Genomic DNA, 95,402 nt, shown 5'->3' on the forward strand with positions numbered 1-95,402 from the left:
GAAGGCGCGTGCCCCGGCCTTGAGCGCGATGTGGGCCTGCGTTTCCACCTCGGGCAGCGTATCCGAACAGAACCCCCACGGGACACGCGCACGGAAAAAGACCCGACACGAGAAACCCGTTCGGGGCGGGCGGCGTATCGCCTTTCGCTTGCTTCAACTTGGCAACATGCCACAGATCTGGAGCGACGCAAACGGAATCGAGAAATTTTTTCTCGGGCCCGCCGCCCCTGTCAGGTCGCCCTTCCCGGAGCACCCCGATGGCCTTCCGCCGCCCTTCCGGCCCATTGACGCCAGCAACCCCCGGCGACCTCGTTCGCCCCGGTGTGTCGGCAGCCGCGTGACTGAACCGCACTCGTTCATGGGATGGCACACGATGGACACTCGAACCACATCAGTCCTGTTCGCGATGAAGGCAGTGTTGGCGGCCGGCGCGTTGGCCGGTTCGCCGGTGCGAGATCTGCTCGCCGACGCGGATCGGGCGGACGTGCGCTTCACCTCGAGCGCGCTGAGCGTTGAACTCACCAACGCCGGCTCGCTGCACGTGCTTCGGGGCGGGCCGTTCGGGGACGCGCCGACGGTGCTCGTGTCCAGCCCGCATCACTGGCCCGGTGGGACAGGGTCGTGGTATCGGACCGAGATCATCGATCCAGCCACCTACATGCCCCTGCTGTCGCTGAGCAGGCAGCCCAACTCGCTCGCGTACGCAAACACCGCCGCGCTCTGGCTTGGCGATCGCAACGCGGACGGGGTTCCCGACTTGCTGATGGGAGTCAACATCTCCCAGCGCGCCGCGCTCCGCGCGTATTCCGGGGCAGACGGGGCGCTGCTCCCCGGTTCGATCTTCAGCAACGGCGACAACGGCGGATGGGGCCTCTCGCTCGCGAGACTCCCGTCGGAGGGGGATGCCGCCCAGGGCCGCGTTCTCATGGGGCGAACGCGGGGAGGGCTGAGTCTGACCGCGTTCACGGGGTTTCGCATCTGGGATCCCGCCTCGGGGGCAATCACCGAGTCGCCCGCCGCGCCGGGGATCTCGAGCGAGGTCGCGCACGGGTATGTGATGCTGGACCTGGGAGATCACCCCGAGCGCGGGCACGAGTTCCATATCTCGCGACACGCGTACCTGCTCGGGTTTTCGGGTCTTGGCTTCTCGGCGAACGGCCGGCTGCGCATCGATCCGTTCGACTTCGACGATCGCGTGGTGTGCGACGCGATGAGCGGTTGCCAGAGCGGTCATGCCTTCGCAGGCGCGGCACTGCTCGGCGATCTGACCGGCGACGGGCGCCCCGAGATACTCTCCGCCGGCGCGTGGTCGAGCGACGACCCCACGCTCGCCGCCCTGGTGCTCGACGGCGACAGCGGCCAGGTGATCGGTCTGCACACCCCGTCCATCGACCTCGCGCTGGTCCCCGACTTTCAACCGTCGGTGATCCTCCCCACCGGCTGGGTTGCGTCGGTGGGGGATATCACGGGCGACGGATTCCCAGACTACGCGCTCGTCGCGCTGGTGACGGGCGAGTCGGACGGTTCCGAGCCGGCCCCAGTGTCCGATGTCGTTTTCGTGCAGTGCGGGCGCACGGGACAGACAATCCTCGCGCTGACCGGGGGGCTCGAACCGACCGTGCGGCTGACGTCGTCCATTCTCGCCGGACCCTACACGGTGCGCCGGGACTCGGTCGTTTCACCCGGGGATCTCAACGCCGATGGGACCGACGATCTCCTCGCGCTCGTGTCGGTTGTCGATTCCAGCGCCTCGCCGCCGACGCAGACACAGTACCTCGTCACGCACCACCTCCCCACGCCCTGCGCCGGCGACACGAACTTCGACCGCGCCGTGAACTTCGCGGATCTCAACACCGTGCTCTCCGCCTTCGGCGCCGAGGACATCACCAGCCCGGCGGACCTCAACGCCGACGGCGTGGTGAACTTCGCCGACCTCAACCTCGTGCTTTCCGCCTTCGGGCAGTCCTGCGACTGAGCCGCGACTTGTTGGAAAGGACATTCTGTATGTTTCCGTCCCGTTCCGCGATTCGATGCATCCCCGCCGCAGCCCTCGTCGTCGCCCTCTCCGGCGCGACCCCGTCGCTGGGCGCCCCGCCCGTCAAGCGTCTGCTGCAGGACGCGGACCTCGCGGAGACGCTCTATGTGCGCGGGCCGGATTTCTCCTCCGCTTCCCCAAACCGGGCGTCGATGCACCTGCTTGACGACCTCGACGGCGACGGCGTGCGCGAGGTCCTGCTGACCCACCTGGAGAACGGGCAGGAAACGCGTTTCGATCCGTTCGTCGCGCGGATCCGCTCGCTGCGCACGGGTCAGGTTTTCGCCACGCTGGCGCCGCTCACGCAGCGCGATCCGGTCCTCCTCCCGCTCCGCAACGCGCATCAGGCCGCTGTGCTGGTAGGCGATCTCAACGGCGACGGGGTCCGCGACCTCGTCGCGTCTCGCGTGTCGTCGAGCAGCCCCGTCCTGCAGGTTTCCAGCGGCGTGGACGGCGCGGAGCTGAACCGCTTCGGCGGATCGTCGACCTGGACCTCGGGCATATCGATCCTGCCCGAGCACGGCGCCGACGCGCCGGACGAACTGCTGCTGGGCAGAACATTCGCGCCCTTTGCGACCGCGCCTCTGCGCCGCTGGTCCTTGGCCGACAACACATTCGCGCCGGTCGCGCCCGAGGGCCTCGACACCACAAACAGCACGATCTCCGGCTACACGATGCTCGACCTCGGCCTCGATTCCAAAGGCCAGCGACGCATCCACTTCACGCACTACAGGAGCGGCTCGGGCGCCTACTTCGCCACCGAACTCCTCGGTAGCGAGCCCCTCGCCCGCATCGGCGGCGAGTTCTCCGCGGCCGGAGGCGAACTCGGCGCGATCCACGCGGGCGCAGCCATCCTGGGCGACCTCAACGCCGACGGCGTCGACGAGATCGTCGTCACCGGACAGATCGTCGTCGACGACACGTTCGGGAACCCGCTGCCGATGCGCGCGCTGCCGGTCCTCGACGGCGCCACGGGCGCCTGGATCGGGCGTCACCACCCCACGGCCTCGTTCCCCGGCGCCACGCTGATCCTGCCCAACAGCGCTCTCGCGCCGCTGGGAGACATCACCGGGGACGGGTTCAACGACTACGCCGTCGTCGCCGAGGTCCGCTTCCCGTCCTTCATAAGCAGCGATGCGGTGCTCGTGCAGTGCGGGCGCACCGGACAGACCATCCTCGCGCTCACCACCGACTCGATCGACCCAGTGGAGCAGATCACGACCTCGACGCCGCGCAACTCAAGCGCTGGCGACTGGGCAGCGCGGAGCCACTCTCTCGTGTCCCCCGGCGATCTCAACGGCGACGGCGTCAACGACCTCGTCGTGATGATGACCTCGGCCGACCCCTTCGAGCCGCCGATCTCGCTCTACCTCGTCACGCACTACATGCCCACACCCTGCGCCGGCGACACGAACTTTGATCGCGCCGTGAACTTCGCCGACCTCAACGCGGTGCTCTCCGCCTTCGGCGCCAACGACATCACCAGCCCCGCCGACCTCAACGCCGACGGCGTGGTCAACTTCGCCGACCTCAACCTCGTGCTCTCCGCCTTCGGGCAGTCCTGCGACTGAGCCACACGCAGCCGAAAAGGGCAATACGCATGCTCGCGTCACGAACCGCGTTCCGATCCCTCCCCGCCGCGGCGATTCTTGCGGCATTGGCTGGCGCCACCGCTTCCTCGATGGGCGGGCCTCTCGCCCGCGACATCGTCGCGGACGCTGACGCTGTCGAGATCCTTGACTCCGTGAAGCTCCAGCAGACGGTGAATGTGTTCGGGTCGATCCTCCTCCTCGACGAACTCAACGCCGACGGCGTGCGCGAGTACCTGCTCACCCACCCCAACTCCGCCGTCCCGCTCACGGCGCCCGATATCTTCAAGTCGGTGGTGCGCTGCGGTCGCACGGGAGCGGTCGTTCTCGAACTGCCCGGCGACACGACCGCGGCCCCGAGCCACTTCAAGCTCGCCCACCTCTCGGCGCTGGTCATTGACGACCTCGACGACGACGGAAAGCCCGACATCGCGGCGGGGCGCGCCTTCGGGACCGCCGCATCGCTCCGGGTCTACTCGGGCGCCACCGGCGAGGTCCTGCGCGAGCCATTCGCGCCCGGCAGCCAGCCGTGGGGACTCTCGATGCTCCCCTACGACGACGGAACCCTCCTGCTCGGTCGTGTGCAAGCAAGCCTCGCGGACACGAACGCCGTCTGGTCGCCCCACGCCGACACGCTGACGACCCTGCGCCCCGCGAACATGCCGGTGTCGTCGCAGGCACTCTGCGGGTACGCGATGGTGGACCTCGGCGTCCGCGCCGGCGGGGCCCGAGAGATCCTGTCGACACGCCTGCACGGACAGGGAATCGTCGACTTTATCCGCCTCGGGCCCCCCACCCTCCACGCGGTGTACTCCAGCGATCCAAGCGGACTGCCCTTCGGCCTGATCCTTGCGGGCGCGGTGCTGCTCGGCGATCTCGACGACGACGGCCTAGGCGAGGTCGTCATCGGCGTCTCCGTCAGCCGCACATTCCCGTACACCGACGCCGCCCTGCCCGTGATCAGCAGCGCCGCGCCCGACGGCCCACAGGCGGTCGATGTGTACCAGGAATCCTTCCGGCACCAGCCCTTCGTCGTCGTGCCCGCCGACGACGGGGTGCGCCCTCGCCTCGCGCGGGCCGGGTTCGCCATCATCCCACTCGGCGACGCGACCGGCGATGGCTTCCCAGACTACGCCTTCGCCGGGAGCGTGCTGCTGAACGACAACGACGATTCCTCGCGGGAGTTCGTCGTCGCCTCGTGCGGGCGGACGGGCCAGGCGTTCTTCGCAGCCGGAAACCTGAACGACGAGACGAGCGATGTCTTCTCTGGCTTCCCTCGACCCTTCAGTTCTGAATTTAGCCGCGGGCGCAACGCGCTGGTCTCGCCCGGCGACCTGAACGGCGACGGCGTAAGCGACCTGCTCGTGCTGCTCTATCGGAGCGACTTCGCCGAGCCCGTCGGCCTGCGCGAGCAGCTCCTCGTCACGCACTACCTCCCCACGCCCTGCGCCGGCGACACGAACTTTGATCGCGCCGTGAACTTCGCCGACCTCAACGCGGTGCTCTCCGCCTTCGGCGCCAACGACATCACCAGCCCCGCCGACCTCAACGCCGACGGCGTGGTCAACTTCGCCGACCTCAACCTCGTTCTCTCCGCCTTCGGGCAGTCCTGCGACTGACCCGGGGTTGTCTCGTTTCCAGAATGCCGCCGCGGGTCCCTGTGTCTTGTCTCCTGGGTCCTTGGTTCCTGCCCGCGGTGCGCAGACCTCCGCTGGCCCCCCGGGGCGTCGTTTCGGCGCTCCGGGGGGCGTTTTTGCAGGGTGTACGGGGCGCAGAACTGGGGATAACCCCCGATGTCGACGCCCAACCCGGTGTGGGACACTGCGTATCCGAAATTCCGGATCGCACTCGTGCGCGCCCACCGGCGCGCGTTGGAGGTGGCCCGTGATCACCACGACCCTGTCCCGACTGGCCCGCGCCGCGACACCCTCGCTCTGCGCGGCGGCGTTCGTCTCGATCGCCTCGCTCTCCTCAACCCCGGCGCTCGCCTGCGGCGGAACCCGCGGCGGGGTGCAGGGCCCGGCGCCCACGCCACCCTGCACCGCGTCCACCGTCATCTATAAGCAGGTGCGCCAGCCCCTCATCGGGCCCATCATCACGCCCACCTTCCCGCTCCTGGTCAGCAACTTCATCACCACGCAGAACTGCCCGACAGCGGTGCGCCTCGAGATCACCCTGGGCGTCTTCAACAGCGCCAACCAGCTCGTCGGCGCCGGCTCGATCGACGTCATGAACCCCCAGGTCGGCGTCGTCACCCAGCGCGTCGTGAACGTGCTGCGCCTGCAGCAGCCCGCGATCCCCACCGGCATCTACACCGTCATCGGCAGCGCGACCGTCACCCTCGCCAACGGCAACCGCTTCACCAACTCGGGCGACACCTGCCTCGCGGTCGTCGATCCCTCGCCGGCTGATCCGACGCAGCCGCGCCTCAACGTCGAGATCCTCAACTTCCCCAACGACCCCGCGCACGCCGGCGACCACATCGCGTCGCTCTATCGCATCACCAACAACGACCCGGTGCACACCTACACCGGCGACTTCGTCGTGCGCAACAAGAACTCCGCGACGCAGCCGACCATCGACCTGTTCAACCCCGGCTCCGAGCCGTTCTTCGTCTACTCCATCGCCGCGCCCGTGCAGGGCGACAACTTCCCCCTCGGCTTCGCGAACGACCTGCCCCCCGGCGTGTGCCTGCCCCTGCCCCCCAACCCGGCGGACCCGGCGATCCCCGAGATCGTCTCGACGATCACGCTCGCGCCGGGCGAGAGCGTGGACATGCCCGTCGTCAGCCGCGGCTGGGGCATGTGCTCCGGAGGTTCGGGCTGCGAGCAGATCGGCGTGCTGAGCGGCTTCTTCAGCGACGGCACGATGCTCGAGGCGTGCGCCGGCGGCGCGGCGATCGTCGACGACAGCGTCCCGCCGGCCTACGAGTGCGACGACGGCGAATCGGGCGCCGCCGCGTTCGTCTTCCAGCCCGACCCGGGCATGCCCTCGATGCTGAACTGGGTCGGCCTGCCCTCGCCCACGGAAGAGATCACGCTGAAGTCCGAGGCGCCGCAGAACATCCCCGTGCTCGTCAACGGCATGCCGCGCGCGGCGCAGCTGCGCACCGTCGTGCTCAACGACCGGTGGGCGCGCTACGAGTGGACGATCCTCAACGACGGGACCGGCCCCAACCCCGGCGACCTGATCCAGGCGTCTCTGCCCGTGCGGTTCACGCCGAGCCCCAACGGCCCGCCGCTGGCGATCGTCGACGCCGGCGTGATGTCAATGCCCGGCGAGCCGTTCGGCTTCGCCGAGTTCTACCCCTTCGGGAAAGGCATGCTCACGCTCAATCACCTGACGAGCCCGCTGTTGATCGACTCGTTCTTTGACGTGTTCTTCCAACTCGAGGCCGCGCAGTTCGGCGGCGCGTGCGATAACCCTCGCGGGCCGAGCCACGCAGGGTCTGGTGGAGAGCCCTTGCCTATGGAATCGTTCTCGCTGAGCTTCGCGCCGAGCGCGGGCGGGGCGGAGTTCACCGCCGCGGTTGGGCTCATGCTCCCCCCGTGCGACTCTCCGCCCAGCGCGGTGACGCTCGCCGTCAACATCGTCCGCGGGTTCTCGCGCGCCGCCGCAGGAGGCGAGCCCTGCCCTGGCGACACCAACGGCGACGGGGTCATTAATTTCTCGGACCTCAACGCGGTCCTCTCGGCCTTCGGGCAGGTGGGATCCGGGATCCCCGGCGACGTGAACGACGACGGGATCGTGAATTTCTCAGATCTCAACATTGTCCTGTCCAATTTCGGGACGGTTTGCGCTCAGTAGAGAGAAGGCAGTTGCGGGTGCGCCAGGACGCGCCCCGCTGGGGTCTCTCGAACTCCCTTCACAGACAAGGGGGCGGATCTCCTCCGCCTGACAGGCAGCAGCACACAACGGGAAAGACCCGGCGAGGACACGCCGGGTCTTTCTTTTGTCGTCCCCCAGTGGGCCGCCTGGGCGGCCCGGGAAGGACGGAGCAAGGGAGTTCGTTGTCCGGCCCGTCGCGCCCGGGGGATCTTCCGGGGTCTCCCGGCGCGACGCGTCATACGATCGGGTCGTCACCCGCAGAACGACCAGCCGCTCCCCGTATTGCAGAGCACCATGAGCATTTCCAAGGACGACATCCTGACCGCCCTGACGCGCGTCGAGGACCCCGAGCTCCGACGCCCCCTCACGGCGCTGGGGGCGGTGCGCAAAGCCACGGCCTGCGACGGGTATGTCGGCCTCACGATCGCCCTCGCGTCCAACGACCCCAACTCCCAGCGAGAGGTCCGCGCCCGGCTCGAGGCCGCCGTCCGCTCGCTCTTCGCGTCGCGCGACGAGGAGTTCAAATCGCTCTCCGTCGAGTTCGAGGGCGCATCCGCAGGAACCAAGGTCCAGGCGAACGCGCCGTCGGCGCAGGGCCATTCTCCCATCCCGCTCGGGCAGAAGGCCGCGACAGACGCCGGACAGGACAGCCCCTCGGGCATCCCGGGCGTGCGCCATGTCATCGCCGTCGGCGCCGGCAAGGGGGGCGTGGGCAAGTCCACGATCGCCGTCAACCTCGCCGTCGCGCTCGCGCGGAAGGGGCACGCCGTCGGGCTCATGGACGGCGACATCTACGGGCCGTCCGTCCCGACGCTGATGGGCCTCGACGGCTACGACGCGCTCGTGCGCGAGAACATGCTCCAGCCCTTCTACCTCCACGGCGTCAAAGCCATGACCATCGGCAAACTCGTCGACCCCGACAAGCCGCTGATCTGGCGCGGGCCCATGGCCCACGGCGCCTTCCGCCAACTCGTCCAGCAGACCGAGTGGGGCGAGCTCGACTACCTCGTCATCGACCTGCCCCCCGGCACGGGCGATGTGCCCCTCACCATGACGCAGCTGCTGAAACTCACCGGCGCGGTGATCGTCTGCACGCCCCAGAAGGTGGCGCAGGACGACGCGGTGCGCGCCGTCAAGATGTTCCAGCAACTCGGCGTCGATGTGCTGGGCGTCGTCGAGAACATGTCGTACTTCATCGGCGACGACGGCAAGGAATACGACCTCTTCGGTCGCGGCGGCGCCGAGATGATGGCCCAGCGCCTCGCGCTGCCCTTCCTCGGTCGCGTGCCCATCAACACCGCGCTGCGCCGGAACAGCGACGCGGGCGACCCGACCGGCAACTTCGAGCCGACGGCCGGCGACTCGTCGGGCGACGCGCTCAAGCGCTCGCTCGAAACGCTCGCGCAGAACCTCGAGAACCAGGTCGCCCTCGTCTCAATGAAACGCGCCGCGTCGACGCCGAAGCTGACAATCTCCTGATCAGCGCCGCGTGCGGAAGCACGCGGCTCGAAGCGTCCGCGCTTCACCAGAAGATCAATCTCGACGACAACGCGAGGGAGATCGTCGATAGTGCGATCCGCGAACGATGCGCGTTCACAGGCGCCGCCCTCCACGCGCTGAATGTCCGCACGAACCATGTCCACGCGGTGGTGACGCTTCCCGGCCACCCGCCGGAGCGGATCATGCACTCGCTCAAGTCGTGGGCGACGCGTGCCCTCAAGACCATGCCCGGCCACGCGTCGCGCACCCACTTCTGGACGCGCCACGGCAGCACGCGGCATCTCTGGGACGACCGGGCGCTCGTGAGCGCGTGCGAGTATGTGGTGTTGCGCCAAGACGGGCGCGAGTCGGGCGCAGGTCGCGGTTGATCTGCGGGTGAAAGACGGTCGCTGCGAGCCGCGTGCTTCCGCCCGCGGCTCTGATCAGCGTGCGCTGGTGATGTGCGCGATCGCTTCGCCGATCGTTGGGAACGACGCCTGCCCGCCGCCCTGCAGGTCTTTCACCTGCACGCGGAACGAGGCGCCGTCGGGGGAGGGCTCGACGAACGCGGCGAAGCGGGCGCGCTGGGTCGAGGCGTCTTTCAGGAGTTTGCCGACGTTGCGCGTGGTCTTGTAGGACTTGCGCGCGTGCATCCCGGCGCGACGGCACTGCGCGAGCAGTTCTGCGGCCTTCGCGTCGAGCGATTCGTCCACCGAGAACACGAACACCTCGGGCGTCAGCCCCAGGTCGCGCGCGATCTGCTCGTCGCTGGGCATCAGCCCCTTGTCCTGCAGCACGAGCGCGAGCACGACATCGCCCATCGCGAAGCCGACGGCCGGCGTCGAAGGCCCGCCGAACAGTTCGACGAGGTTGTCGTAGCGCCCGCCCCCGGCGATGGCGCGCTCGGCGCCGCTGGCTTCGTGGACCTCGAAGACGGTGCCGGTGTAGTAGGCGAGACCGCGGACGATGGAGAGATCGAGATCAACAAACGTACCCACCTCGGAACTGGCGAGGTACTCATACAGCTTTGCGACTTCGGTTCCATAATCGCGGAAACGGTAGTGCTCGCCCTTCATCGTCAAATCAGCATCCGTAGCAGCGACCTTCTCCATCAAGTAAGTATGATCTGGTCCACGAATTTCTGCAGGGTTGTCCAGCATCCATTCGAGTTGCTCAATGGCTTCAGACGAGATGTGTGCCGAGAGCCGATCGCGAAACCGAGTTCGGCCTTCTTTTGGCAGTGCATCGATCGCGGCGTAGATCGTGGGAAGAACTTCATCCGATATATTCTCGACCATCTGAATTGCGGCGAGGTTGTGAGCAATCAGGTGCCGATTGCTCATTCGCACCCTGACATCCTTCTCCGTCAGCCCGCACTCCCTCAACATCTCCACGCAGCACGCGATCACCTCGGCGTCCGCTTCGGGGCTGGGGTCGCCGACCATGTCGACATTCCACTGCAGGAACTCGCGCAGGCGTCCTCGTTGCGGCCTCTCGGCGCGGAAGTAGGGGCCGACGCTGAACCACTTGATGGGTTTGGGCAGGGCGTTGGCCTTGGCCGCGACCATGCGCGCCAGGGTGGGGGTGAACTCGGGGCGGAGGGCGAACTCGGTCTCGCCCCCGGCGCGGGTGAAGGAGAAGAGTTCGGAGACGATGCCCTCGCCGCTTTTGACGGTGTAGGTGTCGAGGTGCTCGAAGCGCGGGCCGTCGATCTCGTCGAAGCCGTGTCGGACGGAGACCTTCCGCCACTTCTCCTCGATCCAGCGGCGTTTGGCCATCTCGAGGGGGTAGAAGTCGCGCGTGCCTCGCGGCCCCTGGGAATAGCGCGCCGGGTCGGGCGTGCGTCCGGTGAGGTGGCCGGGGGTTCCGGGGGTTCCGGGGGTGGGCGAGTTGGTCTCGTCGGGGGGCATGGGTGGGAAGGGTAGGGGGAGGGCCGGCGTCGGGCGGGGCGGATTCGCGCCGGCGGCGGCAACAGCGGGGGGATGTTCGTGGTATGGAAGAGCGATGGATCTGCGCTGGGTCATCAGGGTGTCAGGCGTCGTCGCGATGGTCGCGGCGTTCGTGACTTTCTCACACTGGGAAGACCCCAAGGGCATGCTGGGCGGGTTCGCGCCGCAATCGGTGATCAGCGACCACGACCGTGCCCGGGCGATGCTGCGCGAGGGGCGCTACGACGAGGGCATCGCGCTGGCGCAGGCCGTGCTCGAACGCGAGCCAAAGAAGGCGTCCTCGTGGGAGTTGCTCGCGAACCTGCACGACCGACGCGCCGGACCGGGCGACGAGGACGAGGCCCGGATGGCGCGTCTGCGCGCGATCTCGCTCTATCAGCGCGCCATGCGCCGCGGCGCCTGGGAGATCCCCGAGCACAACCAGTGGTACCGGCTCGGCTGGCTGCACCGGCGCGTCGGCGACGAGTCGGCAGCGATGGACTGCTTCCGGCGCGCGCGCGAGAAGCATCTCGAGCTCGCGTCCCGGGCGCGCGGGGAGCTGACCGCTGACTTCCTGTACAACATGGCGTGTCTCGCGGCGCTCACCGGCGACATCGAGGGCGCGCTCGACGCGTGGGAACGGACAGCCGAGGCCGGTTTCATCCGCTTCGAGGTCGCCGCGCGCGACGCGGACCTCGACTCGATCCGCGACGACCCGCGGTTCGCGGCCGCCTTCGAGCGGGCCCGCGCGCGCCTGGAGGAGCAGCGCGAGCGCCAGCGCCTCGAGCGTCTGCGCCGCGAGCGAGAGCAGGCGGCGAGCGGATCCTGACGCCCCCGCCCCCTGTCGCGCGACGATCTACGATCACCCCGTGAACCAACCACAGGACCCCTTGCGCGGCGAATCCGTCGAACTCGTCCCGCTGCGCGCCGCCGAGCACGCCGACGCGCTCTTCGACGCCACCCCTGCCGACACCTTCCGCTGGTTTCTCTCGCGCCCGAAGGAGTGGACACGCGAGTCGTTCCGCGAGTGGATCGGCATGCGCGCCGGCGCCGATCGGTCGCGGATGTTCGTGGTCGTCGAGCGCGCGAGCGGTCGCGTCGTGGGTTCGACCTCGTACCTCGACATCGACGACGCGAACCGCTCGGTCGAGATCGGCTCGACCTGGTACACGCCTCCGGCCCGCGGCACGCGCGTCAACCCCGAGTGCAAGCTCCTGCTCCTCCGACACGCGTTCGAGGCGATGGGGCGCCTGCGCGTCACGCTCAAGACCGACGCGAGGAACCTGCGCAGCCAGCGCGCCATCGCCGGCGTCGGCGCGATCCGCGAGGGCACGCTGCGCGCCCATCGCGTGATGGACGACGGCACGGCGCGCGACACCGTCTACTTCAGCGTGACGCTCCCGGACTGGGCGCGCGTGAGGAAACTGCTCGAGGCGCGCCTGCGCGCGCCCGAGATGCCGCCGTCATTCGCGGTCCGTCCGGCGGGCGCGTCGGATGTCCCGTCGGTGCTGCCCCATGTCGAAGCGATCTGCGAGATGCACCGCGCGATGGACCCGCAGCGATTCACCTTTCGCCCGAACATCGTCGAGATGTACGCGAAGTGGCTGCCCGAGCGCGCCGCCGACCCGCGATCGGTCTTCCTCGTCGCGCAGTCGCCCGAGGGGGAGACCGTCGGCTATCTCGTCGGCACGGTCGAGCCCGAGGTCCCGATCTATTGGACGCCCGAGTCCGGCTGGATCCACGACCTGTTCGTCCTGCCTCAGTGGCGCAAGCACGGCGTGGCGAAGGCGCTCGTCTCGGCGGCGGTCGAGCGGTTTACGGCGCTGGGCGTCGAGCGCATCCGGCTCGAGACGGCGGCGCCCAACGACGGGGCCCGCGCGTTCTTCGCGTCGTGCGGCTTCCGCCCGGGCACGACGGAGATGCTGCTGATGCTCCGGGGTGACGCGCTGGTCACCGACGCCGGCGGGTGAGCGCGAGCCCGCCCAGCGCGAGGCCGATCGTTGCGCCGGGCGCAGGGATCTGGACGATCTGGATGCCGCTGATCGCGCCGAGCGCGCCGTTGATCGAGAAGATGTCGATGACGAGGTCCTGCGCGCTGCCCAGCGTAACGGAGTGCAGGGAGTGGGTGGCGCCGGGCACGAAGCCGCCGGTCCAGACGCCGCCGATCACCTGCATGCCGAGGTTGTTGACATCGACGCCGGTGGAGAGCGGGCCGAAGGTCCAGGTGGTGACGTAGATGTCGTACGCGCCGGCAGCGAGCCCGCTGACGGTGTAGGTCTCGATGAACGGGATGCTGAGGAAGTCGTCGAGGAGCGCGTCGTCGTCGCCCAGGGTGAGCGGGTCGTTGAAGCCGGAGAGGAACCCGCCCGTGCCCGAGACGGAGACGCCGGTGGAGTTGCCGGCGAGGTCGAGGAGCCCGGCGCTGACGCCGCCGGTGTACTGGTTCCACGCGCCTGCCGAGCCGGCCGGGCCCCCGTAGGCGCTGGACGGGACGGGCGAGGCATTGCCGACATCGATGTTCATGGATTGTGCCGCGGCGCTCGCGCCGAGCGCGCCTGCGCTCACGAGCGTCGTCGCGATGAGTGTGGTGGTGGTTCGCATGGTGGTGTCTCTCTCCCGAGCGGTGGTGTTCAGCGGCGCCTGCGCGCGAGGGTTGCGCCCGCGATGGCAAGCGCCGCGCCGGCGCCCGGCGCCGGCACGAAGGGCGTGGGGAAGCTCAGCCAGTCGAGCCCGGTGTCGGAGGTCCCTGCGCCGACGTTGGTGTTCGCCCAGAACTCGACGCGCGCGATGCCGTTGGCGGTGAGCGAGATGACGGTGAAGGTCGTCCCGGTGAAGGTCTGCGCCGCGAGGAGGTTGTTGCTGAGGTCGTACGCGCGCATGTCGACGGCGTCGAAGTCGCCGCCGCCGTCGCCCCAGCGCGCCGAGACGGTGCCGTTGACCACGGCGGGCGTCACGCCGTCGGCCGGGTTCACGAAGGTCGCGAAGATGGGGGAGTTGTACCACCCGCCGTTGGAGGGCGGCGCCCACGGCTCGGCGCCCTGGATGCCCCACAGCCCGGGCACGAGTTCGGTGAAGGTCACCGCCGGGTAGTTCAGGGACGAGAAGATCACGCCGTGGGACATCGCGAGCTGGTTCGTGACATCCTGATAGGGGGCCAGTTCGGTCCCCTGCACGATGGCCGCGGACGCACCGGCGGCGAGCGCGCTCGCCGCGGCGACGACAACGATTCTGGGCAGCATGGTTGACGGTTCCTTCCGCTCTTCCTCAGACGAAACCGACCGCCCGGGGCGCATCGCGGAGGGCGTCGGTCCGATTGAGAATGTACATCGGACCCGGGCAAGAGCAAGAGTCTCCCGTCAGGTCCTTCGAGGCCCGGGCGGGCCCGGACCCGTGAATCTGGGAAGGATCAGGGCGATGGACCGGTCGCCCTCCCCAGGGTCTTTCCCCCTACACTCCGCTCCGCCCTTCGCGGCGGCGCGCCACCCCCTCTGACCCCCCCGAAAGACCGCCCGACGATGCCCACCATCACCATCAACGGCAAGCAGTGCGAGTTCACCAGCGGCAAGACCATCCTCCAGGTCGCCCTCGAGAACAGCGTCGAGATCCCGTACTACTGCTACCACCCGGGGCTCTCGATCGTCGCGTCCTGCCGCATCTGCCTGGGCGAGGTCTGGGCGCCCAACCCGCGCAACGACAACAAGCTCGAGCCGATGCCCAAGCTGGTGCCCACCTGCCAGGTCGCCGCCGGCGACGGGCAGGTCGTCTACACCGACTCGCCCAAGGCCGTCAAGAACCAGAAGGCGGTGATGGAGTACCTGCTCATCAACCACCCGCTGGACTGCCCCGTGTGCGACCAGTCGGGCGAGTGCTTCCTGCAGGACTACTCCTACTTCTACGGTCGCGGCGTGTCGCGCTTCGAGGAAGACAAGATCAAGCAGCCCAAGAAGGACCTGGGCCCCAATGTGCTGCTGTACTCCGATCGCTGCATCATGTGCTCGCGCTGCGTGCGCTTCACGCGAGAGGTGTCGGGCACCGCGGAACTCACGGTCGAGGGGCGCGGCGCCAAGGAGCAGATCGATGTCTTCCCCGGCAAGGCCCTGAACAACGAGCTGGCCAGCAACGTCGTCGACCTCTGCCCGGTCGGCGCGCTGCTCGACAAGGACTTCCTCTTCGCCCAGCGCGTGTGGTTCCTGAAGTCGACGCCCTCGATCGACGGGATCACTTCCAGCGGCGACAACATCTTCCTCGAGCACAACGAGGGGCGCGTCTATCGCGTCAAGCCGCGCGACAACGAGGCGATCAACCGCTGGTGGATCACCGACGAGGTGCGATACGGCTGGAAGTTCATCCATCGCGAGGACCGGCTCTCGACGCCCATGCGGCGCGAGCACGGCGTGCTGATGGAGGCGACCTTCGCCGCGGCGCTGGCCGACGCGTCGAAGATCTTGCACGAGTGCCGCTCGAGCGGGAAGAAGGCCGCGATCGTGGTCTCCCCGATGCTCGCGAGCGAAGAGGCGCAGTGCTTCGCGGCGCTGGCCGACGCGATCCCGGGCGATGTCGCGCTGGCCGTCGGCCCGGTGCCCGTGATGGGCGAGGACCGCGTGTACCCCAAGGGCGCCAAGCCGGCGCACGAGGGCGGCAGCGGCTTCGTCGTGCGCGCCGAGAAGTGCCCGAACTCGCGCGGCGTGCGGCGCGTGCTCGAGGCCAACAGCGGCGGCGCGAAGGTGCTCGCTTTCGAGGACTTCCTGTCGCGCGCCCAGTCGGGCGAGTTCGGCGCCGTCGTGCTGACCGGAAACTACCCCAGCGACTGGGCGACGCCCGAGATCGTTCGCGCGTTCGATCGCGCCAAGGGCGACCGCGCGAAGCTGATCCTGATCGACACCCTGCCCACGCGCCTGGCCGACCACGCCGATGTCCTCCTCCCCGGGGCGACCTGGGCCGAGAAGGCCGGCTCGTTCGAGAACGCGACGCATGTCGTGCAGCCCTTCGAGCAGGCGATCCCGGTGCGCGAGGGCGCGCGGGTCGACGGGCAGATCGCCCTGGACCTGGCCGCCGGCGTGCGCGGCGAGGAGCGGTCGATCTACGACGCCCCGACCATCCGCGAGCAGATGGCGCACAGCGGCGTGGAGCCCCTGCGCGTGTTCGCCGGGGTGAGCGTTGCGAAGACCCGCGTCCTGAACGAGACCGACATGGCACTGGTCGATCTCTGACCCTCGGACCCCCGACCCCGCCCCCCCCGCGGGTCCGGAGCGCCGAAAGCGAGCCGATCGGGCTGGCTTTCATCTAGTCGGTGCTAACATGGCCCTCGATGGGTGGGTCCTGGCACATCCCGGCTCTGGTCTTTGTGGGCGTCTGGCTCGCGCTGGTGCTGGGCGTGCATGTCGTTCGACGCACCTCGACGCGCGGGCCCGACGACCTCGGGACCGGGGCGGCGATCCTGGTTTTCCGGCTCTACTCGCGCGTGGTCCACGGTGTGCGCTTCGAGGGGATGGAGCATGTCCCTCGCACCAAGGGCGCGGGTCCTCTGCTGCTGGTGGCGAACCACACGGCCGGCGTTGACCCGTTGCTGATCCAGGCGGGATGCCGATTCGAGATCCGCTGGATGATGGCGGACGACATGCGCCTGCCGCGGTTCGACGGGTTCTGGAAGTTCGCGCGGATCATTTTCGTCGACCGGACCAACGGCGACGCGAAGGCCGCCGGCGCCGCGATGGCGCACCTGCGCCGGGGCGGGGTGATCGGTGTGTTCCCCGAGGGGCGCATCGAGCGTCCTCCGGGCGAGATCCACCCGTTCATGGTCGGCGTGGGCGTGTTCGCGAAGCGGACCGGCGCGCCGGTGCTGCCGGTGTTCGTGGAGGGCACGCCCTACGCGCGCACCGCGTGGGGGAGTCTGTGGAGGCCGAGCCGCTCGCGCGTGGTGTTCCTCGAGCCGGTGCGCTACAAGGGGTCGAAGCTGAGCGCGCGAGAGGTCGCGGAGGACCTGCGCCGGCGCGTCGCGGGCGTCGCCGGCTGGCCGCTCAACGATTCGCCCCTGCCCCCCGACGCCGCGACGGGGCGATACGGGAAGTGATCGCGCCGCCGCGGCACGAAACGGGTACAACTTGCGGATGCTCACCCGCGTGACCGGCACCCTGGAGAAGGTCGAAACGCTGTCCGGTGGCGGCGTCGCGCCCCTCGCGGTGGTCGCGCTGCCCATCGGCATCGCCTACGAGGCGCTGCTGCCGGCCTACGCCGCCGCCTCGCTGGTCGATCGCGTGGGCGAGACGGTCACGCTCCATACAGTCGAGGTCTACGAGCAGGGCGCGCAGGGGGGCAACATCACGCCGCGCCTGCTGGGGTTCGTCAGCGAGGACGAGCGCCGCTTCTTCGAGCTGCTGACGAAGGTGAAGGGGCTGGGCCCCAAGCGCGTGCTGCGACTGCTGGCGGCGCCCACGGCGCAAATCGCGCTGGCGATCGAGCGCGAGGACGTCAAGTTCCTGAAGACCCTGCCGGAAGTCGGCCCCAAACTCGCCGAGACCATCGCGCGCGAGCTCAAGGGCAAGGCCACGCCCTTCGTCGATGCGCGCACGCGCGACATCGAGGTGAAGGCCGGCGCCCCGGGAGCGCGCGGCACACCAGCCGCCGCGAGCGCGATGCAGGGGCTCTCGGCCGAGGCGCAGCAGGCGGCGCTCGCGCTCGTCCGGCTCGGTCAGAACGAGGCCGACGCGCAGCGGATGGTCCGCCTGGCGATCGAACGCAACGGTTCGCTGGAACGCGCCGACGAGATCCTCGCGGCGGCGTTCGGCGCTCGCTGATCGTTCACACGGAAAGACGCCGGCGCATCACGAAGACACACCGGCGCCCAACGGTGAGTCATCGCTTCTGCGAGGGCTTCTGTTCGGCGCCCTTCTCGTCGCGCTTCGCGTCGCCGGGGTTGCGGTCGCGCCCGCGGTCCGTGGACTCGGGGTGGTCCTGCCTGGGCTTGGCGGTCCTGGGGTCGTGGGCCTGATCGCCGGTGCGGCCTTTGTCGGGCTGTTTCTCGGGCTTCTGCGTCGGGGTGGTGTGCTGTGCCATGGGGGGCTTCCTTTCGGGGTGCGTGGAACGCGGAGTGCGTTCGTTGATGCCACACTCTCCCTCGCGCACCCGCGCGAGCCGGTGAAAGCAGATGGAAAGCGATTTCATGTTGCGGCAACCTCGACGATGCAAGTCCCGCTGGCGTCAGGCCTGAGCGATGAGGTACACTTCACCCATGCGCCTGCGACCCAGCGAATGCGTGTTCGGGAGTCTCGAATTGCTGCGCCTCGCCTTCGTGACGCGCTTCCGCTTCAAGGGCCCGTACTGGCACTGGCGCATGGAAACCGCCTTCGGACGCGGCAAGCCCCCACGCGCCGAGATGCTCCGCGCCGCCCTCCGCTACGGCGCCTGGGCGCGCAGGATGCGCAAGGGGGTCTGAGGAGGGCAATAGGCAGTCGGCAATCGGCAATGGGGAAGAAGGCGCGATGAGCGCACCTGTCAGCGCTCCCTCCCCCTGCCCCCTCCCGCGAGCGGGAGGGGGGAAGATCCGATCCCATTGCCCATTGCCCATTGCCCATTGCCCATTGCCCATTGCCCATTGCCCATTGCCCATTGCCCATTGCCCGACCCACCCCCATGCCCCTGACGATCCTGCACCAGTCTGACCGTTTCGTGGTGATCGAGAAGCCGGCGGGGCTGTTGTCTGTGCCGGGGAAAGGGCCGGACAAGGCCGACTGCGCCGCGTCGCGTGTGCGCGCGATGTTCCCGCGAGCGACGGGGCCGCTGGTCGTGCACCGGCTCGACATGGACACGAGCGGGCTGATGGTGTTCGGGCTCGACGAGGGCGCGCAGCGAGAGCTCTCGCGCCAGTTCGAGGACCGGCTCGTGGAGAAGGCGTATGTCGCGCTGCTCGAGACGATCGATGTCGATATAGCGCGTTCGCCCCTGGCGCAGGACTCAGGGCTCGTCGACGCGCCGATGCGCGTGGACCTGGACAACCGGCCCTTCCAGATTCACGACCCCGAGCACGGGCGCCCGGCGCAGACGCGCTGGCGCGTCCTCGCGCGCGAGCCCGACCGCGTGCGCGTCCGCTTCGAGCCCATCACCGGGCGCGCGCACCAGCTGCGCGTGCACGCGTCGCTGCCGGCGCCCCTGTGCCTGGGCGCGCCGATCCTGGGGGATGTGCTCTACAACCCCACCGACCACCGGCTCGCGCGAGAACTCGACGAGACCCCGCCGCGCTCACCTCGTGGGCGACTGATGCTGCACGCGACCGAGCTGTCGTTCCTCGCCCCGGGGACGAAGCGCCGCGAGGAATTCACGAGCCCGCCGCCGTTTTAAACCGGAGAAGAACAAAGCACTGGTGGCGTGGCACGAACGAGTATCAGCGCGCGAGTGCACACCTGTCAGCTCCCCCTCCCGCGAGCGGGAGGGGGGAAGATCCGATCCCATTGCCCATTGCCCATTGCCCATTGCCCATTGCCCATTGCCCATTGCCCATTGCCCGTTACCCCGCCAGCTCCGCCCGTTCGATTTCCCGGTGCGTCGCGCCGCTGCGCGACAGGTCGCTGCGCACGAGCGCGATCCACGACACCGGAAAGACCACGCGCTCGCGCTCGAGCGCGAGTTCCTCGTCGATCGGCTCGCACCGGAACCCCGGCGTGACGAAGCGGCGCAGCGTGAGGTGGGGGAGGAACCGATCGCCCGGCCTGGCGCGCGTGGTGCGCGCGAAGCGCTGGACGAGCCGTCGGTGCAGCTCGAGCAGCGTGGGCGGCGCGTCAGTCTCCGCCGCGATGAGGCGCGGGCGGTCGTTCGTCGGCAGCCCGATGAGCCGGATCGGCCAGAGCTCGAACGCGCGAAGCCCGCTGGCCGCGCGACGGACGGACTCGCGCACGCTCTCGAGCGCGCCCAGGGGCGTGTCGCCCACGAATTGCAGCGTGAGGTGCACCTGGTCCGGCGGCGTCTCGCGCGAGTCGGGCAGCCCCCGGCGCTCGCACAGCGCCGCCGCCTCGCGCGACAGTTCCCGCGCGACGCTGGCCGGCGGATAGCACGCGACGAACAGACGCACGGTCTCTTCGTGGGCCTTTCCCGAACGCCTGTCGATCGCGCGCCGACGCATGCCCCCAGCGTACCGGCGCCGGGCGGGCGCGAAAACCGCACGAATGAATCGAGATTCACACCCCCTTCACGGCGCAGTCACCGCGATGGCCGAAAGTACCCGTGTGACAGCGATGCCCGGTGTGGAGGAGAGAGAGAGAGAACACACCAATAACCGGCACACCGCCGTTCCTTGACCCGCGGGGTCTGGCCTAACCGGCTGGGCCCCGTGTTTCGTTCCGGGCGCGTCCGCCCCGGCGCGGTACGCTGCCGCGCATGCTCTCGACCCTCGGACAGCGACTCGCCCGCGTGTTCCGCGCCACGGCGCCGGACCCCTTCGTCCTCGCCATCCTGCTGACGGCGCTGACCTTCCTGCTCGCGCTGGCGTTCACCGACAGCGGCGGCGTGTCGACCGGGCTCTACGCGCGCACGCTCCTCGACGCCTGGCAGGGCGGGTTCTGGAACCTGCTCGCCTTCGCGATGCAGATGTGCCTCATCCTCGTGACGGGCCACGCGCTCGCGAGCTCGCCCCCGGTCGCGGCCCTGCTGCGCAGACTCGCGTCCCTGCCGCGCACAGGGGCGCAGGCGGCGGCGATGATTTCCTTCGTCGCGATCTGCTTCGGGCTCGTGAACTGGGGGCTCGGGCTGATCGTGGGCGCGCTGCTGGCGCGCGACGCGTCCCGGGCGCTGCGCGAGAAGGGGATCACGATGCCGGCGGGCCTGCTCGCCGCCGCCGGATACACGACGATGATGGTGTGGCACGGGGGTCTCTCGGGCTCGGCGCCACTCGCAGCCGCGAGCGAGGCGCAGCAGCGCGCGATCCTGGGCGAAGAGTTGGCCGCACGCGTCGGCGCGATCCCGGTGAGCGAGACGATCTTCGCGCCCTTCAACCTGCTCGTGACGGGCGGGCTGGTGGTGATCATCCCGGCGCTCTTTGCGCTGCTGGCGCCAAGAGGCGCCGCCGCCGCCGCGTCGGCGCGTCCGGAACCGCCCGTCGGCGCGCCGGCCCCGATCGACGAAACGGACGACGCGCCGGGGCGCTTCCCCTCGATGCTCGAGCGCAGCCCGATCCTTGTGTGGCTCATCGCGCTGCCCGCGCTCATCTGGCTCGCGACGCGCTTCGCGGATCGCGGCGTCGCGGCCCTCGACCTCAACACCGCCAACCTGCTTTTCCTCGGCGTCGGGCTCGCGCTGCACGGCTCGGCGCGACGCTACGCCGACGCGATCGACGACGCCGCCCGGGGCTGCGCCGGCATCATCCTGCAGTTCCCCCTCTACGCCGGCATCATCGGGCTCATGACCGTCAGCGGGCTGGCGGCCCAGATCTCCTCGTGGTTCGTCGCGCAGTCGGGCGGCGCGCAGGGCGGGCTGTCGGTGATGACCTTCCTGAGCGCCGGGCTCGTGAACCTGTTCGTGCCCTCCGGGGGAGGGCAGTGGAGCGTGCAGGGTCCAATCGCGATGCAGGCAGCCCTCGACGCAGGGGTGAGCCCGGCGCGACTCGTCCTCGCGGTTTCCTACGGCGACCAGTGGACCAACATGCTCCAGCCCTTCTGGGCGCTGCCCGCGCTGGCGATCACGGGCGCCAAGGCGCGCGAGGTCGTGGGCTATACCGCCCTCGCCCTGGTCGTCGGCGGCGCGTGGATCGTCGGTTGCCTGCTGCTGCTGTGAGCGCGCCGCCCGTATCATCAACTATGTTCGGCTCACACCTCTCCATCGCCGGGAACATGAGCAACGCCCTGCGCGAGGCCGAGGCGCTGGGGCTCGACACCGTGCAGGTGTTCACCAAGAACCAGCGCCAGTGGAAGGTCGCGCCCCTCGCGGACGACGCCGCCGACGAATGGCTGCGCGAGGTCGAGCGCCTCGGCTGGCAGGGACGCACCGTCGCGCACAACTCGTACCTCATCAACCTCGCCTGCCCCGACGACGAGAAGTGGGAACGCGCCGTCGCCCTCCAGCGCGAAGAGATCGAGCGCTGCGAGCGCCTGCGCATCCCCCTGCTGGTCAGCCACCCCGGCTCCCACCTGGGCAGCGGCGAGGAGACCGGTCTCGCGCGCATCGCGCAGGCGTATCTGCGTCTGTTCAAGGACACCGCCGGCTACCAGACCGTCGTCTGCCTCGAGAACACCGTGGGCAGCGGCGCCAACCTGGGCGGGCCCTTCGAGCACCTGCGCGACATCCGCGACATGGTCATCGAGGGCGCCCCGGAGGCCGGCGTCGACCCCGACGAGGCCGGCGCCCGACTCGCCTGCTGCTTCGACACCTGCCACGCCCACGCCTTCGGCCACGACATGTCGTCCGAGCAGAGCGCGCGCGCCGTTCTCGACCGCTTCGACGAGGTCTGCGGCCTGTCCCTGCTGCGCGTCATCCATATGAACGACTCGAAGGGCGCCCTAGGCAGCCGGCGCGACCTGCACGAGCACATCGGACGCGGCACGATCGGCGTCGACGGGTTCGCGGCGGTCGTGCGCCACCCGGACCTCGGCTCGGTCCCCAAGATCATGGAGACCCCCAAGGGCGAATCGTCCGAGGCCGGGGGCGAGCCGTGGGACGCGATCAACCTCGCCACGCTCCGGGGGCTGATCGGCGACGCCGCGCGAACGACAGGGGCCCGACCCGCGAAGAAGTCCAAGGGGACCGCCGCCCCGGTCGGGAAGGCCCCGCCCAAGGCGCGGACCGCCCGGAAAAAGGCGCCGGCGCGTCGTCGGTGATACCCTCGGTTCTCGTTCCGGGAGTCTGGTTCGTCCTCCGAAGGAGGCATGGGGAGTTGTTGGCGATGAAGCGATCCGCGCCCTCTGGGCATCATCTCGTTCGGGCTTCCCTGGCGGCGACCGCCGCGATCGGCTCGCTGCTGACCGTAAGCGGCTGCGTGCTGTTCGAGGGTCGCCCACCACGCGAGCAGCAGGCCGCCGCCCCGGTGCAGGCGCCCGCGCAGCAGGTCCGCGCGCGTGAACGCGTCGAGAAGGCGCTCGAACTCGAGCAGGGCGGCGATACCGCCGCCGCCCTCGCCGAACTGTCGCGCGCGATTCAGGACAACCCGCGCCTCACCACCGCTTACCTCTCGATGGGCGAGATCCATCGCAAGACCGGCAACTACGAGGCGATGGAGACCTCCTACGCGCAGGCGTCCCGGCTCGAACCCAACAACTTCGACGCCGTCTACGGCCACGGGCTCGCGCTCCAGCTCCTCAACCGGCTCAGCGACGCGATCCGCGAGTACCTGCGCGCCCTCCAGATCAAGCCCAACGACCGCGACGCCAACCTGAATGTCGCGACCGCCTACCTCCAGCTCGGCGAGGCCCAGCAGGCCCTGCCCTACGCGCGCCGCGCGATGGAGGTCGATGTCGAGCACGGGCCCGGTCGCGTCAACCTCGGCGCTGTCTACGCGGCCCTGGGTCGTCACCGCGAGGCGGTGCTCGAGTTCGAGGCCGCCGCCAACCGCATGGACCTCACCCCGGAACTGCTGCTGAACATGGCGGACAGTCTGGGCAAGATCAACCGGCATCGCGAGATGGCCAACACCCTCGAGCGCCTGGTGCGCGAGCGCCCCAGCGTGGGCGCGTGGGAGCGCCTGGGCTTCGCGCGGTTCAAACTGGGCGAGTACGACGCGTCGCTCGTCGCCTTCCGCGAGGCGCTCAAGCTCGACCCGCGCTACTACCCGGCGCTCAACGGCGAGGGCGTCACCCTCCTCAACCAGTGGCTGCTCTCCAACCGCGCCGACGACGAGGCCAGGCGCAACGGCATCGCAGCCCTCCGCCGCAGCGTCCAGATCTATCCGAGCCAGCCCCGGATCGTCGAACTGCTCTCGCGCTATAACTGACCGACCCCCGGCGCGACGCCGGGACGACGCCAAGGAGCGCGCAGGTGCCGGATACGACGCTGCTGGAAGTGTTCCCAACCCCCGACCAGGCGGGATCGACGCCCTTCGTCATCGAGCATGTCTCGGAAGAGTTCACCTCGCTCTGCCCCAAGACCGGGCACCCGGACTTCGGCGAGATCGTCGTGCGGTTCTCCCCCCGACCTGCCTCGCAAGGCGGCGTCTGCGTCGAACTGAAGAGTCTCAAGCTCTACTTCCAGAGTTTCCGCAACGAGGGCATCTTCTACGAAGCGGTCACCAACAGCATCCGCAACGATCTCGCGAAAGCGATGAACCCGTCGTGGCTGCAGGTCATCGCGGTCTGGAAGGGGCGAGGGGGCATCCGCTCGGTCATCCGCGCCGAGCAGGGCGACATCCCCGACGAGTACCGCGGCGTGGTGTACTCGGTGTGAGCGCGCCGCGCGTGCGCGAGATCGTCGTCGCCACCACCAATCCCCACAAGGTCGAAGAGATCCTCGCCGTCTTCCGCGCATCGGGCGTCGAGGGCGTGACCCTGCGCACGCTCCGGGACATCGACGGCGCCAAGGCGCTCCCCGAGCCGGTCGAGGACGCGCCGACCTTCGAGGGCAACGCGCGGCTCAAGGCGCTGTACTACGCGAACGCGCTGGGGCGCGCGTGCCTGGCCGACGATTCGGGGCTCGAGGTCGACGCGCTGGGCGGCGCGCCGGGGATCTACAGCGCTCGCTACGCCGGCGTGGGCGCGACGCGCGAGGAGCGCGACAACGCGAACAACGCGAAACTGCTCGAGGCGCTCAGGGGAGTGGCACCACAGAAACGAACCGCGCGCTTCGTCTGCGCCGCGTGCCTTGCCGATCCGCGCGGCGTGCTGTTCGAGACAAGGGGCGAGTTCCCCGGCGTCATCGGCGACTCGCCGCGCGGGAGCAACGGCTTCGGTTACGACCCGCTGCTGGTCCTCGAGGATGGGCGCACGAGCGCGGAACTCTCCCCCGACGAGAAGAACGCCCGGAGTCATCGGGGAGAAGCGATGCGCGCGCTGGCGGGGTGGCTCGTGGGTAGAGGGAGCAGGGAGTAGGGAGCAAGAAGAGAAGTGGGTGGCGTGGTACGGCGCAGCCGTGCCACGGGAGGTCCGAAAGGATTATCACATCAGTCAGATCCGAACCCCTCACCCCAGCCCTCTCCCCCCAGGGGCGAGGGGGCCGGAAAGTGGTAACGCAATCTCATCCCGTTGCCCATCGCCATACCCTCCCCATGCCCTGGCTCCTCCTCACCGTCGCCGGTCTCCTCGAAGTCGTCTGGGCCATCGCGATGAAGCGCTCCGCCGGGTTCACGCGCCCGGGCGCGACCGTCGTCACGATCGTCGCGATGATCATCTCCTTCTATCTGCTCGCCCGGGCGATGAAGACGCTGCCGATCGGGACGGCGTACCCCGTGTGGGTCGGCATCGGCGCCGTCGGGGCCGCCCTCGCCGGGCCGATCCTGTTCAAGGACCGCTTCACCCCCTCGCACGCGGCGTGCGTGCTGCTGATCATCCTGGGCATCGCCGGGCTGAAGGTGCTGACGCCCTCCAAGCCCGAGCAGATTCCCACCCGGGGCACGGCGGCCGAGGGCATGCCCACGCCCCCCGGGGCGGGGGCCGGGCCGGATCGGCCCTGATTTCCGCCCGCCCCTTGACCCGACGGGGACCGGGTTTACCCTTGTGTTCGCTCCCCGGTCGGCCGATGAGGTCGGTCCGGGGCGGTCGCGGCCGGCCGCGAAACAACCAATGCTTGGGGCTGTAGCTCAGCTGGGAGAGCGCTTGCATGGCATGCAAGAGGTCGTCGGTTCGATCCCGATCAGCTCCACTTCGAGGCCCCTGACGACCCGCTCGTCAGGGGCCTTCTCCGTTTTCCGGGCGCGCGATTTGTGAGGGGTCTATGAATACCCCCATGCTCGTCACGCTCGCAGGCAGCATCGGGTTGTTTCTGGTCGGCATGATCCTGCTGACCGACGGGCTCAAGGCCGTCGCCGGCGACGCGCTGCGCCGTCTGCTGACCAAGGCGGTCTCCAATCAGTGGACCGGCGCGATGTGGGGGGCGATCCTCACGGCCCTCGTGCAGTCGTCGACGGCGACCTCGCTGGTCACCATCGGGCTCGTCAGCGCCGGGCTGCTGACTTTCACGCAGGCGGTCGGCGTGATCCTGGGCGCCAACATCGGCACCACAGGCACCAGCTGGCTCGTGGCGGCGGTGGGGCTCAAGATCTCGCTTTCGACCGTCGCGCTGCCCATGATCGCCTTCGGCGCGGTGATGCGCCTGTTCGGCAAGGGGCGCTGGTCGGCGATGGGCTTCGCGATCGCCGGGTTCGGGCTGCTTTTCGTGGGCATCGACGGCATGGCGACCGGGATGGCCGACCTGAGCGAGCGCTTCGACCCAAGCCAGCTGCCGCGCGCCGACGGGCTCGTCGGGCGACTGCTGCTGATCCTGATCGGGCTGGCGATGACGGTGGTGGTGCAGTCGTCCAGCGCCGCCGCCGCCACGACGATCACGGCGCTCTACGCCGGCGCGATCTCGATCGACCAGGCGACCGCGATGATCGTCGGGCAGAGCGTGGGCACCTGCTTCACGGCGCTGATGACGATCCCCGGCGCGCCGACGGCGGCCAAGCGCACCGCCCTCGCGCACGTGATGTTCAATGTCATCATCGCGTGCGCCGTGTTCTTCATCCTGCCGGCGTTCACGGACGCCGTGGTGTGGTTCGCCGAGCGCGCCGGGGCCGAGTCTGCGTCGGTGCAGGTCGCGATTTTCCACACGACCTACAAGTTGACCGCGGCGCTGATCTTCCTGCCCTTCGCGCTGCCCTTCGCGAACCTGATCGAGTGGATGCTCCCCCAGCGCGGGCCTCGCCTCATCGCGAACCTCGACGACTCGGTCGCCGATGTCGCGGAGGTCGGCGTCGAGGCGGCGCGCCGGTCGATCGCCGGGATCGCGGCGGCGTCGCTCGACCACGCGATGAAGCCCGAGGACTCTGCCGCGGACCGCCTGCACGACATCGACGAATCGCTCTCGACGGCGCGCAGCTTCCTGACGAAACTCGGCTCCTCGTCGGGCGTGAAGCACCAGCAGGAGCGCATGGTCTCGCTGCTGCACTCGATCGACCACGCCGAGCGCCTCGCCGGCGCGCTGCACGAGCACCGGCTCGCGACGCAGGCCTGGCCCGAGGTCAACCGCGACGCCGGCTCGCCGAAGATCGCCGAGTCGCTGGGCGTCATCGTCGGGTGGATGAAGAACCCCGTCGGGCACGCGCCGGTCGAGGAGGCCGAGAAGCTCTCGAAGGCGGTCGCGTCGTGGCGTAAGGACAAGCGCGAGTCGATCATCGACATCGCCGCGACGGGCGAGGACGCCCGGCGCGCGCTCGAGCGCCTCGACGCGATCAGGTGGATCGACCGGGTGGCGTACCACGCGTGGCGCCTGACGCACCACCTGCACGCGCCGGGCGAGGAGTCGGAGCCCCACGCCGAGCTCGCGGCCAAGGTCGAGCCCCACGCGCCGTGAGCGCGATCAGCGCGCCCGTCGGGCCGCGAACGAACGCCTCACCCACTTCTCGAACCCCACGATCGCGAAGACGCCCGCCGCGACCCCCAGGATCATCGCCCAGTCGGCCAGCCCGATGGGCGCGCTGCCGAACAGCCGGTTCATGGCCGGGGTGTAGATGTACGCCCCGTGCACGAGCGCCATCGCGCCCAGCCCGACCCAGACATATCTGTTCGAGAACAGCCCGACGTGCAGGACCGAGTGCGTGAGCGAGCGACAGTTGAACAGGTACGCCGCCTCGCACGCGATGACGACGCTGACCGTGATGCTGCGTGCCTCGCCCGCGTCGCGATCCGCGAGGATTGCCAGTTTGAACAGCGTGTACGCGCCGCCAGCGATCAGGATGCTTACCAGACCCGTGCGCATCAGCAGCGCGCGGCTGAGCAGCGGGTCGCTCGGGTCGCGCGGTGGGCGCGACATGATGTCCCGCTCCTGCGGCTCGAACGCGAGTGGGAGCCCGATCAGGATCGCGCAGGTCATGTTGACATACAGCACCTGCACGGGCGTGATGGGCAGCACGCCCCCGATCGCGACGCCGGTCAGCACGATCAGCGCCTCGCCGCCGTTCGTCGGCAGCGTCCACGCGATGAATTTCGTCAGGTTGTCGTAGACGGTCCGCCCCTCCTCGACCGCCGCCTCGATCGACGCGAAGTTGTCGTCCGCCAGCACCATGTCCGACGCGTCCTTCGCGACCTCGGTGCCGGTGATCCCCATCGCGACGCCGATATCCGCCTGGCGCAGCGCCGGCGCGTCGTTCACGCCGTCGCCGGTCATCGCGACGACATACCCAAGCGACTGCAGCGCGCGGACCAGTCGGATCTTCTGCTCGGGCGTCATGCGCGCGAAGACCGTTGTCTCGTCGGCGAGCGCCGGCAGGTCGTCGTCGTCGACCTTCGACATCGCCGAGCCGGTGACCACCTCGGGTTGATCGTCGTCGGCGCGCTCTTTGTGCTTCCCCGGGCCCAGGCCGATCTTGGCCGCGATCGAGGCGGCGGTTGTGGCGTGGTCGCCCGTGATCATCTTCACAGCGATGCCGGCGTCGCGGCAGATCTTCACGGCGTCGATCGCCTCGGGCCTGGGCGGGTCCATCATCCCGATCACCCCCAGGAATCGCAGCCCTTTCTCGACATGCTCCTCGCGCAGGCGTTCGGTGTCGCCGGTCGCGTCGCCGGTGGCGAAGGCGAGCACGCGCAGGCCGTCCCTCGCCATCCGCTCCGCTTCGTCGCGGATCGCGTCCGCGTCGAGGTCAGTCGGTTCGCCCGATGAATCCGTCCCGCGCTCGCACATGTCGAGCACGCGTTCGAGCGCGCCTTTGAGATAGACGACGCGCCCCTCGGCGTCGTGTTCGTGCAGCGTCGCCATGTACTGGCGGTCAGACTCGAACGCGATCGCCGACAGGCGCGTACGGTCTTCGCGCAGCGATTCGGGCTCGAGCCCCGCCTTCGCGCCGACGACGACGAGCGCCCCTTCCGTCGGGTCGCCCTCGACCGACCAGCGCCCGTCGGACTCTCGCATGGACGAATCGTTGCAGAGCGCGGCGCAGACGAGGCACTCACGCAGGGCGCGGTGCTCGTCGGGGTCGATGGCGGCGCCGTCCCGAGAGATCTCGCCGCGCGGCTCGTAGCCGGCGCCGGAGACGCTGTACCGCGCGCCCCCAGCGTACACGCGCTCGACGGTCATCTCGTTTTTCGTGAGCGTGCCGGTCTTGTCCGAGCAGATCACGCTGGTGCTGCCCAGCGCCTCGACCGCCGGGAGCTTGCGGATGAGCGCCTTGCGCTTCGCCATGCGGGAGACGCCGATCGCGAGCATGATCGTGATCGCCGCGGGAAGTCCCTCGGGGATCGCGGCGACGGCGAGCGCGACCGCGCCGAGGAAGGTGTCGTACACGCTCTGGTCGCGCAGGAGCCCCATGACGAACACCAGCGCTGCGACGCCCAGGATGGCCCACATCAGCAGCGTGCTGAACCGCGCGATGGTCCGCGTGAGGGGTGTCGCGATCTGGTCGGCGCTGCCGATCAACTCGCTGATCCGCCCGATCTCGCTCGCGTCGCCGGTCGCGACGACCAGGCCCGTCGCTCTGCCTCGCGTCACGAGCGCCGAGGAATACGCCATGTTGACACGGTCCGCGAGCTCGGTGCTCTCCGCGAGCGGATCGGCGCTCTTGGCGACGGGCACGGACTCGCCGGTGAGCGCAGACTCGTCGATCTGCAGGTCGTTGACCTCGAGGAGGCGGAGGTCGGCCGGCACGCGATCGCCCGCCTCCAGCGCGACGAGATCGCCCCTGACCAGCTGGCGCGCGTCGACGCGCACGCGTTTCCCGGCGCGGATGACCAGGGCCCGCTCGCTCATCTGCATCCGCAGCGAGTTGATCGCCTTGAGCGCGCGGGATTCCTGCGCGAAGCCGATCGCCGCGTTGACCACGACCACGGCGAGGATCACGCCCCCGTCCAGCCATTCACCCAGCGCAAGCGTGATCGCGCCGGCGACCAGCAGGATGTAGATCAGCGCCGAGTGGAACTGCAGCAGCAGGCGCTTCAGCGGCCCGGCGCTGACGCGGCGCGTGATGTCGTTCGGCCCGTCGCGTTCGAGGCGCGCCGAAGCGTCATCGCTCGACAGCCCCCTCGACGCATCCGTCCCGAGGCGCGTCGCGGCGTCAGTCGCTCCGAGCGCGTGCCATTCGCCGGCGCGCTCGGGATCGTTGCGATCGGGCCGGCTCACGACGCGCTCGCGACGAGTTTCTCGAGCGTGACGAGGTTGTCGGGGTGCGGCGCGCCCCGTTCGAAGTCGGTGATGTTCTGCACCGTTGTGTCGGCGATGTTCGTGATCGCTTCCTTGGTGAAGAACCCCTGGTGCGCCGTGATGAGCACGTTGGGGAAGGTCATCAGGCGCACGAACACGTCGTCCTGGATGACCTTGTCGGACAGGTCGCGGAAGAACAGGTCGCCCTCTTCCTCGTAGACATCGAGCCCGAGCGCGCCGATGTGGCCGCTCTTGAGGGCGCGAATGACGGCCCTGGTGTCGACCACGCCTCCCCGGCTGGTGTTGATCAGCATCACGCCCTCGGGCATCATCGCCAGCGATTGTTCGTTGACGAGGTGGTGCGTCGCGGGCGTGAGCGGGCAATGGATCGAGAGCACGCGCGATTCACGCCACAGCGTCTCGAGCGGGACATACTCCACGCCAATCGCGGCGAGTTCGTCGTTCGGGAACGGGTCGTGCGCGATCACGCGGCAGCCGAAGCCCAGCATGATCCGCGCGAACGCGCGACCGATCTTCCCCGTGCCCAGCACGCCCACGGTCTTCCCGTGCAGATCGAAGCCCATCAGCCCGGCGAGGTTGAAGTTCTGCTCGCGAACGCGCGAGTACGCCCGGTGCGTCTTGCGGTTGAGCGAGAGGATCAGCGCGACCGCGTGCTCGGCGACGGAGTACGGCGAGTACGCCGGCACGCGCAGCGCGGTCAGTCCCAGGCGAGACGCGGCCTCGAGGTCGACATGGTTGAACCCCGCGGAGCGCAGCGCGAGCAGCCGCACGCCGGCCTTCGCGAGGCCCTCGAGCGACGGCGCGGACGCGTCGTCGTTGGCGAAGATCGCGGCGCAGGCGCAGCCCTCGGCCAGCGGCGCTGTCTGCGCCGTCAGCCGCACGTCGAGGTACACGAACTCGTGCCCGTGCCCCCTGTTGGCGGCGTCCATGATCTCGCGCTCGTACCCCTTGGTGCTGTAGATCGCGACTCGCATCGGCGCATGCTCCTGTGTTCGCGGAAGACGATCGATGATACGGCGTGCACGCGTCGTCAGGGTTTCAGCGATGAACCGCCCTTCACGGCGCCCGCGAACCCCCACGCCGCGAGCGCGACGACGAACAGTCCCAGAAGCACCGTTGCGCCGGCGTGCCACGCGTCGAGGTCGGGCAGGACCGGCGAGAGCGGCCCAAGCAGCACGAGCAGCAGGCACACGATCGCCGCGAGCACGCCCGCCCTCGTGAACAGCAGGTACACGATCGTGGCGGTCAGCACGGGCGTCGCGAAACCGATCCACGGGACCTGCCGGAACGAGCCCTGGTCGAACACAAGCAGCCACACCAGCGCGTACGCGCCGAAGACGAGCGGCGCACGCTTCAGCCACTTGCGCAGCATGACCAGCAGCACCAGATTGATGAATGCGAAGCTGACGGCAAAGCTGGTCGTGTCGAAAAGCAGCGAGAGCGCCGGCTTCATGCCCAGCCACGGGTTGAGATCCGCAACATCGCTGTCGAACGCTACCCCTCGATGCCACACAGCCACGAGGTTCGCGCCCTGCTTGGCCAGGCACGCCGTCGCTCCCCCGAGCAGGCCGAGCAGCACCGAGCGACCAACCTCCGGATCGATCACGCGACCCGAGAGCAGACGCGTCCACGCCACCAGGGACTGTGGCCACGCCCGTCTGACCGCGGGCTCGACAGCGAGGTACGCCAGGCCCACCAGCGCCGCTGCGAAGATCGTCGCGGCGAGCAGCCTGAAGGGGGCCCGTGCCAGATCAAGCGGGCCCCCATACATGTTCAGCCCGAACCCGAGCAGGGTCATGGCCAGCGTGGCCAGCGCGAGCACGATCGCGCCGCGCGCGTCCGCGCGCTGGCTCTGCATGTTGCGGATCGAACCGACGAGGATGAGCGTTATCAGCGTGAGGATCAGGATGATCCACGCCCACTGCCCGATGACGATCAGCAGCCGCCCGGTCGCGCTCTCGCCCGCCTGCTCATCCCCGGCGACGGTCGCCCAGGGCATCATGACGGAGAAGTGCGTCACACGCCCGCCCGTGACGCTGGCGTGCACGGTCACCTCGATGCTCGGGTCGTCGGGGTACTGGCCACGCCAGGCGCGGGCTGTGTCCGAGGCGAACATAGGCCTGAGCGGCGGGTCGATCGGCTCGAACGCGTCGATGTTCAACCCGGCGTGCGCGAACAGCTCACGGAATCGCGGCTCGTCGGGGATCTCCGGATAGGACGATTCGTGCGATGTGCGCCGGGCCGGGACGCGGTCGAGCCACAGCAGGCGTCCTCGCGTGTCGAGGATCACAACCCAATCGCCCGGGAGGTACGCCGGCGGATTGGTGATCGTGACGCCCGCGGGGACGAAGTCGTACGCGATGGTGTGGAAGAACCGCTCGGAGCCGCGCAGCGCGAAGAGCACAGAAGGCGGGCTGCCCCGACGCTGCCACTCGAGCCGGCGCTCGCGCGAGAGATCATCGCGCAGCAACCGATAGATCGTGCCGAACGAGTTGGCGAACATCGTCGCCTCGTGCGAGGCGTTCGATGGCCACCCGGCGATCGCGAGCGTCTCGCGGGCGCGTTCCTCGAGCACGGCCGGCTGGCGGGGCGTGGGCATCATGCCCCAGCGCTTGGTCAGTGTGTTGGCGAACACGAACAGCGTGAGCATCGCGAGTGCGCTGAGCGCGAGCGCAGCGGCGCGTCCGGGGCGCATCGTCTCGCCGCTGCCGCTCGCCGCGATCATCGAGGGGCTGGGGGTCTCGCCCGCCGCGAGCGCCGCCGCCAGCGGGTCGCCCCCGGGCAGTGCCGCGGCCACAGCGAGCGCCGAGGCGGGTCGCAGCGCCGGGTCGGGGGAGAGGCAGCGCAGGATCACGCGCTCGACCGCCGGGTCGATGTCGCGCACGAGCGACGAGGGCGCCTCGATCGCTTCGCGCGACTTCAGGTCGGTGATTGTGCCCTCGTCCCTGGCGTTGATCGCGCGCTTGCCCGTGAACAGTTCATAGAGGACCAGGCCGAGCGAATAGACATCGGTCCTGACGCTCGCTGCTGCGCCGGCGTGCTGCTCGGGCGCCATGTAGAGCGGGGTGCCGGCCTTGCCGCCGCTCGCGAGTTCTTCCGCGAGGCCGGCGATGCCGAAGTCGGTGAGGCGCGCCTCGCCGCGCCCGTCGAGCATGACGTTCGAGGGCTTGAGGTCGCGATGGATGATCCCGGCGTCGTGCGCCGCCGCCAGCCCGGCGCAGACCTGCCGGGCGATCTGCAGGGCCTTGTCGTGGGGCAGGCGCCCGATGCGCCGCGTCAGCGTCGCGAGGTCCTCGCCGTCGACGTACTCCATCGTGAGGAAGGACAGCTCGAGCGCCGTCGCGTCGGAGGGCCCGTAGGTCAGCTTCGCTTCGCCGATGTCGTACACGCGGCAGACGTGTCTGTGCGCGACCTGACGCGCGAGGCGCACCTCGGCGTGCAGTCGGTCGCGCATCGCCGGGCTGCGCGACGCCTCGGGGGGCAGGAACTTCAGCGCGACCTGCTGGCCGAGGCGCAGGTCCTCGGCGCGATAGACCTCGCCCATGCCGCCCTTGCCCAGGAACGAGACGACCCGGTACCGATCCGCCAGCACGACTCCCGGCGCGAAGCGACCGCCCAGCGTGGTGCGCGAGTGCGTCGAGGTGTCGTGCGTTCGACCGGACGTCGCGGCGTCCTGGCGCAGCGAGCGGGTCGCGAAGTCGTCCTGCCGGTCCTCGGGTTGTGGAGGGACTGGGGTGCTCACACGGCGGGCACTGTACCGCAGGACGCCCGGTCGTCAGACGCCGATGGAGATCGAGGCGATGGTGACATCGTCCGCGTAGTGCTCGCTCTCGGCGTGAAGGTGCAGGGCCTGGCTGAGTCGCGCCACATCGTCGTCGCTGCAGTCGCTGCCTCGGAGGGCGTCGAGGGCGGCCTCGAAGCCCAGCTGCTCGCCCCGGGGGCAGGTCTGCTCCGCCACGCCGTCGCTGAAGAGCACGACCCGATCGCCCGGGGTCAGATCGAGCGATTCGGAGTGATACTCGGCGAGCGGGTCGATGCCGACGAGCACGCCTCGCTCCGAGACCACGCGGACGACCTCGCCGCTGGCCCGTACGACGGCGGCGTAGCCGTGCCCGGCGTCGACGAAGCGGATCACCCGCTCGTGCGGGGTCGCGATCCCGAGCCAGAGCGACAGGAACCGACCCTCGCCGACGCGCGCCGGGAGCGACCGGTTAAGGCGCGAGACCGCCTGCGCCGGGTCGACGCCGCTCTCGAGCATCGCGCGGAGCTGGGCCTGGGCGGTCGCCATCACGAGGGCGGCGCCCATGCCCTTGCCCGACACATCGCCCAGGAAGAACGCGACGCCCCCCCCGGGCAGGGCGACGACGTCGAAGAGATCGCCCGCCACGATGCGCCCGGGCTTCCAGTGCAGCGTGTAGGTCGCGTGGGCCGCCGACCCGGACTTGGGCGGCATGAGGCGCTCCTGCGCCTGGCTGGCGGCGCGGAGGTCGTTCTCGAGCACGAGCTGGCGGCGTTCGTACTCGCGCCGTCGCAGGTTGCTGAGCGCCACGGAGAACATGCGGGTCAGGGCGGCGAGGTACTCGGAGGAGTCGGCCTCGACCGGCCCGTGGTCGTCGCGCGAATCGAGATAGACATACGCCTGCACGCTGTCACCGACGACGACGGGCGCGCACATCGCGGCGCGGATACCCAGCGCCGCGATGCTGACGGCGTCGGGGAGTTCGTCGGGCCCGCGCACGCGCGTGACGGTGCGCGTCGCGCCGGCGGCGCGGATCAGCGAGCGGCTCACGGAGATCTTGTCGAGCCGGACATCGCGCCCGTCGCGCCGGTGGGCGGCGATCGCCTCGATCTCGTCGCCCGAGCCGGTCGGCCGGATGACCGCGCCCAGGGGGAAACCCGTGCCGACGACGGCGGCCTCGACGACGGCGCGACCGAGCGCCGGCTCGTCCTGGGCCGCGTGGATCGCTTCGGCGCAGCTCATCAGCGCCTCGAGGCGCTGACGCGCGAGGTTGCCGATGTCCACGTTGCCCATCGACTCGATCAGCCCGGCGGCCTCGTCCTCGAAGGTCGTCAGGCCGGAGCTGCGCTGGTCGCCGATCTGGACCGCGAACAGCCAGGGCCCGAGCCCGACCAGATCGCCCGACGCCAGCGGCGCCGGGATCATCTCCTCGAGTTTCACGCCGTTGACCGTCGTGCCGTGGCGACTCCCGGCGTCGGCGATCGTCCACCCGCCTTCGCCGTGCGCGATGATCGCGTGGCGTCGCGACACCGCCGGGTGCACCAGCAGGATGTCGCTGCCGGGCAGGCGACCGACGACCGCGAGCGGGCCACCCTCGACGGCGACGGCGCTCGTCGGCGGCCCGGACACCGGCGAGAGCCGCAGCGCCGGGATGGGCGTCGTCACGATCAGGGTGGTGGTTGCCACGCGGGGATGATAACAACGCGACCAGCGAGCGGGCCCGATTTCGACGCGATCCGGGTCCTTCCCGGGGCGCGCGACCGTGGGGATTCGGGGTGGGCCCCGGGGCTCAGCGCGCCGGCGCTTCGGGGTGGAAGCGCAGGGAGGGGCCTCGCAGCATGTCGCGAACGATCTCGGCCGCCAGCGTGGCAGCGCCCGGCCTGGTGCGTCCCTTCCTCCACGCGATCGCGACAGACCGGGTCGGGTTCGCGCGCGCGATGGGCGCGTACCGGCGCCCGGGGTCGCGGTCAGTCGCGGCGCACATCTCCGGAACGATCGAGACGCCCATCCCCGTCGACACCAGCCCCAGCACGGTCTGGAGCTGCGCGCCGCGGCACACAACACGCGGCGCAAGCCCCTTCGCGGCGCAGAAGCCCTCGACCTGCCCGCTCAGACAATGCATCTCGTGCAGCACGATCGCCGGCGCCTCGCGCAGCGCCGCCAGCGTCATCGCCGAGTCCTCCCAGCGCCGGTCGCGCGGCGTCGCGACCAGCAGGCGCTCTTTGCCCAGTTCCTCGACCTCGACCAGCGGGTGCTCGGCGGGCACGCTCACGAGCGCGCAGTCGATCTCGTGGTCCGCGAGCGCGTCGAGCAGGCGCGAGGTGACGTCCTCACGCACCGAAACCTCGCACCGGGGTCGCTCGGCGCGCAGCCGGGTGAGCAGTCGCGGCAGCACGAAGGGGGCGATGGTCGGGATCGCGCCGATGGTGATCGAGCCGCCCAGAGGGTCCAGCTCGCCGCGAAGCCCGTCCTCGGCGTCGCGCACCTCGCCCAGGATCCGGCGCGCCCTCGGGAGCAGGGCGCCCCCGGCCTCGGTCAGGACGGCGCCGCGACCCACGCGATCGAACAGGCGCGCGCCCAGCCCCTCCTCGAGCTTGCGGATCTGCTGAGAGAGCGAGGGCTGGGCCACGTGGCAGGCGCGGGCCGCCTTGCTGAAGCTCCCGGCTTCCGCCGCCGCAACGAAGTACCTGAGCTGGTGCAATTCCATAGACAGATCCTATACATTCAAGCGGAAAGAAGTCTTCGACACTCTGGCTCAAACGGGGTACTCTCGGATGTCCTCCTCTGGAGGACCACCGCCCCGACGCTCTGAAGGGAGAGCTCCCATGACCGACGCGACCAACCGCCCGAACCTCACCACCGCCGACGGGTGCCCCATCGGCGCCCAGCAGGCCCTGACCGCCGGCGCGCGCGGGCCGCTGCTCATGCAGGACGTGCAGCTCCTCGAGCAGATGCAGCACTTCAACCGCGAGCGCATCCCCGAGCGCGTCGTGCACGCCAAGGGCTCGGGCGCGTACGGCACGTTCACCGTCACCAACGACATCACGAAGCACACCCGCGCGAAGCTCTTCGAGAAGGTCGGGAAGAAGACCGAGTGCTTCCTGCGCTTCTCGACCGTCGCGGGCGAGCGCGGCGCCGCCGACGCCGAACGCGACGTGCGCGGCTTCGCCCTCAAGTTCTACACCGAAGAGGGCAACTGGGACATGGTGGGCAACAACACCCCCGTGTTCTTCGTGCGCGATCCCTACAAGTTCCAGATGTTCATCCACACGCAGAAGCGCGACCCGAAGACGAACCTGCGCGACATGGACATGCAGTGGGACTTCTGGTCGCTCTGCCCCGAGTCGCTGCACCAGGTCACGATCCTCTTCTCCGACCGCGGCATCCCGGCTTCCTACCGCACGATGCACGGCTTCGGCTCGCACACCTACTCGTTCGTGAACGCCAAGGGCGAGCGCGTGTGGTGCAAGTTCCACTTCAAGTCGATGCAGGGCGTCAAGAACTGGATGGACGACGAGGCCGCGAAGGTCATCGCCGCCGATCGTGAGTCGCACCAGCGCGACCTGTTCGACGCGATCGAGAAGGGCGACTTCCCGAAGTGGAAGTTCTCCGTCCAGATCATGACCGAGGAGCAGGCGAAGACCTTCCGCTGGAACCCCTTCGACCTGACGAAAGTGTGGCCGCACAAGGAGTTCCCGCTCATCGAGGTCGGCGTGCTCGAGCTGAACCGCAACCCGGCGAACTACCACGCCGAGGTCGAGCAATCATCCTTCAGCCCCAGCGCGCTCGTCCCGGGCATCGGGCCCAGCCCCGACAAGATGCTCCAGGCGCGCCTCATGTCGTACGCCGACGCGCACCGCTACCGCGTGGGCAACAACTTCCAGCAACTCCCGGTCAACAAGCCCCGCTGCCCCGTCATGCACTATCAGCGCGACGGCGCGATGGCGACGGCCGAGTCCTACGGCGCCAAGCCCAACTACTGGCCCAACACCCGCGAGGGCGCGCCCGACGTCAACCCCTCCTTCCGCGACCCGGCGTGGGACCTGGGCCAGACCATCGCCGACCGCTACGACTCCACCGTCGATCACGACGACTACACGCAGGTCGGGAACCTCTACCGCCTCTTCGACGACGGGCAACGCGAGCGACTCGCGACCCGCATCGCCGGCGTGCTCGGCCAGGCGCGCCAGGAAGTCCAGATGCGTCAGCTCTGCCACTTCTTCCGCGCCGATCAGGACTACGGCGTGCGCGTCGCCAAGGCGCTGGGCGTCGATGTCAGCGGGTTCCTCCAGAGCCACGCGCCAGCGCCCTCCACCAACGGCAACGGGCATTCACCCGCTTCCGCAGGCACGACGCGCGCCCCGGCGCACGCGTGATTCCGAGCCATCTCCCCGGGCGGGGTTGATCTCCCGCCCACTCCTTGCCGAAACGCCCGCCGCTGTGTTCCGCGGCGGGTGTTTCTTTTTTACCGCAGAGGTCGCAGAGTGGGGGAATGGGGGTGGCGTGGTGCACGCGCAGCGGGCGCCACGGCGCGATGCAGAAGCGATCTCCAATCTTCCCCCATCCCGCTTGCGGGAGGGACCGGGGGAGGGTCTTCGGAATGCTCGGGGCCTGCGGATTACGCCTCGCCGCTGGTCGCGTCGCCCTCGCCTTCGGAGAGCGCCGGCAGGCGCGTCGCGCCGTCGAGGGGCTTGAGTTCCTCGACGACCTTCGCGGTGGCGGCGCCCTTCTCCTCGAAGCGGCGCAGCGTGGGCATGACGCGCGACTCGACCGAGCCGACGAGCTTGTTGTAGCGGTCGCGGGCCGCGTCGATGGCCTTGCCGAGACTGCCGATGTACTCCACCACGCGCCCGACGCGATCGTGCAGCTCTTTGCCGAGGGTGAACAGCTCGTTGGCGCTCTCGGTCAGCACCGCCTCGCGCCAGCCGACATTCACGGCGCGCAGCAGCCCGATGAGCGTGCTGGGGCTGGCGAGGATCACGCCGTTCTGCGCCGCCATGTCGAGCAGTTCCGGCCGGCGTTGCAGGGCGGCGTCGATGAACTGGTCTCCGGGCACGAACATCACGACGAACTCGGCCGAGCCCTGCTCGACCTTCCAGTAGGTCTTATCGCTGAGTTTCTTCACCTGTTCGAACACGTGGCGCGCGAAGCGGTCGAGGTGCTGCTCGGCCAGTTCGGGCGTCTCGGCCTCGATCGCGTCGAGGTACGCCTCGATGTTGCACTTGGCGTCGATGATGACGACGCGCCCGTTGGGCAGTCTCACGATCATGTCGGGCCGGAGCAGGCGCCCGTCGTCGTTGCGCGAGCTGTCCTGCGTGGTGAAGTCGCAGTAGTTCCGCATGCCGGCGACCTCGACAACGCGCTCGAGCTGGATCTCGCCGTAGCGACCCCGGACCTGGGGCTTGCGCAGGGCCTTCACCAGGTCGCCGGTGCGCTCGCTGAGCTGCCGCCCGCTCTCCTGCATCTGCCGCACCTGCGCCAGCAGGCCCTCGTACGCGCCGACGCGCTCCTTCTCCATGAGCCCGAGCTTCTCGTCGGTCTTCTTGAGCGCGTCCTGGATCGGCTTGAGCAGCGCGTCGACCGCCTTCTGCTTCTCCTCGACGCTCGCGTTGGTCTGGGCGTGGTGCTTCTCGAAGGTCTGCTTCGCCAGCGAGAGGAACTGCTCGCTGCTGTTCTTGAGCGCGTCGCCGGCGAGCGAGTTGAAGGATTCCTTCAGGGTGGCGATCTGCGCCTGGAAGCGTTCGGCCTCGCGGCGTTCTCGCTCCTGCGCCTCGCCGAGGCGCGCCGCGTGGGCGGCGCTCTCCTGGCGCGCGACGCCGAGTTCGGCGCGGATCTCGTCGCGCTCGCGGGTCGCGAGCGCGCAGCGCGTCTGGGCGTCGTCGAGGGCCCTCGCGGCGCGGGCGCGGTCCGCCAGCAGGAACACGACGGCGCCCAGGGCGCCGGCGGCGAGCACGCCGAGCACGATCGTGAAGATCACCATGCGGGCAGTCTATCGGGTCCGGTCAGCGCGCCGCGGGTCGGACGACCACGCGCACCGCGTCGCCGCCCCGGAGGCGATCGGCGATCTCGCGCTGGACGCTGGCGGCGTCGACGCCGGACAGGGCTTCGCGCCGGCGCTGGAGGAGGTCGACCGGCTGGGCGCGCCGAGTCGAGACGCTCAGGGCGCGCGCCCACGCGCCCGGCTCGAGCAGCTCGGCGTCGAGCGCCCGGCTCGCCGCGGCGCGGGCGCGCTCGAACTCCTCGTCGGAAAGGCCCTCGAGCGCGACCGTCTCGTAGACGCGCTCGGCCGCCTCGACGGCGAGCCCGACCCGATCCGGGGCGACGAGCATGGGCGTGTAGCACATCGAGAACCCGCGCCAGCCATCGACGGGCAGGAACATCGCCCGCGCCTCGTTGGCGATCGCGAGGTCGCCCGACAGCGCGTCGCGCACGCGCGGCGCGAGCGACCTGGCGGCCAGCTCCATGATCGCCCAGGAGAACGCGTCGTCGCCGGCGTCGCTCACGAACCCGACGAGGGCGGCGGCGTGCGACGCGAGCGTGTCGAGCTCCAGATCGGCGCGCATCGGCGTGCGCCCGCGCGCCGGGGCGTCCTCGCGCAGCGCCGAGGGGACGATCGCACGGCGCGTTGGGATGCTCCCGAGGAGGCGCGCGCCCAGGTGCATCGCGTCGGCGCGCGTCGCGTCGCCCACGATCGCGACCTCCACGGACCCGCGCTCGAGCAGGTCGTCGAGCCACGCCTGCGCGAGTTCGGGGGTGATCGCGCGCAGGTCCTCGTCGCTGGGCGGGCTCACGCGCCGGTCGTCGCCCTCGACGCCCGGGGCCCACATCGCGCCGCGCAGCGCGTCGAAGGGCTGGGTCCTCGCGAGCGAGGCGCGCTCGAGGGCGGAGTGGCGCCAGCGCTCCAGCGACGACGCCTCGACGCGCGGCTCGCGCAGCAGCGCGCCGGCCAGCGCGAGCGCCGTCTCCAGGTCGTCGCGCGACGCGCGGATCGACAGACGCACGAGGTCGTGATCGGCCCATGCGCGCACGCGCAGGTCGGCGCCGGCCAGCGCGTCGCGGATGTCGCGCGAGGAGAGCGACGAGGTGGCCGCGTCGCGCCACGCGCTCAGGGCCGCGTCGGTGATTCCCCGCGGCACGCCGGGCTTCTCGTCGATCTCGCCGCCCCCGACGGTGATCTCGACCGTGACCGTTCCGCCGCCCGGCGTCGCCTCGCGGTGGTGCACCACGAGGTTGTTCGCCAGCGTCGCGCTGAGCACGCCCGACGCGGGGTCGGCCCGCAGCGCCAGCGCGCGTGCCTCGGTCGCGGTTGGCGGCAGCAGCGATTCGGCGGACGCCGGCTCGACCAGCCCGTGCTCCAGCGCCGCGGGCTCGTCGGCGCGGGCCCGCGCGATCAGTCTGACGAGGGCACGTTCGCTCGCACGCTCGTCGGCCACGCCGGTCGCCGCCAGCGCCGTCAGGCCCTCGCGCAGCCCGAAGGCGCGGATCGTCGCGTCGCGCAGCTCGGCGGCGCCTGCGCCTGCGATGGCTTCGCGCACGGCGAGGAGTCGCTCGGACGGGGTGCGCACCGGCTCGCCCAGGCGCACCAGCTCGGCGATCCGGTCGGCGGCGTCGGCGCTGGTCTCGGCGTTCTCGCGCCGGGCGGCGCTCTCGAACTCGCGAAGGGCCATGGTCAGCGCGAGCCGGGCCTCTCCCTCGCTGTACCCGTGCGCCTCGACGCGCCGGATCTCGGTCGCGAGCACGCCCATCGCGTGGTCCCAGCGCCCGGGCGCGTTCATCGCGTGCACGATGTTCAGCCAGACACCCGGGCTGAAGGCCTTGCTCATGACGACCAGCTCGCTGAGCGCGTCCTCGCCGGTCATGCCCTCGGTCGCGAGTTCGAGCCGGCGCTTGAGCGCCTCGGCGCCGGCGGCGCGCAGGACGGACTCGCGCATCGTGTCGGGTTGGCCCGGGGTCATGATCCACCGTGTCTCGGGAGACGCCCCGACGCCGCGCTCGACGCGGATCAACTCGGCGACGCCGAACATGATCTCGGGGTCACGGACGACGATCGCGTCGGGCGTGCCGGCGGTTTCATGGCGACGGGCTGGGGGCCTCGCGAAGGCGGGCGCCATGGCGGTGACGAGCACCTCTCGGGTGAGGCCCTCCTCGGTCAGATCGCCGGTGTCCCCGGCGACGATCAGCGTCGGCGATCCGTCGCCCCAGTGCGCGCGGAACGCGTGCGACTTGAGGTCTTCGGGCGAGAGTGCTTCGAGCTCGTCGGCGCGGCCAACGAACGGGCCGGGCGCGATCCCGAGCGGTTCGAAGAGCGCGCGGGTCGCGCACTGATTGACGCGAAGATATGGCGAGGTCCATCCTCGCAGCTCCTCGCGCACGCTCGCCAGCGCGCTCTCGAGGGACGCGGGCTTGTGCAGCCCGATTCCCGCGCGCACTTCACTCAAGAGGGCGAGCGCTTCCGCGACGGTCTCGTCGCTCGCGTTGGTCAGATCGATCCGGTAGGTCGTCGCGCGCATGTCGACCGTCGCCGCCCGGTGCGCGTGCTGGCGCCCGCCCATCGACGCGAGCAGCGACCGGGCGCGCTGGTCTCCCTTCGCGGCGCGGGCTTCGAGGCGGTCCATCGCCGAGTCCCAGAGCGCGTGGCTCATGATGTGCGCCAGGCCGCTCGCGCCTGCCGGGTCCGCGCCGGCGCCGCCCTTCATCACCAGGCGCAGCGAGACCTGCCCCTCGGCGGCGTGCGCCTGCGAGACGATCAGAACCTTCGAACGCTTGGTAATGACATCGTCTGTGACCTGCGCGTTGACTTGCTGCGCCGACACGACCCCCGCGTTCGCGAGAAACGGGCAGCTCGCAATGGCCCCGATCCAGAATGGTGCGCGGCGTGGGTGACGCATAGCTGAGGTCGATCGGCCGCCCGACGCGTCGGACGGGCCGCGGATGGTACCACCCCGCGCGACCGGGGTTGCCTTCGCGTCGCGACCCCTCGCCTGAGAATGAGCCTCGATTCACAGCCCCTTCACCGGCTGGCGGGGGACTGCGCCGTTTAGTGGTGGGCAGACCTGGACCCTGGAAGCCCTTTTTTGGAGTTTCGCCATGATCACCGGACTTTTTGACAACGAAGTCGCCGCCGCCAAGGCGCTCAACCAGCTCGAGATCGCCGGCTTCGGCCCCGACGATGTGAGCATCGTCGCGTCTGAGAACATCGATCGCGACGCGTTCGCGATCAGCTCGCATTCCAAACTCCCCGAAGGCGCCGCGATCGGCGCTGGCACGGGCGGCGCGATCGGCGCGCTCGTGGCCGGGCTGACCGCCGTGGGCGCGATCGCCACGGGCGGCGTGGGGCTCGTGGTGGCCGGGCCGATCGTCGCGGCGTTCGCCGGGGCCGGGGCCGGCGCGGCGGCCGGCGGCATTCTGGGCGGGGCGATCGGCGCCGCGATTCCCGAGCACGAGATCAAGCACGTGGAGGAGGCGATTTCCAAGGGGAGCGTCCTTCTCGGCGTGCACTGCGACGACTCCGACGACCGCGAGCGCGTGCGCACGATCTTCAAGAACGCTCGGGCCTCTCGCATCTCCAACGCCTGACCGGTTCCGACCCGATGCGGCGTGACAGGCACGACGATCGAGCCCCCGCCAGCCGCTGGTGGGGGATGCTCGGCGCCGCGATCCTCGCGGCGGTCCTCACCCTTCTCGGGGTCTGGATCGCCGTCAGGGTCGCGGGGTTTTTCTCGGCCGGGTCAGAGCCGGCGCCGCCCCCGCCTCGCGACACGATGGACGAGGCGCCCGGCCCCGACAATCGGCACACCACGATGCCGGTTTCCCCCCAGCCCACCCGATCCGGAGACATGCCGTGACGCCCCTCGCGAGGCGACAAGCGTTGGGCGCGGCCTTCGTCGTCGCAGCCGGCGCGAGCATCGGGTGTGGATCGTCGACGAGCACCACCGGCGTGCGCATCGGCGACGAGACCCTCCGCCAGTTCAAGGCGGGCGTGACCACTGAGGAGTGGCTCATCGCGATCCTCGGAGAGCCGACCAGTTGGTCGATCGTCGAGGGCCTCCCGAACACCAAGGTGTTCCGGTATTCACTCGACGAGCGGCAGGGGGGGTTCTTCTCTGTCTTCACGGGATCTTCGTCGCAGAACGCGGCCGTCGTCTACTTCATCCTGACCGATGGCGTCATGACGCGCTACTGGACCGACCGCGAGATCGAACGGACCATCACCGGGCGACGCGTCGAGGAAGCGGGGGGAGAGAAAGCGGGCGGGCTGATCCCGTGATCTCTTGAATCGATGTGGACAGCCTTGCGCGTCTCGCCGCCGCGCGCACTGCCCAGTACAATCGTCTCACGCCTATTCGTAGAGCGCGGAGACCACGAGATGGCCGGAACACCACAAGATGTTGTATCACCGGGGGATGCCATCCCTCGTGAGCAGCAGTTCGTCCATCTCCACCTGCACTCGGAGTACTCGCTGCTCGACGGCGGGAACCGGCTCGACAAGCTCATCGCGCGCGTGAAGGCGCTGGGGATGACCTCGGTCGCCGTCACCGACCACGGCAACCTGTTCGGCGCGATGGCGTTCTACTGGGCCGCCAAGAACGCCGGCATCAAGCCCATCCTGGGGTGCGAGGCGTATGTCGCGCCCAACCACCGGACCGACAAGGTCCACACCGGCGTGCAGGACGGCGGGTTCCACCTTGTCCTCCTCGCGGAGAACAACGCCGGTTGGCAGAACCTGCTGTACCTCGCGTCCGAGGCGTACCTGACCGGCTTCTACTACAAGCCGCGGATCGACAAGGAGCTGCTCTCGACGCGCTCCGACGGGCTGATCGCGATCAACGGGCACCTGGGCTCGGAACTCGCTCACCACCTCGTCGAGTTCGAGAAGACCAAGGACCCGGCGCACTGGAAGAACGCGGTCGCGTGCGCCGAGTGGCACGCGAAGACCTTCAAGCCCGGGCCGAAGGGCCCCCGGTTCTATGTCGAGCTGCAGCGCCATGTGCCCGAGCAGGAGGCGATCAACCCCCACCTCAAGCGCCTGGCGCGCGAGCTTGAACTGCCTCTGGTCTGCGACAACGACTCGCACTTCCTGCTGGAAGAGGACTGGGACGCGCACGACACGCTGTGCTGCATCTCGATGGGCAAGATCAAGTCCGACGAGAACCGGCTGAAGTATCCCAAGGACCTGTTCGTCAAGTCGCCCGAGCAGATGCGCGCGCTCTTCAGCGACTGCCCCGAGGCGGTCGACAACACGGTCGAGATCGCCGAGCGCTGCGAGGTCGACATCGAGATCGGCAACCATGCGCCGGTCGTGCGCGTGGTGCGCCCGAAGAAGGCGAAGGCGTACAAGGGCGAGAAGGACCTCACCGCGTGGTTCAAGGCCTTCTGCGCCGAGTTCACGCTCGAGCCGTTCGATTCCAACAGCGCCACCGACGAGAGGGAAGCGAAGAAGCTCGAGAAGGAGTGCGACGACACGCTGCGCGATCTCTCGAACGCGGGGCTGATCTGGCGCTACGGGCCCGAGATCCTCACCGACGAGGACGACGCGACGCGCACCGCCGACGAGAAGCGCGCCATCCGCGCGCGTCTCGAGCGCGAACTCACGATCCTCGCCGACAAGTCGATCTCGGCGTACTTCCTGATCGTGTGGGACTTCGTGAACTGGGGTCGGCAGCGCGGCGTCCCGGCGATGGCCCGCGGCTCCGGCGTCGGCACGATGGTCGGTTATGTGCTGGGCCTCTCCAACGCGTGCCCGGTGAAGTACGGCCTGCTCTTCGAGCGGTTCACCGACCCGAACCGCTCGGAATACCCCGATATCGATATCGATCTGTGCCAGGACCGGCGCTCCGATGTCATCAGCTATGTGCGCGAGAAGTACGGGCACGTCGCGCAGATCATCACCTTCGGGACGCTGAAGGCGCGTGCCGCGATCCGCGACATCGGGCGCGTGATGGACATCCCGCTGCCCGAGGTGGACAAGATCGCGAAGCTGGTGCCCGAGGGGATCAACGTCACGATCGATGTCGCGCTCCAGCAGGAGCCCGACCTCAGGGCGATGTATGACGCCGACCCGCGCACGAGGCAGTTGCTCGACACGGGTCGCACGCTCGAGGGCCAGGTCCGCCACGCGAGCGTGCACGCGGCGGGCGTGATCGTGGCGACGCGACCGCTCCACGAGATCGTGCCGCTGTACAAGGCGCCCGGCTCGGACGACGTCGTGACCCAGTGGGACGGCCCGACCTGCGAGAAGATGGGCCTTCTCAAGATGGACTTCCTGGGCCTGCGCACGCTCAGCGTGATCGAGCGCGCCAAGCACCTCATCCGCACGACGCTCCCCGAGAGCGCGATCCGCGCCGCGGTCGGGTGGGACGACGCGCGCGCCGGCGACCCGCTCGACCTCGACCGCCTCGCGTTCGACGACCAGCGCGTGTTCGAGTGCTTCCGGCGCGCCGACACGACCGGCGTGTTCCAGTTCGAATCCGGCGGCATGCGCCGGCTGCTCTCCGAGATGCGCCCCGACCGTCTCGAGGACCTGATCGCGGCGAACGCGCTCTTCCGCCCGGGGCCGATGGACCTCATCCCGACCTACAACAAGCGCAAGCACCGCGAGGAGCAGGTCCCGTCGGTCCACCCGATCGTCGACCGCTTCACCGCAGAGACCTACGGCGTGATGGTGTACCAGGAGCAGGTCATGCAGATCTGCCACGAGCTGGGAGGCATCTCGCTGCGCGACGCGTACTCGCTGATCAAAGCGATCAGCAAGAAGAAGCAGAAGACCATCGACGCCGCCAAGCCCGAGTTCATCGAGGGCGCGGTCAGAAAGGGCATGGGCAAGCGCGAGGCAGACGAGCTCTTTGAGTTGATCCTGAAGTTCGCGGGGTACGGCTTCAACAAGTCGCACTCGACGGCGTACGCGATCACTGCGTACCACACCGCGTACCTGAAGACCTATTTCCCGAACCAGTACATGGCCGCGTTCCTGACCTACGAGAGCCAGGCGCTGAAGGTCGATGAGTGGATCAAGTACCTGGATGACTGCCGCAAGACGGTGTTCCCCGATTCGGAGAACGGCTCGCACGTCGGCGTCGAGGTGAAGCCCCCGGACATCAACCTGTCGGAGTCGGACTTCTCGGTCGTGTTCGTCGACGGCGAGACGCGCGACAACTGCCACGGGCACGTGCGGTTCGGCCTGCGCGCGCTCAAGGGCGCCGGGGCGAAGGCCATCGAGGCGGTCATCGCCGAGCGGGAGCGCTCCGGCCCGTTCACCTCGCTGCACGATTTCTGCGAGCGGGTGCCCTCGGGCTCGCTCAACAAGGCGACGATCGAGGCGCTGGTCTGCGCCGGCGCGTTCGACTCGGTGCACGGGCGCGACAAGCGGGCCAACATGGTCGCGACCATCGAGTCGGCGGTCGCGGCCGGGCAGACGATCGCGCGCGACCGCGCCGCCGGCCAGAACGCGCTCTTCGGGTTCGGGGGCGGTGACGACGCGCCCGCGCCCGCGCCGCCGCTGGCGAACGCCGAGCCGTGGGGCGAGCGGGAACTGCTGCAGCGCGAGAAGGACACCCTCGGGTTCTATCTGTCGTCGCACCCGCTCGCGCAGCACGGCGAGAAACTCGAGCACTTCGCGACGGCGACGACGACCACGGTGCGCGAGGCAAAGCAGGACGAGCGCCATGTCGTGGGCGGGCTGGTGAAGTCGGCGCGCATCATCGTGACGCGCAACGGCAAGACCGCCGGCTCGAAGATGGCGATCGTGACCTTCGAGGACCGCGCAGGGACCGTCGAGTCCGTGCTGTTCTCCGACTGCTACGCCAAGTACGGGCATCTCATCGTCGAGGACGCGATCCTGCTCATGATGGGCAAGGTCGACCACTCGCGCGGCGACGCGCAGATCATCGTCGACAAGGTCTGCGATCTCGAAACGGCGGCGACCGAACTCGGGCGGCGCATCGAGGTGGTCATCGACGAGCGACGGCTCAACGGGTCTTCCGAGAAGGCCCTGCGCGACCTGCGCGAGGTCGTCGAGGCCCACGCCGGGCGCGAGGAGCCCGCCGCGCTGCCCAGCGGCGAGAAACGCCCGCGCGCCACACCGCTCCAGATCGTGCTGCGCACCCAGGCCGGCAAGCGCGTCACCCTCGAAGCGTCGGCCTGGCGCGTCAGCCCCACCGACGACCTGCTCGCCGCGCTCACCAGAACGATGGGGAACCACAATGTCCGTTTGGTGACCGACACCTCGCCTGGCATCGAGGAGCGACACAGGTACCCGTCGCGCGGCCCACGGTCAGGGATGCGCGAGCCGGCGTTCGCGTGAGGAAGCGTTCACAGAACCGGGGTTTTCCCTTGTCCCGTTCGGCAGAAAAGCAAGTACTTTCAGTGTGTGGAAAAAGATCCGGGCACCATCACGAAGGCGGTCAACTCTCTGGGGACCGTGAGCAGTGGTTCCGCGGACGAAGCCGCCATCTCCTTGCTGTACGAAGAGTTGCGTCGGCTCTCGGCGTCGGCGGTGCGGCATGAGCGCGCCGAGTTCGGCGTCCTGACCACGGACATTCTTCATAAAGCGTTCGAGCGCCTGTTCTTGCGCCCTCGCGCCGAGGGCAAGCCCGTGCACTGGAAGGACCGGCACGAGTTCTACGGCGCCGCGGCCCAGACGGTGCGCCGCATCCTGATCGAAGAGGCCCGGAAGCGCCTCGCGATCAAGCGGGGGGGCGGCGTCAGGCATGTCCCGATCGAGAACATCCGGGACGCGCTGGCCGCGCCCCCGGACTTCCTCCTCCGGCTCGACGAGGAGCTGGCGGCGTTGCGGTCGCTGAACGATCGCGCGTCGCGCGTCGTGGAGCTTCGGTTCTTCGGGGGGTATTCATCGGAAGAGATCGCCGACGCGCTGGGCGTTTCGGCGCGCACCGTGCGCCGCGACTGGGACATCGCGCGTCTCTGGCTGTACCGGCGCATCGCGGGAGAGGGCTCGGGGGAATTCGCGACGCTGGTCGAGCCGAACGAAGATCCCGAAGCGCAGCAGCCCTAACGCGCGTACGCGGGCCGATAGGCGAGCAGGTCGGCGCGAAGGGCGTGCCGCCGCTCGTCCTCTCCGAGCGCCCCGAGCGTGATGTCGAAGTCGATCCAAGGGTCGGAGGGGAGGGAGCTTTCGACGGTTCGCGCGGCGCGGACGCGCACGACGCCGCGCTCGCCGCGGATCCCGAGCAGGTGGAAATCGCGCGCCGCGTCGCCGCGCTCGACGACCTCGAGGACCGCCAGGCCGCTGCGTGACGACGCCCAGTGGACGGCGGAGAGGATGTCGCGCCACGACGCGTGGACGACGGGCCAGGGTGGGGGTGTTTCGTCGGTCCACTCGGTCCGGCCGCGCAGGTCGCCCACCCCCGGCGCCCCCGGCGCCCCAGACGCCCCCGCAGGCGCGTGCGTCTCCCGGGCGGCGATGCCCCCTGATCCCCCGACGCCCCCTGCGCCCCCGGACCCCCCGGCGCACCCGAACAGGCCCCCTGCGCCGACGAGGATCAGCGCGAGCGCCCCTCGCGTACAATGACGGCGTACGAGCCCCGTGATGATCGGGCCTTTCGCTCTCGGCGCGGGTGTGTTGCGAGCGAGCGGTCTTTGGAGTTCCCTGCGAGTGGATGTCACCATCCGTGTCCCTTCCGGCGCCGACCGTGTGACCTTCCTGGGCTCCGGCGACCGCAACCTGAAGATGATCCGCGAGGCGCTGGGCGTTCATGTCGCGGCGCGCGATCACGATATCAGGGTTTCTGGAGAGCCGCAGGCCGTCGCCGCCGCCCGGCGCGTGCTGGAGCGCATCGGCGTGCTGACGAGTGAGACCGGAGCGGCGGGGAGCGAACGGATGCTCTCGCGGCGCGAGGTGCTGAACATCATCGCCGACGCGGCGTCCAACACTGTTGGCGAGGGCGCCGAGTTCGAGAGCGAGGACGCGATCGAGTACCACCTGCGACAGGACGACCGCGCCGCGTGGGAGGGTCCGCTGGAGGCCTACGCCGCCGGTCGGCGCGTCGCGGGCAAGAGCGACAACCAGACCGCGTACCTCGAGGCGATCCGCACGCACGACATGGTGTTCTGCATCGGCCCGGCCGGCACGGGCAAGACTTATCTGGCGGTGGCGGCGGCGGTCCACGCGCTCAAGACCGGGCGCGTGAAGAAGCTCGTTCTCGTCCGCCCGGCGGTCGAGGCCGGCGAGAAGCTCGGCTTCCTCCCCGGCGACCTGCAGGCGAAGGTGAACCCCTACCTGCGCCCGCTCTTCGACGCGCTGCACGACATGATGGACTTTCCGACCATCAAGCGATTCATGATCAACGATGTGATCGAGGTCGTTCCCCTGGCCTACATGCGCGGGCGCACGCTCAACGACGCGTGCATCATCCTCGACGAGGCGCAGAACACCACCGTCTCGCAGATGAAGATGTTCCTCACGCGCATGGGCCAGCGCTCGAAGATGATCGTCACGGGCGACACCACCCAGATCGACCTCGACGACCCCACCCAGTCCGGGCTCATCGACGCGGCCAGGCGCCTGCGCCGAGTCCCGGGCATCTCCTTCGTCGCCCTCGACCGCGCCGACATCGTGCGTCACTCTCTCGTCCAGAAGATCGTGGAGGCCTACGGCGACGACCGCCCGGGCGAGAGGCCCGAGAACCATTCACCCGTCCCGCCCGGAGCGACCGGGCCCACGTCCTGATATCACGCGTCGGCCCGATCGTGCCGATGGAGCATGAACCCGTCCCCCTGCCCCCCATCCCCCAGACCGCCGGGGGGCGTGAACGAAGATCAACGCATGGCAGAGCGTCCAGTCATCCGAAGCGCACGCACCGCGCCCTCGCGTGGGGTCGCCGCGCGCCGGCGCGAGCTGCGCAAGGCGCTCGAGCGCCGCGAGGGCAACCTGCTGCGCGACCTGGCGCACAATCCTCAGGCCGGGCTGGCGCTGGCGATCGCGCTGTCGTTCGCGATCCTCGCCGGGCTGGTGGGGGCGTGGGCGCACGACCGGCCTCGCGTCGCGATCGGTCGGACGGCGCAGGACTCGCAGCTGGTGCGCGTGGAGTTCACGCGCGAGAACACGACCGCGACCGAGAGCCGGCGCGAGTCGGCGCGTCAGCAGTCGCCGCGCGTGTATGTGGGCGACCAGGCGATCTTCCAGGAGCTCGAGTCCTCGTTCGCGCGCCTGCCGCGCTCGCTGGCGCAGGCCGAATCACTCGAGAATGTCGCGCTGGAGATCCGCTCGCTGTTCCGTCTGGATGAGGCGTCGCTGAGCGCGATCCGCGCGCAGGCGACCGCCGATGGGGGTGTGAGCGAGCGCTGGTCCGCCTCTGTCAAGTCGTTCATCCGCGAGCTGGAGCGCACGCCGATCCTGCGCGCCGAGGAATACCAGGTCCAGGACATCTCGCCCGGCACGCGGATGGAGCTGCGCCTTCCCGGCGTGGTGAACCCGGTGCCCAAGGACCGCGCGCTGAGCGTCGCCAACGAGGAGCGCCTGCGCGAAGAGTTGCGCCGGCTCGCCCGGCGGGCCGGGTTCGACGACGCCGAGGCGCGCCCGCTCGTCGACCGCATCGCGCCGCCCCGGGGGGCCCGCGCCACCTTCAGCTTCGACGAGGTCGCCACCCAGATCGAGCGCGAGCGCGCCGCCAACGCCGTGCGCCCGGAACTGCTGGTCTACAAGAAGGGCGATGTGCTGCTGCGCCGGGGCGACATCATCGACGCGTCGCGCGCCGAGCTGATGCTCGCCGAGCGCGAGGCCTATCGCGCCGCCGAGGCGCGCGAGCACCCGCTCTCACGCCCGTTGCGCGGCCTGGCCACCGTCACGCTCTTCGCGATCGCGACGCTTGGCGCCTCGCTCTACATCGTCGTGTTCTACCCGGCCGGCGAGCGTCGGCCCTCGCGCCTGCTGCTGGTCGCCCTGCTGGCGCTGGTGACCTTCTTCGTCGCCGCGTGGGCCGCCGAGGTCAGCCCGGGCGCGACCTATCTCGTGGCGACCCTCCCCACGCTCTTCTTCGCGTCGGTGCTCGTCATCGTCTACGACCAGCGCTGCGCGCTGCTCATGGGCGGGCTGCACGCGGCCCTGCTGGCGGCCACGCTCCAGCTTCCGCTCGCGTTCGCGATGGCGCTGCTCGTCGCGATCGCCGCCATGATCGCCCAGCTCGCCGAGATCCGCCAGCGCACCACGCTCATCCGCGCCGGGCTCATCACCGCCGGGGTCGCGTTCCTCATCGTCATCGCCACCGGCGTGTTCGACCGGCCCATCTTTGATCCCTCGCGCGACGATTCCGGCTTCCTCACCCCTGCCCGGCGCGAACTGCTCGTCGACGCGTCCCTCTTCGCGGTCTCCGCGATGCTCGTCTCGTTCCTCACGCTGGGCCTGCTCCCGGCGATCGAGCGCCTCTTCGATGTCCTCACCGGCATGCGCCTCATCGAACTCCGCGACCCCAAGCAGCCCCTGCTGCGCAAGCTCGCCCAGCGCGCGCCCGGAACCTACACCCACTCCATCACCGTCGCGGCACTCGCCGAGTCCGCCGCCGACGCCGTCGGCGCAGACTCCCTCCATGTCTATGTCGGCGCGCTCTACCACGACATCGGCAAGATGAACAAGCCCGACTACTTCGTCGAGAACCAGGGCGGCGGCTTCAACCGCCACTCGCGCCTCTCGCCCGCGATGTCGCTGCTGGTCATCGTGGGCCACGTCAAAGACGGCGTCGAGATGGCCTACGAAGAGGGCCTGCCACGCTCGCTGCGCCACTACATCGAGTCCCACCACGGCACCACGCTCGTCGAGTACTTCTACCACCGCGCCAAAGAGCAGGCGGAAGAGAACAAAGAGGGCGCGCCCGCCGAGATCGGCTACCGATACCCCGGGCCCAAGCCCCAGACCAAAGAGGCCGCGATCCTCATGCTGTGCGACGCCGTCGAGTCCGCGACGCGCGCGCTCGCCGAGCCCACGCCCTCGCGCATCGAGTCGGTCGTGCGCACCATCTCGCTCAAGCGCCTGATGGACGGCCAGTTCGACCAGTGCGACCTGACCCTCCGCGAACTCCAGGTCATGGAGGACGCGGTGATCAAGTCGCTCAACTCGATCTACCACGGGCGCATCGCGTACCCCTCATCGTCCGGCGGCGAGAAGACCGAGAAAGTCCGCGGCCAGAAGACCAGCGCCGCCGCGCCGGTCCCGGCGCAGGCCCAGCCGGCGCAGAACGGCGCGGCGACCGAGCAGGCGCAGGCCGCGAAGCCGACGGGGACATGAGCGCGGTCAGATGTCGCGTCCGAGCACGCCCTTCTCGGTGGTGAGGACGGGCGCTTCCCAGATGACGCTGGGCAGGTCGACGCCGCGGATCATGGTGTCGAACGATCGCTGCTCGCCGTGGCCGTCGACGAAGTGCACGAAGTGCTTGAGCTTGTTGAACTCGCCCCTGCGCACCGTGTTCCACCGGATGAGCAGCCCTTTCGCGCCCGGGAACGCGACGGCGGACTCGGGCATGGGCTGGTGGTTGCGCACATCGGGAGTGCGCCCGTGCTCGAAGAACCAGGGCGTCGCGAACGCGCCGAACATCATGAAGTCCTTGGCGGCTGCGTCGTACGGGCGCGCCGGAATGTCCCACTCTGGATCGACCTCGGGCCCGTTGCGCGCCAGGGCGCCGTCGTAGCCGTCGAGGATCAGTTTCCACCACCACGCGAGGGGCTGGCCCCAGTAGGTCCCGTCTGGGTCGAACCCGCCGATGCCCTGCGGGCTGTCGAGCCGGGGGGTGTACTCGATGGGTGCGAGCGCCGTGCCGGGAATGCCGTAGTAGGGGTACCAGCCGCGCCGATCCGTCGTGTATCGCTGGAGTTCTGAATGGACCTGTCGCTGATGGGCGAGGACGGTGCGCTCTTTCGCGATGAGTCGGACTTCGCGCAGCGTGGGGATGAGGATGCCCAGGAGGATCGCGATGACGCCGACGGAGAGGAGGAGTTCGAGGAGTGTGAAGCCCCGGGCTCGCATGCTTCGAAGAAAAATTGCGTGCTCCATGACGAACTCTCCGGAATGGGCTTGACAGCATACCGTGCGTTTGTGTTACTGTGCTGCTGAACACAGAGAAAAAGCCGGGCGATCTCCGGTGCGTGACACTGTCCAGAGGGGGTAATCGTGAAACGATCGCACGCATTCATCATCCTCGGGGTCTGTGTCGCGGTGGCCGTGCTTGCGGCCTGGGCGATCCGGCTGCGTGGCCCCGGGTACAACATCCCGCGCGAGCATGTCGCCTCGACGCGGGCGGCGCATCGGTGGCTGGCGGCTGGTGGCGTCGTGCCGATCTCCGACCGCGACGCGATCGTCGCGCTGATCGAAGGCGCCGAGAAAGTGTCGAACCAGGACAACTATTTCCAGCCCACCGACGAGATGAAGCGATCGCTCGCGGAGTTGATGGCCATGTGGCTCGATCTTCGCGCTCGCGCCGACGCAGAGGGGTACGCGGCGTGGATGCAATCCCGCGGGTATGTCTACGCCCTGCGCCACCCCAAGGGACGCGATCATCATCACATGGATGACTGGTCGCTGGGCGGGAGTTGGCGGCGGTACTCGGGAGAAGAGCCGCCCGAAGACCTGAACCAGATCGATCCCGAGCGGTTCTTCCGGCTCGCGTTCGTCGGCACGCTCGAAGAGCAGCGCGGCATGATGCGCGGCGAGAAGGTCGCACGAAGAATGCAGATCTACTTTCAGGAAGTGGACGCGTATCGCTATGACACAAGGCCCGTCGGGCTCAACGAATGGCCCGAAGCGGACTACTACGAGGGCTATTCAGTCAGCGGCGATCGTCCCCACTGGATGCCGCCGATCTCATATGAAGAGACCCTTGATCGCGATGAGAGAGCCCTGGTGGCGATGATCTTTCTCGGAACCCAGTCGGCGCAAGGTGATTGGGCGCCGATGTGCGTCGCGTGGTACTACGACCCGGTCGGCGAGACCTGGCACATCGAGAGCGCCACTTCTTCCAACACCTTGCGATCGAGACCAGTCATCGAGCGTTAATCTCACCCCGCCCCGAAGGTGAAACTCTTCCCCTCGTACCCCACGCGCACCGTCCGGCCGTCCGTGATCTCGCCCGACAGGATCCGCGCGGCGATGGGGTTCTCGAGGCGTTGCTGGATCACGCGCTTGAGCGGGCGGGCGCCGTAGACGGGGTCGTAGCCCTCGTTGGCGATCGCGTCGATCGCCTCGCGCGTCAGTTCGATGCTGATCTCGCGATCCGCCAGGCGCTTCCGCAGGCGCTCGAGCTGGATGTCCACGATCTGCGCGATCTGCTCGCGGCGCAACTGGTGGAAGATGATCGTCTCGTCGATGCGGTTGAGCAGTTCGGGGCGCAGGAACAACTTCAACTGCTCGCGCACCGCCGCCTCGATCTCCCAGTCGTCTGCCCCCTTGCCCGTTAGTTCCTGGATCTGCTGGCTGCCGATGTTGCTCGTCATCACGACCACGGTGTTCTTGAAGTCGATGGTGCGCCCCTGCCCGTCGGTCAGGCGCCCGTCGTCGAGCATCTGCAGCAGCACATTGAACACATCGGGGTGCGCCTTCTCGATCTCGTCGAACAGCACGACGGCGTAGGGCCTGCGCCGGATCGACTCGGTCAGGCGCCCGCCCTCCTCGTAGCCGACATACCCCGGGGGCGCCCCGATCAGGCGCGCGACGGCGTGCTTCTCCATGTACTCGCTCATGTCGATGCGCACCAGCGCCTCTTCCGTGTCGAACATGAACGACGCGAGCGCCTTGCACAGTTCCGTCTTGCCCACCCCCGTCGGGCCCAGGAACAGGAACGAGCCGATCGGGCGCGCCGGGTCGCCCAGCCCGGCGCGGCTGCGCCGGACCGCGTCGCTCACGGCGCGCACCGCGTCCTCCTGGCCCACGACGCGCCTGCCGAGTTCCGCCTCCATCTGCAGCAGTTTCTCGCGCTCGCCCTCGACGAGCTTGCTCACGGGGATGCCCGTCCAGCGCGCAACGATCTGCGCGATCGCCTCCGCGTCGACCTCTTCCTTGATCAGCGACCCGCCGCGCTGCTCGCGCTCGTCGATCGCCTTCTCGGCCTCGTCGAGGCGCGCCTGCAGGTCGCGGAGTTCGCCGTACTGGATGCGGGCGGCGGTCTCGAGGTCGCCCCGGCGCTGGGCCTGCTCGAACTCGACGCGCTTGGCGTCCATCGTCTCGCGGATCGACTTCACCTCGTCGTGGAGGGACTTCTCCTCCTCCCAGCGCGCCGTCAGCGCGCGGTTCTTCTCGTTGAGGTCAGACAATTCCTGCTCGACGCGGTCGAGTTGGCGCGCGCTCTGCGCATCGCCCCCGGCGCCGTCTTCGGTCTCCATCTGCAGCGCCTGCTTCTCGATCTCGAGTTGCATGATGCGCCGGCGCAGTTCGTCCAGTTCGGTGGGCAGACTGTCCGCCTCGATGCGCAGGCGGCTGGCGGCCTCGTCGATCAGGTCGATCGCCTTGTCGGGCAGGAAGCGCTCGGTGATGTAGCGGTTGCTCAGGCGGGCGGCGGCGACGAGCGCGCTGTCGATGATGCGCACGCCGTGGTGCGCCTCGTAGCGGGGCTTGAGCCCGCGCAAAATCGCGATGGTGTCCTCGACGCTGGGCTGATCGACGAACACCGGCTGGAAGCGGCGCTCGAAGGCGGGGTCCTTCTCGATGTGCTTGCGGTACTCGTCGAGCGTGGTGGCGCCGATGCAGCGCAGTTCGCCTCGAGAGAGCGCCGGCTTGAGCAGGTTCCCGGCGCTGACCGCGCCCTCGGCCTGCCCGGCGCCCACGATGGTGTGCAGTTCGTCGATGAACAGGATCACGCGCCCCTCGCTGGCGGCGACCTCGCGCAGCACGGCCTTGAGGCGCTCCTCGAACTCGCCGCGGAACTTGGCGCCCGCGAGCAACTGGCCCACATCGAGCGCGACGATGCGCGCGTCGCGCATGGACTCGGGGCAGTCGCCGTCGACGATGCGCAGGGCGAGCCCCTCGGCGATCGCGGTCTTGCCCACGCCCGGCTCGCCGATGAGCACGGGGTTGTTCTTCGTGCGCCGGCTGAGCACCTGCATGCAGCGCCGGATCTCTTCGTCGCGCCCGATCACGGGGTCGAGTTTGCCGGCCGACGCCTTCTCGGTCAGGTCGATGCCGTACTTCTTGAGGGACTCGTAGTTGGACTCGGCGCCCTGGTCCTGCACGCTGGTCACGCCGCTGGCGGCGCGCACGGCCTTGATGGAGTCCATCAGGCGCTTCCGCGACAGCCCCACGACCGAGAGCGCTTCCTTCGCGTCGCTGGCGATCTCGCTGAGCGCGAGCAGCAGGTGCTCGGTGGAGACATAGGCGTCGCCCATCTCGCGCGCGTCGGCGTCGGCCTTCTGGAGGATGGAGAGCATGGCGCGCCCGGGCTGGGGGGGCGTGCCGGTGACCTTCGGCATGCGCGTGAGGGCGGCGTCGACGACCTGCGTGACGCGCTCGGGCTGCACGCCGGCCTTGGCGACGATGGACGCGCCCGTCCCGCCGCGCTCGGAGAGCAGGGCCGAGAGCAGGTGGAGGGGCGAGACCTCGGCGGATTCCCGCTCCATGGCGAGGCCCTGGGCGTCGGCGAGGGCCTGCTGGGCGAGGGTGGTGAAGCGGTCGAGTCGCATGGCGTGTCTCCTGAGGCCATGCAAGGGTACAACCGCGGCGCCAGACCAAGCCCGTAGAACGGGGGCCTGCCGCGTCGCCCGGGGCGTGGATGGCGTGCGCCGGGGGTGATGTCTGCCGGAGTGGCAGACGACCAACCTTCACCGCCTTCGTCGTGTCATGATGATGGTGTACAACGAGAGCGTCGCACAAACGCCGGGCGCCGGAACCGCCGCAGCGATGCGTAGCCCCCTGAAGCCGGTGTCCGCCGTGTTCCAGACCTGGTCGTCGACCTGGTCGGGACCTGAGCCGCCGTAACTTGATCCTGCCGAAAAGTACCGCACGCTGTCCCAGTGATCGAGCCACTCGCTGGTCGCGCCCGACGCGTCGAGCAGGCCCCAGGGCGTCATGGTCTGAGGGTATGACCCGAGCGGGATGTAGTTGGCTGTCGGCGATCCCTCGGGCGGTGGACCTGTCAGGTAGGCGCTCGTTTCAGCGCCCTTCTGCCCCGGGTATCCGGGGACGAGCAGGTCGTCGCCCTGGTTGGGAAAGAGCCACCAGCGCCCCTGGCCGGGGAACGCCGGGTCTTCGGCGTCGGGATCGAAGTAGACCGCCTTCTTCCACTCGTCGCGCGTGGGGATGAAGAACTTCGCGTCCTGTTCGCGCGGGACCGGCGATCCGACCACACGCGGCGAATCGACCGTGTACCCGGCCCCGGCGAGGTTGTACGCGCCGGTGAGCAGCGCCTGGGCCGAGACCTCTTTGCCGTTGTGGAGCCAGTTGCAGTACATGGCCGCGCTGATCCACGAGGTGATGCCCACGGGTGTGCGTTCCGCGTTGGCGAGCCCGGGTGTGAGTCGCCACTGTCCCGTGGTGGTGGTGGTCTGGGCGCCCCACCCGTTGACGGTGGCGAAGAACTGAGGGTTGTCGGCGAGGTGCGAGTTTGTGTTGCGGAATTCGAGCCAGTCGCCGGTGCTGACCTCGGTGCGTGCGATGCGGTACTCGTAGTCGACGCGTCCCTGCCCGGCGCCCATGAGGTTCGGTCCGAAGGGGTACCCCTCGTACGCGCGGTTTCCCGGGGCGCCGATGGTGACGAACTCGTACCCGTGTTCGACGGTTACCCTCAGATCGCGTGCGGAGGCGGTCGAGACGAGCGCGAACGACACCAGGAGAGCGCTGTGCATGCATCTTCTTCGGCGACGCGCGTTGTGCTGGCTGCACTATCCGTGCTTCGAAGAAGCCGTCTCAAACGAAAACGCCCCCGAGATGCTCGGGGGCGCGTGGGTCGTTCGTGGAGGTGTGGTGTGCCGGCGTCGCTAGGCGTTCTTGTCGATCAGGTTGCCGGAGGTTTCCTCCGGGCCTCGCACGCCGCTGACGGCGCCGCGCGACGCTTCGTTCTTGGGGCCGGCCTCGGCGGCGTCCTTGATCATCGCGACGGCGAGTTCGCCCTCGAACTTGGCGTTGTCGAGGGCCTTCCTGGCGACCGCGGTCCCGACGCTGCTGCGGAGCGCGTCGCCGTTGACTGCTGAGAAGTCCATGCCCGTGTCATCGACGCGATCCCGGGGGGGATCGACCGGGCTGTGCGCGAATGTCGGTGGGGCTGGATGTTCTCGGACCGCGGGTGGCGACGCGCCGTCTGGAGGAGACGGGGAAGTCCGATCACGCGCCGGGGCGTGGCCCGGGTCAGTTCTTCGGACCGTGGATCTCGCCCACGGTGCGCTGGTAGTGGATGCTGGGCGTGCCGTCGCCCTTGGGGGGGAAGAGCTCCATGCCGCGTGCGCGCAGGCGCGGGGCGTGTTCCCGGACATAGGCCATGTACGCGGCCCGGTCGGCGAAGACATAGCGGCACTCGACGACTGGGACCGGGCCCGTGCTCTCGATGTCGAGGCGGACGGCTTCGGCGCTCAGGGCCCCCGCGTCGAGGAGGTCGCGCAGGTGCTCGCCGGTCATCCACGCGAGGAAGCGGTCGGCGGTGGCGGCGTCGGGCAGCGAGGCGCGGACGGTGTACGCGATCTTGGCCATAGGGCGAAGGGTAGGGGGGTGGGCCGCGGAGGGGCCCCGAGGGGGTGCAGAACCGAACCTGCCCGGGTTCCTTCACCGAGCGTTGACACCCCGGGGGACCCCCTCTAGTCTTCGCGGCTCGCAACGGGCGGCCCGGACTCCGAAAGGGGCCTGGGCCGGTGGGACCCGTCGGTTCATGCCGTCATCCCCTCGTCGCGGCGACATCTCGCGGGTGTAGCTCAGTGGTAGAGCGTCACGTTGCCAACGTGAAAGTCGAGGGTTCGAGTCCCTTCACCCGCTTTCGGCGCAGAGCCCGTCGCGAATCGCGACGGGCGAGCACCCGCCGATCGCCGGCGGGAGCGTCCACACACAGCCGATTCGGCGCCGGGTCGCTCTCGGTCGCGGACAAGCCCCCACCAATCTCCGAAGTGCACTGCGTGCGGCGTCGCGATTGACCGCCCGCGGGCTGGTAGCATGATGGGCCGGTTCACTCTCTCGTGAATCGCAGAGATGCTCATGGATGAGTCGCGAGCAGAACACCGTCGTCCGCGTGGCGTCCCGTGTGGGGCCGCGTTGCGCCGTGCCGCAGCGGCCGGCGACGGCGTCGGGCAAGCCGCTCGATCCGAGCGCGACATCATCACAAGGAAGTACGAAGTGAGAACTCCGAGACGGATCGTCGGCGCTGTCGTGTGCGCGATCGTGGTGTTGCTTGGTGGCCTGATCGCGTCGCCGCTCGCCAGCGCGGGCGAGCCCGCGCGGCCGCACATTGTTCACATCGTCGCCGACGATCTCGGGTGGAGGGATGTCGGCTTCAACGGGGCCGCCGACATCAAGACGCCGAACCTCGACGCGCTGGCGGCGGAGGGCGCGAAACTCACGCAGTTCTACGTGCAGCCGATGTGCACGCCCACGCGTGCGGCGCTGCTCACCGGGCGCTATCCGTTCCGCTACGGCCTGCAGACCGCGGTGATTCCGTCGGTCTCGTCGTACGGACTGGACACCGAGGAGTGGCTGCTGCCGCAGGCGCTGAAGGAGGCGGGGTACAAGACCGCGATCGTCGGCAAGTGGCACCTCGGCCACGCCGACAAGAAGCACTGGCCCAACCAGCGCGGCTTCGACTACCAGTACGGCGCGTTGATCGGCGAACTCGACTATTTCACGCACGAAGAGCACGGCGTGCTCGACTGGTTTCGCAACAACGAGCCGGTGCGCGAGGAGGGGTACACGACGACGTTGTTCGGCAAGGACGCGGCGCGCCTGATCGAGCGGCACGACCCCGCCACGCCCCTCTACCTCTATCTGGCCTTCAACGCTCCGCACACGCCCTACCAGGCGCCGCAGGAGTACATCGACCGCTATCCGGGCATCGAGGACCCGACCCGGCGTACGTACGCCGCCATGGTGACGGCCCTCGACGACGAGGTCGGTCGCGTCGTGGCGGCGCTGAAGAAGCGGGGCATGCGCGACAACACCCTGATCCTCTTCCACAGCGACAACGGCGGGACATTCAACCCCATGTTCGCCGGCGTCATGGCCGATGTCTCGAAGATCACCATCCCGTGCGACAACCGACCGTTCCGTGACGGCAAGGGGTCGAACTACGAAGGCGGCACGCGCGTGAGCGCCTTCGCCAACTGGCCGGGTCGGATCCGGGCGCAGGCGGTCGACGGCCTCATGCATGTGGTCGATGTGTACCCCACGATCGCGGCGCTCGCCGGGGCCTCGACCAGCAAGTGCAAGCCGCTCGACGGTTTCGATGTCTGGGACACGCTCTCCCGTGGCGCAGCGTCCCCGCGCACCGAGATCATCTACAACATCGAGCCGTTCCGCGCCGCGATCCGCCAGGGCGACTGGAAACTCGTCTGGCGCACTGTCCTGCCGTCGAGTGTCGAACTCTTCGACCTCGCGGCAGACCCGTCGGAATCGAACAACCTCGCCGGCAAGCACCCCGAGATCGTCCGTCGGCTCCAGCAGCGCCTGGAGGAACTGTCGCGCGAGGCGGCCAAGCCCCTGTTCCTCGTGGACCAGATGAGGGTGGTCACGACGAACATGAACGGGGAGCCGGTGCTGCCGTACGAAGATGGCTACGGCGAAGTCGAGCACATGCCCGGCGCCGCCGGGAAGGAATAACGGAAAGTCGCGGCTGGGGCGCTGACGCACGGATGCCTCGACGAGGATGCTCTGAGAGCCGGCGGCCCTCAGATTGCCCAGAGTCGCGCGCCGTGGGGCCGGGCTCGCGTAGAAAAAAGTTCGAGAAACGGACAATCTTGGCAACATCTTCATACTCCGGGCGTTAGACGGGCGCCGCGCCCTCCGCGCGCCCCTGTCCTGCATGCGCCAGCCCGATCGTTCCCTATCCGTTTCGGAGAACCCGGTATGAACACTGCCCGTCCGCGCACCCGCCTCCTTTCGTTCGTGGGCGCGCTCCTCGTCGCGTGCCCGGCGCTCTCGCAGGACCTCTACGACACTGGCGTGCTGCGCTCGTTCAACCTCTCCTTCCACGACGCCAACTGGCTGACGCTGCTGCGCCAGAACTACGCGTCGGAGACGCCCATCCTCGCGGACCTCGAGGTCGACGGCGTGATGTATCCGGATGTCGGGGTTCGCATCCGCGGCAACACTTCGTACACGGCGCTGCCCGCCGGTTCGCAGAAGTTCTCGCTCAAGATCCTGACGGACTTCGTGCACTCCGGCCAGGAGGTGATGGGCTACGACAACCTCAACCTGAACAACGGGTTCCGCGACCCGACCTTCTGCCGCGAGGTGGTGTACAACAACTTTGTCGCGCAGTTCATCCCGAACCCGAGGGCGAACCACGTGGTCGTCTCGCTCAACGGCGAGAACTGGGGCGTGTACATCAACGTGCAGCAGCCGAACAAGCGGATGCTGCGCGACTACTTCGCGAACGCGGACGGGCTGCGGATCGTGTGCGCCAACAACCCCAACGGCCCCGGGCTGACCTACAACGGGCCGAACGCGTCGGGGTACACCGGGTACCAGATCTCGAACGATGGCGGGCTCGCCGACCCGTTCGCCGCGCTCATCGCGGTGTGCAACGCGGTGACGAACTGGCCGATCGGTGCGTGGATGGACATCGATACGGTGTTCGCCATTGACCCTTCGATCTGGTCGGTCGCGCTCGAGAACATCCTCACCGACGACGACAGTTACATCAACAAGGGCGCGGACTTCATGACCTACCTCGACCCGCTCGACGGGCGGATGCACCTGCTGCAGCGCGACGCGAACGAGACCTTCACGCAGGCGACCTGGTCGCTCACGCGGAACTTCACCGCGAGCAACAAGCCGGTCCTCAGCCGCGTGCTGGCGGCGCCGGAGCTCCGCCAGCGCTACATGGCGCACTACCGCACGGTCAGGCAGAATCTGACATGGGACTACTTCGGCCCGATCTTCCAGCAGCACCGGGCCCTCATCGACGCCGCGGTGCAGGCGGATACGAAGAAACTCTACTCGTACGCGCTTTTTCAGAACAACTTCACCTCGACCGTGACGATGCCCCTTGGGGGCCTGGCAGGCGGCAACATCATCGGCCTGCAGCAGTTCGTCACCCAGCGCGCGTCGTTCCTCAACGGCAGCGCCGAATTGCTCGCAAGCGGGCCGTCGATCGCTTCGGTGCAGGCGTCCTCGTCCTCGCCCGACCCTTCCGAGCCGGTGTGGATCACGGCGAGCGTGTCCCCGGCGGGGAGCCCCGTCGCGAAGGTGGAGCTCTTCTACCGGCCCTCGAACACGACTGGCTACAGCCGCGCGCTGATGCTCGACGACGGCGCGTCCGGCGATGGCGGCGCGGGCGACGGCGTCTACGGCGCGCTGCTGCCGGTGAATGCCTCGGGCGGGCAGATCATCCAGTTCTATGTCGCGGCGACCGCGTCCAACGCGTTTGGGTCGCTCTCGTTCCGGCCCGCGCTCGCCGAGCGTGGACCGGACTCCGTGCAGTACACCTTCGGCGACACGGGCGTGCGCCTCACCGAGTGGATGTACTCGGGCGGCAGCGGCGAGTTCATCGAGTTCACGAACATGTCGAGCAAGCCGGTGGACTTCACCGGCTGGAGCTTCGACGACGATCACCGCGTCTCGGGCGCGTTCGACCTCAGCGCGTTCGGCGTCGTGCAGCCGGGCGAATCGGTCGTGGTGACCGAGAGCGATGCGTCCGCCTTCGCGGCGGCGTGGGGGCTCGGGTCCGAGGTCAAGGTCATCGGCCTGCTCGGAGCCACTGCCGGCAACAACCTCGGGCGCAACGACGAGATCAACCTTTACGACGCTATGGGGAATCTTGTCGATCGCCTGACCTACGGCGATCAGTCCTTCCCCGGCTCGATCCGCACGCAGAACAACTCGGGCCAGACCGCGCCGGAGAACCTCGGCCTGAACGACGCGCTGCTGTGGGGGCTCTCGGCGCCCGGCGACGTGTACGGCTCGTACGCCGCGACCACGGGCGAGCACGGCACACCCGGTTCCTATTTCGCCGCGGGATGCTTCGGGTTCCCCGGCGACACGAACGGCGACGGTGTGGTGAACTTCACCGACCTCAACACCGTGCTGAGCCAGTTCGGGCAGGCCGGCGCCGGTCTCGCTGGCGATGTGAACGACGACGGCGTGGTGAACTTCGCGGACCTCAACAGCGTGCTGAGCAACTTCGGTCAGTCCTGCTAGGAGGCGGCGCGGCGGGGCGCATCCTGTTGTCATACCGGCGGCTGCGGAGCGCGGCGTGGCGCCGACGCACGCCGGCGTCCGGCCGAGCGGTATGAAAGAGTTGTAATCTCCGGGAGTTTCGAGGCGGCTTTTTTGCTCGGTGCTGTACACTGGGTCCCACGCAGTCCCGATCTCGGTCGTGCCGCGGCGTGGAGTGCGAGAGAGAGGGAGTGCAATCCATGCCTGCTCGCCGAACACTCGTGCTCTTCGCCGGTCTGTCGCTGTCGTCGGCGTCGCTTGGCCAGGTCGTCACCACGCTGCTGATCGCGTCGGGTCAGAACGCGCCATTCGTGACGGGCAACTTCGGGGCGCCGCAGAACCCGGCGTGTCAGGCCCCGGGGCGGGTGGCGTTCTTCTCGGCGCTCTCGGGCACCGGCAATCCCGGGCTCGACAACCGCAGCGTGTGGCAGGCGCAACTCGGAGGCGGGCCGAGTCTGTTCGGCATCCAGGGGCTGAGCGTCCCGGGCGCTGCGGGACGGACGATCTTCGCGATCCCCGGCGTGCACACGCAGAACCGCGCGGGCGGCGTCATGTTCCCGGCGCGCCTCGACCCTCCTTTCAGCGACGACAACACGATCATGTATCACTCGGGCGGCCTGCTGCGGATCGCGGTGCGCGAGGGCGACGCGGCCCATGGGGTTCCCGGCGCTGTGTTCGGCGAGGTCGGTCTGGGCGGGTTGCCCCTCGAGCATGCACTGAACGACTCTGGGCGCATCGCGTTCCTGGCGCCGCTGACCGGCGTGAGCGCGCCCGGCAACCGAGCGATTTTCACCGGCGATGCGACGACGCAGTTGTACACGCTCGTGGCGCGCCAGGGCGAGCCGTCTCCGACGCCCGGGGGGGCTGCGTTCTCGTTCCTGACGCCTCCCTCGATCAACAGCGCGGGAGATGTGTCGTTCTTCTCGAATCTGAGCGGCGCGCCCAACTTCGCGCTGTTTCTCAGGCCGTCGGGCGGCGCGCTGCAGCCGGTGATCAGCGCGGGCGACCCGGCGCCCGGCTTCGCGCCGGGATGGACGATCACCTCGCTCGCGGGCCAGAACAGCGGCCCGCCCATGATGAACGACAGCGCCGAGTTCGCGATCTCGGGCGGGGTCTTCACGTCGATGGGCGGCATCAGCAGCGCGGCGCTCTGGCGCGGCAGCGCGGGCGCGCTCGAACTCGTCGCTCGGCTGGGCGATCAGGCGCCGGGGCTGCCCATGGGCGTGCAGTTCATCACGGGCTTCGGTTCGATGATCAATCGGGGCGGCGATGTGCTGTTCTATTCGTCCCTGAGCGGGGTCCCCCAGCCGGCTGGGTTCTGGATCGCGCCGGCAGGCCAGTCGCCGCGGCTGCTCGCGCTGCTGAACGCGCAGGCGCCCGACATGGCGCCGGGCACGCTGCTCACGAGCATCAGCGTGGGCGGGTACACCATCAACAACCGGGGTGAGGGGCTGATCTATGGGTCGCTGAACTATGCCGTGAACGGCACGCCAGCGACGGGCATCTTCGCGGGTCGGCACGGGCGTCTGCGCAAGGTCGTTGCGTCGGGCGATATGTTCGAGGTCAACGGCGTGATGCGCACCGTACAGAGCGTCGCGTGCCTGACGGGCAACTCTCCCGACAGCGGCCACCCGATGAGCATCAACGATCGCGGCGAGGTCGCGTTCACCTGTGCTTTCGTGGGAGGGGGCGGCGCGCTCTTTCTCGCGCAGCTGCCGCACCCCTGCCCGGGCGACACGAACGGCGATGATCAGATCGACTTCGCGGACCTGAACACGATGCTCAGCCAGTTCGGTCAGACCGGTGTCGGACTCCCGGGCGACGCGAACGGCGACGGCGTGGTCGACTTCGCGGATCTGAACCAGATCCTGACCGTGTTCGGTCAGTCGTGCCAGTGATCACAACCGCCCTCTCGGCGGACACGCTGCGCCCGGCTCGTGCGGGTGTGGCGCATTCGCGCGCACTCGTTCGGTTCAGGCGCGCTCGCGCCGGCGAAGCCCGAGAACGGCGCCGGCGCTGAGGAACACAATCGCGGCGCCGGGAGTCGGGACGGCGCGCGCTGCGCTGAGCCCGTAGGCGCCCAGGAGCGTGTTCAGGTCGGCGAAGTCGACGACGCCGTCGGCGTTGATATCCCCGGCGAGGCCCGATCCTGCGACGCCGAAGTCGGCGAGGAGCGTGTTGAGGTCGGAGAAGCCGACGGTTCCGTCGTTGTCGAGATCGGCGATGTGGCGGACGCCGAGGAGATAGTCGGTCTCGGTGCGCGACGACCACCAGGTGAGGGAATCGTCGGCGAGTTCGGGGAGGAGAAGGGCGCTGAAATCGCCCGAGACGACGCCGGCGGAGAGGATGCGCCAGGAGTCGCCCCAGCCCGGGTCGTAGCCGCCGGAGAGTGCGACCTCGAGGACGCCGTCGAGGGCGGCGTTGGAGGTGATGGTGAGCGTCGAGGCGTCGTCGGCCCCGGTGAGCGAGAGGGCGAGGACGGATTCACTGAAAAGCGTGAGGGACGACGCGCGGAGGTTCGCGGAATCGGTGAGCGCGATGGTTCCGGCGTTCTCGAGGCTGGCGAGCGTGACGGCGGATCGGTCGAGCCGGACGATCGCCTGGGCGCGGTTCGAGAAGTGCGCTCCCGTCGAGTCGAAGTCGTGGTCGACGACCTCGAAGACCGAGAGGTTGTCGGCGACGGTGCGCATCGCGTCGAAGCGAGAGTTCTGACCCTCGAGGCGCATCGTGGCCAGATTGAACAGCACGGGGCGGTCGCCGAAGTCGAGCCAGCCGCCATTGCGGGCGATCCACTCTCCGCCGAGCAGAACTGAGCCGGTCATATTGAGGAAGGTCACACCTTCAGGGTGAGAGTTGTCAGGCCCGAGCACGAACCGACCCCCGTCGGCGATGACCGAGCCGTTGTTCAGGAATGCCCTGGTGGTCTCACCGTTCGCCGCGCCGCGGATCACGACGCGTTCGTGGTGGGCGCCCGAGTTCTGCGCGTCGGGAGCCGGCGCGATCGCGCGGATCGTGCCGTCGTTGGTGAAGCGATTTCGGAGTTCGAAGTCGATGTCGGACCCGACGATCTCCGCGTCGTGCCCGAGCGAGATCTGGCCGGAGACGGGGACGAAGCGCCCGCTGGCGCCGGGGGCGAACTCGAGCGTGCCGCTGGTGAGAAACTGGCCGCTGGTGGAGAACCGAAGACCGGACGCGCCCGCGATCAGATTCGCGTTGCTGAGCGAGACGCGTTCGAGCGAGATCTGGCTGCCGGCGACGGGCGCGAGGAAGCGCGCGTTGGCGAGGTTGCCCCGTAGCACGGAGCTGAGAACGGTCACATCCCTGTCGCCGAAGTCCGCGAGCGAGTCGAGCATGTTCATAGAGCCGTTGATCGTGATGGAGCGCGCCCCGTCGAAGGTGACCGGCCCGTCGAGCGAGTTGAGCGACCCTACGATGCGAAGGTCGGCGTCCACCATCTGGATGGAGGTCAGCGAAGCGCGGTCCCAGCTCCCGGCGAGGCGCAGCGTCGATTCTTGGATGAGAATCGACCCGGTGTTCTGCCAGAGCGTCGAACCGGTGCGAGTGGCGAGGAATGTTCCGCCCGCGGTCACCGAGATCGAGCCAGAGTTGTTCAGGGAGTTCTGAACGGTCAGCATGCCCCCGACAGAGTGGATGTCGGCGTTGTTCGTCAGGTGGTTCACCACCATCGAACCGGCGTGATCGATCTGGGCCTGACCGTTATTCGTCAGGAAGGTCGCGTTGATCACGCCGGACAGAGCGTGAAGCGTGCCCGTATTGGTGAGCCCGTTGGCGTTGATCGCCCCGCCCGATTCGGCGCGCACCAGCCCGGCGTTGGTCATCGTGGAAACTGCCAGGCTGGCTCCGGCCCCGAGCGCACCCGCGGCGCCGCCCTGCTGGACCGTGACGAGGTTCGTGGAGAGCTGGCCGCCCTCGGCGCGCAGCGTTCCACCCGCATGCACCTCGATGTTGGGCACACTCGGCGCGACCAGCCCGCTGAATCCACGGAGGGTCGCGCCCGCCTGAATGAACAGTGTGGGCGTGATCGGGGCGGGCTGCGTGCGGGCCAGCCCGCCTCCACGGAGCTCGTAGTCGCCGTCGTGGAGTCTCGTCGTGACGCCGATGACCGTCGGGGCGGCGGTCGCGAAGCGCATCGTGCCCCCACTCATGGAGATGTCGTCGATGAGCCGGAGCTGGAATGTCGGGGCGACATCGATGTCTCCGCCCGTGAAGACGACATTCTGGAAATCGGCGCTGGACTGGGACGCGAACTGAATCGGCAGGCCCGCGAGGTCGAGCGTGCCGTTGCGCAGCGCTCCGCTGCGCATGACGAGCGATGAACCGAGGTCGGAGAGTCTGTACCCGTCGTTCCCGAGCGTCCAGAGCCCGGCGACGGCGACGCTGCCCATCGCGCCGTCGATCTGTCCGATGTGCGCACTCGTGAACTGGCCTGCCATGCGGAACTCGCCCAGCGTCGCGACGGTGATGAGGCCCTGATTGTCCCATGCGCCGGGGGTTGTGAAGATGCCGGATGCGCCGACCTGGATAAGGCCCCGATTGATGAGGTTGATTGCCCCGACGAACGAGAGTCCGGCGCCGGTTTCGACGGTGATCGTGCCGTTGTTGTTCAGCGTTCGAGTGGCGATGCCGCCGATGCTGGTGAGCGTCCGACCGGAGGTGTTTGCGATGATGTGTCCGGTTGGCCCGATGGTGAGCGAGGAGCTTTGCGTGATCCCGAGCTGGCCGTTTGCCCCGGCGCCGAACGCGCCGACGCGGACGGTCGAGTTCTCGAGCGTGAAGTCTGATCGGAAGACGAGGGTCCCGCCGCGGACGAGGAGCTCGCTCCCCGTCGTCGAGAACGATCCCGACAGCGAGACCGAGGTGCTGCTCCCTCCGGTCATCTCGGTGTTTCCGCCCGTGAGCGTGACGTTCTCGAGGATGTTGGTGTATGAGCCGTTGCTCGTTCCCTCAAGACGGAGCTGCCCTTCGCCGACGAGCGTGGCGTTGCGGAGGGTGGCGTTGCTGAGGCGGAGGGTGTGGCTCCCGAGGTTGAGGGTGGGGTTCGTCGGTGTATTGACGCCATCGCTGAGCACGAGCGTCGAGTTCACGAAGACAGTTGATCCCAGGTCGCCGAGTCGATCGTTGCCGCTCATGGTGATGGTGCTGTTCTGCGCGTAGATGACGCCCTGATTGGTGAGCCGGCCGGAGAGGTTGAGCGAGGAGCCCAGGAGGAGGATGTCGCCGAAGTTGTCGAGTCGGGAGCTCATCGTCAGGGACGCGCCGTTCTCGAGGCGCAGCTCGCCGCGGTTCTCGAAGGCCCCGCTGGTCACAGAGCTCGCGGTGTCACGGAAACGGACCAGCCCGTTGTTCACGATCGTCCCAGTCCCCAGCGTCATGTTGAGTGCGCCGCTGTTGCTGATCGTGCCATCGTTGACGAGCTTGCCTCCACCCGTGATGCGGATCTGGCCAGAGCCGGAGACCGTGCTGCCATCGGTGATCGTGGCGAGCCCGTCGGCCGCCGGGAAGAAGAGCTCGCCCTGCTGCAAGGTAATGTCGTAGTCGATCGCTGCATCCAGGATGTTGTAGACGAGCCGAGCGTTGTCGAGAACGATGGGCCCGGCCGAGACGAGGCCGGAACCGGTCACGAACGCTCCGACGAGCGCTCCGGGCGAGCCGCTCGTGAGGACTGTGGGGCCCGGGTTCGAGAACGTTACGGAATCAAGGACATTCGACAGCCCCATGAGCCTGATGCCGTCAGAGAGCGAGGTCCAGTTGCCGCCGCGCAGCGTGCCGACGCTGAGCACCAGGCGACTCGTCGACGACGCCTGGCCGAGGACTTCGAGCACGCCCCCGCTGACGACCTGGAGCTGCGCGGAAGGCCCACCGATCATCAATGAGTTGACTCGCCTGCTGTCGTTCAGACTGACGACGAACGGGGCGCCCGATGCGTCGATCACGACGTCGGGCGGCGTGAGTGCGCCGGGCGCGCCCGGCGCCACGCCGCTGTCCCAGGCCGCGTCGTCGCTCCAGAGCCCGCTGACCGGCGAGGCCCAGCGCACCGGCTGCGTGCCGGCGTGCACGGTCCGAGGATGGGTGAGGCCCGCGGTTGCGCCCGCGAGGGCCGCGAGCCGTGCGCACAGAATCGTCGCCTTGGAGATCGCCATCGGTCCCTGCTCCTGGACGGCTGCCCGCCGTTGTTCGGAGAGTAGCGGAAAGGCCTGCCCGAACGCAAGGAAAATCTCGCGATGTCACACTGGTGAACCCGCGGCGGGCGCCTCAGTCCTCCGGATCACCCGGGCGCCAGAAGAAGGCCTCGGGGTGGTGCTTGAGCAGCCAGCGCGTCTCGCGCCGGCGCTTCCAGGATTCGTACCGCTGGCGCAGCGATCGCGCGGGCACATCCGGGTACGAGCCACGCGCCAGCACGGATGCGCGACGGATGATCCGCCGGTGGATCGGGTGCTCCACGGTCTGGGTTCGCCACATCAGCGCCTCGAACTCGATGGGATCGGGCGTCCACCACGGCTCGACGGCGCCGAGCGCGCCCATGAAGTCGTACAGCTGATCGGTGTCGAAGTAGGGGAATCGGTCGCTCTCGTACGCCTTCCACCCGCGCTGCACGCGATGGTCCGTGCCTCGCCAATCGACGAGGTAGCGCTCGAGTCGCTCGAGCGGCACGCCCCAGAGCCGTTCGAGGTCCTCGGGTCCGCCTTTGCGCCAGGGTCGCGGCGTGGACGGGCGGTCGTCGTAGTACGCGACATCGGTGCTGAAGTCGGCGATAAACTCGCCCGAGTGGAACAGCCCGAAATCCCAGTGCTCGCTCTCTTGGCAGCGCAGCTCGATGAGCGGGCACGAGTAGCGCCTGCTCAGCTCGATCGCCCAGGGGGCTGCGTTGTTGGTGATGCAGAGCGTGTCGTCGTTCCACTTCGCTCGGAAGGTGACCGGCGTGGGCATCTCGACCCAATCGCCCCACGCCGAACCCGGACGCGGCCCCTTCATCAGCTCGGCGGCGAGCTCGATCGCCACGCGCGGGAAGTCTTCCCTGGGCACGCCTTTGAGGATGCTGTAGACCGAACGGTTCGCCATGTTCGACGCCCTTTTCTCTACGCGGCCGCGCGTGCGCCCGCGGGTGCAATTCCGAGGGCGAAGCGTAGCGTCTGCGCGTGTGAAACAGGGCAAGCAATGAACGGATTGTGGACCATTTTTGATACACACAGAGTTGTTCGTGTAACAAAAATGAAAAAAGCAAGATTGCCGCCAAAAACCGCTTGACGGCGTCCGGGCGGTCGATATCTTCCGCCTCGTTCGACGGCCGCGCATCGAACGGGCGGGTCAAGCCCGGGGGAACGCGCGACCAACATCAGAGGGGTTTTCCATGCTTGCTGCGCTCCGCTCTGCGTGGGCGACGGTGCTGTCCGTCGCCCGGTGGCTCGCCGCGCTCTGCGCGGTCGGTCTGTCCGCGTCCTCGTCTGTCGCGTTCGGTTCGCCGCTGCTGGGCGACCTCGACGCCGACGGCGTGGGGGAGTATTTCGCGCTGCGCCCGGTGCGTTCGGTCGACGCGCCCGTGGTGGGGCAGGTGCGCGTGTACTCGGGGACCACGCGAGCGCTGTTGCGCTCGTTCACCTCGCGCGAAGCGGACGACGCGTTCGGCGTGTCGGCGTGTTTCATCGCGGATCTGAACGCCGACGGGGTGGACGACATCCTCATCGGGGCGCCGCGCGCGTCCACGATCGGGGGTGTGCGCACCGGTCGCGTCTACGCGCTGTGCGGCGTGAGCGGCGGGGTGATCTTCACGGTCGACGGCGAGGCGTTCTCCGACTTCGGCAGGACGGTCGCGCCGGTGGGCGATCTGGACGCCGACGGCGTGCCCGACTTCGCGGTCGCGCAGCGGCGCGTCGACCCGCTCGGCGAGTGGTACGGCCTGGTCACCCTGCACTCGGGCGTTGCGGGCGAGCTCATCGGCGGGTTCTGGAGCGACGAGGGCGACGCGACCTTCGGGTACAGCGTCGAGAGCGTGGGCGACCTCGACGACGACGGCGTGCCGGATCTCGCGATCGCGTCGCCGCTGGTCGAGACCGGGCCGGGGTTGCGCGGCGGCGTGCGCGTGTTCCTGAGCGCGACGACCGGCTTCGGCGAGGGGCGCGCGTCGTCGGACGCCGATGGGGCGATCAACAACACCGCGCTGCCCTCGGCGGTCTTCGGGTCGGTGCTGACGCTCGGGCGCGATCTCAACGACGACGGCGCGCCGGAGCTCGTCGTCGGCGCGACGATCGTCGATCCGGGCACGGGCATGCCGCTGGCGGCGACGCTGACGGCGTACGACCTGTCGACGCTGCGACCCGTGGGCTCGGCGATGATCGATCCTGCGTCGCTGCGCGTGGATGTAACGGGCGATCTGGTGATCGACGAGCGCGATGTGATCGAGTCGCTGCTCTCGCTCGGGCAGGCGGCCGACACGAAGAACCCGATCAACCCGGATGTCGACGGCGACGAAGAGGTGACGACCACCGACCTGCTGCACGTGCTGGGCGCGACGCCCGGCGCGTTGTCGCCGGTGGAGCTGATCGACCCGACGCGGGCGCCGCAGCTCGCGGTGGCGCTGCTGAACATCCTGGACATCATCCGGATGTGCATGGGCGTGAGCGCCAACGACGACCGGATCCGGCTGAGCGCGCTCGACCCGCCGGACCTCGGGCCCCAGACCGAGCCGATCAGCCCGGCGGAGCTGGCGTGCTGCATCTACCGGCTGGTGTTCTGGCTCGTGCCGGAGGATCTTCGCCCTCCGCCGCCGCCGGGGTGCACCATCGACGACGGCTCGGGCGGTGGCGGCGGGGGCGGCGATGGCGGAGGCGGTGGAGATGGCGGTGGCGGCGATGGCGGTTCAGGCAACGACGACGAGTGCCAGTTCTCGATCATCGGGCCCGATCTGCTCGTGGTCGGGCAGGGCACGGGCGTGTTCTCGATCGTCGGGCAGACCAACGGCACGCTGACGCTCTGGAGCTTCTACCCGCCCATCAACCCGGTGGTGCAGTTCGCGGGCTCCGGCATGACCGGGCCTTCGGCGAGTTTCCGCGGCGTGCGCCCGGGCGTCGCGCACATCGTCGCGACCTCGTATCGCAACGGCAACGCGCAGTGCTCGGCGACGAAGGAGGTCACGGTCTCGGGCCCGTGCGAGGTGGAGCTGAGCGGGCCCGGGTCGGTGCTCGTGGGCGGCAGCGCGACGGTGACGGCGGCGAACGTGGAGCCGGGCGCGATCCTGTTCTGGTCGGTCGAGGGCCCGGGGATCGTGACGGGCACGACGCAGTCGAGCGCGACGGTGCGCGCGCAGGGCGTGGGCGCGATGCGCGTCGTCGCGTCGATGCGCGTGAACGGCGCGGAAATCTGCCGTCGCGTGCTCGTCGTGCAGTCGTCGTGCGCGGGCGACATCAGCGGGCCTTCGTCGTTGCCGATGGGCGCTTCGGCGACCTACAGCGTGAGCGGGCTGGGCGCGAACCACTCGGTCGACTGGACGGTGACGGGCGGGCTCTCGATCCTCTCGTCGTCGTCGAACAGCGTGACCGTGCACGCCGGCGGGTGCTTGTCGGGGACGGTGCGTGCGCGGCTGAGGGTGGACAACGAGCCGACCTCGTGTGTGACGACGCGCGAGGTGGACATCGTGGTCAGCAACGCGGCGTTGACGCTGAACGGGCTGCCGGAAGAGGGGTTCGTGCAGATCCAGCCGAACGGGACGGCGCTGGAGTTCGTGCTGCACGCGTCGGGCGTGGGTGATTTCGAGTGGCTGGCGACCTCGTCGACGCCCGGCGCCGCGACGCTGACGCCGGCGGGATCGGCGTGCCTGCTGCGCGTGGACGCGCCGACGGCGCTGGAGGTGACGGTCCGGCGCACGCGCTGCTCGACGACGACGATCGCGCGCACGCTGGTGGTGGTGGGGCTGGACCTGGCGATCGACAGCAACAACGACGGCGTGATCAACGCGCTGGACGAGGAGATCGAGGAGAGCGCACCGGGGCACGTCATCCTGGCGAACACGCTGGACTATGACGCGGATGGGATTCCGGATTATGCGGATGGGATCGGGCTCCTGCCTGGGTACTCCGATTCCGAACGGATCATTGGTGGCGCATTCTCACCCGTGAGACTGTCACTGAGCGAATTGGGGGGGCTCCCATTTAACGCCCTGCGGTTCGAGTACGACGCGTCGCCACCACTGGCTGTGCACATTTCTAGCACAGAATATTTTGCACGTCCCGCGGGCTCGCTTCGACTATGGATCAAGGACGCAAGTCAGCCCCGTGATCCGCGGCCACTGCAAGACGGCGGCGACTTTGTTCCTTCAGGCATTATTCCCTTGCAGGCGCTGAATCTCGGTATGCAAGGCGGAGTCATCACGCTCTACCTCGAGTCGGTGCGGCCCAGCATCGCACAAGGCGACAAGGTGCTTCGAGTCGAACTCACGGAGGGTGGCACCGGACTGAACACGCCTCAGCAGCCGACTCCGTTCGACGCAGTCCGAATGACTGCGACGGAGATACAGATTCTCGGAAGAGCCAAGGGTGACTCGGAGTTCTGGCCGACCGACGTGCTTTGGCCGTCAACTCTGCAGCGGGACGGCCAGGCGTCTCTTCCAGAGTTCCTGCTCGCTGGTACTTGGCAGACGTATCAGCTGCGTGTGCACGATCCTCGCCCCGGTCTTATTCAGGTGGCGGTTGCTGGTCAGGCGCTCACGATTGTACACGATGGGGTTTCGTACATCACTCCAGAATTCATCTGCCTTGATCTCGATACTCCGGCGGATGCACAGATGCCTGAATTTCCTGCGGTGTGGCTCCCCCGCGATGTGAGTGTGGAGATCGCGTACAATCCTAGCGGTCGGACGCGTCGGGGGTACGCCATTCCTCAGTCAGACCCGGACACCGACGATCTTGTGAGGATTATTAATGACATAATCGTTGCAGATATGGAGGCGAACAACTGGATCGCAGCAAATCCAGATGATCCTGGCGCATTTGGTAAAGAGGTCCACCGTAGACTTGGGCTGCATTTGCAAGGAGACCCTCGCTTTGTTGGTGACGTCTTGGTTGATCGACATACCAATCACGTCGTTGGATTCGGTCCGCCACGCCCAGGCACCATCCAGATTGATGTGCTTGGTGTTCGCGATGGTTATGTCCCGCAAATCGGGGAGCGCCTGGATCACTCCAAGATTAAGTGGGGCTACGAACTCAAGACAAGCATGTCGGGTGCCATTGACTATGATCAGCGTGAGGATCTAGAGAATGTGCTAGGTGAGGACAAGGTTGTGGGGATGCGAAGTCGTCGTCAGTGGCTCGCGGGAATCGGGTGGCGAAACACCGATCGATTCATCGCTGCGCGACGGTTCCTTGGTGCGGTGGCGGCTGCTGGCAAGAAAGTCTCGGTTGGCGTGGGGGTAGTGGCTGCCGCGTCACAGGCGTATGCATTCGCACCCCGAGCCGATGATCAGATGCAGCTTGTGATGGCCCATTATGAGGATCTTCTTACATATGATCCTCACCATACAGAGGTCACTCTTCCGCTCACTGCATTCGGGGAGGCAATGTCCCAGTTTATCTTCGAAGCGACTGGCAGCCGCGAGTACGCTGGCGGCAGCTTTCTTGTCATCTTCTATGGTTTTCTGGCGACTACTAGTCAGGAATAGCTCATGGGTGCAGGTGGATACATCGGCTTCGTAGTTGATTCGCGACGTGGTGCAGCTCGGAGTGCGAATGGTCTCGCTGACTCAGATCTTCTCGACCGTCTTGCTCAGGTGGCGGGGGTCCGCTCTTGCTTGCTTCGAGCATCCTCGCAAGATGCTCGCGAGCGATGTGGCTTCGCGCAGGTCGTTGTTGAGGTGCCTGAGTCCACGACTCTCTCAAGCTGTCTCCCGCACGACCTAGATTTGTCGGGTGACATCTCGTTTCTATTCGGCGCCTGTGAAGCCGCGATGCGCATGTGGAACCGAATGGAGTTGTCGCCAGGACGCTTTGGGTCTTGGCGACCGTGCGAGCCAGTGGTTACCCTTGGCGACCATTCGTTAGAAGTCTTTCCTACACCCAATTCTCGACCTCGCTACATGAAGGTGTCGGCGTCCCTTCGGTTCCGTGGCCGCGGGTGGCCAGAGTCTCTGGAGTGCGCTGCGACGGATCTGCTCTCAGATCCAGACGCGCGTCGTATGACCGAGATCTTCAGGGCGTCCTACCCCGATTTGGTAGATGTTGTGTCTTGGGCGTAGCGACGCGAGTGAAATGAAACGAAAACTCTGGATCCACTCCTAAAGCGTAGAACATAACTTGCAACCCGCCCCCACTTGAGCGACGATGCCCTTCCAGCAGCCATTCGTTCTGGCGTGGTTCGCCGTTGGCTGGCAGCGGATTCCGCCGACGCGGTTCAACTACCCCACCATGACCCGTGCTCTCGGGGCCACTTGCGCTCTGGGTTTAGGATCAACTGTCGAGGGACTGCCAGTGCACGCTTTTTATGGCAAGGACGACCGCGACTAGTCTGTTCATGCGTTCGTGAACAAGCTCATGCTGGCGGTACAGCCCCGAGCCACGCTCTGATGAGTAACTTCGCGCATGACGGATTCGAGCATCTTGTTGCATACTTTAACACCTTCTCGGGAGGTTCGAGCGGCGTGACGCTGGGCCTGACGATGGGTATGGTTCGATTCCTCAAGGCGAACTGAACATTATGAGCGGCACGGGAACACTCTGGCTCTACACGCAATCGCGATTCGACTCTGACTGGCAGGAGCGATTGTCCGCCGCGCTCCGTGAGCTTGGGGTCGAGGATGCTGGTGTGATGGGGTCGGCGCACGACTCCGATCACGAGGCGGATCTCCTTGTGGCTCTTGACCGATGGCGGAGTGGTGCGTGCGATGCGTATGAACTGCTTGAGTTATCTGATCATCAGGGGGACATCCGATTCTCGGTGAAGAGCATGCAGTTGGCTTGGCAGTACATCGCCAGTGCTCCAAGGTTCTATTTCTTCCTCCGCCCGAACGCGGTCGCGCAGCGTCTTCAGGAGTACCACGAGCGGACTGCGTCGCCGCACCGCGGCTCGCTCATGCTTACCGACCTTTCGGTGTTCCGCGGCGCCAGTCTGGCGTGGACGGAGAACCAGCAGGGCAAGCTGGTGGTTCACGACTGGTGCCGCTGGCGGTTCGGGATCGATGGTTCTGGCTGGCTTCAGTCGTGGGAGTATGAAGCGGAGTTGATCAAGTCACCCTTGGTCGCTGAGTGGCGAGCGGCCTTCGAGCGTCAGTTCGGGGCAATGGAAATAGCCCTCAACTGGGGATGCTGACGCCAGCGTGGATGATCTGTTAGGCGTAAAAAATAACTTGCACCCCGCCCCAACTTGTGCGATGATGCCCTTCCCGCGGCCATTCGTTCCGGTCGTGGTTCGCCGCTGGCTGGAGAGGTCGCCCATGTCGTATGTCCTTCGTTCGTCTCGTGTTGCGCGTGTTTTCCCGGTGTGCGCCCTGCTGGCGGGGCTGAGCGGGGCGGCGGTGGCCGCGTTCCCGGATGACCCCTCTGTCAACCTCGGGGTTGCGGTCAAGCCGGGGAGCCAGACGGTGCAGAAGGCGGCCACCATGGCCGACGGGACGACCTGGGTCGCGTGGTTCGACAGCGCCGAGGGGTCGTTCCGGGTGTATGCGCAGCTGTTGAGCCCCACGGGCGAGAAGGCGTTCGCGGAGGGCGGGCTGCTGGTCTCGAGCGCGCCGCAGTCGACCTCGCTGGTGGACTGGGACATCATCGCCGACGCGAGCGGGGCGGCGGTGCTGGTGTTCACCGACACGCGCGACGGGGACGATCGCGACGTGATCGCGCAGCGCGTGCTGCAGGACGGGACGGCGGTGTGGGGTGTCAACGGGAAGCAGATCTCGATCAATACGGACTTCGAGGCGGCGCCGCGGGTCGTGCAGGATGCCGACACCGGCGAGTACCACATCTCGTGGCTGCGCTCGGACACCGCGCGCGGCATCTATTACCAGCGTCTGGACGCGAGCGGGATGGAGCAGGTCGCGGTCGGCGGCGTGCGGATCGCGGGCGACGGCGTCGAGGGCCCGGGCTTCCACACGAAGGTCGCGCACCCCGGCGGCGGGTTCATCATGGTCTATGTGCGCGACACGCGCACCTTCGCGTCGCCCCGCCATGTGTACACGCAGCGCTACGGGACCACCGGTGGGCCGGTCTGGAACATGGGCAACCCGGTGATCGTGTCGAACGCGTCGGCGATCCCCATCGCGCAGTACCCCCAGATCGCGCTCGCGCCCGACGGCGGGGCGGCGTTCGCGTGGAGCGATTCGCGCGAGGGGCCTTCGCGCGTGTTCGCGCAGCGCGTGGACGCGAGCGGCGCGGCGCAGTTCGCGGCCAACGGGGTGTCGGCGTCGACGCGCGCCGATCGACTGCAGTTCGAGCCGGCGATCGCGTTCGTGGACGACACGCTGGACCTGATGCTGTTCTTCAACGATCGCAACGGCGCGCAGTCGATCCGGGCGATCGGCGTGCAGAAGTTCGACGAGAACGGCGCGAGGACGCTGTCGGACTTCGGCGTCGAGGTGCTGCCCTTCGACGCGATCAACAAGACCGCGCCGCGAGCGGTGAGCGCCGAGGGCGGCGCGACCATGCTCGTGACGACCGAGGAGGGCTTCGCCCTGGCCAACATCGTCGCGGCGCGGGTCGACGCGATGGGGCAGTTCGTGTGGGACAACGGCGGCGTGCGCACGGTGTCGAACGCGCCGGGCTCGAAGAGCCGCCTGCTGGCGACGACCGACGCTTCGGGCGTCGTGCGCGCCGTGTGGGAAGACGGGCGCAACGACCAGGGCGATGTGTTCGCGCAGAACATCAATCCCGACGGCACGCTCGGCGCTGGCGCGACCGTGTGTCCGGGCGACACCAACGGCGACAACGTCGTGAACTTCGCCGACCTCAACGCTGTGCTCAGCGCCTTCGGACAGAGCGGCGCCGGGATCCCCGGCGACCTGAACGACGACGGCGTGGTGAACTTCTCTGATCTGAACATCGTGCTGAGCGAGTTCGGGTCGACCTGTCCCTGAGTCGGCCCGCAGGGGTGGGCTGGGCGTCGGTCTGATTCCTCCCGCGCGAAGCGACGGGGTTGGCACTCTGAATTCCCCTGCAACGCGGCAGTGCGCGCTCGCATCGGCGTCGGCGATCGGTGCGGCCCGATCGTGCGGGCGCCGTTCGGGCACGCGCGGGGCGAACGGGCGTGGCTTCCGGGGGATTTCGCTGGCCACTCGGCGTGTGGGCGGCGCCTTAGGTGGTGGCGGCGCGATTCGGCGCCGGATTCCGCTTGGAGAGATGACCGGGCCAGCGCATACTGGCCTGTGAGGAGATCTGCCGTGAAGACCGCCCCGACCCTGACCCACGCTCTTTCCCTCGTCGCCCTTGCCCCGGCGCTGGCGATCGCCGCGCCCAGCAATGTGAGCCAGACCAACAAGTTCGCGTGGTCGGAGAACTGCGGCTACCTGAACTTCCGCGACGCGGGCTCTCCGTCCGGTGCGCAGGGCGTGGTGATCGGCGCCCGGTTCCTGTCCGGGTTCGCGTGGGGGGAGAACATCGGGTTCATCAACTTCGGGGACGGGACGCCGACGAACGGGGTGTCGTACGCGAACATCGACGGGACCGATTTCGGGGTGAACATCGACCCGGTCACCGGGGATCTCACCGGGCTGGCGTGGGGCGAGAATGTCGGGTGGATCAACTTCGACACGCGCGCCGCGCTCGCCGGCTTCGGCCAACAGGCCCGGGTCGACACGGGCGCGAGCCGCCTTCGCGGGTACGCGTGGGGCGAGAACATCGGGTGGGTCAACCTCGACAACGCGCAGGTGTTCGTCGGCTTCGTCCCCCAGTGCCCCGGGGACACGAACGGCGACGGGGTGGTGAACTTCGCGGACCTGAACAACGTGCTGTCGACGTTTGGGCAGTCGGGTGCGCCCGGGTTCACGGGATCGGACCTGAACAACGACGGCGTGGTGAACTTTGCGGACCTGAACATCGTGCTTTCGAACTTCGGCGTGAACTGCGGCTGAAGCCCCTGCCGGGCGTTCTCTCCGGACCTTGCCCCTCTTTGTCGGAACCCATGTCGCCCTTGCCGGGCGATTTTTCTTGACACCACCCCCGGACGAGGGACACTGCAGAGGAATCAGTTCCCGATCACTGTTGGGGTACACCATGCGTCAACGCGGTATTCGTTCGGTCCTTCCCCTGGCTGTCTGCGCGGTCGCTGCGTGCTCGTCGTGGAGCGTGGGCGGGGTTTCGCAGGGGGATGCCGCCTTCGTGTTTGATGGCGAGTTCCGGTCGCGAGGGGGGCTGACATTTTCGTTCTCGCGTGCGTCGGCGGCGAAGGACCCCGAGGGCAACAGCGTGGGTGTGAACGAGCCCCGGTTCGGCCTGCCGCGACTGCTCGCGCCGACTCCGATCCCCGAGACGGTGCGTCAGACCTCCAACCGCACGCTGGTGCTGGGTTCCGGCCTCGATCATGACGGCGTGACGCCCTTGCTGATGGTGTCCGAGGGGAACCGGCGCTATCTGGATGTGTTCTGGGTGGCGGACGACGCGCTGCTGGAGGCGGAAGCGACCGGCGACGGTCGGGTTCGCACGGTGATGACCCGGCCCGGAGGTGGGAGTCTGATCGACCTGATGCGCGGCGGCGTGGAGGGGCGCGCGTACTCGCCCAAGGCCGGGACGATCTGTCACGGTCTTCTCGTGCTGATGTGCGAGGTTTCGCACGAGACCGAGGTGGACGGGTCGAGTGTGTGGCTGCCCGGTTCGATCGCGATGGTGATCTCTGCCGACCGCGGCGAGACTTGGCAGGTCGTGTACGAGGAGCCGGTGGACCAGCTGGGCAACGACCGGGTGCGTGAGTGGTCGATGCAGAACTGGTGGCCCTTGGTCAGGGGCGAGGCGCCGACGGAAGCGTGGTTCGCGGGGGCTGACTATCGGCACCAGGCGGGCACGGGGCAGGAGCCGCCTCTGGGCGGCGCGGTGTATGTGTTCCGCGCGACGCGTGCGCAGGTCGGGGCTCCCTGGGAACTGGAGCCGGTGGTGCGCCCGATGATCATCACTGACGGGCCGAATTCGCATGTGCACGCCGCGGGAGTGATGCCGTTCGGGAACGGGGGCATCCGGGTGTTTGCCGGGATCGGCGACTCGCTGACCTACCAGCGGATCGTGAGCGCGACGCTCGAGGACGCGTCGTCGTATCACTCGGCGCAGGCGTGGGACTACAAGGATGATTACCACGGCTCGTTCGGGACGCGCGGGCTGCAGTTCGTGGGCTGCGCTCCCGGGCCTGACCCGTACAAGGCGATCCTGGGATCGGACGAGAACGGCGACCAGATCGTGATGCTGCAGGCGGACGACGACGCGGATTCGCGAGCCGATCTGCGTCACCTGTACGGGTTCGGGCTGACGAACGCGACGGGCTCGCGGAACTTCGTGATCCGCACGCCGACTCCCGAGCTGGGGGGGCCGTATGTCTCGAATTTCGAACCGGGCAACAGCACGCTCGCGGCCAGCGCGAAGCGTCTGCAGTTCTCGCCCGACGGCGAGCGCTGGGCCGAGGCCTGGTGCCCAGCGACGGCGGCGATGCCGTCGGCGGCGGTGCACGGGAATCACATCTATGTTGATTCGCGCGTCAACAGCGCGGGCATCCGGCGCATCCCGGTCCCCGAGACGCTGGAGATCCGTCCGCTGCTGCTCAGCTCGGGCGTCGAGAACAAGGCGACGGCGTCGATGAGCCCGCCCTTGCCGGCGGATTCGGCGAATGAGCTGACGCTGCTGGACGCGGCGTCCGCCGCGGCGCTCGATTCGCCGACCGACGGCCCGGTGTATCGGATCGGGTCGCTCGCGAACGGGTCGTCGAACCTGGCGCGGTTCCGCCCTGTGGCGCAGGGCACGCAGCACGCCTTCGGCGCGGTGGTGCTGCGGTTCTGGCTGAGGGTTGAGGGCGCAGAGGGCGCGCAGGTGCTGATCCGCCGGAACACGCCTGGGTACCCGGCCGGGCCCTGGTTCAGGTATCCCCTGCAGCAATCGGCGAATGTGTGGGCGCCGTTCGTGCTTCGCGATACGCCCTTCCCGGGCGAGTGGGCGACGATGGAGTATCAGGTCCATTCGTCCAGCCCGAGCGATCCGTTCGTGTGCTACCTCGCGGTCGACACGCTGACGAGCGATGGGCCGCTGACGGGGCTGAGCGTGCCGCCGGAGCAGACCTACGCGAGCGAGTTCGCGTCGGTGGGCTCGTTCCCTGCGCTGGGCGACGAGTGGTCGGTCACGCTGTCGGGGCACGCGCTCGAGTACCTGTGGGACTCGGTGAGCACGGGCGGGTACGAGTATCCGCTGGCCCGGATCGTGTCGGACGAGTTGAATTACATCGAGTTGATTGCGCGACCGACCTCGCAGGACGTCCTGGTGCGCCCTGTCGTGAACGGGCAGGCCCCCGGATTCGGCGCGATCCTTCCGGGGACCTGGCTCAGGGGTACGCAGTTTCGGGTGAGCATCGCGCGGAAGTCTGACGGGCAACTCGAGTTCACCTCGAGCATCGGGCATCGGCTGATGACGCAAGGGGTTATCCTGGGCGAGGCCCCGCTTCCTCCGGTGCGGATCGACTTCTGGGGGGGGCCGCAGGATCAGCCCGGCGCATTCGCCTGGCACGGTGGGCGTGTGGACGCGCGAGCGCTCACGCAGCCCGAACGCTCGGCGGTCCTCGCGACGCTGTCGTGGCTGGACATCCGCGGCGTGGAGTGCCCCGGGGACACGAACGGCGACGGGGTGGTGAACTTCGCGGACTTGAACAACGTGCTGTCGACCTTCGGGCAGTCGGGTGCGCCCGGGTTCACGGGGGCGGACCTGAACAACGACGGCGTGGTGAACTTTGCGGACCTGAACATCGTGCTTTCGAACTTCGGCGTGAACTGCGGCTGAAGGGGGCCGACGGGCGCGAAGGGCCCGGGAAGGGGCTTGCCTACGGCCGATGAGTGTGCGAGTATCGCCTGCGTGAAGACAACCATGCCGCGGTCCCCGACGACCTCGGCCTTCATCACGGCGGGGCGTTGCGGTTTCACGGGCTGTGGGCGAGCGCGGCGGGCCCGCGCCGGCTTCACGCTCGTCGAGCTGGCGTTTACGGTTTCGATTCTGGTGCTCTTGCTGGCGGTCCTGATGCCCTCGCTGGCGTCGATCGTGCGGAAGTCGCATGATCACCTGTGTCAGACCTCGCTGCGCCGGGCGGCGTTCGATTTCACGGTGTTCGCGCAGGAGCATGGGACGCGTCACAAGGCGACCGGCGATCGCGGGTTCCTGCTGACGGACTTCATGGCGGCCGAGTACCGGGTGATGGAGTATTGGGGGCACGCGGAAGACGGCCCGGCGCGCGCCCCGATGAGCGATGTGTTCGGCTGCGCGCGGGTCGAGGCCGTGGCGACCTTCGACCCCGGGGCGACGTGCATCACGAAGGCGGTCGGTCCCGGCGCGAGCGTGAGCTACGCCTTCAACGCGCGCCTGGTGCGCGCGGAGCTCGGGGGCAACCGTGGGTTCTCGACGGTGGCCGAAGTCCGGCTCGCGCCGTCGATCGTGAGCGCAGGGCGCGTGCCGCTGGTCTGGGACTCCGACGGCGGTGCGGCGGAGCGCGCGGGCAAGAGCGCGCACTTCGGCGCGCCTCCGATCAGTCCCGCCGGCCTGTATGGTGATGGCTCGCGCTGGTTCCCTGCCAGGCGTCATTCCGGCACGATGCAGGTTGGTTTCGTGGACGGGAGCGTGGGCATCTCTCGTGATCCGCTCCGCGAGAATTCCGCGCAGTGGGGCTTCCAGACGGTCAAGTGAAGCGGAGCATGCGCATGGGCTTTCGCGAGTCGTTGCTGGTCAAGTTTGCGATTCTCCTGGGTCTGTTCGCCCTGACGATCACGAGCGGGCTGGGCGTCTCGATGGTGTTCAGCGGGATCCGCGAGAGGCAGATCACAGGACCGTTCCGCGCGATGACCTGCGCGCTGAACGACCTGTCCAAGCTCGAGCAGCACATCGCCATGCTCGAGCGAGCGGTCGGGCACGCGGGGCTGGAGGGGGCGGTGGCGCCCTTCGAGCCGCGTGCGGCGGCGGCGCTGGAGTCGCTCGACAGGACGATCGAGTTCGCGAGGGGTTCGGAGGAGATCGAGTCGACGATCGGCGTTTCGGCGCTTCGTCAGCTGCTGCGGCTGATCGAGACGGCGTCGTCGACGTCGCGCGAGAGTCTGGCGCGACCCCACGACGCGGAGGCGAGGGTCGCGGCGCTGCACGCGCTGGGCGGGGTGCGCGATTTCGTGCATGTGATCGAGTCGAGCGTGCTGATCGACGCGTCGCGCGCCTTGGAGTTCGGCGAGGAGATGCGCCGCGCCCAGGTGTTCGCGCTGCGTGTTGGGCTGTTGTGTTCGGTCTTGATCGGCGCGCTGGCGCTGCTGCTGCTGAGGCGGTGGGTGACGACGCCGGTGGCGCGCCTGCGCGAAGCGACCGAACGGTTCGCGTCGGGCGACCTGGCGCACCGGGCGCCGGTCTCCGGGGTGGACGAGATCGCCGGGCTGACGGCGCAGGTGAACACGATGGCCGAGGCGATCGGGCAGATGCAGGAGCGAGAGGTCGAGCGCGAGCGACTGGCGGCGGTGGGTGAGATGGTGCGACGGCTCGCGCACAACATCCGAAATCCGATCTCTGGCATCCGGAATCTGGCGGAACTGACGCGGATGCGCAGCGCCGACGAGGGCGCGGTGCGTGAGATGCAGACCGAGATCATTCATGCCGTCGACCGGTTCAACCTGTGGCTGCGAGAGCTTCTCGATGTGACCAGTCCCTTGACGCTGCGTCTGGACACGCACGCTGTGGGGCACTGGATCGAGGGCGTTGTGGGGGCGGTGCGTCCGCTGGCGACGATGCACGAGGTTGAAGTCGTGGTGCGGGTGGATGATGCGTCGCTGCGTGCCGAGTTCGACGCGCAGCGTCTCGAGCACGCGCTGGTCGCGGTTCTGACGAACGCGATCCAGGCGTCGCCGCTGGGCGGGCGCGTCGAGGTCGTGGTGAGTCGGGTGAGAGAAGATTCATTTTCGTCGCGCGCATGGGAGATCGAAGTGCTCGACGAAGGGGATGGCGTCCCGGACGAGATCAAAGATCTCGTGTTCCGCCCGTACTTTACGACGAAGCCCGACGGCAACGGCATAGGACTTGCAATAGCGAGACAGATCGTGGCGGGGCACAACGGATGGATCGAGCTCTTGACCCGTTCTGCTCGCGGCTCACGATGTGTTGTGCGGATTCCAGCCGAACCGCGCGCCCAGTCCGAGCCGAAACCCATGGCCGAAAGAGGCCACACGGCTGAGATAAGCCGAAGGGAACGGGTGAATCGTGGCGAGCATTCTGGTCATCGAAGACGAGCGGAACTTACGCGTCACGATCCGTCGGGGCCTTGAGCTCGCGGGTCATGTCGTGTCCGAAGCGACCACTCTTTCGGAGGCGTTCGCCCAGACGAAAGACCGTGAGTTCGACGCGGTCCTCACGGACGTGAACCTCTACGGGCAGTCCAGTCTGGACCTTGTGCGCCAGTTGCGCGCCGACGGGTACGAGGGGGTGGTCGTCGTGTTGACCGCCTTCGGCACGGTCGACAACGCGGTCGAGGCGATGAAGGCCGGCGCCGACGACTATCTGCAGAAGCCGATCGGGATCGAGGAGTTGACGCTTCTGCTGGGCAGGTCGCTGGAGATCCGGCGTTCGTTGTCGCGTCTGCGCCTGTATCAGCGCCTCGAGCGGGTGCGCGCAGGGGGTGATTCGGACGAGGCGCTGGGGCAGTCCGAGCCCTGGCGGCGCGCCGTGCGTTTCGCCGAGCGTTTCGCGGAGCTGCCCCTGCCGACGCCTGGGCCGGCGGGAGCGCCGGTGTCGCTCGATCTGCCGACGATCCTGCTTCTGGGGGAGACGGGCACGGGCAAGGGCGTGCTGGCGCGCCATATCCACGCGGCGGCGCCCGGGATGAGCGGGAAGGACCCTCCACCCTTCGTGCACGTGAACTGCGCCGCCCTGCCGCAGTCCCTGATCGAGTCGGAGCTGTTCGGGCACGAGCGCGGCGCGTTCACCGACGCGCGCGACAGCCGTGCCGGGCTGTTCGAGATGGCCGAGGGCGGAACGATCTTCCTCGACGAGATCGGGGACATGTCGATCGCGGTGCAGGCCAAACTACTGACGGTGGTTGAGACGGGCCGATTCCGGCGTCTGGGCGGCCAGCGCGAGCGCACGGTGCGCGTGCGCATCGTGGCGGCGACCAACCAGGACCTGAGCGGGCTGACGGCGCGAGGCGTGTTCCGGCAGGATCTGCTGTACCGGCTCAACGCGCTGACCATCCGTCTGCCAGCTTTGCGCGATCGGGGCGAGGACTCTGTGCTGATTGCGCGGCGGACGCTCGCCCGGCTGGCGTCGCAGTACGGGCGCAGCGAGCTGTCGTTCGACGAGCACGCGCTCAGCGCGATCGCGCACCACGACTGGCCCGGCAATGTCCGCGAGCTGCTCAACGCCGTGAAGCGGGCGACGGTTCTGGCGGAGGGCCCCAAGGTCAGCGCGAGCGATCTGGGGCTGCGCCCCGTCGAGCCGATGCGCGAACTGCAATCGCCGCTCAATCTGGAGAGCGTCATCCGGATCTCGAACAACGGGGTGGTGAGAAACCCCGACGCGCTGCGCTACGACTTCAGCGCCGGTCCCCTGGACATCGATCAGCTCGAGCGACGGTTCCTGATCGAGGCGATCAAGGCCGCCCGGGGCAATGTGAGCAAGGCGGCTCGGATGGTCGGGCTCAACCGCGGCGCGCTGCGCTACCGGATCGAGCGTCTGCAGCTCGAAGGCGTGCTGGATGAGGCCTCGGCGCGCGGCGGGGACGCGGACTGATCCGCCCGCCCATCCGACCCCCACACCCGGGGCAACGCCGCCCGGGCGACGGAACCGGCGGGTCGGGTCGCTCGTATCGGAGTGGGCCTCGGTTCCCTTCCTTCACACGCCTGCCCCGGCTTCGCTGCGGGGGCGGGCGTTTTCGCTTGTGCTCCGACGGAGGCAGGCCCTGTCGATGTCCGGGTGGAGCTCCCCCGGGGCCTTTTGGAGCCCCTTGGGCTCGCGAGACGGGGTCTGGGGGTGTGGGGAATCCGGGACGCCTGGAAGCGTCCCTCGGCATCGGGAGGTCCGGGAAAGGCCAAAAAAGGCATTCTCTGGGCGAAAACCGGCGGATTTTTGTTGCGGGATCATGAAATCCGGGGTAGGTATGGTGCGTAGCGAATCGTGGAGAGGTCGCGCGCCGCGTCCCGAACGTTTTCCGTCCAGCATTGGGCGAGGGGGCCTCGGGGCGCATCGATCTGAGACAGGTTGTGATCAGGACCGTCAGCCGGAGACTTTGCAGATGCGGAAGGCAAACCACATGACTCGTTCCCCCCTCGTGCTCGCGATCGCCGCGGGCATGTCCCTTGGCGTGACCGGCGCGGCGATGGCCGCCCCGGGCGCTGCCGATCTCGGCGCCGACGGCGCTCGTCCCGTGCTGTTCGAGGGCGCGCCGCGCGACGCCGCGATGCCTCTGCCCGAGGGCTGGAGCATCAAGCGCGAGCGCATCGTGCGCATGACGGACCCCTCGCTGCTGCTCGACGGCGACAAGAACGCGGTTCTGTCGCTGAACCTGTTCGACGACCTGATCCTGACCGCCAGCGCCGAGCGGATCTTCGCCGAGGGCGTGGCTGACTTCAACTGGGTCGGCTCCGTGGCGCAGGACGAGCACGCGATCATGTCGATCGCGCGCGTCGGCGACGCGATCGTCGGCGACATCAGCAGCCCCAAGTACGGTGACTTCAAGATCCTCCCGGCCGGCGAGGGCGTGTTCCGGATCATCCAGGTCGATGTCGAGGGCTTGAACCCCTGCGGCAAGAGCGAAGCCGAGAACCTGTGGTGGGATCCCACCGCGTCGGCGTTCGAGCCGGGCAAGCCCCTGCTCCCGGCCGACCACTACCGCGATATGCCCAGCGACGCCGCCAGCTTCGTGGACATCCGCGGCACGGAGCCCGTCACGGTCGATGTCCTCATCCTCTGGACGCCTCGCGCCCAGCTCTCGACCGGCTCCGAGGCCGCGATGCAGGCGGCCCTCGCCAACTTCATCAACAACACCAACACCTCGTACATCAACAGCGGCATCGACCAGCGCGTCCGCCTGGTGCACTCGCAGCGCACCGAGTATGTCGAGGCCACCGGCAGCAGCGGCACGCCCATGGGCACCGACCTGTCGCGCCTTCGCAACAACGGCGACGGCATCATGGACGAGGCCCACACCCTGCGCAACCAGTACGGCGCCGACCTGGTGCACCTGGTGTCCGGCGTCGCCAACGGCGCCTGCGGCATCGCGTACCTGCTCTTCCCGGGCGGGAACTCGAGCAACGGCTTCGGCGTGACGGCCTACTCCTGCGGCTGGTCGACCTTCGCTCACGAGCTCGGCCACAACATGGGCTGCGCGCACGACCGCGACAACGGCAGCAGCGGCTATCGCTGCTGGTCCTTCGGCTATCGCACGCCCAACGCCCAGTGGCGCACCATCATGGCGTACGCCCCCGGCACTCGCATCAACTACTTCTCGTCTCCCGACGTGACCTGGAACGGCTTCACGATGGGCATCGGCACCACGGCCTGCCCGTCCACGACCGCCGCCGACAACGTGCGCACCATGAACGAGACGCGCAACGTCGTCGCGAACTTCCGCGCGAGCACCGTGGGCAACCCCCCTCCGACCGACTTCTCCGCCGTCGCCCCGGCGAACAACGCCGTCGGCGTCGCGCTCAGCGGCTTCGGCATCCAGTGGCAGCCCGCCCAGTTCGTGCAGACCTACGAGGTCATCATCGCGACCAACCCGGACATGGTCGATCCCATCATCACCGCCCCCGGGCTCACCACCAACGCGTGGCCCGTGCCCCCCGGCACGCTGCAGCACGGCACGCGCTACTACTGGTCGGTCATCGCGACCGGCACGGGCGGGCAGAACACCATCAGCCCCGATCCGTCCACCTTCGTCACCCGCCCCTACGCCGACCAGAACGGCGACGGCACGGTCAACTTCAGCGACCTCAACCTGGTCCTCTCGCAGTTCGGGCAGAGCGGGTCGAGTCTCATCGGCGACGTGAACCGCGACGGCACGGTCAACTTCTCCGATATCAACGCGGTCCTCAGCAACTTCGGCAACACGCCGAACTGAGCGATCACGCTCGGGTTCATCCGATCCTTTTCGCGGCCCCGGCCTCTCGCCGGGGCCGCGTCTTTTTTTGGTTGTCCCGGGTCGCCTCGCGCGTCGTTCAGGACACGCCGTACTCGGCCCAGCTCGAGGGCGTCTCGCCCACGCGCACGCGTTCGAGCCGGACGCCCGGGGGGAAGGCGTAGCGCACGCCGTCCTTGGGGTCGGTCATCGCCTCGCGTCGCGCGAGGATGCCCGAGAGGTGGTCGAAGATCAGCTTCGCCATCGCCTCGGTGGTCGGGTCCTGGTTGTCGAAGGCGACGAGGCGCTCACCGGCGAGGGCGCGCAGCTCCGGCGCCCGCGGGTCGGCGCTGTTGATCGCCATCGCGTGGTCGAAGCGGTCGATGAACCCCTGCACCGCCAGCTTGATCGCCTTGAAGTCGCAGACCATGTCGCGCTCGTCGAGCGTCGCGCTCGAGAGGACGACCTCGACCACGCGCGTGTGCCCGTGGGGGAAGCGGCACGCGCCGGGGTGCTTCGAGAGCAGGTGCCCGCTCTCGACGGTGAACGATTTGCAGACCCGATAGACCAATGCGAACAACGCTCCGAGTGGGTGGGCGACCGGCTCGACCCGGGCTCTGGTCAGGTTCCGCGGCGGTTCCCGAAGAGCTCGATGTGGAGCCGTTGACAATAGCGCCAGCCCCTGTCGACGCACGCCTTCGCCACCCAGCCCTGCCTGGCCGCGATCTCCTCCCGGGTCCGACCCTCGGGCATCAGCAGGACATCGGTCGCGTCCCAGCCCTCCAGCCGGTCGAGCAGGGCCTGGATCTCGACGAGGTCGCCCGGGTCGGTCACGACGAACTTGAGCTGCAGGTCGCGCCCGGACGCGCGCTGGCGCCCCAGCAGCGAGCGCAGCGCCGGCAGGTTCACGCGCCGCGACTCGTGCATCGCGTGCTCGCGGGGGAAGGCGACCGGGTCGGGGGCCGAGGTCGACAGTTTGGGGCTGACGCTGAGCAGGTCGCAGGGCGCGCCGGGGGCCGGGTCAAGGGTCCCAGCGGTCTCGACGGTCACATGCATCCCGGCCTCGCGCCCGAGGCGCTCGCACAGATCGACGGCGTGTGGGAAGAGCAGGGGCTCTCCCCCGGTGACGACGGCGTGGCGCACGCCGCCCGACGCGATGCGCGCCGCTTCGCCGATCAGGTCATCGAGCGCGCGAACGGTCTTCTCGGGCGACCAGCTCGCGTAGGGCGTGTCGCACCACGCGCAGCGCAGGTTGCACCCGGAGAGGCGCACGAACCACGAGGGCACGCCCGTCAGTTTCCCCTCGCCCTGCACGCTGACGAAGGTCTCGGCGATGGGGAGCGTGTTCGCGTCGTTGTCGTCGCGCACGCGCAGTGGAACGCTCACGCGTCGGCCCCGTCCCACACGCGCTTGCCGGACGCGCGCACCTTGATCGCCCGGCGCACATCGAAGCGGTACTTCGTGGGGTCGGGCACGCCGGCGTCCTCGAAGCCCTTGCGTCGCAGCGTGCACGCGTCGCAGCGCGCGCAGGCGAGGCCCTGCTCGTCCGGGTCGTAGCACGAGTGCGTGAGCGACAGGTCGACGCCCAGCGCGGCGGCGCGCTTCACGATCGCGCCCTTGGAGAGCCCGGCGAGAGGGGTCTCGATGCTGATGGGCCTGCCCTCGACGCCGGCGCGCGTGCCCAGGGCCGCGGCACGCTGGAAGGCGCCGATGAACTCAGGGCGGCAGTCGGGGTACCCGCTGTAATCCACCTCGTTGACGCCGATGTACACATGCCCGGCGTCCACGGTCTCGGCGTACCCCATCGCGAGCGCCAGGAACAGCATGTTGCGCGCCGGGACATAGGTCGCGGGGATGTCGGCGCCCATGCGCGCCTCGTCGCGGTCCTTCGGCACCGCGATGTCGCCCGTGAGCGCCGAACCGCCCACGGCGCGAAGGTCGAGGCGCACCACCGTGTGCGACGCCGCGCCGATCGCCCTGGCGACCTCGCCCGCCGCGTCGAGCTCACGACGGTGTCGCTGCCCGTAGTCGACGCTCAGCGCGAACGCCTTCTTCTTCTGTTCGCGCACCGCGACCCCCAGCGCGACGGCGCTGTCGAGTCCCCCCGACAGGAGCACCACGGCGTTGCCGCTCATGACTCCGGATAGTAGACAGAGCCCGGCCTGTCCCGAACGGAGAACCGCCCGGGAGGCGGCTGGTTTCGGTGGTTCGCCGGGGCGTCGGCAGGGTTCTCGGGCGTGAGTACGCCTTCAGTCTCGCGCCCGGGCCCGCACGCCCCCGATCGCCTCGCCGATCGCCCGGTCGAGGTCGTCGTTGACAATGAAGAGGTCGTACACGGCGCAGCGGCGCGCCTCGGCCATCTCGTCGCGAGCGCGCGCGAAGCGTTTCTGGATCACCTCTTCGCTGTCGCGCTGGCGCGAGCGCAGGCGATCGAGCAGCGCGTCCTCGCTGGGGGGCAGGACGAAGAGCCCGAAGGCGTCGGGGATCTGCGACTTCACCTGCTTGGCGCCCTGCACATCGATCTCGAGGATGACCAGGCGACCCGCGCGCATCGCGTCGGCCACCGGCGCGCGCAGCGTGCCGTAGCGCTTGCCATACACGCCGGCGTGCTCGAGGAACTCGGCGCGATCGACGCGCGCGAGGAACTCGGCCTCGTCGACGAAGTGGTAGTCCACGCCGTCGGTCTCGCGCGGGCCGGGCGGGCGCGTCGTGAGCGAGACCGAGAGCAGCGAGCCGGCGAACGCGTCGTGGACGGCGCGCGCGATCGTGGTCTTCCCGGCCCCGGAGGGCCCGGAGACGATGACGAGGAGTCCCTGCTTCGCGTCGTGCGCCGTCGTGGGGGGCATGGGGGCAAGGGTATCGCCCCCGAACGCGTCACGCGTGGCCCGGGCCGGGGCGGGGGCGGGCGTCGTCGGAGTTTTCGTCCGTCGCCAGCAGCGCCAGCGCCAGGGCGAGGCGCTCCGCCGCCGCGCTGCGCTGCTTGGGGACGCTGATGGTCTGGGCGTCGTCGTGCTCGTCCAGAGCCACTCGGAAGCGCCGGGGCTCGTCGGTCTTCACGACCGTCACGCCCCCGATCGGCGCCTCGGCGACGACGCGGATGGACGAGGGCTTGTCCAGCGCCAGACGCAGCACCTCGTTGCCCGAGGCCTGCGCGTCCAGCACCAGCAGGCGCGAGTCGGTCAGCACCAGGAAGCGCCGCCTGGGGTTCATCATCGCCGCCACCAGCAGCGGGCCCACGAGCGGCGCCATGCTCAGCCCCAGCTGCAGCGTCATGGTCGCCCCGCTCGAAGCACGCTCCACCACCCCCCAGCCCACGACCGTCTCGCCCGGCAGCAGCTTGGCGCGCAGCAGCCCACGGAGCTGGAAGGGCCCGAAGACGCAATTGGCGAACCGGCGCGGCATCGCGTCATTCTTCGGCGTTCGACCCGCCCCGGATCGGATCACGCCGGCTTCGTCGCGCGAAAGGCGTTCAGGGCGGCGACGCCGAGGCGCAGAATCCGGTCAAACACCGGACAACGCGATCGCCCGCCCCCGAAGGGCCGCGCCGGGCGGAGAGCCGCTCGGCGCGTCGGCGGTCCCGTGCAAGCAAGGCGAACGCGGCGGGCGACCCGTGAGCAGCCCGCCGCCGTATGGATCGTCTCGCCAGCGCGTCAGCGGTTCTGCCAGACATTCACGCCGTTGACGAGGTACCCCACAGGTCCGTCGTGTCCGCGACGCTGTCGCCGTCAAAGTCGACGGGGTCGTTCAGCCACGCGGCGATGTCCTGCGAGCAGAGCGCCTCGTCCTGATTCAGATCGAAGTGCTCCAGCAGCCCGAGATCACAAGACCACTGCACGCCGAACTGGTAGTAAGTCATGTTCACATCCGGCGTGCCGGTCGCGTGCTTCACACGCACCTCGCCGCTGACGGGGACGATGCGATACTCGTACCCCGTGAGAAAGGCGTCGCCGCCACCGACACGAGAGAAGCGAATAACCGACTCACTGGTGTTGCCGGTCAAATAGCTCCACTCATACTGAGTAGTCACATCCGTCGCGTTGTTGAACGAGGCGCCAAGCCCCGTGCGGAGCACCGTGAAGCTGTCGCCGTCCACATCAACCGCCGTGCGGAAGCGAAGGTCTGCATGCGCGATGCCGCCCGAGAATGTCGGGGGGTCGTCGCAGTCTCCGAGGTACGCCGGAGGCCAGAGGCTGCGGATCGAGTTCGCCGCCGGGCTGCAGGCAGCCCCGAAGAAGCCCGAGTCCGTCAGACCCGCAACGCCGCCACCAACAGCGCTCGGAAGCGTGGTGTAGGTCGCCTGAGACAGGGGCGTGCTCCCGACAGTGATCACGGCTCCGCTCTCCCACACGCCGGAATCATCTTCCGCGTTGAACAAGATCGTTCCAGTGAGGCCGTTCGACGGCAGGTTGATCTCGGAATCCTCGCGGAAAGACCCTCCGATCCTGACCCCGCCAGAGAACACCATGGGGTCGGCCAGCGTGATGACCCCTTCCCGGTCCGGTCCGGCCCCGAGATCCCCGCGGATGTCGATTTGGCCGCCGGTGCTGAGCCCCTTCGCGACCAGAGAACCGACGAAATCACCAGTGCCGTTGCCCGAGTTTGTCGAGACGAGCGCGAACACATTCTGCAGTCCGGATGCCCCGATCCCGGTGTCTCCGGCAACAATGTCCGCCACGATCTCACCGGCTTCGAGACGGATGATCTCGCCGGTAGTCCTGATGGACACCGGCACGGGCTCATCCTCCTCGTCGTAGGCCACGACGGCGCCGTCCACGATCAGGCGGGTGATGCCGCCGTTCCTGACAGTAATGCTGCCATGAACATCGCCTCGCACCCACACATCGCGGACGGCCCCGCCGCCCTTGAGGTGGGTGCCGTCGAGCACTATCGGCCCCAGAATATTTCCAATGATCGTGAATGGCGAGTAGCCCTCTTCTTCAACGACGCTGACATTCAACTGCGAGGCCTCCACATCCCCGAGATCGCCTTCGATCACGCCGTCCAGGCCCAGGCCCGCAATCCCAGCGCCAGAGCGGACCTTCAGCACATCGCCGATGTTGTCTCCGAAGCGGATCTCTCCCAGCAACGACATTTGCGAGTTGTCGGTCCCGAGGGTGATCTCCTCGATGGAACGGACGCCCCCCACACCCGACACCAGCACCGAGGGTGCGTCTGTGATCTGGGGGATGATGTAGGTCACATGAATGGTCCAGCGGGAGTTCGCGCTGCAAAGCAGGACAGACGCGCGGGACTCATCGAAGACCCCGGCGTCGATGAGGATCGTCGGCGTGTTGCAGTTGTCCGCCCAGATGCCGAGAAAGGTCGTGCCGTCGTAGCACGGCGTCGCGGGCGTTGTGCACTGCGCCCGCGCCACGCCTGTCCAGAGCGTCAGAGCGGATGTCAGAACAGCGAGCAGGTGCGTCCGATTCATCAGAAACTCCTTATCAAAAACTTCGCCGCGTACGCCGGCGACGAGCACTCCATGAGAAGATCAGGAATCCGACGCCAGCCGCACCCGTGCCCGGCCCCGGGATCGCGGCGGCAAGCCGCAGCGTCTGCATGCCCGAGGTGGGCGATGCGAACCCGTAGCGGCCGAGTTCTGAGGTACTCAGCGCGAAGAACGCCTGCGACGGAACTAGCAGACGGAGATTGTGCCGGAACTCGAGCTCTCCCTCGCGCCAGGTCTCCGTCCACTCACGCCCACCGCCGACCGTGTCGAGAAGACCCCATGGGCTCTGCACATCCGGGTAGCTCCCGACATCCAGCGGCCGGTGCTGTCCGTCGGGCCACTGGTTCGGCGTGCCCCCGTTGGTCTCCCCGCCCAGCGCGGGATCGCCGGGGATCGGCGTCTGATCGCTCGAATGGCCGTAGAGCCAGTACCCGCCCTCGTCCTCACCATGGCGGTTGGGGTCGTAGTAAGTCGCCTTGAGCAGTTCGTCCATCGACGGGATCCAGAACCGGGACCCCGGCGAACGCGAGTCCTGATCGGTGCTGTAAGAGACACCTTTGGGCCCATTCGCAACGCGAC

At 68.6% G+C, this 95,402-nt stretch carries 68 protein-coding genes and 2 tRNA genes (1 of these 70 cut by a window edge); 42 read left to right on the plus strand and 28 right to left on the minus strand.

All coding sequences use genetic code 11. The features are described from left to right. Positions 1–48, minus strand: the 5' portion of a protein-coding gene (locus KF684_11730; GenBank protein MBX3353593.1) for a hypothetical protein. It extends 837 nt beyond the left edge of the window; only the first 48 of its 885 coding nucleotides appear in the window; the start codon lies at positions 46–48; its stop codon lies beyond the left edge, outside the window. A 325-nt stretch (positions 49–373) separates the two neighbouring features. Between KF684_11730 and KF684_11735 the strand changes: the two genes are divergently transcribed. The 6 genes from KF684_11735 to KF684_11760 all read left to right on the plus strand — a co-directional run bounded on the left by KF684_11735 (position 374) and on the right by KF684_11760 (position 9,320). After that, positions 374–1,975 (plus strand): hypothetical protein, encoded by a 1,602-nt coding sequence (locus tag KF684_11735; GenBank protein ID MBX3353594.1) that lies wholly within the window; start codon positions 374–376, stop codon positions 1,973–1,975. Positions 1,976–2,004: 29 nt separating this feature from the next. After that, positions 2,005–3,606, plus strand: a complete 1,602-nt coding sequence (locus tag KF684_11740) for a hypothetical protein (protein MBX3353595.1) — start codon at positions 2,005–2,007, stop codon at positions 3,604–3,606. A gap of 29 nt (positions 3,607–3,635) precedes the next feature. Next, positions 3,636–5,243, plus strand: coding sequence for a hypothetical protein (locus KF684_11745; protein MBX3353596.1), 1,608 nt, complete (start codon positions 3,636–3,638; stop codon positions 5,241–5,243). 265 nt (positions 5,244–5,508) lie between these two features. Continuing rightward, entirely contained in the window at positions 5,509–7,431 is a 1,923-nt protein-coding gene (locus tag KF684_11750; GenBank protein MBX3353597.1) for a hypothetical protein, read from the plus strand. Positions 7,432–7,746: 315 nt separating this feature from the next. Further along, on the plus strand, positions 7,747–8,931 hold the full coding sequence (locus KF684_11755; GenBank protein ID MBX3353598.1) for an Mrp/NBP35 family ATP-binding protein: 1,185 nt from the start codon (positions 7,747–7,749) through the stop codon (positions 8,929–8,931). Further along, the gene (locus tag KF684_11760; GenBank protein ID MBX3353599.1) at positions 8,928–9,320 is read left to right on the plus strand and encodes a transposase; all 393 of its coding nucleotides are present in this window, start codon (positions 8,928–8,930) and stop codon (positions 9,318–9,320) included. The genes KF684_11755 and KF684_11760 overlap by 4 nt, the downstream gene beginning before the upstream one ends. A 54-nt stretch (positions 9,321–9,374) precedes the next feature. Here the strand turns inward: KF684_11760 and hisS are convergent, their stop codons facing one another. Continuing rightward, positions 9,375–10,841 carry a histidine--tRNA ligase gene (gene hisS, locus KF684_11765; GenBank protein MBX3353600.1) on the minus strand — a complete coding sequence of 489 codons (1,467 nt, stop codon included), beginning with the start codon at positions 10,839–10,841 and terminating at the stop codon, positions 9,375–9,377. Between the two features lie 94 nt (positions 10,842–10,935). Between hisS and KF684_11770 the strand changes: the two genes are divergently transcribed. Together KF684_11770 and KF684_11775 are read left to right on the plus strand one after the other, a co-directional pair. Continuing rightward, positions 10,936–11,688: a tetratricopeptide repeat protein gene (locus tag KF684_11770; GenBank protein ID MBX3353601.1), complete on the plus strand. Its 753-nt coding sequence runs from the start codon at positions 10,936–10,938 to the stop codon at positions 11,686–11,688. A 40-nt stretch (positions 11,689–11,728) separates the two neighbouring features. After that, positions 11,729–12,829 carry an N-acetyltransferase gene (locus KF684_11775; protein ID MBX3353602.1) on the plus strand — a complete coding sequence of 367 codons (1,101 nt, stop codon included), beginning with the start codon at positions 11,729–11,731 and terminating at the stop codon, positions 12,827–12,829. Here the strand turns inward: KF684_11775 and KF684_11780 are convergent. Together KF684_11780 and KF684_11785 are read right to left on the minus strand one after the other, a co-directional pair. Continuing rightward, positions 12,810–13,460, minus strand: a complete 651-nt coding sequence (locus KF684_11780) for a hypothetical protein (protein ID MBX3353603.1) — start codon at positions 13,458–13,460, stop codon at positions 12,810–12,812. The genes KF684_11775 and KF684_11780 overlap by 20 nt on opposite strands. Before the next feature lie 29 nt (positions 13,461–13,489). Then, positions 13,490–14,098, minus strand: coding sequence for a hypothetical protein (locus KF684_11785; GenBank protein MBX3353604.1), 609 nt, complete (start codon positions 14,096–14,098; stop codon positions 13,490–13,492). A gap of 276 nt (positions 14,099–14,374) precedes the next feature. On the opposite strand from KF684_11785, the gene KF684_11790 reads away from it, so the two are divergent. The 3 genes from KF684_11790 to KF684_11800 all read left to right on the plus strand — a co-directional run bounded on the left by KF684_11790 (position 14,375) and on the right by KF684_11800 (position 17,653). Further along, positions 14,375–16,069, plus strand: coding sequence for a molybdopterin-dependent oxidoreductase (locus KF684_11790; protein MBX3353605.1), 1,695 nt, complete (start codon positions 14,375–14,377; stop codon positions 16,067–16,069). Between the two features lie 98 nt (positions 16,070–16,167). Continuing rightward, positions 16,168–16,929, plus strand: a complete 762-nt coding sequence (locus KF684_11795; protein MBX3353606.1) for a 1-acyl-sn-glycerol-3-phosphate acyltransferase — start codon at positions 16,168–16,170, stop codon at positions 16,927–16,929. Between the two features lie 37 nt (positions 16,930–16,966). Beyond that, entirely contained in the window at positions 16,967–17,653 is a 687-nt protein-coding gene (locus KF684_11800; GenBank protein MBX3353607.1) for a hypothetical protein, read from the plus strand. 58 nt (positions 17,654–17,711) lie between these two features. On the opposite strand, the gene KF684_11805 is transcribed toward KF684_11800, so the two are convergent. Continuing rightward, positions 17,712–17,912 carry a hypothetical protein gene (locus KF684_11805; protein MBX3353608.1) on the minus strand — a complete coding sequence of 67 codons (201 nt, stop codon included), beginning with the start codon at positions 17,910–17,912 and terminating at the stop codon, positions 17,712–17,714. Between the two features lie 175 nt (positions 17,913–18,087). On the opposite strand from KF684_11805, the gene KF684_11810 reads away from it, so the two are divergent. Together KF684_11810 and KF684_11815 are read left to right on the plus strand one after the other, a co-directional pair. After that, positions 18,088–18,291: a hypothetical protein gene (locus KF684_11810; GenBank protein MBX3353609.1), complete on the plus strand. Its 204-nt coding sequence runs from the start codon at positions 18,088–18,090 to the stop codon at positions 18,289–18,291. Positions 18,292–18,488: 197 nt separating this feature from the next. Next, complete coding sequence (locus KF684_11815) at positions 18,489–19,193, plus strand: RluA family pseudouridine synthase (protein ID MBX3353610.1); 705 nt, start codon at positions 18,489–18,491, stop codon at positions 19,191–19,193. Positions 19,194–19,359: 166 nt separating this feature from the next. Here the strand turns inward: KF684_11815 and thpR are convergent, their stop codons facing one another. Next, a complete protein-coding gene (gene thpR, locus KF684_11820) occupies positions 19,360–19,971 on the minus strand; it encodes an RNA 2',3'-cyclic phosphodiesterase (GenBank protein MBX3353611.1) in 612 nt (203 codons plus the stop codon). A 254-nt stretch (positions 19,972–20,225) separates the two neighbouring features. Here thpR and KF684_11825 point away from each other — a divergent pair, with 254 nt between their 5' ends. The 8 genes from KF684_11825 (at position 20,226) to KF684_11860 (ending at position 27,314) form a co-directional block, all read left to right on the plus strand. Next, positions 20,226–21,617 carry a short-chain fatty acid transporter gene (locus KF684_11825; protein ID MBX3353612.1) on the plus strand — a complete coding sequence of 464 codons (1,392 nt, stop codon included), beginning with the start codon at positions 20,226–20,228 and terminating at the stop codon, positions 21,615–21,617. A gap of 23 nt (positions 21,618–21,640) precedes the next feature. Next, positions 21,641–22,657, plus strand: a complete 1,017-nt coding sequence (locus tag KF684_11830) for a deoxyribonuclease IV (GenBank protein MBX3353613.1) — start codon at positions 21,641–21,643, stop codon at positions 22,655–22,657. Positions 22,658–22,722: 65 nt separating this feature from the next. Then, the gene (locus tag KF684_11835; protein ID MBX3353614.1) at positions 22,723–23,766 is read left to right on the plus strand and encodes a tetratricopeptide repeat protein; all 1,044 of its coding nucleotides are present in this window, start codon (positions 22,723–22,725) and stop codon (positions 23,764–23,766) included. Positions 23,767–23,810: 44 nt separating this feature from the next. Then, positions 23,811–24,215 carry a preQ(1) synthase gene (queF, locus tag KF684_11840; protein ID MBX3353615.1) on the plus strand — a complete coding sequence of 135 codons (405 nt, stop codon included), beginning with the start codon at positions 23,811–23,813 and terminating at the stop codon, positions 24,213–24,215. Beyond that, on the plus strand, positions 24,212–24,856 hold the full coding sequence (gene rdgB / locus KF684_11845; protein MBX3353616.1) for an RdgB/HAM1 family non-canonical purine NTP pyrophosphatase: 645 nt from the start codon (positions 24,212–24,214) through the stop codon (positions 24,854–24,856). The genes queF and rdgB overlap by 4 nt, the downstream gene beginning before the upstream one ends. 176 nt (positions 24,857–25,032) lie before the next feature. Further along, a complete protein-coding gene (locus tag KF684_11850; protein ID MBX3353617.1) occupies positions 25,033–25,437 on the plus strand; it encodes a multidrug efflux SMR transporter in 405 nt (134 codons plus the stop codon). Between the two features lie 115 nt (positions 25,438–25,552). Next, positions 25,553–25,625, plus strand: a tRNA-Ala gene (locus KF684_11855). A 72-nt stretch (positions 25,626–25,697) separates the two neighbouring features. Next, on the plus strand, positions 25,698–27,314 hold the full coding sequence (locus KF684_11860; GenBank protein ID MBX3353618.1) for a Na/Pi cotransporter family protein: 1,617 nt from the start codon (positions 25,698–25,700) through the stop codon (positions 27,312–27,314). A gap of 6 nt (positions 27,315–27,320) precedes the next feature. Here the strand turns inward: KF684_11860 and KF684_11865 are convergent, their stop codons facing one another. The 5 genes from KF684_11865 to KF684_11885 form a co-directional block, all read right to left on the minus strand. After that, complete coding sequence (locus KF684_11865) at positions 27,321–30,071, minus strand: HAD-IC family P-type ATPase (protein MBX3353619.1); 2,751 nt, start codon at positions 30,069–30,071, stop codon at positions 27,321–27,323. Continuing rightward, positions 30,068–31,087: a 2-hydroxyacid dehydrogenase gene (locus tag KF684_11870; protein ID MBX3353620.1), complete on the minus strand. Its 1,020-nt coding sequence runs from the start codon at positions 31,085–31,087 to the stop codon at positions 30,068–30,070. Before KF684_11870 ends, KF684_11865 begins: the two co-directional genes overlap by 4 nt. A 56-nt stretch (positions 31,088–31,143) precedes the next feature. Further along, positions 31,144–33,855: a serine/threonine protein kinase gene (locus KF684_11875; protein MBX3353621.1), complete on the minus strand. Its 2,712-nt coding sequence runs from the start codon at positions 33,853–33,855 to the stop codon at positions 31,144–31,146. Positions 33,856–33,888: 33 nt separating this feature from the next. Further along, the gene (locus KF684_11880; protein MBX3353622.1) at positions 33,889–35,538 is read right to left on the minus strand and encodes a SpoIIE family protein phosphatase; all 1,650 of its coding nucleotides are present in this window, start codon (positions 35,536–35,538) and stop codon (positions 33,889–33,891) included. Between the two features lie 103 nt (positions 35,539–35,641). After that, positions 35,642–36,559, minus strand: coding sequence for a LysR family transcriptional regulator (locus tag KF684_11885; GenBank protein MBX3353623.1), 918 nt, complete (start codon positions 36,557–36,559; stop codon positions 35,642–35,644). Positions 36,560–36,677: 118 nt separating this feature from the next. Between KF684_11885 and KF684_11890 the strand changes: the two genes are divergently transcribed. Continuing rightward, complete coding sequence (locus KF684_11890; protein MBX3353624.1) at positions 36,678–38,228, plus strand: catalase; 1,551 nt, start codon at positions 36,678–36,680, stop codon at positions 38,226–38,228. Between the two features lie 242 nt (positions 38,229–38,470). Here the strand turns inward: KF684_11890 and KF684_11895 are convergent, their stop codons facing one another. Together KF684_11895 and KF684_11900 are read right to left on the minus strand one after the other, a co-directional pair. Further along, a complete protein-coding gene (locus tag KF684_11895) occupies positions 38,471–39,832 on the minus strand; it encodes a DNA recombination protein RmuC (protein ID MBX3353625.1) in 1,362 nt (453 codons plus the stop codon). Positions 39,833–39,854: 22 nt separating this feature from the next. After that, positions 39,855–42,665 (minus strand): insulinase family protein, encoded by a 2,811-nt coding sequence (locus KF684_11900; GenBank protein MBX3353626.1) that lies wholly within the window; start codon positions 42,663–42,665, stop codon positions 39,855–39,857. A gap of 274 nt (positions 42,666–42,939) precedes the next feature. Here KF684_11900 and KF684_11905 point away from each other — a divergent pair, with 274 nt between their 5' ends. From KF684_11905 to KF684_11920, 4 genes are all read left to right on the plus strand, one after another. Next, a complete protein-coding gene (locus tag KF684_11905; GenBank protein MBX3353627.1) occupies positions 42,940–43,428 on the plus strand; it encodes a hypothetical protein in 489 nt (162 codons plus the stop codon). Positions 43,429–43,693: 265 nt separating this feature from the next. Then, complete coding sequence (locus KF684_11910; protein ID MBX3353628.1) at positions 43,694–44,119, plus strand: hypothetical protein; 426 nt, start codon at positions 43,694–43,696, stop codon at positions 44,117–44,119. A gap of 99 nt (positions 44,120–44,218) precedes the next feature. Continuing rightward, positions 44,219–48,151 (plus strand): DNA polymerase III subunit alpha, encoded by a 3,933-nt coding sequence (gene dnaE, locus KF684_11915; GenBank protein ID MBX3353629.1) that lies wholly within the window; start codon positions 44,219–44,221, stop codon positions 48,149–48,151. Positions 48,152–48,268: 117 nt separating this feature from the next. Beyond that, on the plus strand, positions 48,269–48,862 hold the full coding sequence (locus tag KF684_11920) for a sigma-70 family RNA polymerase sigma factor (GenBank protein MBX3353630.1): 594 nt from the start codon (positions 48,269–48,271) through the stop codon (positions 48,860–48,862). Here the strand turns inward: KF684_11920 and KF684_11925 are convergent. Beyond that, a complete protein-coding gene (locus KF684_11925) occupies positions 48,859–49,212 on the minus strand; it encodes a hypothetical protein (GenBank protein MBX3353631.1) in 354 nt (117 codons plus the stop codon). The genes KF684_11920 and KF684_11925 overlap by 4 nt on opposite strands. Before the next feature lie 250 nt (positions 49,213–49,462). On the opposite strand from KF684_11925, the gene KF684_11930 reads away from it, so the two are divergent. Continuing rightward, entirely contained in the window at positions 49,463–50,536 is a 1,074-nt protein-coding gene (locus tag KF684_11930; protein MBX3353632.1) for a PhoH family protein, read from the plus strand. Between the two features lie 96 nt (positions 50,537–50,632). Next, on the plus strand, positions 50,633–53,086 hold the full coding sequence (locus KF684_11935; GenBank protein ID MBX3353633.1) for an HDIG domain-containing protein: 2,454 nt from the start codon (positions 50,633–50,635) through the stop codon (positions 53,084–53,086). A 6-nt stretch (positions 53,087–53,092) separates the two neighbouring features. On the opposite strand, the gene KF684_11940 is transcribed toward KF684_11935, so the two are convergent. Next, positions 53,093–53,821, minus strand: a complete 729-nt coding sequence (locus KF684_11940) for a type II secretion system protein (protein MBX3353634.1) — start codon at positions 53,819–53,821, stop codon at positions 53,093–53,095. A 144-nt stretch (positions 53,822–53,965) separates the two neighbouring features. On the opposite strand from KF684_11940, the gene KF684_11945 reads away from it, so the two are divergent. Continuing rightward, entirely contained in the window at positions 53,966–54,847 is an 882-nt protein-coding gene (locus KF684_11945; protein MBX3353635.1) for a hypothetical protein, read from the plus strand. Positions 54,848–54,849: 2 nt separating this feature from the next. Here KF684_11945 and clpB read toward each other — a convergent pair whose 3' ends face one another. The 4 genes from clpB to KF684_11965 form a co-directional block, all read right to left on the minus strand. Continuing rightward, on the minus strand, positions 54,850–57,462 hold the full coding sequence (clpB, locus tag KF684_11950; GenBank protein ID MBX3353636.1) for an ATP-dependent chaperone ClpB: 2,613 nt from the start codon (positions 57,460–57,462) through the stop codon (positions 54,850–54,852). Positions 57,463–57,600: 138 nt separating this feature from the next. Continuing rightward, positions 57,601–58,623 (minus strand): SUMF1/EgtB/PvdO family nonheme iron enzyme, encoded by a 1,023-nt coding sequence (locus KF684_11955; GenBank protein ID MBX3353637.1) that lies wholly within the window; start codon positions 58,621–58,623, stop codon positions 57,601–57,603. Positions 58,624–58,755: 132 nt separating this feature from the next. After that, a complete protein-coding gene (locus KF684_11960; protein MBX3353638.1) occupies positions 58,756–58,977 on the minus strand; it encodes a hypothetical protein in 222 nt (73 codons plus the stop codon). A gap of 145 nt (positions 58,978–59,122) precedes the next feature. Next, positions 59,123–59,461 (minus strand): DUF4286 family protein, encoded by a 339-nt coding sequence (locus tag KF684_11965; GenBank protein ID MBX3353639.1) that lies wholly within the window; start codon positions 59,459–59,461, stop codon positions 59,123–59,125. A gap of 207 nt (positions 59,462–59,668) precedes the next feature. Here KF684_11965 and KF684_11970 point away from each other — a divergent pair. From KF684_11970 to KF684_11985, 4 genes are all read left to right on the plus strand, one after another. Beyond that, positions 59,669–59,740 (plus strand) — tRNA-Gly (locus KF684_11970). A gap of 354 nt (positions 59,741–60,094) precedes the next feature. After that, the gene (locus KF684_11975) at positions 60,095–61,570 is read left to right on the plus strand and encodes an arylsulfatase (GenBank protein MBX3353640.1); all 1,476 of its coding nucleotides are present in this window, start codon (positions 60,095–60,097) and stop codon (positions 61,568–61,570) included. 246 nt (positions 61,571–61,816) lie between these two features. Further along, positions 61,817–64,111 (plus strand): CotH kinase family protein, encoded by a 2,295-nt coding sequence (locus KF684_11980; GenBank protein ID MBX3353641.1) that lies wholly within the window; start codon positions 61,817–61,819, stop codon positions 64,109–64,111. A 218-nt stretch (positions 64,112–64,329) separates the two neighbouring features. Then, a complete protein-coding gene (locus tag KF684_11985) occupies positions 64,330–66,027 on the plus strand; it encodes a hypothetical protein (GenBank protein MBX3353642.1) in 1,698 nt (565 codons plus the stop codon). A gap of 75 nt (positions 66,028–66,102) precedes the next feature. Here KF684_11985 and KF684_11990 read toward each other — a convergent pair whose 3' ends face one another. Continuing rightward, positions 66,103–70,290, minus strand: a complete 4,188-nt coding sequence (locus tag KF684_11990; GenBank protein ID MBX3353643.1) for a hypothetical protein — start codon at positions 70,288–70,290, stop codon at positions 66,103–66,105. 112 nt (positions 70,291–70,402) lie between these two features. Further along, a complete protein-coding gene (locus tag KF684_11995) occupies positions 70,403–71,209 on the minus strand; it encodes a hypothetical protein (protein MBX3353644.1) in 807 nt (268 codons plus the stop codon). A 523-nt stretch (positions 71,210–71,732) separates the two neighbouring features. On the opposite strand from KF684_11995, the gene KF684_12000 reads away from it, so the two are divergent. From KF684_12000 to KF684_12040, 9 genes are all read left to right on the plus strand, one after another. After that, on the plus strand, positions 71,733–75,800 hold the full coding sequence (locus tag KF684_12000; protein ID MBX3353645.1) for an FG-GAP repeat protein: 4,068 nt from the start codon (positions 71,733–71,735) through the stop codon (positions 75,798–75,800). A 1,031-nt stretch (positions 75,801–76,831) separates the two neighbouring features. Next, positions 76,832–77,443, plus strand: a complete 612-nt coding sequence (locus KF684_12005; GenBank protein MBX3353646.1) for a hypothetical protein — start codon at positions 76,832–76,834, stop codon at positions 77,441–77,443. A 124-nt stretch (positions 77,444–77,567) separates the two neighbouring features. Next, positions 77,568–79,199 (plus strand): hypothetical protein, encoded by a 1,632-nt coding sequence (locus KF684_12010; protein MBX3353647.1) that lies wholly within the window; start codon positions 77,568–77,570, stop codon positions 79,197–79,199. A 303-nt stretch (positions 79,200–79,502) separates the two neighbouring features. Then, the gene (locus KF684_12015; protein MBX3353648.1) at positions 79,503–80,192 is read left to right on the plus strand and encodes a hypothetical protein; all 690 of its coding nucleotides are present in this window, start codon (positions 79,503–79,505) and stop codon (positions 80,190–80,192) included. A 142-nt stretch (positions 80,193–80,334) separates the two neighbouring features. Then, positions 80,335–83,085 carry a hypothetical protein gene (locus tag KF684_12020; protein MBX3353649.1) on the plus strand — a complete coding sequence of 917 codons (2,751 nt, stop codon included), beginning with the start codon at positions 80,335–80,337 and terminating at the stop codon, positions 83,083–83,085. Between the two features lie 72 nt (positions 83,086–83,157). Next, positions 83,158–83,979 carry a prepilin-type N-terminal cleavage/methylation domain-containing protein gene (locus KF684_12025; protein MBX3353650.1) on the plus strand — a complete coding sequence of 274 codons (822 nt, stop codon included), beginning with the start codon at positions 83,158–83,160 and terminating at the stop codon, positions 83,977–83,979. Between the two features lie 14 nt (positions 83,980–83,993). Continuing rightward, on the plus strand, positions 83,994–85,589 hold the full coding sequence (locus tag KF684_12030; protein MBX3353651.1) for a HAMP domain-containing histidine kinase: 1,596 nt from the start codon (positions 83,994–83,996) through the stop codon (positions 85,587–85,589). Next, positions 85,525–87,048, plus strand: a complete 1,524-nt coding sequence (locus KF684_12035; GenBank protein MBX3353652.1) for a sigma-54-dependent Fis family transcriptional regulator — start codon at positions 85,525–85,527, stop codon at positions 87,046–87,048. Before KF684_12030 ends, KF684_12035 begins: the two co-directional genes overlap by 65 nt. A gap of 520 nt (positions 87,049–87,568) precedes the next feature. After that, positions 87,569–89,377, plus strand: a complete 1,809-nt coding sequence (locus KF684_12040; GenBank protein ID MBX3353653.1) for a hypothetical protein — start codon at positions 87,569–87,571, stop codon at positions 89,375–89,377. A 97-nt stretch (positions 89,378–89,474) separates the two neighbouring features. On the opposite strand, the gene KF684_12045 is transcribed toward KF684_12040, so the two are convergent. The 7 genes from KF684_12045 to KF684_12075 form a co-directional block, all read right to left on the minus strand. Further along, positions 89,475–89,945 carry a 6-carboxytetrahydropterin synthase gene (locus KF684_12045; GenBank protein MBX3353654.1) on the minus strand — a complete coding sequence of 157 codons (471 nt, stop codon included), beginning with the start codon at positions 89,943–89,945 and terminating at the stop codon, positions 89,475–89,477. A 50-nt stretch (positions 89,946–89,995) separates the two neighbouring features. Next, entirely contained in the window at positions 89,996–90,760 is a 765-nt protein-coding gene (locus KF684_12050) for a 7-carboxy-7-deazaguanine synthase QueE (protein ID MBX3353655.1), read from the minus strand. Next, positions 90,757–91,509, minus strand: coding sequence for a 7-cyano-7-deazaguanine synthase QueC (gene queC / locus KF684_12055; protein ID MBX3353656.1), 753 nt, complete (start codon positions 91,507–91,509; stop codon positions 90,757–90,759). The genes KF684_12050 and queC overlap by 4 nt, the downstream gene beginning before the upstream one ends. 114 nt (positions 91,510–91,623) lie before the next feature. Continuing rightward, a complete protein-coding gene (gmk, locus tag KF684_12060; protein MBX3353657.1) occupies positions 91,624–92,220 on the minus strand; it encodes a guanylate kinase in 597 nt (198 codons plus the stop codon). Positions 92,221–92,248: 28 nt separating this feature from the next. After that, complete coding sequence (locus tag KF684_12065) at positions 92,249–92,776, minus strand: hypothetical protein (protein MBX3353658.1); 528 nt, start codon at positions 92,774–92,776, stop codon at positions 92,249–92,251. Between the two features lie 268 nt (positions 92,777–93,044). Beyond that, complete coding sequence (locus tag KF684_12070; GenBank protein MBX3353659.1) at positions 93,045–94,853, minus strand: hypothetical protein; 1,809 nt, start codon at positions 94,851–94,853, stop codon at positions 93,045–93,047. Beyond that, the coding region (locus KF684_12075) for a hypothetical protein (protein ID MBX3353660.1) at positions 94,819–95,402 on the minus strand (584 nt) is incomplete at its 5' end. The genes KF684_12070 and KF684_12075, both read right to left, overlap by 35 nt.

Source organism: Phycisphaeraceae bacterium, assembly GCA_019636675.1.
Classification (GTDB): domain Bacteria; phylum Planctomycetota; class Phycisphaerae; order Phycisphaerales; family UBA1924; genus JAHBXC01.

Bases quoted from the DNA above. Each gene is read 5' to 3' on its own strand.
- KF684_12005 (MBX3353646.1), top strand. From the start codon at position 76,832: ATGAGCGGCACGGGAACACTCTGGCTCTACACGCAATCGCGATTCGAC.
- clpB (MBX3353636.1), bottom strand. From the start codon at position 57,462: ATGCGACTCGACCGCTTCACCACCCTCGCCCAGCAGGCCCTCGCCGAC.
- KF684_11985 (MBX3353642.1), top strand. From the start codon at position 64,330: ATGCCTGCTCGCCGAACACTCGTGCTCTTCGCCGGTCTGTCGCTGTCG.
- gmk (MBX3353657.1), bottom strand. From the start codon at position 92,220: ATGCCCCCCACGACGGCGCACGACGCGAAGCAGGGACTCCTCGTCATC.
- KF684_11745 (MBX3353596.1), top strand. From the start codon at position 3,636: ATGCTCGCGTCACGAACCGCGTTCCGATCCCTCCCCGCCGCGGCGATT.
- KF684_11860 (MBX3353618.1), top strand. From the start codon at position 25,698: ATGAATACCCCCATGCTCGTCACGCTCGCAGGCAGCATCGGGTTGTTT.
- KF684_11980 (MBX3353641.1), top strand. From the start codon at position 61,817: ATGAACACTGCCCGTCCGCGCACCCGCCTCCTTTCGTTCGTGGGCGCG.
- KF684_11935 (MBX3353633.1), top strand. From the start codon at position 50,633: ATGGCAGAGCGTCCAGTCATCCGAAGCGCACGCACCGCGCCCTCGCGT.
- KF684_11755 (MBX3353598.1), top strand. From the start codon at position 7,747: ATGAGCATTTCCAAGGACGACATCCTGACCGCCCTGACGCGCGTCGAG.
- KF684_11805 (MBX3353608.1), bottom strand. From the start codon at position 17,912: ATGGCACAGCACACCACCCCGACGCAGAAGCCCGAGAAACAGCCCGAC.
- KF684_11885 (MBX3353623.1), bottom strand. From the start codon at position 36,559: ATGGAATTGCACCAGCTCAGGTACTTCGTTGCGGCGGCGGAAGCCGGG.
- KF684_11780 (MBX3353603.1), bottom strand. From the start codon at position 13,460: ATGCGAACCACCACCACACTCATCGCGACGACGCTCGTGAGCGCAGGC.
- KF684_12020 (MBX3353649.1), top strand. From the start codon at position 80,335: ATGCGTCAACGCGGTATTCGTTCGGTCCTTCCCCTGGCTGTCTGCGCG.
- KF684_11815 (MBX3353610.1), top strand. From the start codon at position 18,489: ATGCCCCTGACGATCCTGCACCAGTCTGACCGTTTCGTGGTGATCGAG.
- KF684_11940 (MBX3353634.1), bottom strand. From the start codon at position 53,821: ATGCGAGCCCGGGGCTTCACACTCCTCGAACTCCTCCTCTCCGTCGGC.
- KF684_11850 (MBX3353617.1), top strand. From the start codon at position 25,033: ATGCCCTGGCTCCTCCTCACCGTCGCCGGTCTCCTCGAAGTCGTCTGG.
- KF684_11790 (MBX3353605.1), top strand. From the start codon at position 14,375: ATGCCCACCATCACCATCAACGGCAAGCAGTGCGAGTTCACCAGCGGC.
- KF684_11870 (MBX3353620.1), bottom strand. From the start codon at position 31,087: ATGCGAGTCGCGATCTACAGCACCAAGGGGTACGAGCGCGAGATCATG.
- KF684_11795 (MBX3353606.1), top strand. From the start codon at position 16,168: ATGGGTGGGTCCTGGCACATCCCGGCTCTGGTCTTTGTGGGCGTCTGG.
- KF684_11965 (MBX3353639.1), bottom strand. From the start codon at position 59,461: ATGGCCAAGATCGCGTACACCGTCCGCGCCTCGCTGCCCGACGCCGCC.
- KF684_11905 (MBX3353627.1), top strand. From the start codon at position 42,940: ATGATCACCGGACTTTTTGACAACGAAGTCGCCGCCGCCAAGGCGCTC.
- KF684_11735 (MBX3353594.1), top strand. From the start codon at position 374: ATGGACACTCGAACCACATCAGTCCTGTTCGCGATGAAGGCAGTGTTG.
- KF684_11835 (MBX3353614.1), top strand. From the start codon at position 22,723: ATGAAGCGATCCGCGCCCTCTGGGCATCATCTCGTTCGGGCTTCCCTG.
- KF684_11740 (MBX3353595.1), top strand. From the start codon at position 2,005: ATGTTTCCGTCCCGTTCCGCGATTCGATGCATCCCCGCCGCAGCCCTC.
- KF684_12010 (MBX3353647.1), top strand. From the start codon at position 77,568: ATGTCGTATGTCCTTCGTTCGTCTCGTGTTGCGCGTGTTTTCCCGGTG.
- KF684_11890 (MBX3353624.1), top strand. From the start codon at position 36,678: ATGACCGACGCGACCAACCGCCCGAACCTCACCACCGCCGACGGGTGC.
- KF684_11830 (MBX3353613.1), top strand. From the start codon at position 21,641: ATGTTCGGCTCACACCTCTCCATCGCCGGGAACATGAGCAACGCCCTG.
- KF684_11960 (MBX3353638.1), bottom strand. From the start codon at position 58,977: ATGGACTTCTCAGCAGTCAACGGCGACGCGCTCCGCAGCAGCGTCGGG.
- KF684_12065 (MBX3353658.1), bottom strand. From the start codon at position 92,776: ATGCCGCGCCGGTTCGCCAATTGCGTCTTCGGGCCCTTCCAGCTCCGT.
- queC (MBX3353656.1), bottom strand. From the start codon at position 91,509: ATGAGCGGCAACGCCGTGGTGCTCCTGTCGGGGGGACTCGACAGCGCC.
- KF684_11955 (MBX3353637.1), bottom strand. From the start codon at position 58,623: ATGCACAGCGCTCTCCTGGTGTCGTTCGCGCTCGTCTCGACCGCCTCC.
- KF684_11995 (MBX3353644.1), bottom strand. From the start codon at position 71,209: ATGGCGAACCGTTCGGTCTACAGCATCCTCAAAGGCGTGCCCAGGGAA.
- KF684_11825 (MBX3353612.1), top strand. From the start codon at position 20,226: ATGCTCTCGACCCTCGGACAGCGACTCGCCCGCGTGTTCCGCGCCACG.
- KF684_12030 (MBX3353651.1), top strand. From the start codon at position 83,994: ATGGGCTTTCGCGAGTCGTTGCTGGTCAAGTTTGCGATTCTCCTGGGT.
- dnaE (MBX3353629.1), top strand. From the start codon at position 44,219: ATGGCCGGAACACCACAAGATGTTGTATCACCGGGGGATGCCATCCCT.
- KF684_11990 (MBX3353643.1), bottom strand. From the start codon at position 70,290: ATGGCGATCTCCAAGGCGACGATTCTGTGCGCACGGCTCGCGGCCCTC.
- KF684_11810 (MBX3353609.1), top strand. From the start codon at position 18,088: ATGCGCCTGCGACCCAGCGAATGCGTGTTCGGGAGTCTCGAATTGCTG.
- KF684_11800 (MBX3353607.1), top strand. From the start codon at position 16,967: ATGCTCACCCGCGTGACCGGCACCCTGGAGAAGGTCGAAACGCTGTCC.
- KF684_11895 (MBX3353625.1), bottom strand. From the start codon at position 39,832: ATGGTGATCTTCACGATCGTGCTCGGCGTGCTCGCCGCCGGCGCCCTG.
- thpR (MBX3353611.1), bottom strand. From the start codon at position 19,971: ATGCGTCGGCGCGCGATCGACAGGCGTTCGGGAAAGGCCCACGAAGAG.
- hisS (MBX3353600.1), bottom strand. From the start codon at position 10,841: ATGCCCCCCGACGAGACCAACTCGCCCACCCCCGGAACCCCCGGAACC.
- KF684_11770 (MBX3353601.1), top strand. From the start codon at position 10,936: ATGGATCTGCGCTGGGTCATCAGGGTGTCAGGCGTCGTCGCGATGGTC.
- KF684_11785 (MBX3353604.1), bottom strand. From the start codon at position 14,098: ATGCTGCCCAGAATCGTTGTCGTCGCCGCGGCGAGCGCGCTCGCCGCC.
- KF684_12040 (MBX3353653.1), top strand. From the start codon at position 87,569: ATGACTCGTTCCCCCCTCGTGCTCGCGATCGCCGCGGGCATGTCCCTT.